This window comes from uncultured Butyricimonas sp., from assembly GCF_959596855.1.
GTDB lineage: Bacteria > Bacteroidota > Bacteroidia > Bacteroidales > Marinifilaceae > Butyricimonas > Butyricimonas muris.
On record NZ_CAUFYA010000011.1, the window covers coordinates 1 to 114,732 of the forward strand.

Genomic DNA, 114,732 nt, shown 5'->3' on the forward strand with positions numbered 1-114,732 from the left:
CGAGCCGTTCACGGCATTAATAACGACCGAAGCCGAGGTCGCTCGCCCGTTCACTTGCTCCTTCTCGAAACCACGCGGGATTTCCAGTAACACATCCGCCTTTCCCCTTTCGATAACGTCAAGCCCTTCACGATAAGCGGGCGATAATTCGGTCAACTTGAAATAACGGGACGCCTCGATACGATGTACCAACCGTCGCGACGAGGGACTGTGGTCATTGTCGACAACGGCAATACGCAGGTCTTCGATCTCCAACGTTGCCGCCCAAGGCAGCACGAGCATCATCACGCAAGGAAATATCAGGATGAGGCGGGGTAGAAAACTATTCCGCTTCAACTGTTTGAACTCTTTCTCGATAAGGTAACGTAGTATCATTGCATTTCCTCCTTATTCTAAACGATTCTTGAACGAACGGGTGGTAATACCGATCAGTATCACTGCCATAATTAACAGTATGGCGGTTTCCTGCCACACGTAACCGAAGGGGACACCTTCTATCATCAGCTTGCGCACGAGGTCAACATACCAGCGCACCGGGATAAGACAGGCTATACCTTGCAAGATTCCGGGCATACTCTCGATCGGGAAGATGATACCGGACAATATAATGGAAGGAATCATCAGCACCATTCCCGACGCCAGCATAGCGGCTACCTGCGTGCGAGTGATACTGGATATAAGCAAGCCGAGCGACAGCGACACGAAAATAAACAATAGCGACACACCTAACAGGCTGGCAAGACTTCCCGCTATCGGGACATCCAGCACGAAAACGGATAACAGCAAGATCGTTGTCAAGTTCAATATCGAAAGCATGAAGTAGGGTACCACTTTTGAAAGAATGACAAAAAGCGGATTCATGGGTGACACGAGAAGAATTTCCATGGTGCCCGTTTCTTTCTCCCGGACAATCGAGATCGAGGTCATCATGGCACAAATAAGCATCAGAATCAACCCCATCACACCCGGCACGAAATTATAAGCACTGCGCATCTGCGGGTTGAACAGCAACTTGTTATGTATGACGAAAGAGGGTTGTATCATCCCCGTTTGCAAGAGTTCCACCCGCACTCCGGCAATGACACCACCGGCATAACTGCCGCGCATCACCGCCAAGTTAGGGTCAGTGGCATCGACGATAACCTGTATATTTTCGCTATCGAAACGTTGCCGTTGCAATTGGGCGGAAAAAACAACACCCAGTTCAATCTCGTTCCGGCGGAACAACCGATTCAGCTCGTCCGCGGAATGTACCACGTGTTTCACGGTAAAATACTCACTGGCGTCAATCCAGTCGATAATATACCGTGTATCGGCGTCAACCGAGGAAGTAAGGATTCCCGTCTGCACGTTTTTCACCTCGGTAGAGATAGCAAAACCAAAGAGGATAATCTGCACGATAGGCATACCGACAAGAATAAGCATCGTGCGCCTGTCCCGCGAGATATAGTAAAATTCCTTTTTGACAAAAGCGATAAACTGTTTCATAATCACTATATTAATCGGATGAACGGGTTGCATAACGTGCCAACTGGCGGAACACCTCATCCATGTCCTTGGCATGATAACGTGCCTTCAAGGCTTCCGGCGTGTCGAGCGCCTTGATCTGTCCGTCGACCATCATGGAAATACGGTCACAATACTCCGCCTCGTCCATGTAATGCGTGGTGACGAAAATCGTGATACCCCGATCGGCAGCTTGATAGATCAATTCCCAGAACTGCCTGCGCGTGACGGGATCAACCCCACCGGTCGGCTCATCGAGGAACACCACCCGCGGTTCATGAAAGATCGACACGGAGAAAGCCAAGCGCTGTTTCCATCCCAACGGGAGTTGCTTCACCAAGGTTTCCCGCTCCCCGTGCAAACCGATACGCTTTAACATCTGTTCGGTACGAGGTGCTATTTCACCCTCGGGAACCCCGTAAATACCAGCGAAAAGGCGCACGTTCTCCCATACTTTCAAATCCTCGTAAAGGGAAAACTTCTGGCTCATGTAGCCGATATGTTTTTTCACATCTTCGCTTCGCGTACTCACGTCGTACCCCATCACCTCGATTCTCCCTGCCGTGGGCTTGCTCAAACCACAGAGCACACGCATGGCGGTAGTCTTCCCCGCCCCGTTCGCCCCCAGGAAACCGAAGATTTCACCTCGTTTTACCTCGAACGAAATATGGTCTACCGCCGTGAAAGTTCCAAACCGTTTGACCAGTTTCTCCACCCGGATAACAGGCTGTTCTTCCTGCCGGGAAATATCCCGTTCCAGCCCCAGCGGGCAAAGGATAGCTTTAAACTGTTCCAGGATGACTTCCGGCGTGTCGATTCCTTTGATACTTCCTTCCTGTATAAAGGCGATACGGTCGCACAACTTCGCCTCGTCCATAAAAGGCGTCGACACCACTATCGTGACACCCCGCTCCTGCAAGCGGCGGAGCATCTGCCAAAACTCCTTGCGCGACACGGGGTCTACCCCCGTGGTAGGCTCGTCGAGGAAAAGCACGGCGGGGTCATGTATCAACGCGCAACACAAGGCAAGCTTCTGCTTCATCCCGCCCGACAAAGCCCCCGCCCGACGGTCTTTGAAAGGAGCTATCTGGTCGTAAATCTCCTTTATCCGGTCGTAATTGGCTTCAACGGTCGTGTTAAATACCGTGGCGAAAAACGTCAGATTCTCTTCTACCGTCAATTCCGGGTAAAGCGAGAATTTCCCCGGCATATACCCCACGCTCCGCCGGATTGCCCGGTAGTCGCCGACCACGTCACAACCGTTGACACGCCCCTCCCCCTCGTCCGCTAGTAATAAAGTGGTAAGAACACGGAAAAGCGTGGTTTTTCCCGAACCGTCCGGCCCGATAAGCCCGAACACTTCCCCCCGCTTCACGCTGAAGGAAACATCCCGCAGGGCTTCCACTTCACCGTACCGTTTACCGACGTGACTGACTTCTACCAGATATTCCATAATCAGAATTTTACTTCACCGTACATACCGATCTTTATCGTCCCCTCGTTACGAACGGCGATCTTTACCGCGTACACTTGGTTCGCCCGTTCGTCCTTGGTCAATATCGTTTTCGGCGTAAACTCTGCCTCTTCGGCTATCCACGTGACGGTACCCGTGTATTCCTTCCGGTTCTCCCCGCCGAAATCGGCAAAGACTTTCACCTCGTCCCCCAGCTTGACGGTTGAAAGTTGGGCAGAAGTGATATAGGCACGCAAGTACATATTCCCCACATCCGCGATCTTGAAAAGCGGTTTCCCCGTCGTTGCCAATTCGCCCGGCTCGGCGTATTTACTCAACACCGTACCGCTGATAGGCGCGAGAATATGGCATTTCCGTAACTGGTCTTCGACTTGTGCAACTTGAATCGCCACCGAGGAACTCTGCTCGTTCAGGCTTGCCGTGCTGTTTTGTAACGAGGAAACCTGCGCGTCCAATTGCCGTTGCAATACCGAAAGTTGCGAATCCCAATCATCCAACTGCTTTTGATTGGCGGCATTCGCTTTCAACAGGTTCTCCACCCGTGCCCGCTCGCGCTCGGCAGTCGCTATCTGTTCCCTCGTGGCGGCTATCTGCTTCTGAATATCGGGACGCTGTTTCTCGACCGATTTCATACTTGCCAAGAGTTGCAGTTTCTTTAAATAGAGTTGTACCGTATCTATCAAACCCACCTCCGCTCCCCGCGTGAGGCGGGTTCCCTCCTCCGCGTCCAGAAAGAACAACTTGCCGTTAGCTTCCGCCGACACGATGATTTCAGTCGCTTCAAAAGTTCCGGTGGCATCGTATTCCCCGGAAGTACGACAAGCGGATAAGCCTACTAATGTTGCCAATGCAAAAAGATATAATGGTTTCATACACGTCATATTTTTAAATTCTTTATTTTCATTATTCATTCACCAAATGTTTCTGCCGGTACATATCCATGAGTAACTGTATCTCGTGCAACGCTTTATTCCGGCGAGCCATGCTCTCGTTCGTCAATTCGCGCAGCATTTCCGTCACGGTCAACGTCCCGTTCGCCACCTTGGCTTCCGCCGCCTCGCGAATATTCGTCCGCAGACGGATGATCTCGTTATCGTCTTTCATCTGTTGTCGCAAAGCGCTGATATTCCCGTCCTCCTCTGCGACTTGAAGCCGCGTGTTAAAAAGGAACAAATCCCGGTTGCTCTGTACTTGTTGCCGCTCGGTATCCAATTTGCGTTTATCGTTCTTCAGCGTGTACAGGCTACCAAAATTCCAACTCAAACGTGCCCCTACGATATAATAAGGTTCAAAGGAATTCTTCAACATATCCAGCCCCGGATTACCGTAAGCCCCTTGGGCGAAAAGACCGAGCCGGGGATGATACCCCGTCTTCAAGGATTGCCGACGGACATCCAGCGTGTATTCCTGTGCCTCGTACAAACGAAGTTCAGGGCGGTTAATACGTCCCGAGGTATCCAGTGCCGGTGTACCGGGCTTAACGAGTCGGGTACCTGTCGTCAACTCCTCGCCGATCAGCAAGGACAACATACGCGTGTAGGCTTTTCGACTGGCCTCCAACCCGGCACGCCGCTGACGATTATCGAGTATCTCCACCTGCACGGCATCCACGTCGGCATTGTTCGCAATCCCGTTATCCCGATAAGCCATGATATTCTTCAAATTACGTTGCAAATCCTCGTTCAGCAAGGTATTCTGCTCCAACTGCTCGTCCAGCAACAAAATAGCGAAATACACTTGGTTGACCCGTTCATTCAAGTCGTACATACTCACGTCCAACTGACTCTTTGCCTCGTTTGACGATGCCTCGGTCTGCCGCTTCCGGTGGTGGATAAGCCCTCCGTCCCAGATGTTCTGTTTCACCTCGACCATTATCTGATACTGATCTTTCGGCAAAGACTTTATAGAAACCCCGGGTAAATCGACAGGCAATTCAGTAACATCACTCTGGTAAGAAACTTTGCCACTAAGGGTTACTTGAGGCAAATTCCCTTTCGCGACATTTGCCAGACTGTAATTTTCGGACAACTCGATCAACTTGTACTGGCGGGCAAGCGGGTAGTTGACCTGAGCCTTCCGCCGGCACTCGTCGAGAGTCAGTTGCCCGAAAACATTCGTTCCCCAACCGACAAACAGTGCAAGAAAAAACACACGTATCATGTTATATTTATTTAAAATTATTTCTACGACAAAGATATATACTCTATATCCGATTCTAAGGTTCTGTTCATCTCGAATAATGTTCTATTTGTTCGATTTTCCATTAATTTCAGGGTATACTAGAACAAAATATTATCTTTGCGGGAAATATTCTCTAAACTATGAAAGCAAAAGGATTGCTGGCACTCGCCTTAAAACAGGTGCATGAATTCCCGATTGAACCTTGTAACGTATCTCGTTTCATTTCCGGAGAATTCGGACTCGTGCGCTCGATCACCGGTTTGAAAGGTCTGGAAGGCACGCTTATCGTTCCCGGACAACCGTACAGGCTGACGGAAGGACGTATCGTGCACCTCCGTTCCGGTCATGTCCGCGTGTATGCCAACCTGCGGGAAGTCATGCTAGAGGCACATCAACTGGTGGTCGCTTCACCCGGCACGGTACTTCAATTCAGCGACCTCTCGCCGGACTGCGACCTGTCTATGCTGGGATTCGCCAATAGCTACATGGAAGGATGGCAAAAAGAAGAACTGTTGACGAGTTATTTACACGGGCGGCTTTACCTTCGCCTGCCTCTGGAAGCAACCGACGAACAACGACTGGAAAACATATTCTCACTACTATGGGATGTCGTGCATGACACCCCTTTCCCGAAAAAGATCGTCCAAAGCCTTATATCGACCCTGTTTCACCAAATTACTTATTTCCAAGAAAAAAACCGTTCCGCCGATCAACATAAATGCACACGTCAAGAAGAAGTGTTCAACCGATTTCTCGATCTCGTGAACAAGCACGCCGTCAGCGAGCGCAACGTGGCGTTCTATGCCGACCACCTGTACCTCACGCCGCGTTACTTGAGCACGTTGATCCGCCAAGCGAGCAACCGCACGATCATGGAATGGATAAATGAAGCTATCATCCAAGAGGCAAAACTAATGTTGCGCCATAGTGATAACCCCGTGTACCAGATAGCCAACGACTTGAACTTCCCAAACGCCTCGTTTTTCTGCAAATTCTTCCGGCGTATGGTGGGAAAAACGCCCCTAGAATACCGGACGGAGGTATAATACCCTCGTCATCCTCCAAGAAGACCAAATTTTCCATCTCTCCTCACCCCTTACCACACGGGCGATACAGTACTGTCCCCCCCCTCGTTAACCTGCCCTTGAATTGCCGCTAACCCGACAAGGCGGCTTAACGGCATGATAACAGCACCTTCCCGGCATTTCCCCGGGAAGACAACTCGGAATTCTCGGCGAACGATTATTTCACGTGCGAGATCATTTCAATTTTTCCACGGGAATACATTTCAGACAATACCCATTCTTCCACCTCAAGGCAAAAATACCTCGATGAATATTACCGGGGTTCCCTATAATTACAGAAGAATTATAATCCAGCGATATCCTCCAAGATCAAGCCTGTGGCTTTAGCAATAACCTCCGGGGCAATTCCAAGAGATTTCATATTCCTGACAATCTCTTGCTTTTCCTCTTTGCGTCCTTCGGTCAGTCCTTTTTCACGCCCCTCTGCAAGCCCTTTCTCTATTCCTTCAGCAAGTCCTTTCTCTAATCCAGCGGCTATTCCTCTTTGTTCCGCACTATAAAACAGCGTTTTCTCCACGCTGATAATATCCCAGAATTTTTCGTAACCTAATAACTGCGCCGGGGTAAACGCTGACTTTTCCAGCGCATCCACCGCTTTTTTCACTTCCGGATTTTCCAGAAGTTCCGCAGGCACTTCAAGAGTTTGCTCGTCAATCTCTGTCAGATAACGCAACCAAAGCACCTGCATCTTTTTTTCGGCGTATGAATGAGGGGTAAATTTAGGCAATTCCACGAAAATAAGCTGTAGCCCGTCGATCACCTTATTGGAATTTTCAACATGAACCATCTTGTAATGGTGATAATACCCTTCCAAGTCCGGCTCAAAAATTTCATTTACCAGATTCAATGAATACACGGGTTGCAATAAATGATAGTTCTCACCACTATCCATTTGTCGCACGTAAGCCTTTGAAGCATTAAACAACACCCGCAACTTGAACTCGGGAGACCAAATCATCTGCATTTCCACGATAAACTGCCGTCCCTGCTGATCCTTGCAACGTACATCCACGATACTGTTCTTACGCAAAGGATTCTCCGGCACCATCTCCGCGGGCAAATACTCGATATCGGTAATATCTTGACCGGGAGCAAGCGGAAGCAAAGCGTTGAGTAAACTCATCACCAAATCGGGATGCTCGCCGAACACCCGTTTAAAAGTCAGGTCTGCCTTAGGATTCAAGTATCTCATAACGAATCTGTTTTTATTATCCAATAGAACAAAGATAACAATTTTTACAGACTTCCGGTTGAATCATCACAAAATCTTATTCCGGCAGTATCTCGATCCAATACCCGTCAGGATCAGCAATAAAATAAAGCCCCATATCAGTATTCTCGTAGCACACGCAATCCATTTGCTTGTGGTACGCCCGTACTTCATCATAATCGCCGGGAACACGCATACAAAGGTGAAATTCCCCCTCTCCCAAGTCGTAGGGTTCTTTCCGATCCCGCATCCACGTCAATTCCAACAGGAACCCGGTCTTTTCCTCACCCATATACACTAAAATAAAGGAACCGTCTTTGGCTTCCATCCGGCGGACTTCCTTTAATCCCAAGGCTTTCTCGTAAAAACGAATGCTTCTGTTCAAATCAAGCACGTTAAAATTGAAATGGTCAAATCGACTTTTAATCTCCATAGCACAACAATTTTAAATTTAAAAATTCATACAATCACAGAATCGGCAATCGTAAATCGCCCAATCTTAAATCATAAACTCCTCTCCTTTATACTCCAAACTCACGAAACGAACGCCTCGTTCCCCGGCATATTCCCGGAAAGCATTCGCTTTATCGTAAACGTCGTCAAAATGCATCGGAACAAACGTTCCCACGCGGAACCGATCTATAAATTGCTTCGCCCCCAACATATAGTCCTCCCCCAAACGGGGATCGACAGGAAACATAACCAAATCCATGCTATCCGTTCTCCGCACGAGCGTATCGAGTTCAGCCAGATACGCACTTTCCGCTTCCCGCACCTCTTCCCCGGTCGCCTCTTCTTTCCAATGCCAATTATTCAAATCCCCGGCATGAAAAACCGTCTTCCCGCGTAAGCGCAGCAAGAATGAAATCCCGGCATCCGTGGAACCGAACGCCTCTATTTCCAGTATCCCGTCTGTCCACACGTTACCCTTCTCGATATAACAGGCATCCCATAAACCGACATGTCCCACTTCAAGAATATCTTTAGAGAAAATATATTGAATATCAGGTCGTGAATGTTTCCAAGTCAACACATCCGGGTTAAAATGATCGGCATGAACATGGGATGCCAAAACATAGAGTTTACCCGGACGTCCCAACAACTCCCCGTGCACGACACCCGTCAACGGCGGATTTGCCGAATCCTTATAATAATCGATAATCACGGTAACACCCTCGTCCAAAAGGGCAAACCCGCTATGATAGATATAAATTCCTTTCATACAAATCCTCTTTTTCCCGTGTATACGTCACGCCCCTTACGCAGGTTTGCTCTTTCTAAAGATCAGATGCTCCAGAATCAACACGGACACGACTCCCATCACGAAACCGTTTCCCACGATCGGGCGAAACAAAGAAGGTATAAGATTCACCACTTCCGAGGGAGCGAAAGACAGCAACAACGCCACCATCAGGGGCAAGCCGACTACCACGCCGCTATCGAAATCCGTGATCGCCCGTTCACGTACCAACATTTGCATCCCCGCCGCCAACTGCGTCGCCATCAAGTAAAGCAATATCGCCCCCATGACCACCCCCGGCAACGTTACCAACAACCCGACCACAGCCGGGAAAAAAGCACACGCTATCAAACCGATACCCGCCGGAATCAAGGTATAGCGAGAGGCACACCCCGTGGCAGCGATCACTCCCGGGCTCATGGAATAATCCACGGGACCGATCACCCCGAACAATCCCGACAACACGTTAGTGAGCCCGACAACCCCCACGCCCCGGGTTGTACGTTTATTCAGGTTATCGGCTTGCAACATATATCCCACGGCTTGAATTGAACCCAACTCGTTCACGATAAGTGCCACGTAACAGAACAAAAACGAAAATATCGTCCCCGCCTCGAAATCCAGTGAAAAATTAAACAGAGATACTTGGCTTTCTGCCCCCGTCGAGGGTAACACGGGAAAACCATTCACCAGATAATACACCAGCGCCCCTCCGGCTATCCCCCACAACACCGTGGTAGACTTCCATATCCCCCGTAAAAACTTATTCCCGATAACCAACGCAAACACGATGAGCAACGTGAAAAACAAATTGAACAACCCGTGCGCCGTATCTCCCATGACAAGGTTCAAAATAACGGGAGTCAACGTGAAAGCAATCAATATCAGAATGACCGTGACAACGCGAGGCGTGAAAATAAACTGTAATTTTCCCAACCAACCACTGTACGCCAATACCGTCAACACCAGTCCCCCGACCAGAATCCCCGTGTATATGGCGGAAATTCCCGCTGAAACAGTAGCAAGAATCCCAATCAACAACACGGATGCCGGACCGATAACCAACGGCAACCGATGCCCCCACAACACTTGCACGACCATCGCCACGCCCATGATCCCGAACAACTTTTGCAGGTAGAAAGTCTGTTCCGCCACGTCCGTGTAATGCAGCTTCGAAACGATAATTCCCATGATCACCACGCAAGGCAGAGAAACGATCCACCATTGCAACCCGTACATCAACATGGGCAACAGCCCCGGTTTATCATTCAATTCGTATTTCATCTCATCTCGTATTTACACGTGTAAAAATAGTACATTACAAGAGATTTTACACCTTTCACGAAAAAAAGATGACTTATTTTAAAATATTCTTTCCTCTCGTTCGTCTATAACAATAGAAAGGATTGCAATCCGAGAGTAACTATAAAAAAAGAAACGAACATGAGAAACCATAATAAAGTAATAATCCGGGAAGTAAGGGCGGTGATACCGTTTATCGTCACGCTTGGCGTCATCGCCCTACTCACTTTATCCGTCCACTTTTTACAGGACTTCACGAAAATATATTACATTTATACAACCTATTAAATCGAATACCATGAAAAACAATAAACACAGAAAAGGCTTACACGTGCTGTTTATGCTCTTTGCCCTCGCCGCTATTCCGGCCATCATCATGCTGCTGTGGAACTGGCTGATTCCCTCTATCATCGGTTGGTCTGCCATCAGCTACTGGCAAGCCCTCGGACTCTTCATCCTGAGCAGGCTATTTTTCGGGGGCTTCGGTCGTCACGGTTTCGGGCACCACGGATTCGGGATGCCGCACGGCGAGCATCCTCATCTTTTCCGGGAAAAATTCAAAAACATGTCACCGGAAGAACGCAAGGATTTCATCCGTCAACGTTTCGAGGAACATCATGAATTATTCAATGACCGCTTTTTCGGCAAAAAAGAACAAACCGGCGGGCAAGAACAAGTTTGAACAGATATATACCCTTTTCCGAAATGGACATATCGACAATCTTCAAGAAACACCAGTCGCAACTAAAAGGTTTCATAGCCAAACGGGTTTCCGGCAAAGAAGACCGAGAAGATATCTTGCAGGACGTGTTCTACAAACTCCTTCAAACAGACCCCGTGGCTCATCCCATCGAGCAGATTTCGTCGTGGCTGTACTCCGTCACCCGCAACCTAATCATCGACAGGAGCCGAAAATACAAGGAAGAAAAACTGACAACCCCAGACGGGGAATACGAAGAACACTTACTATTAAAAGAGGTATCCGAATACCTGTTCAATTCGGATACCTCTCCCGAGAAAGAATACACCCGCACCCTCGTGTGGGAGGAGCTGGACAAGGCTTTGGCGGAACTCCCCGAGGAACAACGCACCGTATTCGAACTAACCGAACTACAAGGCTTTTCCTTTAAAGAAATCTCTGCGTCGACCGGAATCCCGGTCAACACTCTCATATCCCGAAAAAGATACGCCGTACTCTACCTGCGGGACAACCTGTACGAACTATACAAAGAGTTGTTGAACGACTAAAGCGACAAAAGCTATGAATCTTCCGCAAAAAGATGTATGTTTGTCAAACAAGTATTGACAAACATTCACGATATATGAGTACGGCAGAAAACAAGAACGAAGTGTTCAAACAAAATTTAGATACAAAAGGAGAATTTCAGCACATATTCCAAATCCATCTGTTATTCAAGGAGAGGGAAAATCGTCCGCAAGGCAAAGTAATACAAGAAGCTTTAAATGCCCGCTTCGGGAAAACAGACATCGTGGCAGACGTGAAAGAATCATTATCGACTTTCGCCGTGTGGAAATTCCTTGTAGAATACAAGGACAATCAGAAAGTACCCGCGCAAGTACTCATGTCCGACTTTGAAAATTTCGACGCAGGCACGATCGACCAGATGCAACGCAGTCAATTATGGGATTGCCCGAACAACGAAGAAATACTGGCGACCTGCAAATACAAACTCATGCTTTCTGACTTCCTCGCCTCGGGGCTGGAATATAAAGAACGCTGCGAACTATTGACAGGCTGGCTAGAAACAACGCTTGAACTATTTCCGGATTGTATCGCCGTATGGGTTCCTTCAAGCGGCAAACTACTCACCCGGGAACAAGTGCTGGATAACCCGTGGAACGAAGAGTGTCGGTTTCTCCATTTCGGGATAAATGTCCGGTTCTTCAACATTCAGGGAACAAACGATATGTTGGTCGACTCGCTCGGCTTGTATGCCATCGGTCTTCCCGACGTTCAATACCATTTCCATGAACTTGACCCCAATGCCGTGGTAGACCACGCCTATAACGTGGCCGCTTACATCTTTACCAAAAACAACCCGATCCAAGACGATGAAACGATAGCCGGACTCAACGAGCAAAAAATGGATGCTGAAATCCGATGGAAATGCCAACATGAATCGGCATTAATCCAACCCGAACGGGAAGTCATGGATATATGCCCGGGCGAATATGCCTCGGGAGGCAGAGAATAACCCAACATTTACCGACAACACACGTAAAAAGACTCACGAACAACAAAAACACGAACAAATGAAAGTAATCGCAATTAACGGGAGTCCGCACCCGCAAGGCAACACGTTTCAAGCCCTGAAAGTCATCGGGGAGGAACTAAAGAAAGAAAACATCGAATTTGAAATACTTCAAGTCGGAAGCCAGAAGATACACGGTTGCATGGGATGCAATATGTGCTTCAAGAATCATAACGAACGATGCGTCATTACCACAGACACGCTCAACGACTTGCTACAAAAGATAAAAGATGTCGACGGGCTGATTCTCGGTTCTCCCGTTCATTATTCTGGTATCGCCGGAACAATGAAATGCTTCCTCGACCGCGCCTTTTACGTTGCCGGGGCAAACGGTAATTGGTTCCGCCATAAAGTAGGGGCTGCCATCGTTGCCGTTCGCCGTTCGGGCGGTTCTGCCACGCTGGACGGGCTGAATCATTACCTCACGTATTCCGAAATGCTCGTGCCGACCTCCAATTACTGGAATATTATCCACGGGTTGAAAGCCGGAGAAATCATTCAAGACAACGAAGGGCTACAAATCATGCGAACACTGGGGAAAAATATGGCTTGGTTGATGAAAATGAAAGAACAGACGAAAGACACGCTCACTCCACCCGAAGGGGAGAGTAAAATTATGACTAATTTCATCCGCTAAAAAGAATAGAGAGTAACTAGCTCTCCCTCTGTTTATAGAGGAGGAGTTGAAATAGTAATTTTACTACATGCTCATCAGTGCCAGCAGAAGAACAGACATCCCCTCTTTTTACTCGGAATGGTTCATCAACCGGGTAAAGGAAGGGTACATACTCGTTCCAAACCCTTTTAACCCGAAACAGATCAGCCAAGTACGGCTCACGCCGGATGTCGTCGACTGTATGGTTTTCTGGACGAAGAATGCCGTCCCGATGCTCGATAAACTGGACGCCTTAAAGGATTTCAAGTATTATTTCCAATTCACGCTCAACCCTTACGGGAAAGAGATTGAAGGAAACCTTCCCACCTTGGAACGGAGAATCGACACGTTCAAACGCCTTGCCGAAAAGATCGGCAAAGAAAAAGTGATATGGCGGTACGATCCCATATTGACGAACTCCAAGTATAACACGCGATTCCACGAAGAAGCATTCGCATTTATCGCCTCGCGACTGAAAGACCACACGGAAAGATGCATGCTCGGCTTTATCGATCACTACACCCACGTCCGGCAAGCCGTCACGCGACATAACATTCACCCCCTATCCATGGAAGAAATCCGGGAAATGGCAGCCTCTTTCGTGCAGACAATCCCCGACACGATACACCTCGACACGTGTACCGTGAAAGTCGATCTTCGGGACATGGGCATTCCCGCCGGAATGTGCATCGACAAAGAACTGATAGAAAGGATTATCGGTTACCCGATCACGGCAAGAAAGGACAAGAATCAACGGGATATATGCCAATGTATCGAGAGCATTGACATCGGCACATATGACTCCTGCCTCAACGGTTGCATATACTGTTACGCCAACACGGGCAAAGGGAAACTGTCACGCAACACGGAACGGCACGACAAACATTCGCCCAAACTCGTCGGACACGTTCTGGAAGACGACGTGATAAAAGAGCGGGAAATGAAAAGCCTGCGAAGCGACCCCACGTTATTTTAACGCCTCTCTTCAAATCCGGTCACAATCCCGACACCCCTTCCCCAGCACGGGCGAAACACTCGTTTCCGCGTTATATTTCCATTTTATTACAGTTTTAGCTTGCAACGAACCTAAATTCTGCGTATATTTGTAACACTAAAAATTATTTGATGTTTAATAGTTTATTTATTATTTCGGATTTGGTATTGTAAACAATCTGTATTTCCCGTACAGGTTGTCCCCTTCGTTTATTCTCGAGTAATTCCATTCGAGTATATTATCTATTGTATTAATTAAGTTTTTAACCCGTATACAATAATGACAGCATTAATTATGCTTTCGCTTGTATACCGTATACGTTAAGAAAATGAGTAACGAAAATAAAACAATTCACGAATTCGATTTCAATTTAATCTGCGAATATTTCCTAAGTACAGAACGTCAAGGACCCGGAAGTCCCGAAGCAACCCTTAAAGCGCTGGGCTTTATAGACAATCTTTCCGACCAATCCCGCATCGCCGATTTGGGTTGCGGCACGGGTGGTCAGACAATGGTATTGGCTCAGCACGCCCCGGGACACATTACAGGTCTTGACTTCTTCCCGGGATTCATTGACCGGTTCAACCATAACGCCGGAAAATTGAATCTTCAGCATCGAGTAAAAGGAATCGTCGGCTCGATGGACAACCTTCCTTTCAGAGAGGAAGAACTGGACTTAATCTGGTCGGAAGGAGCTATCTATAACATCGGGTTTGAACGAGGACTGAACGAGTGGCGCAAATATTTGAAAACAGGGGGATACATCGCCGTTTCCGAAAGCGCATGGTTTACCGAAGAACGCCCGGCAGAAATTCACGATTTCTGGATGGAAGCCTACCCGGAGATAGACACGATACCCAATCAAGTAGCCCGAATACAGAAAGCCGGGTATCTTCTCGTCGCCTCCTTCATTCTGCCTACAACTTGCTGGACAGATCATTATTATGCCCCACTGGTAAAAGCAAGAGAAAAATTCACGGCCAAATACCCGGGAAATAAAACCGCCGAAGAACTCATCTCCTCCTCGCGCCACGAAGAGGAACTATACCGCAAGTATAAAGAATTCTACGGTTATGTATTTTACATCGCGAAAAAAATAAAACAATGAATAATCTAAATACTTACGCCACTCTGCCACGCGGGCGAGTGGCTATCGTACACCGCACTTGTTATGAAGTGATTTCCGAAAACGGGATGTTCCAATGTGAACTAACGGGAAACATGATGTTCGGCAAATCGGACTTTGAACTGCCTTGCACGGGTGATTGGGTAATTTTCCAACCGTTCGATGAAAACAAAGGAATAATCGTCGATATGTTACCCCGCGAACGAACTCTGTATCGCAAGAAAGTCGGGACAGTCGCCGACAAACAAGCCATTGCCGCACATGTTGACAAGGCATTTATCGTGCAGAGTCTTGACGATAACTTCAACCTCCGCAGGGTTGAACGCTTCATGATTCAAATACTGGAAGAAAACATCAAACCCGTGCTGGTACTCAACAAAGCCGATTTAGGTTTTGACAGACGGGAAGTGAAAGAAGCGTTGAAGCACAGCGCCTGCCGGATGCCCGTGTTTTTCACGAGCATTCATCATCCCGAAACTATACTCCGGTTACGGGAATCCATAAAGGAAGGCGAAACAGTGGTATTTGTCGGCTCTTCGGGAGTCGGGAAAAGTTCCTTGATTAACGCCCTTAGCGAGAAATCGGTATTGCTCACGTCCGACGTAAGCCAATCCACCGGAAAAGGACGCCACACGTCCACACGCCGAGAAATGCTATTGCTGGACGGCTCGGGCATACTGATTGACACACCCGGCGTTCGGGAATTCGGGTTAGCAATTGACAATCCCGATTCTTTAGCGGAAATGCTGGACATTTCGGACTATGCCGAATCGTGTCGTTTCAAGGATTGCACGCACACGAATGAACCCGGCTGCGCAGTTCTGGAAGCAATAAACAACGGTATATTAGATATCGAGGTATACAAAAGCTACATGAAACTCCGGCGAGAAGCATGGCATTTCTCTACTTCCGAGCACGAAAAGCGTAAAAAAGACAAAACCTTTTCAAAACTCGTGGACGAGGTAAAGAAGCGGAAAGAGAATCGCTGATCTCGGCTTCAAGAGGTTGCCCCGAAAGTCCCGTTTGTACCCCGGGAGCAAAGCGAAAGCTCTCCTAAAAGCCACTATTGGCAAGAGATCTTTCGCTTCACCCGGGAACACGGAAATAAATGAACGGACTTGACGGGCAACCTTACTTGCCTATATTTATCAGGAATCGAACCGTTTCCGGATCATAATGCGAGAAGAACAGACTTTCACCCTTGTCCAACAACCCGATAGCCGTCATATCCTCCCCTGTCAACTCGAAATCGAACACGTTGAAATTCTCCTCCATTCTTTCCCGGTGAGTGGACTTCGGGATCACGATAATACCACGCTGTATCAAAAATCGCAAAGCAACCTGTGCCACCGACTTGCCGTACTTGGCTCCGATCGTTCCCAACGTTTCGTTCGTGAAAAAATCATTCCGCCCCTCGGCAAACGGTCCCCACGACATCACCCGTGTCCCGTACTCCTTCATAATCTCCAATAGCTTCACCTGTTGATTGAACACGTGCGTTTCCACTTGATTCACGACAGGCTTAACCTCAAAGAACTCCGCCAAATCAACAAACCGATCAGGATAGAAATTGCTGACGCCAATGGCTCGTGTTTTTCCCGCTTTATAAGCTTCCTCCATAGCCCGGTAAGTTCCATAATAATCCCCGAACGGCTGATGAATCAGCAACAAGTCTACATAATCCGTCCGCAGCTTCCGCAAAGACTCGTCAATAGATGCCTTCGCCCTCTCGTACCCGGAGTTCGAAATCCATACTTTCGTGGTAATAAACAGCTCTTCACGGGGCACGCCACATGCACGAATGGCATTCCCCACTCCCTCCTCGTTATAGTAAGCCTGTGCCGTATCAATAGAACGGTACCCTGCGGCGATAGCATCCGACACACAACGCTCGCACTCCTCCGGGGTCACTTGATAAACCCCGTAACCCAAGATCGGCATTTCCACGCCATTGTTCAGTTTCACGTATTCCATAATTGTACCTGTTTAATGATTAATAAAATATTACCGGTTACAAAGGTAACCCGTCACATGCGAAAAGCCGGTATACCGATTACTTGTTTTGTAACCATTATTACAGATCTCCGCCGTTTCACTAGGGCATTGCTATACATTTGACTAAAAGGCTTTTCGCCCTTTTAGTTAAAAGTTTATAAAGTCTATAAAGTTCATAAGGTTTATGGACCCTAGCGGGCGCTTTGTCCACGGCAGCATGGCTGCCGGTAAACCTTGTCCGAAGGACGCCCGTTACTTTATGAACTTTATAAACTTTAGGAGCGAAAAGCTCATTATGAACCGGACGAAAAGCGTCTTGACGCATTTGCCCTGTGTTTGCCCTGCAATCAATCCATCATATTTTGGAAAAAGAATTATCTTTATCGCTGAACAAGAAATGAAGCCGCCCCCGGGAGAGGGGCAGCTTCTGGAATGGACTTAAAGCGAGAAGGAGCTAAAATTTCCCTCGCCATTAAGTTTCTTGACAGGGGGAGCGCGGGTTCCCCCTCTGTTTTTGATCTAATTTTTTGTAAACTACCAATTATTATAATCATCAGATCAAGTTGTCCTAAGTTCAAATACCCGCGATCAAGTATATAACTCATCCATCACATTTCTAAAGAAAACAGCCGGGTTGTAACTAATGTGTAAAAGAGGAAGGCGTATCCCCTCGTGTGCGTTTCCGGCTGCTTTCAGGTTAGCACCGGAATAAAAATCCCGGCGCTGTATATCAGCAATCCGGGAGATTTATAAAATCGGATCGGACTGCTCTTCGCAGCAGAGGTCTAGCAAACCTTGGAAACGAAAAGCAAGCCTCGACCCGACTATATATATACTATACGTAATCGAGTGCGAAGGCGTTGCAATCACCGTGTTCCATAAGAAGTTGCTAGTTTCTGCTCACAGTGCATAATTGCACGCTATCAACATAACGGAACGCGTAGCGTTCCTTATTGCAAAGATGGAAAATAATTATCTCATAAACAAAAAAATGTCTAAAAATATTTTCAACCTGATGCAATATAGCGTGCTTCTAGTCATTATTCCACGATAACCGTGAAGGCTGAATCAATCATGTAGTCATGATCTTGGTTCTTGATCTTGACGCTTAAAACATACCGCCCGTTTGGAACTGTATGATTACACGGGAGTTCAATCACCCCCGTGGGCTTTATCGTGAATTGATTCATGATTTCCGGTTGTTCCCCGTTAATGCTCCATATCTGAAAGTAAATAGGTAATGTACCTTCCACGCCGTCCATCGCGTTCGATTGCCACGGTATTTTATGCTCGATTTGATACGCGTCCTCTTCCTCGTCCAATTTTGCTTTCACCACGAGCGAATCAGGCGAATACATGGCGTTCGCCACGTTCAAGTACCCGATAGCGATATCCTTTTGACAACCGATAGCCAAAAGAAGAATAAATAATGATAATATAACTGTTTTCATGGTTCTGATTTTATAATTTTGTAAACATACAGGTCGCGTCAAGCGAGTGAACCACCCCGTTGTTCATCTCGATATTGCACGAGGCAACCGTACCTATATAACCTTCCGGGGCTTGAAACGCCAACTTTTCCGCCCCGATGTCAGGAATATCGTAAAAGGAAGAGGTAATCCTGTACACCCTTAAATCTATACCCGACAAGGCTTGCACCATTGTCCCGCCCGTTAGAGTACCTTTCACCTCGTGCTCAAAGTCCTCCAAAAACTTTTTCCCGCGTATCATGTACGAGAAAAGCATTTCACGGCACTCGTCGGCGGGAATATCCGTTATCTTCTCGTACAAACGTTCCCAATCATCACCAAGCGTCTGAAATAGATATTGATTAATTGAATGATTGGTCGGGGCGAAAATAGTAATCTCGTCTTTGTTCGTCCCGTCAAAATATCCTATCATGTTCGCGTGTTTGATCATCACGACAAGGGAATCCCAATTCGCGTGGTCGGTTTGAAAATACTCCCAAACCGTGCAATCGTGCTTTCGCTCGTGTATGCCGAAATCTATATAATTATCTTTATCACAACATACCATTAGCGAGGCAATAGTTAATACAAGTAATACGTTTTTCATAGCTTTGTTATTTATGTGGATAACCGTTTCTTTTCCAGTATGTAGTTTGTATCATGCGGGTGTTGTTGCTAAACGCGATAGAACCGACGGGAAGAAATAAAGCCCCGTCCGCCACGTCTTGATCTGTCAAGGTTTTAAATTTGCCTCTCAGTTTCTCCCGGAACATACCGTTTCTCACCATGTCGAAATACCTCGTGTTAATACCTTCAAGAAACAATTCCCTGTCCCTCTCGTCTTGAATGGCTTCTCTCAGGCTGCCTTCGCTTTCATCGTAAACGCTGGTATTGGCTCTTTGACGAATAACATTCAAATCCGCCTCCGCGCCTATTCTGTCACCCGTTTTTTCTTTCAATTCCGCACGCAACAAAATAATGTCGGCAAGACGAATGATGATCTCGTTATCGAGATAACTTTTTATACGCCCCACCTGTATCCCGTCGGTATGCGTGGTATAATGCCGCAACTTTTGAATGTATGCCGCCCCTTGCGTGATCGAGGTGCTTTGCGAGTTGTAATAATCCAGTTCATAAAAGTATTCTTTCCGTCGATCGTCGTTCGCGTCCGGGTAAAGCGCGTAAACCGTCGTGTTATTTATTCTTAGATTCCTTCGTTTGGTCTGTGGGGTAGAAAGGGGAACAATCGGGAATGACTGACAAAAACCCGCCAACCGTGAACCGGATGTCACGAAATCGAAATCGGTATCCCTGTAATCCAGTTCAAAAATTCCCTCGCTACTATTGCCAAGCATCACCGTTTCGCAAACGTCATGAATATTTCCCGCCAATTGATAGTACTTGTAAGATAATACCGTGTCGCACTCCGCTAGCGCGAGTTGATTCAGTTCCGGTTCTTTATTCAGTGTCGCTTTCCAAGCGTAAAGATGAGCCAGTATAGCGTGAGCAGTCCCCCGTGAAGCGATTTGTTTGCTCGTGATCGTTTCGCCATTCACGTCTTTTAGCCCGTCCGCATGAGGTAACAACCTTGCCGCTTCCCGTAAATCCGTTATACATTGCCCGGCGATCTCCTGCCACGCCGTCCGTCCTATTTCCCCCGTGTCCTCTGAATTTAAGATCAAGGGTGCATCTCCCCATACACGTAACACGTAAAAGTACATGTAAGCCCTTAACACGAGGGCTTGCCCCATGTAATAATTATACCTTTCTTCCGCGAGGTTCCCCTTTTTTAGATTGTAAATAATTTCATTCGCGAAAGCGATAACCCTGTACTCCGGTTGCCAATCCAAATTGCCGCTAATCATACCCCATGACCGGGAGAGTTCATTGTTACACGGGTTCTGCCAAGAAGCGAGGTTATCAAATATTAGTCCTCGATCCCGGTATTGGACCATAACATTACCCTGTGCGGATCTAAGAAGAGAGTGCATGCCCATCGTGGCGGCTTCAAAATCCCGGTCGGTTTTCCAAAAATTATTGTTCGTGACCGAAATTTCCGGCTCTTCCGTTAAAAAGCTATCGGAACAGGAGTTCAAGATAAACACGAACGGGAAGAATATATAAAGAATTGATTTCATGCTTATAGGTTTAAGGTTAATCCAAATGTTAATCTTGTTGACAAGGGGTAATTTCCAAGCCCGTCAATACCCGTCACGGTATCCACGCTTTCCGGGTCAGCCCCTTTATAATTGGTAATCGTGAAAAGATTTTCACCCGTCGCGAATACCCGTACACCAAACCCGATAAATTTTCTCACGCGTTGGGGTAACGTGTAGCCAATTGTCAGAGTCTTTAGCTTGATATAGCTAACATCTTGAACGTTAGCTTCTATCGCCGTGCCAAAATTATTCAATCCAAACTCCGGTCGGTTCACTGGATAATCGGTGTTATCTCCCGGTTTTTGCCAAAAACTGATATTCTTTATATCGGCGAAAACGGGCTTGGCTATCTCTCCCACGTTTTTACTTGGGATTGTCCCCACGGATGCCCCGGTGCCTTGGTTTAAAATATGTCTTCCAATCACGTAATTGAATAGAAGATTCACGTCAAATCCTTTATAGTTTAACGTGCTAATAATACCGCCTGACGCGAGAGGAAGCGGGGAACCACAGAAAACTCGATCATCGTAATTGATTCGCCCGTCCCCGCTGTTATCAAGTACAACACGATCCCCGGCACGATAGAATTGTTGCCCCGTTCCGAGGGGGGTGTCTTTTCCCGCTATGAAATCACGAGGCACGTCTTTATCGTCTTGATAATATCCCGCGGTTTGATAGGCGTAAATCCCGTTCAGGGGTTTGCCGATGATATTTAGATTATCGGGAGAAGAGTAATTTGTAAAATCTCTCTCGTCTTGGCTTTTTTCCAACCTGTTCCAGTTACGGGCGATGTTAAATTCTAGATTCCAGTTGAAATTTTCACGGCGCAACACGTTCCATTTGACATCCAGTTCCACGCCTTGATTGCTGATACAATAGGCGTTTTGCCATTGTAGGGCATAACCGGAATAGTTCCCCGGTAAAGCAACAATATACAACAATTTATCGGTGTACCTGTAATAATAATCCAGAGTCACGGCAAGACGATGATTAAACAAATCCATGTCGATACCTAAATCGTATTGATCTGTTTTCTCCCATGTCAAACCTTGATTTATTAGTCCCAATCCAAAATCGGGTAGCACGGTCGGGTAGCCGAGAAACGGGTCACTGGCTTCTAGCAGACCTAAAGCGATGTAAGGTTGGTCGAATTGTCGCCCCGATTTACCCCAACTGGCACGTAGTTTGCAATAATCCAACACCCCGCGGCTCCAGTCCATGAATTTTTCATCCGATACAGTCCAACCTAAAGCGATGGACGGGAAACTACCCCAACGTACATTTCTCCCGAATTTGGAACTACCGTCCCGCCTGAACGTGAATAAAAACAGATACTTTTGCAAGTAATTGTAGTTTACCCGCCCGAAAATTCCCATGAGCGTGCTACGTTCCATGCTTGTCATGAAATCTTTCAGTTGCCGCTTGTTCTCGGTATCGTAAGCGTTACCCGCCCACGGTACATACCGGATCAAGTTAGACGGCGCGGCTTTTCCCCACCCGCCTATATCGTCTTTCTGATCCATCTGGTACGATAACCCCGCGAGTAGATCAATGTTGTGTTTGTCACGGAAACCACGCTTGTAAGTGATTAAATTTTCATTCAGAAGCATTTGTGTCCGGTTATGCTGCCCGTTGGAATAAGTTTCGTTATATTCGTCCAAGTTGGACGGCATGAACAGGTTTTGATATTGAAGGGATATATCCGCCGCAACGGAGGATTTTAGCGTCAAACCTTTCACTATCTCGTAACTCAAGTCAAAAGAACCTCTAAGCCGGTAGGCTTCGTTTTTCTCCTTGATCTCGTCATACCGCTTGACTGCTTCTTGAAAAGCTTTCGTGCCGGGACCGGGGAACACGGTAGAATATTCAAGTATTTCCCCGGGGATTTGTTCCAACTCCACCCCCTGACTAAAACCGCTCACGAGCATATCGTATGACGAGCGATCTCGTCCCGTTCGAGCGATATACATCCTGAAATTAGCCTCCAGCTTGTCAAAGGGACGGATGTTGAAATTACCGATCAAATTTACCCGGTTAAAACCCGTGTTCTTTAAAACACCCTTTTCCGTGTAATACCCCAAACCTATGTTATAAGAGAAAGTACTGTATCCTTTGCTTAACTGTATATTCGCGTCCGTGACCTTTCCCGTTCTAAAGTAGTACTTGAAAAGGTTCGTGGAATTGTTATAGAACGGGTTCAAGCTGTCTTGGTAGATCGGCACGTTCGTGCCATAACCTTGATTCCAAAAATAATTGTAATCTAACCCTTCATTATAAGATTCATAATAATTATCAACGTATTGGTACGTGTTTGTTTCGGGATTGTAATACGCTTGCGCGAAATTATTGAGTGCGGCTAAACGAAGTCTTCTTTCCGCCTTTCCTCCCGTTAGTTCGGGAAGCTTGGGGTTGAAAGAATACGTTTGTGACACGTTCACGCTGAATTTAGCACTTTGATTCAAACCTCCCTTTTTTGTTGTCACGAGAATAACTCCATTCGCGGCACGGGAACCGTAAATGGAAGCGGAAGCTGCGTCTTTCAGCACCTGCACGCTTTCAATCGTGGAAGGGTCAATATCCGCCAACGTGTTCGAGCCTGTAATGGGAGAAGTAAATGACAACAAGGGTACACCGTCCACCACCCACAGGGGTTCGCTACCCCGCCGGGTACTCTCGATACTCAAACTGTTAAATCCCCGGATCGTGATTGATGTTCCACCGCCACCCGGTGCCCCCGTCATGTTCGTGACGTTCATCCCTGCCACTCGCCCCTGCAATAAATTCGCGATCGAGGGAGAGGGAATATCTTTAATATCCGAGGCTTTGACGGTTGACATCGCCCCGATCACGTCCCTCTTGTTTTGCGTACCGTAGGCTATCACGGTAACTTCATCCAGTTTAGAAACTTTTTCTTTGAGTGTTACAGTTAGCGTTTGACCGCTCGCGAAGTTTTTCTTCACGCTCTCGTACCCGATAAAAGAGAATACTAGTGTTCCTTTTGCCTTTGGGAGCGTGAACGAGAACGTCCCGTCAACTCTCGTGACCGTACCCACGGATGTACTGTCTAACAAGATAGTGACCCCCGGAAGGGGTATGCCTTTTTCATCTATCACCTTCCCTTTCACGGGATAATTGGGGATTGAATCCCGCGTGTTTCCCGCGAACGTGAAAAAGGGCAAGTTGCTCAGTAACAGTAATGCTATTACAGTTAAAAACAAGTGATGAACTTGCCGACCTTCTCGCGATTTAGGCTTTAATAAAAGCTTTCCCGCGTTAGTTTTTTTCTTCGATTTTTTTTTCATAACTTTGATTGTTAGTTTACTATTAAACAGGTAACTGACGAGAGGATTGTTAAGTTTTTGCGGACGTGACAATCCTCACTTTGTATCTACACGCTATCAACGTGTATTCCTTGGATTATTGGGGTGTTAGTGTTAGATTATATTCCGGTTCTTTATAAAGTCTTCACGGGGGAACATACTTCCCCGTTACAAAAACAGGAAGAAACATTCCAAGAAAATTCAAGGGTGTTTCGAGCATGTAAAAGATTAAAAGGAAGTCATATAAATCCATAGCTTGTCGTTCTTAACATTAAACGTTCACGTGTATGTTTTACACGTGTTATATCACTTAATATTTGACATCTTCGCATTGGACAACCCTCCACGAGATTAATTTGTTTTAGGTAGTTTATAGGTACAAATATAGTAGTCGTTTATGACTAACGCAAATAAACTAATAAAAATATTTCCTTTAGCTTTAATTTTTTTGTTATGAAACTAAAGATGAATAAACTAGAAACGAAATTACAAGCCACGGAGGTTGAAATATATATCATTAACAAGGTAATGGAGTATAGAATCGCTGCTAATTATAGTAAAAGGAAGTTGGCATTAGAATTAAGATTATCGGAAGCTTACATTAGACAAATCGAAAATCCTAATTGTAAAGAAAAATATAATGTCAATTTATTGAACGAGGCGGCGAAAATTTTGGGGTGTCGAATGGCTGATTTCATGCCCGACCCGTTCGTGCAAAGTGATACCATCGAAGATTATATGAATTTGCATCCGGAAATAAAAGCAAAGTATGATAAACTGGAGCAAAAAAGGGACGAGAAAACCCGGGAAAAAATAGAAGAACAAGCAAGAAAAAAGAAAGAAGCTGAAAGAAAGAGAAAGGAAAAAGTTGAGAAGAAAAAGAAATGACAACTTTAGGATAGATGCTTTTCTAACCTGCCAGCAACATTTAAAATTTATCCATGAATAAAACGTGGACGGTTAGCTACCCGCCCACGCACATTTTCCTACACGTCTTCCTTTTTCCTTAGAAATAGTAAAACTTTCTCGTGATTTAATTCCTATCAAGAGGAATTGATAGATTCGAGCAATCTTCTTTGTCCGTGTCAAGGCTCATACTGCCACTTCTGTATTCCCCGTAAGGATCACTGATCGAGATGGTAGTCTTCGAACTACGAGCGGTAAATGAGAAATGCCCGTCACCGTCTGTCTGAACTGTTTGCGTGACTTCTCCTGCAACAATTTCAGAAACCACAATCCCACTGAGCGGCGTCAAATCCTGAGAATCATAAACCGTCCCCGCCACTGTACGAGAGTAAGTCGCCGGGGCTGACGCGTTCGTGAAAGCGAAACATACGCTCACGCACGCTAGCAAACTGATTAAAACTAATCTTTTCATACCTGTTTGTTTTAAGGTTTTATAATTCTAATCTAAAAAGTAGTTTACTCTTTTCACATTAGTTCCCCTAAAGGTATGACATTTTTATCAAAAATCAAAAAACATTCACGCACACACATCCCTATTTAGCCATATTTTAGCAAAGCACCAATCTTGATTCAAACCTAATGACCTAAAAACGGTACCCAACCTGCACGAAACAGGGTATCAAAATACCTTTCACTGTTTTCCTCCTCTGTTCGTGATAAATTACTGCCCTATTCATTTGCCCAATGAAAAACATATATTCTTTGCTTGACAACCTCAGGTTCAGCCTCCTCAAGAATAATTGTAAATTCTAAAATCTTTACAAAACCTTCTCTACTCATATTTCATTAATTATTAATGAATACCCAACAACCAAATTTACGTCCTCCAATACGTTTTAAAAGACCTAACTCTTGTAACCGGGCGAGATTATATTTTATTCCATTCTCTGTTATATCGGGTATATGTTCAGTTAATTCCTTTCTGCTCGCTTGAGGATGCTCTTTCAAATATTCAATAATAGCTACTTGGGCTTCTGTTAGTTCTATCAATTCCTTTTGGGTAGTCTTTTGGGTAGTCTTTTGGGTAGTCTTTTGGTAGTTCTCATTGAAATGAAAAATCGTCCATAAACCACCACCATCATATTGAAATTCGGGTGCAGGATACCCATTTATTTTACAAGCAACAATAATGCGTTCTATTCCCCGTCCCCATGCTTCAATTTCTCCCGCACGAAAAAATATGTTTGCTATGTCCGGATTATAAGGGCGACTACGATGTTTACCCAACAAATTGTTTATCGTCCAGCCTTCAGGCAATATTCCACAATTCCAAATCTCCAACCTATCATCATACACCCCGATTTGTATCGGCGTGAGCGATTCATATGATTTATGTACAACTGAATTTAAAAGTGCTTCGCGTAAAGCCTCACGTGGCATCGGCAAAGTCTCTATCCGATGAATGCCCTCATAGCTTATCATGGCTCGAAGATATTTTGTTGTCAATATATCCATTACTGTTCCCACTTGTTGGAATAGATTTCCGTGTACTTCATCTTGATATATCAACTCGGCATCTTCTTTGAAATAACCTATTTTAATAAAAGCCCCCGTAACAAACCGCTCCGGATCGGGATGAAAGACCAGTGCTGCTGCCCGTTTTAGATAACCGCCTTCAACAAGACGAAGTTTATCAATAAGCCCTTTGTTATCGTCTTGCAAATCAACCTCCTCCATGCGTCCACTTCGCTTGGCATATTTGCGAAACATATCGAATGTAACATTATCCAAATCCTCCACTTTCAGATACGGCACAGGCACTCCATCCCAAGTACGTCCCTGCTTGCGAAGCATAAAGCGATCAAGTGCTGCACCCTTCAGTTCCTGATTGGTTGCACCACTCCGCAAATAATAATGCCCATGATAACTAATAGGATAAGGATAGGCTTCAGCAACTATTTCAACATATTCTTTGTCATCGTACGTCAAACGATTCACATCAACAAGAATACCCATCAAGTCACGTACTTTGTTTGGAATATCTTCCATCAATTTCTTTACATCCGCAACTCCGCACACTTCACCGTTATCACGTACACCAACATACAATCTACCACCCCGCGCATTGGCAAAACCGCAAATCCACTTCAAATACTCGTCACGCCAATTTTCCTTAAATTCTATATTCTGAGATTCTGTAATCACCATATTATAACAATTTTCAAATTAAACACTTACCAATTTGATTATAACACAATTTAATCCTATTAATGAATCAATTCATGATATTGCGAATTCTCAATATAGTGTAAATATTCTATTACAGACTGCAACTTCCCTCTCATACTTTTATCAACCGTACATATTAAAGTCAATTGAATAATGAGTTTTATTGTATTTTCAGGAACTTCATGCCCATAAGTGTATATGTTACCATTGTTTAGTTCCGACAAAGGCTTCTTGAGCATAATCTTTGTAGGCTCATATCCATATACACTATATTGCCCATTCTTACATTTTTTGAATTCCCACATATAAGTGTATGAATTGCCAAAACATCCCTCTGTATACTCTGAGACCACGTTGCGAACTTTATATAAAAGCACTAGGTATTTGATTAAGCGGATTATGAGATACAATCCAACAGAAACAATAAGCCAAATCCACAAAGGGAGTCGAATATTCCACAAAAATCTTTCTGTAATAGCATAAATCACACCAGATGCTATTATACTGCTAATAATCCCAATAATGATACCTTTTATTGTCTCTTTCATTGTCGTAATTAATAATAATTATACAATCTCAACTTTAATCTTATAGTCTACAACCAACACCAACTCTCGTTATACTTGCCTTAAGGCTAGTGCAAAATAATTTCAGTTACAATCGGAAGAATCTCTTTTTTGATGCTGTTCTCTTCCAATTCATTGGCTTTCCTCTCTAAATTTTCGTATACCGGAAGCCCTTCTCTTCGTGAGGTTTCCATTGCTTTGTATAGGTTGCTCAATCGAAACATAGGCTTATATAGTCATTATTTCAAAATATTATTTATATCATAATCAAACTCTTGTAGTTTTAATGCGCTGTCAATTATAAAATCTATGCAAAACCTACAATCTACACCTTTTAAAATATTTCTCCTCTCATAATATTCTTGCGGCATTGCCTCATAATCCCTACCCCCATCTTTCCACCACACATGAATTTCTGGAGTTATCGTTTCAAAATACGTGTATCTCCTATAATCAATTCCAAGAGCAGTTATCTTTAAAACCTCACGTACTTTATTCATAGTTTTAGTCACCTGTTCAAACCATCTTGCTCCAGATCTATCATCCGAGCCAACCAATTTTTGATAGTCTTCTCCTATTTCATCTCCAATATTCAATAAACTATTTATACTATATTGCTTCCGCTTATTTAATTCATAAGTAGACAACAATTCCATAAATGCGATTCTACAATTTACAATGCAATCGTAAAGATTTCCTTCATTGTAATTTGATTCGGCCATGTCAATATACATCTTGACATTCTCATAGGAAACAAGATTCGATATAGAAACATCCTTAAATTCAATTTTAAACTGAATTGGAGTATTTTGTTCCAAAAAGTCCGTCATTGTACTACGACTTATCTCTATATCAAACTTTGAGGGGAACTGCCCTTTATGTTTTATACTCACGCGCCTGTCTTTTAATGCTCTCATTGATTCTCTAAGAGTCAATTCTGGATACTTGTCCCAATAACTCATAAAATTAACCTCATCTTTCTTTCCTTTATTCTCAGCAACAAGCAACAAGAACATTTCCGCACAGTCATGGAATGCCAAAATAGAGAATCCTGCAATTGTTTCTACTTGCATAGATTGTTGTACTCCTATATTATATAGATATTTTATAATCGCAAGTCGCCGTATAATAATATCCTTATTCAAATTATTTTCCATATTCAAAATTATTTTTGTTCTATCTTGATTCTTCTTTTATATAACTATCTCTCATTTCCATTCCACCTACACTCAATGCTCGTATTTCCTGTTATTTTCGTTCAGTACAACAATTAATACTTCCACGTAGATAAAACCGTAGAAGTGGTAGACCATTGTATTCAGTTCACAATCTATTTCACAATTTAATCCTTTTAGATTCAAACTTACATAAAAATCTTTGATTTTTACGCCTATAAGATAAAAAAACTCCCTCGCTTCAACCTTATCCCATACTCGAAGTACAATTTTTTCGTATCTTTAGACTATTCTGAAGTCTGTGATAAATTGGCTCTAATGAGCAAGAGAGAATAACCTTCTTATCTGTAAAGATAATTCATTTGCAGATAATCCAGAAATTTCTCCCTCACTTTTTGATATAATTCTTCATAAGGGAGGATTTATATATACAGTTTATTGTAAGGTCATTATCTTGGTGGTAGTGATACCCCGTTTTGCAAATCGCCTAATATTTCAAACTGCATTGAATCTTGCATGAGTTTTAAAACTCGAAAAGAAAATTAATATTAAAACAAAGGTGTAGAGTTGCCGAGTTTAAGAGATTTCTCAATTCGAAGCATTAAAAATATGCGACAATTTTATGAAGAATGCCCTGCCTGATATGGAAGAATTTAAAAAGCTATTATAACCAGAAGATTGCACTTCTATTGTGAATCTTCACATAACGACCTAAAAACGGTATCTAACCCGTGCGAAACAGAATCAAAATACCTTTCACTGTTTTCCTCCCCTGTTCGTGATAAATTACTGCCCTATTCAGTTATCTAACAAGAATTAATAATAAATATTTCATATATTTTACTATTATCATATTTTATTTAATTACAATTAATTTTCTATTTTTCCACCTTTAAAATAGGAGATGAATAGGAGTTGAATAGGAGATGAATAGGAGATACTATAAATCAACTATAATGCATATATACAATATATACTTATTATTTAACTTATTTTAGCTTGAACGCGAGAGGAAAAAGTTCAATCTTCCCATCATTCCATTTTGACAATCGCCTAATATAACGAGAATGTCGAACTTTCTCCATCTACTTTAAAAATTTTTTCAGGGAAATAAATCAAAAGTATAAACAAGAGTTACAAACACGAATCTATATTATCCTGAAAAAGTTTACTCTCACAATTAGTAAACCTACTTCAGGAAGACACATATTGAGTAAAAAAGAAATAAACCTGCTCACAAAAAAAATGTGCAGGTGAATTTCTTGTTTCTCAAAAAAATAGCCCGATTATTTTGAAAATAAAAATAAACGATCTACTTTTGTAGACCAAATAGTCTAATAAAGATTATATCACTCTTTAATATGAACGATACGAAAAATATTATTCTCCTTGCCGCCTTGCGCCTGTTCCTCCAAAAGGGGTATCGGGAAATCACCATGCAGGATATTCTGGATGCTTCGGGGCAGGCCAAAGGCACTTTCTATTATCACTTCAAGAACAAGGAGACTGTGTTCGAGGAAGCGGCCAGATACTTGATCGTGAACTATATGACGATCAATCACAGCCGTTTGTCTTACGAGTCGGTGCGAAGTTTTATCGATTCCCTATTCCATGTACGTGAAAAAGCAGCCCGCAAAATGTCGGGACTGGGCGAAAAATTCAAAGTGCAGATATTGATTGGACAAGCCTCCATGCGCATACCGGCACTGGGAAAGATGATTTCGGATCAGGAACAGCGGGAGCGCGAGGCATGGGGAAAAGCTCTTGCAGTCGGCCGGGAGCGTGGTGAGATAGCGACCAACTTACCCGACGAAGAAATCGTTGCATTGTTTATGGACGTATATGAAGGCGTAAGTTCCAAACAATTGAAAAGCCTTTGCAACATAGACACTTTGAAATATATCAAACGCGACTGGGAAAGTCTTTATGCGCTGATAACGCAATAATACATATTAAAATCATCCTATCGTAGACTCGTCGAATTGTATTCGGCGGAAATTCACATAGGGACAATTAGACCAAATGGTCTACAAACAATTTAAATACAACAATTATGAAACCAAGAAAAAAAACAATTCGCATTTGGCTGTCCGTAGGGATGCTGTTCTTATCATTGGGTGCTTCTGCCCAAGCATTTACGGGCAAGGTTGTAGACGAACAAGCCGTTCCCGTCGGCTATGCAACCGTTGCCCTGTACCATAAAACCGATTCCTCAGTGATTCAAGGAGGAATCACCGGAGAAGACGGTCGTTTTTCATTGAAAGCTGCCGATTCGGGAACATATATGGTGCAAATATCGTTCATTGGATTTCAAACCCGCACGCTCGAATCCGCTCCGTGCGATTTGGGAACGATCGTCTTGAAGCCGGATGTTTTGGAATTGGGCGATGTGATCGTGACCGGATACCGCCCAAAATACAAGGCTATTGCGGGAGGTATCTCCACGCAAGTGGAAAACAACGTGCTCGGCAAGGCCGGAACCGCAAAAGACGTAATCGGGCATCTGGCGGGCATCCGCAAAAAAATCGACGGTACATTCGAGGTCATCGGCAAAGGCGCTCCCGTCGTTTATATCAACAACCGCATGGTGCGCGACCAATCGGAACTCGAAAGACTTCGGTCGGACGCTATTCAAAATATACAGCTCATTACCAATCCGGGACCGGAATACGATGCTTCTGTTGGAGCGGTATTGAAAATCAAGACAAAGAGAAATTCGGATGATAGTTTCGGGATAAGCGTCAGTTCGGAGGTCGATTATGCCGATAAATTCAATACGTCCCAACAATTGGACATGAATTACCGACAAGGCGGCTTTTCGCTTTTCGGTTCGTTCCGTTACGACCTGACACATTCTCACCAAACGGCTGTCACCGACATCGAAACTCGTGTTGATGAACGATGGACACAGGCTGCTACATCAGAAGACAAAGGCTCTAATCAAGGTTATTTCGGACAGATAGGAGCCAATTATGAAATCAACTCCCGCCACTCGCTCGGAGGCATGTACGAACTGACCTCAATGCCGCGCTATAAAACCGACAACCGGAATCTGACGGACGTATTCATTGATAACCGCTCATTTGACAGTTGGAATACATCGGAAACTGCAATGCAAAAATCGTCGACCCATCACGTCAATGCTTACTATGCAGGAGAGGTCGGCAAGTTGACTATCGATTTCAATACCGATGCTTTGCTGGGTGACGGCAACGGGAGCAGCGAGGTGGCAGACCGAAGCCTGAACCACGAGGATTATTTTTTAGGAACGAGCGACAACTACACCAACCGCCTGTTTGCAGGAAAACTCGTGCTTTCCTATCCTGTGTGGAAAGGAAAGCTGTCGCTGGGTTCGGAATATACCGACACGTACAGACGGTCGCAGTCGAGCGGATTCGAAGAAATCATCACAGCTTCCGACGATAAGATAACCGACAGAAACGTGGCCGTATTCACGAGCTACGAAGCAGCTTTCGGACCGGTAAACGTTAATGCTGGGTTCCGCTATGAACATGTGACGTATGATTTTTATGAGAACGGGCTGTTTCAAGCCGAACGGAGCAAGTTTTACGACAATTTCTTCCCTTCCGTCTCGCTGAATGCCGCCGTCGGCAAGACACAGTTGTCGCTGGACTATCGTATTCAAACGATACGTCCCATGTACGAAATGCTAAACAGTGCGGTAAGTTACGGCAACCGACTCACGTATCTGAGCGGAACTCCCGAGCTGCAACCCACCTATATCAATTCCGTAAGTTTCGGGGCAATCTGGCGAAACAACCTGCAAGTTCTAATCGACTACAACCTCTACAAGGATGATATTTTTTTCGCATTCGAGCAGTTGAACGCCGATCCGAAGATTACCGTCAATAAATTCCGAAACGAAAAATCGCGCGACGAGTTGTTTTTTTCAGCCGCCTATGCCCCTACTTTCGGTGTATGGCAGCCTAAGTGGTCGGTCGCCAGCAACACACAATGGTTAGACATCGAATATCTGGGCAAGCCGAAAAACATGGACGGAACGCTCTTCCATTTGAGTTGGGAAAATGCCATTACACTGCCGGCAGTTTTTTTACTTCGTATCGACGGTGGTTGGGACAGCGACGGTTATATTCAGAACAGAAAGATGAAATCTTCTTGGTATATGAATGCCAGTTTCAACAAAGAGTTTGCAGGAGGCAAATGGAATATTCTGCTCGAAGGCAACGATCTATTCCATACCATGCGAGATGCCTCTTATTTCTATGACGGAAAAACTTCGGAATATCGGGCTGTCAAAGACAATACGCGCCAAATCAAATTGACCGTAAGCTACCGGTTCAACCACAAGGAAAACAAGTATAAAGGTACAGGAGCCGGCACAGAGGAAATGCAACGTTTTCATTAAACCGAAAGCCAAACTTGCATGGGCTATGGCTTTGTGTTCACTTTCATCGCAAAGAGCTTTATTCGGGCTTCCCGCTCGTGCACGGCACCCGCTTCGCTTCCCGACACAAGTTTCGCAAATTAGGAGCCCCTCTCTGCCTCAAGAATCTTTTTCATCGTCGGGAGGAAAAAATCCCCCCATTCTTCCAGCTTGTCAATGACAGGGATAAGTGTTTTGCCCGTCGACGTGAGCGAATATTCGGAATGAGGCGGAAGTACGGCATATATTTTCTTCTCGATAATGCCGTACTTTTCAAGTTCCTTCAATTGTTGATTAATCACGCGGGGATTGGTTACTGAAAATCTAACTACATTTTTATTCTATAGGAATGGCATCGTTTTTCACCATTTTCTTAGCCCGGAAATAACTGCGGTAATTACTGAACCCGGCATGGATAACAATATCCAACGAAGATATTTTTTGCTTTCTTTGTACGGCCTCCGACTGTAATCTTTCTACTTCCTTCAGCCGGTAATTATTGACGAAACGGTTGAAATTCATGCCATATTCTCGGTTGATGAAAGCCGATATATATGTCCTGTTGGAAATAAGGTCTTTGGCCATGTCGGTTATTTTGAATTCCGGATTTAGATAAGGCTTCTTATTCTCCAAATACTCCTCTACCCGCTGCCGCCCCAGTTGCGCATAATTTCCCGAGGCGGTCATTTCCTTTTCTTTGGCAGTAATAGGTTCGATAATCACGTAATTCTCCGAAAGGATATTCAGGCACAGCACGATATGGGTAAAGACCGCCGGCAATGTTGTAAATGCCCAGATTCCCCCCACCTTATTGAATAATTCGATGCCCAATATTAATCCGGCTATCGGCAAGGTTTGCAGCACGACTCTAAAAAGGATAATAAAGGACAACCAATCCAACGACATCCGGTAGATATCAGCGGAATAATCGGTTACCTGACGTTTATACGACTTTATGCGGAGCAAGCTCAACCCGGAGTATAAAACGCTCAGCACAATACAGACGACAAACGTGATGTCAATAATCGCAGTTGTCAAACTTGTATCGCTATCATAAATAGCTGTCCATCGTTGCCGGAACGGCACTATAAAGGCTACCACGTAGATAGTGACGGTCAAACACGACGGAAGGATGAAATGATATGCGGGGAAACGTTTCCGTTCGCCTGTTCCCGTAATAATATAGGTGATCAAGTACAAGAATATGGGAATAAAGCTGAACGAGGAAAAGAAAACAGGCAGGTATGCTATGAAAGCGTCACGGGCAATGGAATGCATAACCAGTCCGCTCCAGTACAGCATGATCAGACAGTATACAGTGAGTATGCTGTAATGTATCTTCCGGTTGACCGTATTGGAAGAGCGGGTTATGTCGAGCAAAATCATGATCAAGCTGACCGCAGCGCTTACCACGGGTATTGAAAAAACTATTGCACGTCCGATATCTTGATTCATCCTTTCTATTTATTTATGGTTCTTGGTCAGATTGTTCTTTATATGTATTCTCCAATTGGATCGCACGCTGAAAATGTCTGGAGTCTTTGAATCCCGCCATGACCATTACCTGATACGGATTTTTACGTTCGTTCGAAGGCTGCTCTATCAAAATCTGGTACTCCTTGATTCGCCACTGGTTCAAGTAACGCCTGAAATTCATGCCATAAGTTTGATTGATAAAATTGGACATGATAGTACGGTTTACCCCCATCACCTCAGCCATATCAATCAGTTTGAAATCAGGATCGAGATATGGTTTTTGTTGAGACAAATAGTTTTCGAATACCCTCTTGTTCAATTGTCCGCGTGCGTTGTCCGGCGCAAGGCGCTGTTTGGCACTCAAACCGTTGTTTCCTGTTTTCTTTTCGTTGGTCGGAAACAAATCGAATGTTTTGTAAGAGAGATATTGTCTACGGATAACTTGGTATACAAGCAATATTTCCTGTGCCATAATGCATAACGCATTCAGCCGAATAAGCCATTGGCTTGTGCCGACCAACATAGGCAAAAACGCAATCAGCAATATCGCGATGGAAAGTATGAAAAACACGATGAGCCAACGCGATGATTTTATACTGAGATATTTTCGATCCGTGTCGGTCTTTTGAAGTACAGTCTGTTTATAATACCGCGACAATAACAGGACGGTCGGAACGATATAGACAACCGCCATGACAAACCGCAGTAAAGAGCTGAATATAAAAAACTCCATATATCGCTCGAACAATGACAATCCGGTAAAAATTTCTTCCCCGAGAGGCGATACTCGGACTGCCGCTATCAAGATTATTGCCAACGTGGGTACCGGCCAAAGGTAATTCAGCACGGGAAAATTTCTTTTGTCCTCTAAATAGGTCAAGTAATAAACAATGTTATAGAACAATACGGGAATGTAGATATATGACAGGGCAAAAGGAATATCGACCGGAAGGAATATCGAATCGCCAGAGAGAGCATGCCACAAAACGGATGACCACCATACAGCTATCAGAATACAATAAATACTCACTACCCGCCTTAATTTCCTTTCGGCAAGATTACGATAATTCAATAACAGTAATAAGGTAAAGACTGAACATATGGCCGAACAAAATATTGGTAAAATATAGGTTATCAAGTTGCTATATGTGACAAATGCTCCCATGTCAATCGAATTCAAATTATTCTTCTCGAATGTATATTTCTGCCGGTTTTTCCCGGTGACTAAAATTGCTTGGGTAGACAGCCATATACACTCCGGCATTGTGATATACAAAGATAATCTAATTTACTGTACTTATAGGCATTATAACTGTTAATAATGATTCCGTACGTTAAAAAAATGAGTTTGACTTTTATGATTTGACATATCCGTTACAAAATTGCAGTTTGCATATAATGAACATTACGATTTTACCAATAATGATTTATACGTTTTGGCATTACGCGACAACAAACGCATCGTTTCTTTGTGTAGAATAAAAAAGAAAGCAAGGAAACTGCAACTGCCCTCTTAAGCCTAATACAAGGACAGACAGTAAAGTTTGCAATGGAATTATTAACTATAACAATAAAGTATGAACTATGGAATTATAAAACGAATGCTTGTTCTGCTGGTAGTTGCCATCGCCGGTATAACGCAGGGTGTCAAAGCCCAGAACGTGGCTGTCAAGAGTAATGTTCTGGCGGACGCTTTCCTGAACCCGAATTTTGGAATAGAGGTCGGATTCGCGCCTAAATGGACTTTGGACGTTACGGGACAGTTCAACGCGTGGACGCTCTCGCACGACCGGCACTGGAAACACTGGGCTGTTCAACCTGAAGTCAGATACTGGTTCTGCGACCGGTTCTCGGGGCACTTTGTGGGTGCTCACATTCATGGCGGACAGTATAACATCGGAGGTTTTGACGGAAGAATCAACTTCCTCGGCACGGATGCCCGCAAACTGAAGGATTCCCGTTATCAAGGCTGGTTCGTCGGTGCAGGTATCGCTTATGGTTACACGTGGATACTGGGACGGCATTGGAATCTTGAGGCGGAAATTGGCTTTGGATATTCCTATACACGCTATGACCGCTTCGAGTGTGCCGGGTGCGGCAGAAGAACAGAAAGGAACAAGCCGCACCACTACGTGGGACCGACGAAAGCGGCTATTAATCTTGTTTATGTATTTTAATCGTGTGCAAAATGAAAAAGACATTATGTATCCTATCAGCCTTTTTGGGCATAGTTGTGGTAACGGAAGCGCAAACCGGAACCGACACGCGGAAAGAAGATATCGTGGATGATGTTTCCGTGGAAAATCTTAGAATAGAACGTAACGGCAAGTACATCACCATAGATATGCTTTTGGATTTGTCCGGACTCGACGTGGACAATAATCGTGCTGTGCTTCTTACACCATGGCTAGTCAATGGTAACGACTCGCTCGACCTGCAATCGGTAGGGATCTACGGCAGACGCCGTTACTACTTCTATATACGCAACGGCGAGAGTATGCTGTCGGGTAAGGATGAAAAGAGCTACAAAGTCTCGGAGAAGCCCAATACCATCGAATATCATAACATGGTACCATACGCCGAATGGATGAACGGCTGCGTGCTATTGCTTCGCCGCAGCGACTACGGGTGTTGCCACACTTTGTTGGCAGAGCAAAATGGTACGCTCGGACGACACACAGAGGCATTTTTCCCCGAACTGGTATATGCACATCCGCAAGGGCTGATCGAAAAACGGGATTCACTCGAAGGCTCGGCATTCATCGACTTTCCGGTAGATCAAACGGTGATTTATCCGAACTATCGACACAACGCCGCCGAACTTGAGAAAATACAGTCATCGATAGACTCCGTGCGAAGCGATGCAGACATAACCATCACTTCGGTATGGCTGAAAGGTTACGCTTCGCCCGAAAGTCCTTACGCACATAATAAAGAGTTGGCTATCGGACGTACCGCCGCATTGAAGAAACATATACAGCAACTCTACCGGTTTGAAGGTGATGTAATAATAACCGACCACGAACCGGAAGATTGGGCAGGATTGCGCCGCTACGTGGAACGGTCGAACCTTGAACACCGCACGGAAATCATAGCTTTGATAGACAGCGACTTGAAACCGGATGCCAAAGAACTGAAAATAAAACATGACTATCCGGCGGAATACCGCTTCCTGTTACAGAATTGTTATCCGGCGTTGCGCCGCACCGACTATCGCATATCCTATACCATCCGCAGTTACAGTGACGTGGAGGAGATAAAAAGAATCATGCGTGAACGACCGCAGAAACTGAGCCTGAACGAGTTTTACCTTGCCGCACAGGAGTATGAACCCGGTACGGATGAGTTCGCCGAGGTGTTCGAGACAGCGGTGCGCATGTTCCCGGATGACTCCATTGCCAACCTGAACGCCGCCAATGCCGCCATGCGCCGTGACGACCTCACAGGCGCAAAGCGCTACCTTGCCAAGGCGGGCAATTCACCCGAAGCTGTTTATGCCCGAGGTGCACTGGCCATCCGGCAAAAGGATTACGACAATGCCCGACGTTACTTGAATGAGGCGAAATCACTAGGACTAGAGCAAGCCTGCACCACGCTTGAACAGCTTGAAAATGGTAAACACTAAATACGAACAAGAAAATATATCATTAATAAAATCAAATTATACACATTATGAAGATGAATAAATTATTTTTAGGTCTGTTCGCGTGTATCGCATTGTGTGCATGCTCGAACGATGAATCGGAACTCATTCTAAATGAAACACCGAATGTTTTCACAGGCGATAAAGCGTACGTCAATATCCGCCTCGCCGATGCAAGCTCCCTTACAAGGGCGCAAGAGGGTGACTTTGAATACGGAACAAACGAACAGTCCGTAAAAAACGTTTACTTTTATTTTTATGATGCAGACGGCGTATTCGTAACGCAAGGCGATGTTTGGACGGATGGCAACGCCTCAGTGACAACCCCAGCCGAAAACATTGAATTCAAAAGCAACAATGTTGTTGTGCTGCAAGGGCTGGACAAAAAGGAGTATCCCAAGTACATGGTAACGGTGCTTAACAAACCGGATAACTTCGTGTATGGGAAAACGCTCGATGAAATGCAAACGGCACTCGCGGACAATAACGCAGAAGGCATTTATTACCCGACAACCACCAATGACGTCACTACCAATTACTTTACGATGAGTACCACGAGTTACACCGAAGCTAATCGGGCAAAATATTTCGTGACGGAAGTTAAAGAGGAAAATTTCTCTCTTGAACCGGTAACGGACGTGAATATCATTACTAACGCAATGACTGTCTACGTGGAGCGTCTAGCAGCCAAAGTAACCTTGAATGTGTCCGAAGAACTCCCAAAGGATGCAAACGGACGTTACCCGATAAAAGTCACCGTGGCAGGCGAAGACAACTCGGCGGGAAGCGGTAATATCGCTTCGGAAGACCTTTACGTGGAATTGCTCGGATGGAAATTGAATGCCACGGCGAAGAAATCATACATGGTCAAGAACATGGATGTAACTTGGACGAATGATGCTTTGGGCTTTACATGGAACAGACCGACCGACTACCGTAGCCATTGGAGCAAGTCGTTCAACTACGGTTTTTCCGGCTATCCTGAAAATGCAGCGGGAATCCCTGCCAATTCCCAATACCTGAACTATGTCGATTTGAAAAATGACTTAATCGAATTGGAAGCCCCTGCCTATTGCGCCGAGAACACCAACACGAATACCATCGTTACCACCAACTTTCCTTCTGCCGTCACGAGCATCTTGTTGAAAGCCAAGGTTTGCGATGCAAGCGGCAATGCACTAGACCTCGTACGTTACAACGGTGTGCTTTTCAAACAAGACTCTTTTCTCGAATACGTGCTTAACATACTGAAGACGAAGAACCAACTGAACGTGTGGTATGAAGACGGCAAAGATGATAAAGGTAATACTAAATATACCCAAATTGGCAGAGAGTATGTGAAGTTGGAGAACGTGGGTGACGGGAAAGTGAAAGTGGTATTTACGAATGAGAATGCAACCCCGTTATATGAAGAAGACGGCACCACTTACTCGAATCAAAGCATCACCGGTCTTAACGATAATTTGGCTGCTGCTTCCGCAGGCACCATTGCTTACAACGGCGGATTGATGTACTACAATATTCCTATCGAACACCTCAACAATGGCGCTATCGCGGCAAACGGAACTATTCCAGAAGCCAAATACGGCGTGGTGCGCAATCACCACTATGTAGTTACCATCGACAAATTGGAAAAGATTGGTAAAGGTATTTTTGACGAAGACGAAAGAATCGTTCCCGGCGCTCCGGACGGTGACACTTATTACGTTGGTGCGAAAATCAATATCCTCTCTTGGAAAATTGTCAGCCAAAACGTGGAACTTTAATTTGCTTGAAGTAATCCTTATCTTACAAACAACCATTCCATGAGGTTTTTCCCCGCATGGAATGGTTTTAGAAAAGCGCTTATAGAGAGAATAAAACAACATAAGTCAAATGGATATACGGTCTTACATAAGAAAAACAAGCTGCAAGTTGATGGCAGCCATCGCTTGCGCTTCGATGCTATACGCCTGCAACAGCTTAATCTATGACGGTGAGGGTGATTGCTCGGTAAACTACCGTGTGAAGTTCCGTTACGATTACAACATGAAGTTTGCCGATGCTTTTGCCCACGAGGTGAACGTAGTGACACTTTACCTGCTCGCTGCCGACGGCAGAGTGGTTTGGCAACGTACAGAACAAGGAGAAGCCCTTGCAACCGATGGCTATGTCATGACTGTAGATGTAGAACCGGGCAAATACGACCTGCTTGTTTGGTGTGGTACTACCGACAAAGGCTCTTTCTCGATACCGGAAACAACCGTCGGCAAAGAACTGACCTGCACGCTTGAAAGGCAACATGATGCCGAGAACAAGGCATTTGTTACCGAAGATCTCGATCGCTTGTTCCACGGCTGGTTGCCGGAACAGACGTTCGGTGAAACCGAAGGTACGTACACTTATACCGTACCGCTGGTGAAGAACACCAACAACGTGCGAGTGGTATTACAACACCTTTCGGGAGAAGCCGTGGACAAAGACAAGTTCGTTTTCACTATCACCGGCACTAACGGAAGCATGGATTGGGACAACACGCTGCTGCCCGACGAGCCGGTGACTTTCTACGCATGGCATACTGACTCCGGGGAAGCGGGCATGGACTCCCAGACCGAAGAAACACAGACCGCACCTCGTACCGCTTTCAGTGCGACCATAGCTGAACTGACCGTGCCGCGCCTAGTGAAAGGACAGGAAAAACGGCTCACCGTGACCAACAAGGAAACAGGAAAAACAGTTTTCTCCATTCCCCTTATCGATTATGCCTTGCTCGTGAAAGGTTTCTATAACCGGGATATGGGCGATCAAGAGTATCTCGACAGGCAGGACGTGTACGACATGATGTTTTTCCTCGATGAAGGTGATCGTTGGCTTGATGCCTACATTTATATCAACTCTTGGAAAGTAGTACTGCAAAACAGCGAATTGTAATAGGAGGAATGCAAATGAAAAATGTGGCACAACATATCATCACGGGAACTCTGATGTTTCTTGGGTTGTGGAACACCTCGTGTAGCCATGACACGGAAACCTTCGATATACCCGATAAAGAAACAGCTCTCAGCATCGGCCTCAGATTACCCGCAAGAAGCCCAAAGGCCACTGAAGGCTACGAGGTCGGCAATACCTATGAAAACTATATAGACATAGAGAACAACAACTACAGGATTTATTTCTTCACTTCAGACAATAAGTTCATCGCCCGTTTTGAACCGTCCGGTTTCGTGGTGACCGAAGGAAGCGATTACCGGGATTACAGCGTGCTTGGCAAGGCTCCCGCCTCTTTGACCAATCACGAAAACTTCAAGATGGTCGTACTTGCCAACTGGCCGCAATATGGCGATGATATGATGAAGACCGGAGAAACGTTACTCGCGGACATCTGTGATGCCGGATGGGGACAATTCGATAGTTTTTCTTCTTTCGAGTTGGAACCGAAACGGCTAATTCCTTTCTATGGTGTCCACGAATACGATAATATAGAGTTCAAGCCCGGAGAGGCCACATTGCTACCCGAGCCTGTCACCTTGCTCCGTGCCATGGCAAAGGTGGAGGTGATACTCAAAACGGACGAACATTTCGACTTATCATTCAGCGAGGTGAAAATCCGTCGCTATAATAAAAAGGGATACTGTGCCCCGAAAGACGTTTTCTCGCAAGAGGACTACGATCACGGCGGTGAGTGGAACAGTGATTATGTTAGTGACTTGCACCTCGTGGAGAACAGCAACGACACGGAAGAAAAAATACAAAATTTTCACTTCGCAAACCGGTGGATAGATACTGACGGAAACAAATACGAGAAATGGATTGCCTACCTGCCCGAATACCAAAACATTGACGCAGGCGACAAATACTCGTGCATTGAAGCAAGACTCGATGCCCAGACCGGTGAGGACGAACCGCACAAAGTCTATTTCGCAAGATACGACGAGAGTGGAAAGACAGATAATAACGACAATGCCCAGCGTTTCAACGTCACCCGCAATAACCTTTACCGTTTCACTATCACTGTCCGCGACAACAGACTCTCGGTGAACGTGCAGGAATGGAAATATGCTTATGACAACGAATATACTTTTGACTGATATGAAACATTACTTCTTACTCGTACTCTTATTAGCAACCATCACAATGGGTAGTTGCATAGACGAACTTCAACCGGAAGCAAGTGAAACAAACGGAACAGTCCTTGATGAGGGCGAACTGACGGAAGCTGTATTGAATTTGTCCGTCAATGCATTTGTCATTGGGACAAAAGCAAATACAAGGGCATCCATACCAAGCAGCATTCCCGAAAAGGAGACTTCGGAAGAAAAAGAGATACACAACATCTGGGTATTCCAATATGACGCAACAACACAAGAACTGTTGATAAAGCCTCGTTACTACACCATCAATGACCAAACTATGTTACAAGACCTGCCCGTATATCTGAAAGCGGGAGTTCCATCCATCGTATATGTCGTAACCAACACGGGCTATGACAACTGGGCTAACGATGGCACGGATGCTTCATGGCAAACGTTCAAAAAATTGGAACAACTGAAAAAGCAAACCTTGCCTACCGCTTTCCCGGCTCGGTCGATAGACAAGGTGTCACTCCCAATGGCCGGAGCAAGCGAGGAGGTAGAGATAACGACAGGTATTACGGTCACGGTACCGGTTACACGTATGTATGCCAAACTCAAAGTAAAAGTAGAAATGCTGAAGGCAGGAATGGAACTGAACAATGTCAACGTAAGACAAATTCCCAATATTTGCCGGGTGGAGACACTGGCCGGTGATGGACAGGAAGAGCCGATGAATGCGGTTCCATTCCCTGATGGAACAACATTCAGCTCCATAGCCTTTGCCGCTTCAGACTTGGAAAAGAATGAAGATAAGGAATGGGCTGTTTTCTATGTCCCGGAAAACCTGCAAGGGGAAACAGAAACTCAGGGTGGTAACAAGTCTGATGCCGCCCCCTCCAACGCGCTTGTGGTGGATATAACCACCGAAATCGGTGGCGAAAGATATCTCTATGTAGCTTATCCCGGGGGAAACTCACTTAATAATTTTAATATACAACGTAATCAAGTTTACCGCATAACGTTGACTATCACAGGAGAAAAAGGCCAAAACAATCCATCGTCCAATTGTTTTGTTGTAAAACCCAACGGTTTCCTCTCTTTTGAACCCTATTACCGTGTAGAGACAGGAGGCGGATACAATTTTGCAGACTATTTAAGCCCTCATGACGAGAACCTGAAAATAGCCCGTGTCGGCATTATCTGGCAAACCAAAGACTGTATCGGTGATAATACGAATGGAACGCTGGTGCAACTCGGTGAGAACACAGGCGACATTCATCAGAAAATCTATGTTAGAACACAAAAGAAAGGGAATGCCTTGATCGGTGCTTACAATAGCAAGGGAAACATTATATGGTCTTGGCACATCTGGGTTACTGACCATGAACCGGACAATCTCGGCAAAGCCGTTACTTATTACACATACGATTGGGACAAGAACGGCATATATCCCGAGAAGCCACGCGTTCAAGGCTATGCCGTTATGCCATGCAACCTCGGTGCGCTGGCGGAGAATCAAAAAGGTACAGGAAATGGTCTTTATCGGTATCCGAATGAAATGACACAGGCTTTCGGTATGTTGTATCAATGGGGACGAAAAGATCCGTTCCCTCCTTTACGCAATATTACAAATGCATATCAGGATTATAATGACGAACATACAGATATACACTATGACAACTCCAACCAGATTGAAGTGCACAAGACATCCGATATCGATGAAAACAAGCTGTTCCATTCGGTGATTGGAAATACCCTAACCGGAGCCATCAGACATGCCATAGCCAACCCCACTGTTTTCATCTGTGGAACAAACGAGGTGAAACGAGGTGAATCTTATGTACAAACAAAGAGTAGCTATTTCAATAATGGAGACTGGTGTCCGGTAGGAGAAAGCGACAATAAACTTTGGGGTGGACTGGAACCAGCCTCCGAGGGAATGAAGGGCTACACGATTAACCAAAACAATAATGTACACATATACGATAACTACGGAACGGAAAAATCCATTTTCGACCCCTGCCCCACGGGCTGGAGGGTTGCCTCGGGTGAATTGTGGCTCGAATTTACAAATACAGGACTCAATCCGGGATCTATGAGTGATATCAATTATGACGACAAGTTTCCAGACGGATATGGAATGAATATGTATATGCAGCAATGGAAAGACGGTCCGACATCTTATTTTCCGGTACAGGGAACACGTGTAGGTGATGGAGGAGGCATTCGTTCAAATAGTTGCGGAAACTATCATAATGCAACCACGGACACGGATAACCGAGTGAATATTTTACATATCCATAAGGATCATAGCCTGTTCCATATATTCGAATATCAATTCTATTTCTACTATGTAAAATCAGTAGCAGGACCAATCCGATGCGTGCGCGATTCGAAATGAAACAGCACACTTGAGCTGGAAGATTTTCCCATTATCACCGAATTCACCTATGCAGAGGACACTATCGACATTGATCGAAATCATGAACTAAACAAGGACTTATTTGGTCTTTAAGGAAATAAAAAAAAGCCTAAAAATAATCTAATTCTTAGGCTTTATCTTTTTAATGTAGTCATTTCCAGACTCTTCGGTGATCCAACTGGGACTCGAACCCAGGACCCCAACATTAAAAGTGTTGTGCTCTACCAGCTGAGCTATTGAATCCTTCAATTGTATTTCTCAATTGCGGATGCAAAGATAGTAATTCTATTTAAACTCCCAAAGACAAGGGGCTTTTTTTATGAAAAAAAATATGGCGATACAACACGGATAAGCTTTCACGAACTATTCTTCAATCGCAAGCGACTCTATTTTCAACAAGCGTTCTTTCAACCGGGGCATATCTTTCAGCCTGATAGAGAGAGTCATTTCGCACTCCATTTCGAAATTCCGGGATAGCACCTCCGGTTCTTCTTCTTTCAGTACTTTCATCACGTCATTCATCACCACGTAGGTGAAACGGATACGAATTTCTTCATCCACCGTGCGTTCGACAATCTCGGCATGGAGGATGGCATCGGCAGCGGCATCCCTGTACGCTTGAATCAAACCGGATACACCGAGTTTTATTCCCCCGAAATAACGCACGACAACCACGAGAACATTGGAAAGATCGTTGGATACGATTTGTCCCAGAATGGGTTTCCCTGCCGTGGAGGAAGGCTCCCCGTCGTCATTCGCCCGAAAGCGTTCCCGGTTTGCCCCCAGACAATAGGCATAACAATGATGACGGGCATCATAATACTTGGTTTTTATCTCTGTCAGGATATCTTTAATCTCTTCCTCTGTCTTCACCGGGTAAATAAAAGAAATAAAGCGACTGCCTTTCTCCTTGTACAGGCCTTCGGCAATCGCATTTACTGTTCTATATTTATCCTCTTCCATGAGAAATTAATTCGCGCAATAGAGTTTCTTTTGCAACTCTTCCACTTGGGCACGGAAAGCACGATCCGTTTCCATCATGTCGGTGACAGCCTTACAGGCATACAATACCGTCGTGTGATCTTTACGTCCTATCAGCTTCCCGATATAAGCCAACGAGGCATTCGTGTAATTTTTGCTGAAATACATCGCCAACTGGCGGGCTTGCACCACTTCCCGTTTGCGTGTTTTTTCCTGCAACAGTTCGGGTGCCATATTGAAGTGTTGGCAAACAACTTCCTGTATATATTCCACGGTCAGTTCCTTTTTCTGGTCTTTGACCATTTTACCCAAAATATCCTTAACGACATCTATCGTCAAATCCCGATGATTAAAAGTAGCTTGAGCTAACAAAGAAATCATGGCTCCTTCCAATTCCCGCACGTTGGTGCACACGTATTTACATATATACTCCAATATCTCGTCGGAGAAATCAATACCGTCTTTACGGGCTTTGTATCGGGCTATCGCTACCCGCGTTTCGTAATCCGGGGCTTTTATCTCTGCCGACAATCCCCAGCGGAAACGAGAGAGCAAACGCTCTTCCAATCCGCTCAATTCTGCCGGGGAACGATCGGATGTCAATATCAATTGTTTACCGGATTGATGCAAATGATTGAATATATGGAAAAACGTATTCTGCGTGGCAGTCTTCCCCGCCAACTCGTGAATATCGTCCAGAATCAACACATCTATCAATTGATAGAAGTGCAAGAAATCGTTAATCTCGTTCTTGCGCACGGCTTCCGTGAATTGCGTCTGGAAGACATTGGTTGTCACGTACAACACCACCTTATTCGGGTGGTTTTGCTTTACTTCCATACCGATTGCCTGTGCCAGATGCGTTTTACCCAAACCGGAGCCCCCGTATATCAACAAAGGATTGAAAGCCGTTCCACCGGGATTCTGGGCAATAGCTACCGCGGCAGATTTTGCCAACCGGTTGCAGCTACCTTCTATATAACTATCCAATGTATAGGAAGGGTTCAGTTGCGGGTCAATCTGTACACGATTATTATTACGCTCAAAAGGATTTTTCGGGGCATTATCTCCTGTTTTACCGTTCAGATAAACGGTACTTGGCTCAACCTTCTTCACGTGCGTGGAAGACATCGTCACTGATATCGGGTCACGAGGGTGACTCTCCTCTACCACAACAGAATATTCCAGTTTAGCTTTCGGACCGATCACGGTACGAATAGCTTTCCGCAAAATCTCCACAAAGTGTTCTTCCAGACACTCGTACACGTATTGACTCGGAACTTGAATTGTCAACACGTCCTGCTGAAAGTTCAAAGCACGTATAGGCAAGAACCACGTTTTAAATGTTCTTGGCGCCACTTGTTCTTTAATTAGGTCCAGACATTCCGACCAAACACTTTTACAATCCCTTTTCATTTATATATATCGTTTTATTCCCTATTCATCCTATATGAAATAGAACGCTAAATTCGAAAAAATATTTCTCTAAAAAAAATGAGCCTTTTGCTTGCTTTTTACCAAGAATGGCTTAGGGGTTAGGTATCAATCTTTTAGATATAACACACTAACAACCAATAGATTAATTCATTTGTTACATATTGACCGCATTACAAAATTGCCTTTGCAATCTTAACATAAACGTAACAATATTTTGAGCGATTTTCCTAGATAAAGCTTTAAGTCTTAGGTCTAAAAATTGATTCGAAATATCAAAATAGAGTTTTAAAAAGTTTCGGTTTATGTTAATAAAAATAGATGCCTTACATGCATTATTTAGAATCATTCTATTTTTCAGACAAAGTCAATTTTAACTATATAAGCGTCTTTGTAACGTTTCATAACATCATCTAATTTCCGTTGCGCGGCTTTCAATTTCTTGAAACTATCAATTATATACAGATACTTATCTTTATACTTAATCTCCTTTAATCCAGAGTTTTGTACATATAATTCCGAATTTATATCCAGACGTTCGGACGACTCGAAAATCACTATTCCGTACTCATCCAAGCCGATCTTGCCGGAAGAAAAATCTATTAAGGAAAGGTTAATGAAGCGTCTTGGGTTATACCTGAATTCGACTAACAGACGATTGAGATTTTCACTCACTTGATTCAGATTATAATAAAGGTCATTATCATTCACGAGAGCACCAATCGTTCCCTCTCCCCGGTTTATTTTAGCAAAGATCGTATCAACATGTGCAAGTATATTATCGACGTTAGTCAACATCTCACCCAAACTGGCACCACGCAAGGAATCGCTGATCGCCGAGAAGTTACCCAGTATATTGGATATTTCTTCATTGTTATCCGACAGATTGGCCGTAATACTATTTATATTCCGCAATATCTCGCTGACACGCGCGGATTCCGACTGCATCAGTGTATCCAAATTACCGGAAGCACCTTCAAGATTCCGTAAAGTGCGATCTATACTGGCAAAACTATTACTCAAATTCTTTTTGGTTTCTTCATTGAAGACGCCTTGTACAATAACCATAACGGAATCGAGAGAACCCAGAAGACGTTCCGCTTTTTGCTTTAAAGGCAGCATTTGACGACTTACCTGCTCCATCAATCCCTGTTCTATTTTAGAAGTCAACGTGTCACCGCTAACGGCAAAAACGGGAGAATCGCCCGGAATCAAATCCACCACCTTGGAACCCATCAGATCGGCACTCTGAATCATCGCCAAACTATTGGAAGGTAACTCCAATCCCTTGTTGACGGAGAACTTCACCAGCACTTTATCATACCGTTCACCCGTGAACTGAATAGAGATGACCTGCCCCACCTGATATCCCCGGTACACGACACCACTGGACACTTTCAATCCTTCCACGCTATTATATACTCCGTAAAATATACTTTTAGATTCAAATAGTGACGAACCTTTCAGAAAATTGATTCCCCAGATTAAAATAAGCACCGCGGCTATTGCAGTTAATGCCAGTTTGGCTTCTCTTTTTAGTTTCATGAGTATAATTTTATTCTTTACTTCTTTTGTTCTATTTTTCTTGCCTCCGCGACCGTTATCTGTTTACCTTTATATATAGCAATGATAAAACAGTCTTTCACCGCCTTCCGGATACTCTTCTGGTTTTCCAACGCTTTTTCGTAGGTAGAAGTTTTCCCGACGTAATAACGGTAACGCTCTTCTCCTTTCAACTCCTCTATCTTTTCTTTCAACTTCAGATACCCGAAATCCTTGATTCTTGTCTTGGACGAGGCTACTTGAACAGCGTAAAATAAGTCATTTTTATTTTGAGGAGCAACAACATTCTCCGTTTTTTTCTTCTCCGTTCCGGTTACTTTCTTTTCTTCAGACTGAGTGACAGGGTTTTCCACCTTTATCACGACACTATTCCGCTCCACATTATTTTTATACGATTGGAATCCCGAAAAAATAGCACGCGCCAAATTTGTCTGCCCGGATTCCGACGTCAATATTTTCTGGTCATGCGGGTTCGAGATAAAACCCGTTTCTATTAACACGGCAGGCATCCCGACATCCATCAAAACGATAAACCCGGCTTGCCGTACTTCCCGGTCCGGCATTTTCGTGCGTTTCACCAGTTCATTCTGCACGGGAGCCGCAAATTCCATACTATTTTTCAAATGACTGTTCTTCAGAAAATTGAACATGATGTAGGACTCTGCTTTCTTGGGATCAAAGCCGTCGTACTTTACCGAATAATCTTCCTCGTAATGAATCGCCTCATTTTCTTTCATGGCGACTTGAAAACTCGCTTCCGATTTATGCAATCCCAACACGTAAGTTTCTACCCCTCGCACGGTAGACTTGGAAAACTTGTTCACGTGAATGGAAATGAACAACTGCGCTTTTGCTTTATTCGCTATTCGTCCCCGTTCCCTCAAGTCCACCGCAACGTCTTTTGTTCGGGTATACACTATTTTGATATTCGGATAAGCATCCTTTATCATTTTCCCCAATTTCAAGGCAACAGCCAAGGTTATATCCTTCTCTCTCAAGCGTCCGCTTATCGCACCCGGGTCTTTTCCCCCGTGTCCCGCGTCAATACAAATACAAGTAATTCTACCCAAATTATCTTGAGCATCGAGAGTTTTTATTCCCCCTAACAGAAAGATAACCAACAAGAAACCTACAAACCTGCACTGATTTATCATGTATTTAAAACTTTTTAAAAAGAATCATGACCATTAACAACCATTATTTCTTACATTTGCAAAGCAAAAATGCTATATGCGTCATGCAATATTAGTCACAAAAATAATATATTAAATTGCAAATTAGATTATATACAGGGCTTTTTATTAAGAAATGTATCATTTTAACGATGATCGCCCTGCCGATAATACTATCATCCAACGGTGTTGCATCCGAGCTTCTTTTCGGAGACGGAATTGATGTATTTGTCAGTGACACCACGAAAGAAGTCAGAGATCAGTGGCCTGTCATCAATCTCGATACCACGATTCCGACTCCCAAAAGACTTCCCGTCCTCGCCCGCGACACGTCCGGGCAACCGGGCGACAGCATTCGTATCGTGTATGATTCAACAGGTATGGCAATTGACACGATCCGGAACGACTCCACGGTTTCAAAACCGTTATTTAATGATTTAATCACTTATAACGCAGACGACTCCGTGAAATTTTCCATCAACGGCAAGAAAGTTTACTTGTACGGTAACGGGTTTGTGAAATACCTCACGAGCGAACTGAAGGCTGATTATATCGTACTGGATATGGAAAAGAAAGAAGCATACGCTACCGGGGTTCCCGATTCCGTCGGAGAACTTACAGGTACCCCGAAATTCAAAGACGGGGCGCAAGAATTCGAGGGGAAAGAGTTGAGATATAATTTTGATTCGAAAAAAGGACTTATTACAGAAATCATCACGCAAGAAGGCGAAGGATACGTACAGGGACAAACCACGAAAAAGATGAGCGACTCGGTGTATTGCGTGGTACACGGTTCATATACCACGTGTGACAATCATGACCATCCTCACTTCCGTCTTCGGATGAGCCGGGCGAAAATGATTAAAGACAAAAGAATCTTCGTGGGCTTTACCTACTTGGAACTCGAAGATGTTCCCCTGCCCCTGTTTATCCCGTTCGGTTTCTTCCCGATCACGAACAAGGGAACGTCAGGTATCATCATGCCGACATACGGGGAGGAACGAATGAGAGGTTTCAACCTCCGGGGTGGTGGATATTACCTCTATATCAATGACTATATTGATATGACTCTCACGGGGGACATATATACCAACGGTTCATGGGGATTGCAATATGCCACCACGTATAGAAAAAGATATAAATACAACGGGCAATTCAACGCCACGATGAGCAAGAACCACGTGAGCGAGAAAGGGCTGCCCGACTATCAGGAATCTTCCGACTGGTCTGTCCGCTGGACTCACTCGCAAGACGGTAAAGCCAACCCTTACAGTTCTTTCTCGGCATCGGTGGATATGTCTTCCGCGAGCAATAATTACTATAACGGAAACAATATAAATGATATTGCCAATCAACGGAAGCAATCCAGTATATCTTGGAGCAAGAAATGGCCGGAAAGTCCTTTCAGTTTAAGCGGCTCACTCAGCCACAGCCAGAACAGTCGGGACACCTCTATCTCCCTCACGCTACCAAACATCAGCTTGCGCATGACACAAATCTATCCTTTCCGTAAAAAAGACAAGGTGGGAGAAATGAAATGGTACGATAATATCGGTATCTCCTATTCGGCAGAGCTAAGAAACAATATCCAGACAAAAGAAAACAAACTGTTCAAATCGTCTTTTGAAAGAGATTGGGATAACGGATTCAAGCACAATATCCCGCTGAGCTTGTCTTTCAAAATAGCGAAAGACGTGACATTTACCCCTTCTCTAAACTATAACGGGTACCTCAACACGAAGACTTTCGAGAAAATATGGATACCGGATACCAGCCGTGCCGGGGGACAAGTTGTCAAAAGAGTCATACCGGGTATAAACTATTCGCATGACTATTCGGCAAGTGCCTCCATTGGCTACACGCCGACCATTTACGGTATGTTCTTGTTCAAACCGGGCAGTAAGGTTGCCGCTATCCGTCACATGATACGCCCGTCTTTCTCGGCGTCCTACACGCCCGCGTTAAAGCCTTTGGGCAAATACACGAAGGAATATTTTGACGGGGAAAAATACGTCGAATACGCTATTCACGAGGGATTGCCTTATACCCCAAAGACGACTATCGGCACACAATCGGGAAGCATCAGTTTCAGCTTGGACAACAATGTCGAGATGAAAGTCCGTAACGATAATGACACGACCGGGGATGAGCAATTCAAAAAAGTAAAACTACTGGAGAGTTTCCAGATAAGGGTTTCTTACAATCCTTTTGCGGATAGCATGAGATTTTCCACTATCGGTTTAAGCGCCCGTACCAAAGTATTCAACAATAAGGTCGATTTGAACTTCTCCGGAACGTTGGATCCTTACGCTGTCGATGGGAACGGACGTAAAATCAATAAATACCACGGTGGAATCGGGCGATTGACAAATGCTACCATATCCAGTAACTTTAGTCTATCGGGTGACAACGGAAAAAACAAAGAGAAGAAAAACGAAATGGTGGGCGGTTATTACGATGACTATATGGATTTTGATGTTCCTTGGAACCTGAGTCTGGGGTACAACCTGAATTATACCAAAACTTACTCTTCGGCCTCCCCCAAGGGAAAAGGAGATATTCGACAAATTTTAAGTATCAACGGAGATCTCTCGTTGACACCGAAATGGAAAATATCTTTCCAATCGGGATATGATTTCAAAGCCAATGAAGTTACCTCAACAAGTTTCAGTATCACGCGGGACTTGCATTGTTGGGAAATGGTATTCAATTGTATGCCGTTCGGTCAGCACCAGTCCTACAACTTCGAGATACACGTGCGTTCTTCCATGTTGAGAGACTTGAAACTGACCAAACGGGAATCCTTTACCGACTCAAGGTTATACAATCGATAATAAATTACGACCTCTGTCGTACGGCTTCGTACATCAATATAGCCGCGGCAGCGGAAACATTCAGCGATTCGATTTTACCGAGTTGGGGTATCTTGATACGTTCGTCCGCCAAAGCCAACAACTCTTCATCTATACCGGTATCCTCCGATCCCATGATAAGCAGGCATCCGTCTTTCATGTTTGCCTCGGTGTAGAACTTATCGGCTTTCTCTGTGGCGGCAAACACGGTCAATCCCCTCCGTTTCAATTCCCGGATTGTTTTCTTCAGGTTCTTCTCCCGACACACCGGTAAATGATACAACGCTCCCGCTGATGTCTTGATGGCATCGGATGATATTTTCGCTGAATTTTTGTTGGGAATCAGAATCGCATCCACCCCGGCACATTCCGCCGTACGAGCAATTCCGCCCAAATTGCGCACGTCCGTGATTCTGTCCAACACCAAAACGAACGGGGTCTTTCCTGCCGCAACCACGCTACCGATTACCTCATCGATATCTTGATAAGGTATCGGGGAAACCTCAGCCAACACCCCTTGATGGTTGCGTCCGGCAAACGGTTTAAATACTTCTTCCGGAACATACTGGAACGGAATCTGACGTTCACGCACCAATGCGAACAACTGTTGGAATAAATCACCCTTTATCCCTTGTCTGAACATTACTTTATCAATCTCTTTTTCATCCAGTATCGCCTCCTGTACGGCACGGATTCCGAAAATACATTCTTGTTTAAACTTTGCCATCTTACCTATTCAATTTACAATTTAATAATTCCGTGATTTGACGATTGCCGATTAATTCCCGACCTTCGATTTCAGCATCTCCAAGCGTTCGTTCTCTTCTTCCCACTCTCTCATACACGCTTCCAAGCGTTTTTTCGCTTCATCATACGTCTTCAGTAGCTCATCGCTAATCGTCCCTGTTGCCATTTTTCCCTCGGCATCCACTATCGCTTGTTCCAAATCGGCAATCTCCAACTCCGATTTTTCAATTTTCACCTCCGAACGTTTGATTTCCTTATTCCACTGTTTACGTTCCTCGAAAGCAGCTTTATTCTCGGAAACGGGTTCTTCCGCCACGTTCTCTTCCGCCTGCACTTTCCGGGGATGCATCTGTTCATACTCCCGGAAACACTCTAACTTTTTCGCTTCCAAGAAGTGAGTCACCCCACCCAAATACTCCTTTATATTCTTATTCGTGAATTCATACACTTTATCAGCCAACCCAATCAGGAAATCACGGTCATGCGACACGACGATAACGGTACCTTCGAATTTCTTCAAGGCATCTTTCAAAATGTCTTTCGTGCGCATATCCAAATGGTTCGTCGGCTCGTCGAGAATCAGCACATTGTAGGGTTCCAACAGCAGGCGTACCATAGCAAGCCGGGTTCGTTCTCCCCCGGAAAGCACTTTCACTTTCTTGTCAACATCCTCTCCCGAGAACAAAAAAGCCCCCAGAATATCCCGTATCTTTTTCCGTATATCCCCGACTGCCACTTGATCCACGGTGTCGAGTACACTCAATGAGGGATCAAGTAAATCCGCCTGATTCTGCGCAAAGTACCCGATATTCACGTTATGTCCGATCTTTAGCGTCCCCTCGTAAGGAATCTGCTCCATTATCATTTTCACCAAAGTGGTTTTTCCCTCTCCGTTCCTTCCCACGAAAGCCACTTTCTCCCCTCTCAACACGTCCAAATTCACTTCCTGCAATACCACGTGATTGCCATAAGCTTTCGTCAAATCACGACCGCTCACCACCACATCACCCGAACGTACAGCCGGTTGGAAACGCACGTTAATTCGCGCGGAATCCTCCTGTTCCACTTCAATCCGCTCTATCTTTTCCAGTTGTTTGATGCGCGATTGCACTTGTACCGCTTTCGTCGCCTTGTAGCGGAAACGCTCTATAAAGTCTTCCGTATCTTTAATCTGTTTCTGTTGATTCTCGTAAGCACGCAATTGCTGCTCGATCCGCTCCTTGCGCAATTCGGTAAATTTCGTGTAAGATACTTTATAATCGTATATCTTACTCAAAGATATTTCGACAGTACGGCTCGTGATATTATCCAAAAAAGCCCGGTCGTGCGAAACAAGCACTACCGCCCCCGGGTATCCCTGCAAGAATGATTCCAACCATGAAATGGATTCTATATCCAAGTGGTTCGTCGGCTCGTCCAATAAAAAGACATCCGGACGTGCCAATAATATCTTCGCCAACTCGATACGCATACGCCACCCGCCACTGAATTCTTCACAACGACGATCCATATCTTCTTGACGAAATCCCAATCCTTTCAACACAACCTCAACCTCTCCGTTCATATTATCGGCTCCCCGCATATGCAACATCTCGGTTTTCTCGTTCAATTTATCAATTAAAGACATGTAACTGTCGGATTCGTAATCTGTCCTTTCCGCCAATTCGGCATGCAATCTCTCCACTTCCCGTTGCAATCCCAACACGTCATTGAAAGCCGTCCCCGCCTCTTCCCGCACGGTTTTCCCTTCCGCATACACTTTCGTCTGGGGCAAATAACCGACCTTCAAACCGGAGGGCATCGACACACTTCCTTCGGACGGTTCCTGCACCCCGGCAAGAATTTTCAACAAAGTAGACTTGCCCGCCCCGTTACGTCCGGTCAGACCTATCCTGTCCCTTTTGTTTACCAGAAACGAGATGGAATCCAACAACGCATAATCCCCGAATAAAACACTTACATTATTAATTGAAATCATTACAATAACTTGAAAATTGAAACCTTCCGTATTTAACGGATGCAAATATACGAAACTTATTTTGTTGCACGAAACAACTAAATTTACATTTAAAAATGCGAAAACTAACATATGTCATGTTTTATCCTTAAAATATTTTTGTATATTTGGGAAATCTTGAAAAATACTAACTACAAAAAAGAATAAAATATGTCCAAAGGAGTATTCAAATTACCTAACATTACCAATGAACCCATCAAGAGCTACGCGCCGGGTTCTCCGGAAAGAAAAGAGTTGAAGTCACAACTTAATGCTTTGCGTGCTACAGTTGTGGATATTCCAATGATCATCGGGGGCAAAGAAGTCCGCACCGATAAATTAATGGATATCCGTCCGCCGCACGATCACCATCATTTGCTGGGACACTACCACCAAGGTGACGCGAGCCACGTGCAAATGGCTATTGACGCTGCGTTAAAGGCAAAACCGGAATGGGAAAAAATGAGCTGGGAGAGCCGTGCCGCAATTTTCTTGAAAGCAGCCGATTTATTATCGGGTCCCTACCGTCAACGAATGAACGCCGTGACTATGTTAGGACAATCCAAGAATGCTTTTCAAGCCGAGATTGATGCTGTCGCCGAGTTAGCCGACTTCTTCCGTTTCAACGTGAAGAATATGTATGAAATATATCACATGCAACCGAATTCTGCCCCCGGAATCTGGAATCGTACGGTTTGGCGTCCGCTGGAAGGATTTATCTTTGCATTAACCCCGTTCAACTTTACCTCTATCGCCGGAAACCTTCCGGGAGCACCTGCTCTTATGGGTAATGTTTGCGTGTGGAAACCCTCGAAGACCGCGGTTTATTCCGCTCACTTGATCATGGAAATCCTGAAAGAAGCAGGCTTACCCGACGGTGTAATCAATCTAGTGTACTGTTCCGGGCCTACGGCTTCCGAAGTGATATTCTCACATAGAGAATTTGCAGGTATTCATTTCACCGGTTCCACCCAAGTATTCAACGACATTTGGGCTACCATCGTGAAGAATATCGACAAATACCGGAGTTACCCGAGAATCGTTGGTGAAACCGGAGGTAAAGATTATATCTTCGCTGACCCGACAGCTTGCCCGAGAGAAGTAGCTACCGCTATCGTACGGGGAGCCTTCGAGTATCAAGGACAAAAATGTTCTGCCGCTTCGCGTGCATACATACCTTCAAATATCTGGCCGGAAGTCGAAAGCTACGTGCAAAAAGACTTGGCTGCTATCAAAGTAGGCGGTGTCGAAGATTTCACGAATTTCGTGAACGCTGTTATTGACGAGGCTTCTTTCGTTAAATTAGCCAACGCTATTGACGAAGCAAACAAATCGTCTGATGCCGAAGTTATTGCCGGCGGTCATTATGATATGAGCGCGGGATATTTCATACAACCGACCGTAATCCAAGCGTTTAAACCGGATTATATCACTATGCGCGAGGAACTGTTCGGCCCGATTCTCACGACATATGTTTACGATCCGGAGAAAGTGGATGAAACACTGGATATTCTGGATAAAACTTCCACTTACGCTCTTACCGGGGCTATTTTCTCAAAAGACCGGACTAATATCGAGCGAATGACAGAGCGTCTGACACATACCGCCGGGAACTTTTACATCAACGACAAACCGACAGGTGCGGTTGTTGACCAACAACCCTTCGGTGGCGGACGTGCATCCGGAACAAACGATAAAGCAGGTACAATCTTTAATTTATTGCGTTGGGTTTCCCCGCAAGCGATTAAAGAAACATTTGTACCGGCAACAAATTATATGTATCCTAACTTCTTGGAAGAGTAATAAAGTTTACACGTTTGTAAAACAAAACGAGGCTGCCAATTCACTTTTTTGGCAGCCTTTTTATTATATCAACGGATGTTTCCGATTCACGGTATAGAATGTTTCCCGCGATACATTATACATCCGGCAGATAGCCGAAACCGAAACTCCACTCTTCAACAAGCGATGTATCTCTTCTCTGTTCTCCAATATAACCTGCTGCTTTATAGCCCCAAGGGGACGTCCCAAGCGAACACCTTCCGACTTCCGATGCGCCAGCGCTTCTTTCGTTCTCATAGAAATCAAATTATGCTCGATCTCTGCCACTAGCGCAAACGCAAATGCCAGCACCTTGCTGTTTATACTATTATCAAAAGCGTAGCCATCTTTCGTACTATAAATGATAATCTCTTTTTCCAAACAACGGTGCAGGATAGACATGATATTCAACAAAGTCCTACTTAGACGGGACAATTCCGTCACAATTAACACATCTCCCTTCCTTAAACTTTTCAATAGTTTTCCAAGCTTACGATCGTGTTCATTCTTTTTACCGCTAACAACTTCTGTTACCCATTTATCAATTTTCAAATTCCTTCGGGCCGCGAATTTCTGAATTTCTTCTTTTTGGTTTTCAATATGTTGCTTCCCCGTGCTGACCCGCAAATAACCTATTATCATAATCAAAACTTTAAAAAATAAAATATGAACCTTCAGACAAAGGGTCGCAATTTTATAACTACAAAGTCATAATCATCAAATACACAGCAATACAGTTGTCAATAAAAACGTTCGTTTAATTGGACACCCATTTTAGCGTGGATAACAGGTATTTTAGCTATTTGAATTTACAATCTAACGACTTATACGTAATATTTTTAGTAACGATTGACTCAGTTTTTTCAAAAATTGGTATATTTGTCTGTGCAAATGAACGAATATTTTGACAGATTATTGCCAAAATAGCGTTAAATCATTCAAAATTAAAATATAAACTCAAATACCACGCAAGAATTAATTATGAACAAAAGAGAATTAGCCAAAAGAGTTGCCGAGAAATGCGGGCAAAGCCAAGTAGTTTCTACTCTTGTTATCAACACTTTCATCTCTTGCATTTTGGAATCTTTAGAAGCTGGAGAAAAGATAACTATTCAAGATTTCGGAACCTTAAGCGTGAAGCAGCAAAAGAAAAGAGAACGTTTCAATCTGGCAACGAACAAAGTAGAAACCTATTTACCCTACGATTACATCAAATTTACAGCCAGCAAGTCCGTGAAAATAAAACAAAAAGAAAAATCGGTCAAGAAGGAATAATCCTGTCTGATAAAAACAAAATGAGGCTTTCCGGCAAGCGGTCAGCCTCATTTTCAATTTCGAGTGTCTATCTTAGATAATCACAATATGCTCTTGATCGGTCAATTTCTCGCAATAATGACATTTCAAAACGATCGGAGAACTACCTACCACATCAAATTTCGTGCGTACCTTTTGGTTGTTCGTGATACATTTCGGGTTCACGCATTTAGCAATACCTTCCACGTGCTCCGGTACCATCACCGCTTTCTTTTCTGCTACTTCAAAATCCCGGATAATATTGATTTTGGCAGTAGGAGCAACCAAAGCCAATTTATTCACCTCATCATCCTTCAAGAATTTATCCCAGATTTTGATAATCGCTTTTTTCTCCAGCTTACTACTAACAAGGTTATACCCGAAAGTAACCGTGTTCTCCAGATCTTGGATCCCCAACACGTTGATCACGTCAAACAATTTACCAGCAGGAATGTGGTCTATTACCGTACCGTTTTCCACGGCGCTCACCTGTAATTCTTTTTTTGCTGCCATATCTTTTTCTTCTTTAATTACCATTTTAAATCTAATGCCTTGAAAATAATTGCCTGACGGGTAAACACGCCGTTCAGAGCCTGTTGGAAATAGTATGCTTTCTTGTTGTCGTCCACATCCTCGTCAATCTCGTTCACACGGGGTAGCGGGTGGAGAATACGCATCGTGTCTTTCGTGCCTGCCAACATGGAATTCTTCAGTATATACACGTTTTTCACTTTCTCATATTCCAACGGGTCAGCGAAACGCTCGCGTTGCACCCGAGTCATGTAGAGAATATCCGCATCATTAATCACGTCATCCAATTCCGAATGCTCGTAATAAGGAATGTGCAATTTGTCGAGGAACAACTTGTAAGCTTGAGGCATTTCCAACTCTTTCGGTGAAATAAAGTGGAAAGTGGGGTTAAAGTGACTCATGGCTTGTAGCAAAGAGTGAACCGTACGCCCGTACTTCAAGTCACCCACCATGAATATATTCAAGTTTTCAAGCGTACCTTGTGTCTTGTAGATCGAGTACAAGTCCAACATCGTCTGCGTCGGGTGTTGGTTGGCCCCGTCACCGGCATTGATCACCGGCACGTTGGCAACTTCACTCGCGAAACGGGCAGCTCCCTCCAACGGGTGGCGCATCACGATCAGATCGCAGTAGTTATCCACCATCTTGGTCGTATCTTTCAAAGATTCTCCTTTCGTTGTACTGGAAGACGATGCATCGGAAAATCCCACGATGCGGCCTCCCATTCTACTGATGGCCGTTTCAAAACTTAATCGCGTACGGGTAGACGGTTCAAAAAACAATGATGCTACTACCTTCCCTTCCAACAAATTGCGATTCGGGTTTTTCTCAAATTCAGAAGCGATTTTCAATACTTCCAGAATGTCCTCTTTCGAGTAGTCGGTAATGGATACTAAGCTACGTTTATTCATATTGCTACATTTAAGTGTTTATGTTCTTTCTCATCCATATAAAAAAAAACCAACGTTGTCAACTAACGACAATGTTGGTTTTCTGTATCTTAAAACAGCAACGATCATGTTTTTGCCTGAACTGTAGGCATAATAACAATCTTTGCCGAATATTTTGATGTTCTATCTTCATATCGGAATACAAAATTAGATATAATTTCTATCCGAACAAAGTGATTTTCATTTTTATTTTTCAAAATATTTCACCCATCGAAAAGGGCAAAAGTATTTGCCCTTTCAGTCAAAGGTTTATAAAGTTTATAAAGTTCACAAAGTCTATGAACTCGTCCGAAGGACTCCCGTTACCTTATAAACTTTAAGAGCTGAAAGCTCAACTTTATGAACCCATCAAATATCTTGCAGCTATTTGATCCGCGATATCCTTTGCCACTTCCACTTTCGTCTTCAACTCGTAGACGTTCTTTTCTCCCTCCCGGTGCATGATTGTAACCTTATTGGTATCACCACCGAAACCGGCCCCTTTATCATTCAAGCTATTCAGCACGATCATATCCAAATTCTTCCGCTGCATTTTAGAACGCGCGTTACTCTCTTCGTCATTCGTCTCCAACGCGAATCCCACCAGCAATTGCGAATCCTTTTTCATCTGTCCCAACTCTGCCGCAATGTCTTGAGTCGGCATCAACTCCAGTAGCAAATCTTCCTTTTCCCGTTTTATCTTGCAATTTGCCTTCTCTTTCGGGGTAAAATCAGCTACCGCCGCGCTTAATATAGCCAAATCACAACCGGGAAATTCCTTCACGGCAACCTCACACATTTGTGAAGCGGACTCCACATCCACCCGACGGATAGCAGGGTGACTTGTCTTCTGATTCACGGGACCACAAACAAGCAATACCTCTGCCCCGCGTCCCGCTAACTCTTCCGCCAAAGCTATTCCCATCTTACCGGAAGAATAATTCCCGATAAAACGAACCGGATCAATTTTTTCATAAGTAGGTCCCGCCGTGATCAACACTTTCTTTCCCTTGAAATCTTCCTGCCGTTCAAAATGCCTTTTCAAAAATTCGACAATTTGTTCCGGCTCTTCCATTCTTCCCTTCCCGATCAATCCACTGGCAAGTTCTCCACTTTCCGGTTCAATAATAATATTCCCGAATGACCTTAATATCTCCAGATTTCGTTGCGTCGCCGGATGACGATACATATCCAAATCCATTGCCGGGGCAACCATCACCGTACATTTGGCGGAAAGATAAGTCGTCAGCAGCAGATTGTCGGCTATCCCGTTCGCCATTTTCCCGATCGTGTTAGCCGAGGCGGGCGCCACCAAATAAAGATCCGCCCACAATCCCAAATCAACGTGAGAGTTCCAATCCCCGTTTTCCGGATTATAAAAATCGACCATAATCGGACTTTTGGACAACGTGGCCATCGTCAAGGGGGTGATGAACTCTTTCGCCAACGGTGTCATGACCACTTTCACGGTAGCCCCTTCTTTCACGAGCAAACGAGTCAGCGTTGCAGCCTTGTAAGCCGCGATACTACCCGTAATTCCCAGTATAATATGTTTCCCTTTTAGCATAACGCGTTCAAAACTAAAAATACCTGAAAGCGGATCACTTTCAGGTATATTATTCTTTTAAAAATCGAACTATTCCTCTCCCGCACTATTTGCCTCAACCTTGTCCTTGGACGATGCACGGAAATAGATATCCCCGTCCTCGAACTCTTGAGTAGCAATTAATACCGGTTTAGGTAAACGCTCGTAATATTTGGAAATCTCTATCTGCTCCCGATTTTCAAATATCTCCTCCAAATTATCCGCGTAAGAGGCAAACTCTTGAAGTTTCCTGCTTAACTCCTCTTTCATTTCAACCGAAATCTGATTAGCTCTCTTACCGATTACCGCAACAGCCTCGTAAATATTATCAGCTTTACTAGCCAATACAGCCGGATTGCGAGTAATAGTATTATTCGGCGCTTTAACTTTCTTAAAATCTACCATGGTTAATTTGAATATTATTATTTTATCTGGTTAATCATCCTCTTCATTGATATCATACGTTTTCAAGAACTCGTTGATATCCTCGTACTTCTTAGCCATCTCTTTGGCATAGCGGCTTTCCGGGTATTCCTCTTCGAAATAATAGTACTCCTCTTTCGCCGCGTTGTAACGCTCGTATTTCTTGTCTTCGACACTATTTACAGCCATCTCGTACTTGGAATTGAACAACATGTACATGATTTCCTCACGGTATTTGGAACCGGGATAATCTCTCAAACAGTTTTCCAAGCTCACCACGGCAGCTTTATATCTTTCTCTCAAGTAATAATTCCGGGCACTTAGATAATCTTTATATGACAATTTATCCCGCATTTCATCCATATACGCGTTAATCTGTTCCTTACGGGTACTGTTGGGGTAACGGCTTAAATACAAATTGAAACTCTCGATAGCACTTTGAGTCACCGTTTGATCCAGACGGGCTTTCGGGGATGCCTTGTAATTACAATACCCGATCATGTAAAGACATTCTTCAGCATAAGAACTTTCCGGGTATTGTGACACGAAATTTTTGAACAACTCGGCAGCAACTTCATAATCTTTCTGGTTGAAACTACAGAACGCCCGGTAATAGGCCACACTTTGCCCCCTCGTGTTTCCTCGGAAAGCCAAGCGAACAGCGTCAAACAAGTTGGACGCTTTCGTGTAATCCCCGTTGTTATAGTACTCCACAGCTTTTTTATAAATCTGTTGATTGTCACCGCTCTTCAGAAGTTTCTGGTATTCACCACATGAACTCATCAAAAATATTACAAGCAGAAATCCTATAAAATTCTTCATCATAAAGTGCCTTTTTTGCATCAGGCAAAGATATATGAATAAAATCAAACTACAAAATAATTTCAGATTTATGATTGACGATTTCAGATTGGATAAAACAAACGAGCGAGGAGTAAGTCGAAGAACCATAAATCGTAAATCTAAAATCAATAAATTTTCGACTAAAAAACTTGTAACCTGTAACCTGCAACTAGTAACTTTCGCCACCGGCGAAAAAAGACTAAGTATTTAAGCGTATTTCGTTTCCCTGCCCCACAACTTTTCGGCAGAACCTATTCGGAATACATTTTTTTAGTTACCTTTGTTTCCATATTAGAAATACAAAATTAAGAATTTCAAAATATTATCAAAGTGGACATTTTTGAAAGAGTAAGAAAACAGAAGGGAAACATTGGTCAATATGCCAAACAAGCTCATGGCTATTTCTCTTTCCCGAAATTAGAGGGCGAAATAGGTCCTCGCATGAAATTCCGCGGTAAGGAAGTATTAAACTGGAGTTTGAACAATTATATCGGTCTTGCTAACGACCCGGAAGTTCGGAAAGCAGATGCTGAAGCCGCTGCTAAATACGGAATGGCATACCCGATGGGTGCCCGTATGATGAGCGGACAGACTTCTCGTCACGAGTATCTGGAATCACAGTTAGCCGAATTTGTCGGCAAACCGGATGCATTTTTGCTGAACTTCGGTTATCAAGGAATGGTGTCAATCATCGACGCCATGACCAGCCGTCACGATTGCATCGTGTATGACGCGGAAGACCACGCTTGTATCATGGACGGTCTTCGCTTATCTCCCGCGAAAAGATACGTGTACCAGCACAATGACATGGATAGCCTCCGCAAACAACTGGAAAGAGCAACCAAATGGGTTGAGAACACCGGTGGCGGTATCTTGGTTGTGACCGAAGGTCTATTCGGTATGGCCGGTGACCTCGGTAAATTGGACGAAATCGTCGCCATGAAGAAAGACTTTAACTTCCGTTTACTCGTGGATGATGCTCACGGTTTCGGAACCATGGGGCCCAATGGAGCCGGAACGGGCGACCATTTCGGGGTAATGGACGGAATCGATCTTTATTTCGCCACTTTCGCCAAAGCGATGGCAGGTATCGGAGCATTTATCGCTTGCGATGAAGACATCTGTATGTATTTAAGATACAATATGCGTTCTCAGACTTTCGCCAAGTCACTCCCGATGCCGATGGTTGAAGGTGCGATCAAGCGATTGGAATTATTGAGAACCCGTCCGGAGTTACGTGAAAAATTATGGACTATCGTTCGTGCCTTGCAAGCCGGCTTGAAAGCAGACGGACTGAACATCGGTGTTACCAATTCACCTGTAACCCCCGTTTACCTGTCCGGTAGCGTTGCCGAGGGTACCCAAGTGGCTATGGATTTACGTGAGAATTACAACTTGTTCTGCTCTATCGTGGTTTACCCCGTAATCCCGAAAGGACAATTGTTACTCCGCCTGATTCCGACCGCTATGCACACGCTGGAAGACGTGGACTACACGGTGAAAGCGTTCAAGAACGTGGCTCAAAAATTAGCTAACGGAGAATACAGCAAAGACGTGGTGGTTGATGCCAATGCGCTATAATACTTACCGAAAGCCGTAAAAATAAAACAAATTAACCCCGGAAGTCGTTATCGAACTTCCGGGGTTAATTTATATCCACTCACCTGCAAAATCATTCTTCTCTTTTCAGCACCACCTGCAAACCTTTGGCATTTTTCTTCTTGACCTTCACCTTCTGCGGCAAATACCCCTCCTTAACAAACCAAAGCTGCCTACGCCGTTTCAAGGGAAACTCAAACTCTCCCTTATGCTTGACATAACACACGTGGATTTCTTTTTTACACCGTTTACGATAGATTTCAACACCCAACAAAGGGATTCCGTTCTCATCCACCACACGCCCTTCTACCCGAAACGTTCCGTCTGCTTATAAAGGCGATGCCCCCATGGTAACAACCGCCCCTGTTAAAACATACTTTTTATGGACACGCAAATAATTATCTGATTCAATTTCATTCAATGCTATGACTTCAGTATTCAACACAACCCTCAAATCAGAAAACCCACACTTCGGCACCCAAACCTCTTTCGTTTCATATCCCACGTACGAAATGCATATCGGTAACCTGCCCGACACCCGTAACTTAAAACACCCATCTTTGTCACTACATGTACCCCTTGTTGTCCCCTTTTCCACGATACGCGCGCTCACCAACGGGTTCCCCACACTATCCGTCACCCGACCTTTGACAACAATCTCCTCCTCTCCCACACAAACCTCATCCCGCGATTGCGGATTCAAACAATACCGACAACGCAACGGGCAACCATGAAACGCCACCAACGTGGAAACCCCTTCCCCGTCCGTCTGCAAACGGTGGCGTTCAATCCCTATAACTTTTGGTGTCAATCCCCAATTATTCATCTGTTATCGTATCTTTATTTCTTCATTCACATAAGTACCCAAGCAATCAGCTTGATACCAGCACACGAAAACGATGTACTCTCCGCAATTTGTTTCTGAATCTCTTTCAAGATTCTACACGTCTGTTTCCCCCAACTCTCCATAAGTATCTTCGTTAGTCATGTAATCTTCACAAGATTAAAAAAATCTACTAAAAAAACAAGCAAACAAAAAAAGAAAATAAATCATCCATGCTTCTCGTCCAATTTTCCACGTAAACGGGAAGAAATCTTGATATGATAAAGATTCACCCGAACAACTCCATCACTATACAAATCGTATTCCAATGGACGTATCCGGTGTTAGTCGGGTGGTACTCGAGAGTATCTCTGGAGTTGTAGCCCGTTCTCTTCCTATTCTCACCCTCTTTTCTTCCCGTTCTCAACGAAAAACATACCTGATTCCATACCAGCTATAATTGCAAGATTCAATTTAAATCCTTAATTTTGTATTGATTGAAAAACAAATAAATAACAAGACGCCATGAAATACTTGAACCCCAAAGCAGACTTAACATTCAAACGGGTATTTGGAGAACATCCCGATTTGGTAATGAGTTTACTCAACGCCTTGCTTCCTCTCGCTCCCGGGGAAGAAATCACGGACATAGAGTATTTGCCGACTGAAATGGTGCCCGACAATCCATGGAAAAAAAACAGTATTGTTGACGTGAGGTGCAAAGACAAGTTGGGAAGGCAATTTATCGTCGAGATGCAAATGATATGGTCGCCGGAATTCAAGTACAGGGTATTATTCAACGCCTCGAAAGCCTACGTGCGACAAATCGGCAACGGGGAAAATTATCACTTGTTACAACCTGTTTATTCACTCAATCTCGTGAACGATATTTTCGAACCGGAGATGAAGGAATATTATCATCACTACAAACTCGTGCATGACAAGGATTCCAACAAAGTGATTAATGGCTTACAACTCGTGTTCGTGGAACTACCCAAATTTACACCGCACACCTATACCGAAAAGAAAATGCAGGCTCTCTGGCTACGATACCTCACGGAAATTGACGAACACACCGTTTTCGTACCTGAAGATTTATTATCCAACCCAGAGGTAAACAAAGCTGTCAAAGCTATCGAGGAAGCGGCATTTACTCCCGCGCAACTTCTTGGCTATGAAAAATTCTGGGATACCATTAGCACGGAAAAAACATTATTTTACAGCGCCGAGCAACAAGGATTAGCTCAAGGTATTAAAAAGGGTATCAAGGAAGGTATTAAAGAAGGTATTAAAGAAGGTGAACGAAAAGTAGCCCGCAATATGAAAGTACTCGGCATGTCCACGGAATCCATTGCCCAAGTGACCGGGTTGTCTTTGGAAGAAATCGAGGCTTTGTAATTTCAAACAAACTTGAAATATTTAAAAGTGCTTAAAATGAAGTGTCCCCTAAAAGTTGTACAAAGAACTTTTAGGGGACACTTCAATAAAATATGTTCTTATTTAAAATACACGTATTTTTCCCAAAGAGATCCCGTAATAAAAACTATTAATTCCACATCGCTGTTGTGACATCTTGAATTTCATATAGCGCACACGTTGAGGTGACGTGAACTTGAAAATCGTCGTTTCACCACTCGTGTTAGCCACCTCTTGTTCCGCCATGTCAAAAGGAGTGAACCATTCGTTTTCATATTCCGCTACCTCTATCGTAATTTCCTTGGCAAGATAATCAATATAGTGAGTCTTAGTGTTCGTACTTTGAGGATCAACCGAGAATTGCGAAATTTGCAATCCGTTCACCTCTTGCACCTCTTGCATATCAACAATCAATTCGTAAGTGAGTCCTGTGCTCCTAAAGAATGCTTTCACCCAGCCCTCTGTTGATTTATCATCGAACAAAGCCTCGATCCCTTCCACTCCATCCAACGGTGTAGACTCGTAAGTCCAATCCGCTGCATCCAAGAAAGAAAATTCTGGCAAAGAGGTATTACCCAAATAATTCACAAAATCAAACGTCCCGCGCGGAAAATAATGCTCGTTGTAACTGTCGATAGTTATTCCCAAAACCTCGTGAGCCAATCGAATGGCCAATTCACTCCGTTCCCGTTCCGTCACCGTACTAGACGATTTATACAAATCCAAATACTCATTCCCCAAATAACGGTTCTTACCCAACACGAGTTTCTTCAAGTTTGGGAAATTCAGAATATCCTCGAACGTTCCCACGTTGTAATCGTAATGCAACTCTTCCACTGAATTTATAAATTCATCTGTAAGCATGTTTACCCCATAATTCCTCTTACACAATTGCCGAAACTCCGTGGTAAACATTTTATTGTGCGACAACTCGTAGGGAGCAAATTCTATTAAATCGTCGCAACCAGTCAAACGACCAGAACGCTTCAACACGACCGGAGTATCAAAGTCAATTTTATCGGGTACCAACCAACACTTGTTCGCAGCAAGAAAATCTTTATCCAAAACTTTCGTTATCAATTCTCCTCCTGAATAATAATGTAAACTCGCCGATTCCACGCCACTCTGCCAATCGGTAAAGATAATCAGTAACCGATTGCCAACAAAGAAATACTTCTCCAGTAGATTAGTAAAAGTGAGAATGCTTTCATGTCCTGAGGTATAAGGACGCCCATGCTCTATTTCCGGTAATGACAAATTTCCATCTTTGTCCACCGAGTAAACAGATACCTCGTAAACCGCATTTTCCAAGTCAGAAATACTATACTCTGTTGTTCCTTTTTCCAATATCACTTCCTTGACCTCCTCGTCCAGCTTCCACTCTATTTTAATGTTCTCGATCACGGGATCCACGTGATTCTCCCACTTCACTATCAATCTATTCCAACCGGGAGTTACCGACACATTCTGACATTTTCCCAAATAGCGAACCACACCCGCATGATCCGCATAAGTATCTTCCAAACTTTCGCATCCCACCATAACGGACAATGCTAAAAGTAACCATGTATATATTCTTACTGTCATAATTTAATCCTCTTTTTCAGTATAAATCTCCAATTCATGCAATGTCACATATTTCTCCGGGTTACCTACAATTGTTTCAGACAATCCACGAGGTGCATAAAACACTTCATTGACCACGAGTTTCAGATAACGGTATTTTTTTCTTCCTTCACCGGGAACACTTCCCGGACACTTCAAACTCAAATAACAAGGTTCTGCCAAGTTCAAAACACTTGGAGATTGAATCTTATATTCTTGAAATGACCCGACATCATTTGCACGCTCACACCAACGTTTGGACGCATCCATTTGCCTGTCTTGTTCGAAAGAAGCAAGCTCCTCCCAAGAAGTATCGTCATCCATATTATCTGAACCGTAAAGAGTTAAACTACTAGGCAATTTTGTTGCATAATTCATTCGCCAAATATCACCATAAACATCATCAAAAGTTTTATCAGCGAACGTCCTTACAAACAACATGGCATATAAACGTAATTCCACTGGATTTTTAGATTCTTTCATATCAAGAATGAATAAAGGCTTACCTAGACAATTAGGACCGGCCAAATAAGTATAATAATTTTTATCTGTCGCAATCATACCTAATACCGCTTCACCTTTCTTATCACCATCAAACAAATATTGTTTGCCCAATTTAAATTCAGGAGCCTCATTCGATAAACCGACCGGATCAAGAAAATCAAAATCTACTGGTTCCAACTTTTCCATCAAATAAGGCTTTATCTTGGGCCATACTTTTTCTCTCACCATATAACCACGAAAATCTTCTGTACGGATTACGATATCATAGTCTTCCCGACTTTGTTGAAATTGAAATTTCAATGTATCACATTTCTTGGACAAAACAAAAGTACTCATTAAAAGCGTATCCGGTTGTTTTGTCATAGGATCCTCTCCCACGTAAAACACATGTCCTAATCCATTTGCCGATTCTGGAATATCGTAAACCACAGAGAAACCATTCCAATCGGCTTTTACATCCAAATAATCAAACAATGCATAAGGTCCGGAGTCTTTCGTATCAAACGTCACATTCACGGGTGCTGATTCTACACCATCATAATTACATAATGTCACTCGGGCCGGTACATTCTTTTCAGCTTTATTGAATCCCACCAAGATTAACGAATCGGAAGCATAACTACCAGATACTAATACCTCTTGTCCCATAACATCTTTATAACGCACGTGGACATAAAGGATATCAGCATTCGAAGGCAATTTATAATGCATGATAGCCCCACCCGCCATCGGGGTAAAGGAAATATCCTCCACGGGCATAGAAACATCAAAATAAACATCGTCATCTTGACAAGCACTCAAAGCCCAAACAAACAATAATAAAAATAATATCTGTTTCATAGTCTTCTTTTTAATAAATTACCAACCGGGATTTTGCACACATCCCGAAATAAGAATCTCCTCGCTCCGGATTGGGAATAGATAATCACGAGGAGCTATAAATTGTCGTTTCGCCCACACCACAACAGGACCGTCAAAGTTATTATAAAATTGTCTTGCCGTTGTACCCGTGATATTCCAACCGTAAAGTTTAGCATTCAACTCTTTTTCAGCGATCAACCAACGTCGTAAATTCCAAAAACGCCGTCCTTCAAAAGCAAATTCGATATCCCATTCCCGACGAATAATTTCTCGCATACCAATTTTTGTTGTTACCTTTTCCGGGTGACGCGCATATTGCCTCCAAGCCTCTTCCACTGGCAACACGTTAGCCCTAGTACGCACCTCATTTAACGGGGCGTACACATGTTCCTCATCCGGCTTATCCAGATATTCATTCCAAGCCTCGGCTCGCATCAAATAAAGATCTGCCATACGTATAAGCACGCAAGCCTCTTCTGTCGTGAAACCTCCATTTTTGTAACCGACATTACTGATAGACGAACGCGACCCTTTTTTCATCCAATATCCCGATAAATTCTGCGCCTCAGAACTTATGATTGTCGTGTACGGTGATCCCCAACGCTCACCTTGATAAGCTCGCACGATATCATTTTCAGCCGAAATTGATGTTCCACGTTGGAAATAACATCGGTCAGCAGCCACGTGGGCATAAAAACGCGGTTCACGACGAAGATGCAAATTCAACACCCCTTCATTCGAAGACACAACCTCATGATACTTCTTATCTGTCTCACTCCCTAATTGATAACGTCCCATATAATCCCAAGTCACATCTTCCTCGATGGGTAATCCGTTCTCCGTGTAATACATTTCCACCATCTTCATACTTGGGGAAACACTTCCAAGCAAATCGCTATTATGATCCGGCGCTCCACTCAAAAAAAGAGGTCTTGTCCATGCGGTCCAAGAATGCAACTGACGTCCCGGGTAAGAATATTGTACCATAAATATAGCCTCATCATTAAGAAAACCTTGAGCCATCGTCGACTCCTCGATAGTCGCCATAACATTTTTCAAATCAGTGGTTTCACCGCGTAACAAACGTCTACCCCCCGAATTACAAATAATAATTGCCGTATCGATTGCCAATGCAGCCCTTTTCCACTTCTCCGGGTCATAAGTAGAGTTAAATAATTGTTCTCCATCTTTATTTTTGAAATTAACGTAAGCAGGGTTACCATTAAACAAAGGAGAAGCAGCATAAAACAACGCCATCGCTTTCAACGTAGCAGCCGATTCCAAACTATGATAAGACCAACGACTAAAATCTTTCATACTTCTTGCTGGCAAATCTTTCATCGCTTCATCCAACAAACGTACAATCTCTCCCACGACCTCATCCACGGGACGGCGAGATTGCTGCATTTCTTCAATACCGGCATTAGCATCCACATTTTCATCTACAAGAATAATCGGACCGTAACGCCGGAATAATTCGAAATAATAATGCGCTTTCAACGCTTTAATCTCTGCCGACCATAATATTTTCTCGTGTTCTTCCATATTGTATACCCCCCATACTTTTTCCAAGAAAATGTTACAATAACGAATAGCACAATAAACCGCATCTTTCCTCCAAATATCTCCATACGGATTCTGCGCCATTTGCAAACCATCACCGATAAACAAACCGGTATAATTCCAACCATATCTTCGAATAAAATCTCCGGCAACCACCTCGTCAGTTCCCATATACGCGGGATTATTAATAACAGAAGAACTATAAGTATTCAAAAACGTGTGGCAATATTTAAACCACTTGGTAGCACTCTCTCTTTTTTCAAAATTAGTTTCAATTGTTTCTATATCATTTTCAGGAACAACATCCAAATAATTACAGGCAGAAAAAAGAGCCACTAATAATATGATATTTATATATTTCATCGCGATTGCGTATTAAAATTTAAAAACTAAAATTTAAACCTAACGCATAAGTCTTCTGAATCGGATAATTGAATCCGTCTTCTCCCAACTCTACATCCCATACTTTAAAATTCGAGAACAGGAAAGGATTATTTGCACGCACAAAGAATTTCATATTCTGCAACTTCCAACGTTTCATTAAATTTTGCGGCATGTTGTATGCCAACTCCAGCGACGTACAACGCAAGAAATGACACGAACGCATAAAATAAGTACTCTTGCGCGTTTCCACCGCCTTGGAATTGTACCAATCCTCCTCGGGATTATGAGCCACCAGATTGTACGTGGACAAACGTGGCCAGAAAGGTTTTTTCGCCATATTGTCATCCGACCAGTGATCTTTATAAATAGCCGTCAACATGGCATGGTCATCAACAAAAGGAGATAATTTACGCGGATCCATAAAAAAGGAACGTCTTCCCGCACCTTGGAATGCAAAATTAAACTCGAAATTTTTATAGTTAACGAACCCCTGGAACCCGTATATGATTCCCGGTGTTTCCGGAAAACCGATAAACGTGGCATCGTTCACATCAATATATCCATCCCCGTTAATATCCCGATAGCGAATATCACCAGGCATCACATCCCCGTTCTGTTTCGGAGAGTTCTTTATCTCAGCCTCATCTTGAAATAGTCCTTCCGCGATATACCCCATAGGTTGAGAAATCTCCTTACCTACTTTTCGTTGCCAATCTGGCTTTTCGGTTGCTTCCTCGATTGCCCTGTAAATCACTTTATTGTAAGTAAACGTACCATTCAAAATCACCCATAAGTCTTTGTTAAAAGCGTGCTGAATCTTACCAGAAAAATCGATTCCCCGAGAACGGCTCTTGCCGATATTTGCCAATTGCTCGTAAGCAATACCTGTATTGGCGGGAATGTTTGAACGGTAGCCAATAATGTTATGCCGGATCTCTTGATAAGCATCAATGTTCAATTCCACGAGCCCTTTAAAAAATTTCGTTTCCAACCCAAAGTTCAATTGTTCGGCTATTTCCCATTTAATATTATCATTACCGTAATTGATAACCTGTTGCGGCATTAGCTCAGCCCGTCCCCCACTTCCTGCTTGTGGATCAAAATACCCGGAAGAAGCACCAAACGACGGCGCATAAGCAAAACGAGGAGAAGATATAATCCCATCATTACCTACTTTACCGTAAGATACTCTAAATTTCAAAAAATCTATCACGGAAGAAACAGATGACATGAAAGGTTCACTAGAGGTCACCCAAGCCATCCCTACCGCAGGAAAGAACCCCATCCTATTGTGCTTGGCAAAACGCTCGGAACCGTTATAACCGAAACTACCTTCAATAAAATAACGATCTTTAAAACCATAAGTTCCACGCATAGAGAATGTCAAATTTCGTTGAGGCATTCCGTCCAATGCCATCTCAATCGGAGTATAGGTATGTTCCGTGGCTTGAAAAACCGCTGTTAAAGACGTCTGATGTTCATCCCAAGCCGCCGTATGCAATAGACGAGCCTCATACGTTACCCGCGTATCTGTTGTTGACTTAGTCGATTTATCGTCTAACGACAAAGTCCGGTTACCGGCTGAAATAGCATTCAATATATGTTTACCAGTTTCAAAATCATAATCTAACAAGGAATACCGAGCCGGATCTGTCGAATATCCGGTAGTATAATAACCGGACTGTGCAACCGACACGCTCGCACGGACCTCCAAACCTTTAATTAAAGTGGAAAGATTATGAATGTACTCAGCCCGATTGGTCGTCGAATAGCGAGTTCTTTCCAAGTATCCTTTCTGTAAAAGCATATAAGGGTTAATTTGATTCGATGATGTAGAACCAAAACGAAGATGTGGCCAATTATATGTATCGTCCCCCGGATAAAGAGGAGCAAAATCAACAGGAGAAGCATTAAATGCCAATTGGTAAGCCTGAGCAACATTCTGTAACGGTCCATGGTATTTGTCTATTGTCGTCGATGAATTCACAAGCAACTTGATACCTGCCTTCAAATCTATATTCAAATTAACACGGAACGAAGTTTGGTTATTCGTGATATTACAATCGAAATCATTTAACTTATCTGTTTTTAACATACCCATATCACGATTGTAATTCACGGAAGCATAATATTGGATCACTTTACCACCACCACGAATATTTACACCCAAATGGTGATTTGTATTATAATCCTTAAACATCATCTTATACCAATCATTAGCAGGATACACCCAAGAAGGATATTTACCCGAAATTGTACGATTTATCCGTTCCACGCTATATTTAGGAGTCGCTGACGGATCACGTGACAATAATGCCTGATTATACATTTTCATGTAATTAATGGGATCCACGACATCAAGTTCTTTCGTAGGCATCGAAAATATTGATTCATAACGCACACTCGCATACACGCTTCCCTCCTGTCCTTTCTTCGTGGTCACTAAAATCACACCATTCGCTCCACGGGCACCATACATAGCCGTGGCTGAGGCATCTTTCATCACGCTGAAAGACTCAATATCCTCCGGGGCAATGCGTGCCAAGTCCAACTTGGAAGATTCCACTCCGTCCAACAGGATCAACGGGTCTATATTCGCCCCGGTCTGAAATGACGTGATTCCACGGATATAAAATTTTGTATTCATCTCTTCCTCGGTCAAGGCAGCTGGAAGACCTCCCGTTTGCCAACCGATCATTCCGGCGATTTTACCGGCAAAACTTGAAGTCAAGTCACTGTTTGAGGATTTCAAATCCATCGGACGTACCGTCGTGATAGCCGATACCACGCTCTCTTTTTTCTGCGTACCGAACGCCACGACCACAGTCTCATCCAGTTCCTGACTCTCCTCTTTCATAGTAACACGAAGTGTATCCTTTGCCGTTCTCTCGAAAAAGTCCAACGTTTCCCTTTTAAAACCGATAAAAGAAAATTCCAACGTCCCTTTCAGCATGGGTAAATCCAAGGCAAACCACCCGTCTGCATTCGTGGACGTTCCCAAGGCCACTCCGGATACCTTCACCGTCACTCCCGGAATCGGTTGCTTTTTCGTGTCGTACACGAATCCTTTCAAACGAATAGATTTCTTTTCCGGTTCCACAGCCTTTGCTTGCGATGCTTTTATTAATACTACACCATCTTCTAACCGCCAAGTCAAACCCGTACCATACAACAACTGATTCATTACCTCATCTACCCCGGCATCTTTCACTTTCAAATCCCGTTTTCCACACTTTTCCAAATCCTCACCCCTGTACAGAAAACGATAATCAAACGTCTTGCGCAACTCTTGAATAATTTCCAGCATCGAACGCTGTTTCAAATCCAAAGTAACCCTAGTATTCTGGGAAAAACCATTGGCATTCGCGACAAACGTGGTCAACAACAACAAATAAATTCCAAATCTCATAATCTTACAAATTTTTAACACGCACCTTCCCCGAAGGTATGCATACATTCGCTTTTTTTTCATAGTTTTGTAATACTGAATTTATAATTATGGACTAAATGTTCATGAAACGGAAAGGGGTAGGAGCCTTTCCGTTTTTCTATTTAGCCCCGATTGTTACACATTTACCTTTAATATCTATTTTCACACCCGCCACTTCTTCAAGCATCTTTACAATCTTCTCGAAGCTGTCATATTTTTTCAAATCACCCGAGAATTGATAGTTCTTCACCTCTTCACCGGAATAAAATACATCCATCTCGTACCAACGTTTCAATCGCTCCATAATCTGTTCTAACCGTTGATCTTCAAATATAAAAAGACCATCCTTCCACGCGGAATAAATAGATGCATCCACTTCACGAAGGCGGAACGAATTATCATTTTTATTGAACACCAACTGCTCGTCGGGAGAAATCCGCACGCTTTCACCCGACATAACCACTTCCACGCTCCCCTCCGCCAACGTGGTCGTCACGTAGGCATCATTCTCGTAAGACGATACATTGAATTTTGTCCCCAACACTTTTATATCAACATCCGAAAAAGTCTTCACTATAAAAGGCTTCTCCCGATCAGAAGCCACCTCGAAATACCCCTCACCTTTCAGATAAACAACCCGCTGTTTACCACAAAATTGCACTGGATAGCGCAACTCGCTTTGCGCATTCAACCACACGTTTGTCCCATCAGCCAACTCCACTTTAAACTCTCCGGCACGAGGAACTACGAGTGTATTATACACTTGCTCAAGCGCAGACTCATTCTCTTTCCGGTAAGAAACCTTTTGATCGGCAACCCGAATATCCACGGATGCCTCTCCTCTCACCGAGCGCAACGTATCATCCAACGCGATTCTCTCACCCGTTGATAAAACCAACACGGCATTTCCTTGAGCCATTTGAATGGAAACAAGTTCTTTTTCCCTCTCTCTACTACCCGCTTGCCAACGAATCACTCCGGCTATGCCAAGTAGCAATACCAACACCGCCGCATATCGCCACCAAACACCAATTCCACGAGAACTCTTCTTCCGCCTGTACCGATGAAACATCGCCAACTGTTGCTCCACCTGCCTCTCGGAATAAGGCCATTGCCTTTTTCCTTTCTCGAAATCCCCCCTTATCTCCCGATAAACGGCCTGATTTTCATCAGACTCTCGAAGCCACGCATCCAATTCACGACGTCCCGTATCGTCAAGACATCCGGCTATATCCGCAGCAACCAAACGAGAAATTTTAAACGTATCTATTAAATCTTCCTTCATGCATTATTATTTTACAAGTAAAGACGTAACCTCCCAAAAAACGGGTGAATGAAGAAGTAATTTTTTTTAAAATTCTTCCAACAAAATCAATAACAAGACTAAATATTCTTTAGATAATATTTCCCGAAGTGCAGCATATCCATTCTTTTTCAACGTCTTAACCGTATTAATCGACACCCCGAGCAATTTCCCCACCTCTTGATTGGAATTCCCGTCCATCCCCAATAAAATCACCTGCCGGGTTTGTTCCGGCAAACTATCGATAGCTGAATAAAGAATACGAAAAGTTTCCTGACGCATCACCTCTTGCAAAAAGGTAGAAGTCTTAAATTCATTTTCTTGCAAATAACGGGAAACATAATTACTCTCCGCTTGTTTTCGCCTCAACCGATCGAAACAAATATTACGGGCAGAAACAAATAAAAAAGCTTTCGCGTTCTCCTCCGAGTCAAATTCTTCCCATCGTTCGAACACCTTCAAAAAAACGTCTTGAGCCAAGTCGGTAACTCCTTCTTCCTCTCCCATTACCCGTTCGATAAACAAACAAACCGGATTGAAAAAAGATTTGAAAAAAGTATCAAAATTATTACCACTACTCATAACATCACCGACTTTCGTAAAACTTGGACAAATATATAACTTTTATCGTTGCACCCTATATTTTATAATATGATTTCCGTCACTCCCGGCAAACAAGTAGAACCCGGAAGCATTTCCCTGATCGAAGAAAGCGATCGAAAAAGGTGAATTTCCGCGAATAGGGAATCCTTTCGACATATCTTTCATATCGAGCAGGAATAAACGTTCCCCTCGCTCATCCAATAGACCGATTCGTGCATCTCTGGCAGAGAAACGATAGGTGTACGGGTAGCCCAACGCGGCATTATCCCATTGGCGTTCTGTCAGCAACTTCCCTTGACCGTCATATACCCGCAAAGTATTTCCCGACGTGTACACGAACTCGTCCCGTCCGTCACTATTCACGTCTTCCACGTTCAGCCAGCCACCGCCGGTCATCTTTTCACCCTTCACCCGTTGCAGGTTTCCCCGGAGATCGACCAACAAAATCTCTCCGTTCGCGTCCGGGAAAGCAATCCGGGAATTTCCTCCCTGCTTGGTCAAGTAGAGCATCGTGTTCGTCGGTAAATTCAACAAGGTGGATATCTTCACCCGCTCTTTTCCGCGTCGGTCAAGGATATACAAACGATAACGATCGGCAAACACGATATAGTCTTTTCCCTCTACCCGAAAATGATAAATCTTCGATACAATATCATTATCACTTTTCGGCGTATCCCATCCCTTCACGAAATTACCCGACAACTCGTAGAGATAAATATTATGATCCGCACCCGGGGCAAAAATCCGGTAATTCTTGTTATTCTCGTAATCGGCTATCGAAATACCCCGCTCGCAAGGAGATTTGAACGCCAACGGATAACGGGGCAAATAATTCCCGTTCCGGTCTATCAAATAAAGATGAGTCGGCGTGGAGAAAAGATATTGTAACTTCCCGTTCTTGAACATATCCACTTGATAAATTTCACTGTTAATCTTCCCCTCTATCGGCAACTTCCAAAGAATACGCCCCACGTCATTGATCAAATAAATCGTATTGCTCTCGTCCTGCACGAAAAGTTCCCGTTCTCTCGTGTTATGATTTGTCACGATAGCGGGCTTCATCGTGAGCTTGCTATCCAGTTTGGTCTGCCACATTACTTGAGCCTGCTTTTGCTCCACCTCTTCCGTGCTCAAGAATAAAGTGTGATAGAACATACTGCCCTCGCATACCCACTGTAACGCTAAAGAGGAAAATACCTCCATATTCTCTTTATTCCGTTCCAACAGAGCATGCAACGCCCCTTTCGTTATATTCTCGTAGTAAGGCAGCATGGAAGTCATCTCCGACAAATACATCCAATTGAACTTCGCCGACAACTTACCTCGCAATTTCTTGTACCATTCTTGATCCCGCACGCTCAACCGACGCATATAATCTTTGGCAAAAGATTGTATCGCCCGCTCGGAAGAAGCAAAAACGACATAATTATCTTCCACCAGCACGTAATTCGTCGCGATATCGTCAAACATATAGCCCCACATCACCCCGGCAAAGTCCGGCACGGGCATTTTGAAATAACCGACCGTTTTATCTTTATCCAGTTGAAAAGTACATTTCAAAGAACCGTCACCAACTCCCGTTTTTGCCGCGTACGATTTCAGCATCCTGTCGAGCAACTCTTTCGCGAGGCTTCCCGCTTTCACGTGCACGACAATTACCCCGTCATCTTTTTTCCGGGACGCGTCATAGGCAAGCACCCCTTTTCCCCATTCTCCTTTCAACAAATTTTGCCATTCCGCCTCGCTCTTCTCCCCGAACAGACGGGCAAATTCCTGCTTCCGCTTCCGCACCCTCTCCGCTTTACCCGCCCCGTAACGATAGGTATCCAAAGCATCCAAATACAGCTTCACGTCACTCAACGTCAAGAAACTCACGCTTTTCGCATCGACAGGCAACACCCCGTCCAAACGCGATGTCTTAGGTGTCTGACCTTTCAACACGGCCGGATAAGAGGCTCGCAAACCGTCGCAATGCATGAACCCGTTAAAACTGATTCCATCAGCACTGACATCCCCGTCCAAAGCTCCCCATTGAAACCATTTGGATATATCGGTCTGCTTGGATATAAAATCTTTCTGCAACAACAGCGGTAATACATCCGTGAAACAGGTCGTATTCAAAAACACGTTCAATCCCGCCCCCGCTGAAAAATAACGGTTCACGTTCGCGTAACGGGGCGCATCATCTTTCTTACCCTCGCTCTTGTCATTCAATTGTTTGACAGCGTCCTCCACGTACAACTCGGAATCCGACACGAGCACCATACCGCCAATCACGGCATAACACACGCTCTCTTTTCCCCGCCTCACGGAGTACAAATACCGGTTATCGTATTTCCGTTCCTGTATTTCCCCCGTCGAAAACATCTTCGACAACAAATTATTTACCTCTCCGCGAGCAAACATCCCGCTCCTGCTCAACACGTACAGACCACGAACAGCCTGTTTCCCCTCTACCCGAAACGCCAGCACGTGTGAAACAGAATCAACCAAACGTTGCTTCAACAAAGTGTCCACCACCCGGTGCGCCAAACCGGACTTGTATGCCTCTATCTCTTTCTCGAAAGCTTTCTCGATTTTAGGTGACAGCTTCGCGTTGGAATTTACATTAACCACCACGGCAGAATTATAAGGGATAAACGACTCTTTCGGGACATCAGCATCCCGCTCCCGCTCGTTCACCCACCATAACGCAACCAAGATTCCCCCCAAGAGAACAACACCCAATATGATTAACGCAATTCTTTTCACCATAGTCAAAGCAGTTTATAAAGTTTATAAGGTTCATAAAGTTTATAAAGTTCCTTATCGCCTTAATTTTCCTTTTTACAAAAGTAGGAAAAAGAGTTGATTTTACTAAATTTGTTCTTAGAAAAGGCTAAGCCTTTCCAGTCATAAAGTTTGTAAAATACCTTATAAACTTTACGAACCTTATAAACTTTATAAACTCACACATGATAGAGAAACTGGAAAAGATGTTGATTTGCCGGGGAGGAGATGAAGAACGGCTCTACGCGGAAGCAAAAGAAATAAAAAATCAAACCATCGGGAACAAGGTGTACTTGAGGGGGTTAATCGAGATATCCAACATCTGCACCAAGGACTGTTTCTATTGCGGTATCCGGAAATCAAACACGGAAACGGCACGTTATGCTTTATCGGACGAGGAAATCCTCGAGGCAGCAGATTTCGCGTACACGCACCGGTTCGGTTCTATCGTGCTTCAAGGTGGGGAGCGTTCCGACCGGGAATTCACGGAGCGCATCACCCGTTTATTAAAAGAAATCAAAAAAAACAGTAATAACGAACTGGGAATCACGCTCTCCCTCGGGGAACAAACGGAAGACACGTACAAGCGTTGGTTTGACGCGGGCGCACACCGTTACCTGCTACGTATCGAAACTTCTAACCCGGAACTTTACGCGAAAATCCACCCGAACAACGCGCTACATTCCCACGCCACTCGTTTAAAATGCTTGGAAAGGTTACAGCGAACAGGTTATCAAACGGGAACCGGAGTCATGATTGGCCTTCCCTTTCAGACCATCACCGATCTGGCAAATGATTTATTGTTTCTACAATCCATGGATATCGACATGGTGGGCATGGGTCCCTATCTGGAACACCACGCCACCCCGTTATATCAATACCGTCACTTGTTACTTCCCTTGGAAGAACGCCTACGTCTGTCTATCCACATGGTGGCAGCCCTCCGCTTACTCATGCCGGACATCAACATCGCGGCAACCACCGCCTTGCAAGCCATACAAGCGGACGGTCGGGAAAAAGCGCTGGAAATAGGAGCTAACGTTGTCATGCCCAATATTACCCCCACGACAAACCGAACCCTTTATAAACTCTACGAGAACAAACCGGGAACCCATGAAGGAGCGGCAGAATCCATGCGCAAACTGGAAGAAAGCATCCTTAAAAGCGGCTGTGAAGTAGCCTATGGCGCATGGGGCGACTCGCGACATTTTCAATCGAAACACTCCACGTCCCCACCCCTCGCTTAACCCTTCCCTAACCATAAACACCAAACACTATCCAATCACGAACGTAGCATCAACGTAAATTTACGTTGATGCTACGTTCATGGTACGTCTATGATACGTCCATGAGGTTAAGCAAAGGTTACCCACCCATTAACTAACAGTCAAGCAAGGATAAATCAGCAATCACTGAATCACTAAATTCTTGAACGGGGCAAAAGCAGAAAGAATAACCAAAGCCCCCAATATAGTAATTATCATCCCGGATACCCGGTTGATAGTGATAAGTACGCGCAAACGGAATTTCTTCCGGAAAATATTCACCAGCGTGGAAAGCGTGTACCACCATACGCCACCACCCAACAACACGCCGGCGACCACCAACACCTCACCCAGCAAAGAAGACGATTCCCCGAACACCGACATCCCGGCAAAAACCGCCATGAACACCACCACCGTAATGGGATTGGAAACCGTCAGAAAGAAAAGCGAGAGATAATCACCCAAAAGTCCGGTTTTGCTCACCCGTCCCTGACGACGCTGGCGAATCTGCCGTATCGGGTTGTCGAAATAAATCTTCAATCCTATCACGATCAGGAATATCCCTCCAATAATTTGTAGTAACAACTCATGAGCCTGTACGATATTAATCACGAATCCCAACCCGAATGCCGCCACGGCAGCGTAGAAAAGGTCAGCCGAAGCCGCACCCATCCCGGCGATAAAACCCGATAACGCACCTTTATGCAGCGTCTTCTGGATAATCAACACCCCCATGGGTCCTAAAGGAATAGATACCATCAGTCCCACCAGCATTCCCTTGAATAGATACAATATATCGTACATCCCATTCTAATTTTAGATTTAAGGATTTTAGATTTTAGATTTAGTGATTTTCAATCACTGAATCATCAAATCGGCAATCACAGAATCTATCAATTTTATAATTCCACGTTATCCGACGAGAACCTGCTCAATATCGTATCGTCGTTAATCTCCTTCGACAGCGACTCGATCGTCTTCATCGGCACGTCAAAAATATCTAAAATAAGTAAACCGTCCAAACACATATTAAATTTCGGATCAATATTAAAACCGATAATTCTAGCATTCAGAGAAATATATTTTTTCAATAATACCGGTAATTTATCACTCGACGGCTCTATATCACCGATCATCTTGTCCAACACGCCAATATCCTGCCGTGCCGCATCCAACATGACCTGTACCCCGGGTTCCTCCGAATGTACTTGATATTTTGAACGCGGTACCACGTATTTCGCTAACTCGTGGCTATAATGGTTCGCTTGAATAAATTTCATTATCAACTCCTTCGAGGCTTCCGTGTATTTCCCGCTAATCGTGACGGGACCTATCAAATAACGGTACTCCGGATTCTTCAACAAGAAATAAAGAATACCCTTCCACAGCATAAACAAGGGAAGAGGCTTCCGTTGATATTCCTCCGTGATAAAAGAACGTCCTAATTCAATGGACTCGTACAATACCGGCAACATCTCCTTCCGCATCTTGAACAAGGTATGAATATAAAATCCTTTTATCCCGTAGCGGTCGATAATTTCTTTCCCTTTTCCCACGCGGTAAGCACCCACAATCTTCTCCTCTTCCTTGTCCCAGATAAAAAGATGATAATAATACAAGTCAAACTCGTCCAAATCAATACTACGATTTGTACCCTCGCCGACAGCACGGAACGTAAGTTCCCGCAAACGCCCGATCTCGTTCAACACGTTCGGGATTTTCACGGACGGGGAGCAATAAATATCGTAGTTCTTCATGTTAAATAACAAGTAATCGTCGGCGATGCCCGCGATCTCCTTCTTCAACACCGCACTATCCGTTTCCGCCGCGATAGGTTCCGCTTTAGGCATAGCTTTTTGTGATTTAATGAAAAACTTCTTTACCTCTAGTGCCGAGCCAAGTAAATAGGTCTTGGCACGTAAAAATTTCCCGTACTGGGATAAATCATGGAATGAATCCTGCGAATCCAAACCGATAGGGTTCCCGATTCGCAATTTCACCACCCGATTCTTCTTATTCAATAATTCTGAAGGCAACTTCATATTCCTCAACATCGGGTGAATCAGTCCCAACAGGTAAAATAACAAACTGTTCGAGCCCTTGAAATAAATGGGAATGACCGGGACTCTCGCCATCTTGACCAATTTCAACACGGAAGTATCCCACTCCTTATCCTCAACATGATTCGAATCCACTTGATAAGTAGAAGCCTCCCCCGCCGGGAATATACCCAACGGTTTACCATCTATGACGTGACGCACGGCCTCCTTGATCACCCGAGTATTCGGGTTTTTCCGACGGGAAGCCGGTTCCAGTCCCAGCACGTAATCCTGTATCGGGGTAATCTTCTTCAGCAGGAAATTCGCCATTACTTTATAGTCCGGACGAATCTTGCACAATAACTTAATCAAAATAATACCGTCCAATCCCCCGAACGGATGATTGGACACCGTGATAAACGCCCCTTCCTTCGGTATTTTTTCAAGGTCTTCCTCGTTTATCTCGACAGTTACCCCCAGAGCCTCCATCAAACTATCGATCACCTGCTCGGGATCGTCACTGTTCACCTTCGTGCTCAACTTATCCAACTTGTTCAGCCGCAACAGGTACATGACCAACTTGGAAACCAAACTTCCCCTGAAACGCTCTAAACCCCACGGGGCTGTCAATAAATCATTCGCGTCAATTAATCTCATTTATCTTTTGCATTAAATGTCCCTTTCAGAACACTATAATATCTTTCACTATATCACTACCGATTCTGTCGTTCAAGGCTTTTATCAGCCCTTCCTTCACCATCAGTATTTCATTTTTCACCACGGAAGAAGTGAAACTCACGAAAATCTTCCCGTCTGTAATCCGTATACTTTTCGTCCGGGAAGCAATCATTCCCCCCACGACGTCCGGCCAAACCTGACAAACCTCTCTCTCCTTGAACTGACGGGATAATCCCATCTCTTCCAAGTACATTTCTACCAACTCATCCATTGTCAAAGTCTTTCCCTGCTTCACGTTCTTTATTTTATTGGTTATTCTACAAAAATACTACTTTCTAATCAATTTGAAATCATAAATCTAAAATTTAAAATCACTGATAACCCCTTGATCGACTTTAAAGATTTTATAATCAATAGCGTGCAATCGCAATATTTCATCAATATGCCCCCGGTTCGTGTCGGTGATAAAAACTTGCCCGAAATTCTCTTCCGACACGATGCGAATAATCTGGCTCACCCGGTCAGCATCCAATTTGTCAAAAATATCATCGAGCAACAGCAAAGGCTTTACCCCTTTCTGTTGAGCCAGATAAGCGAACTGGGCAAATTTCAAAGCCGTGAGAAAACTCTTTTTCTGCCCCTGCGAACCCAACCGCTTCACGGGATACCCTTCTATACTCAGCGTGATATCGTCCCGGTGAATCCCCACCGTCGTGTAAGTCAACACTCTATCCCGATCGAAACTACCGCGCAACGATTGCAGGTAATCATTTTCTTTTATCGTGGTGGAGTACTCCAAGGTTACCTTTTCTCTTCCCAACGCCACCCGATCATAATACACTTGAAAGACCTCCGCCAATTCCGTGATAAACGCAAGGCGCCGTTCCAGAATCACCCGACCGTTGTCAGCCAACTGTTCATCCCACACGGATAACATATCAGCATCTATCGGCATTCCGGCATATTCTTTCAAGAAACTGTTCCGTTGCGCCAGCACCCGATTATACCGGATCAGTACTTGTAGATACTCTTTGTCACACTGGCTGATCACCCCGTCGATAAAACGACGCCGTTCTTCACTGGCCCCGTCTATCAGAATCACGTCTGCCGGGGAAATCATGACCAGAGGCAATAAACCGATATGATCCGAAAGCCGTTCGTACGACTTTTTATTTTTCTTGAATACTTTCTTCACCCCTTTCTTCACCCCGCAATACACGTCAATGTCTTCCCCGTCCCGCTCGTACATCCCTTCCAACACGAAAAAAGCCTCCCCATGCCGGATACTTTGCGCGTCGGGCAAATTGAAATAACTCTTGCACATGGAGAGATGATACACGGCGTCCAGTATATTCGTTTTCCCCACCCCGTTATTCCCGATAAAACAATTAAATCTCGGGCAAAAAGCGATACTTGCCTCGGCGATATTCTTGTAGTTGACAATATTCAAATCCTTTAAAATCATGCCAATAAATGGTTACTGGTTATAAATCGCAAGATAAAACGTCTACCCGCGACCGATCACCAAAAGTAAGTAAAAGAAGCTTAGATTCCGACGAATGTATAATTTTTTGCATAAAATTTCGCTGTCCCCCTTCTGTTATCAAAAAAAAAACTAATTTTGCACGTTGACGATGGATGCGTCGTAGGAATAAAAAAGTAAATAATAAAAACATATAACAATGTCAAAAAATAACCAGAAACGTGCGGACGGCTTCGAGCAGATTGAGGAAGCCACGATCTCAACAGAACAATTTATCGAGAGAAACTCAAAATTATTGGTCAGAGGTCTTCTTGTTGTTATTATCGTTATTGCCGCTATTTTCGGCTACCATAAATTCTACAAGGAACCCCTCGAAAAAGAGGCTCTTCAGCAAATGTTCGTGGCAGAAACTTTATTTGAAAAAGATTCTTTCAATTTGGCCCTTAACGGAAACATCAACAATCCCGGTTTCTTGCAGATTATCGAGGACTACGGTTCCACTCCCAGCGGGAACCTCGCTAAATATTATGCAGGTCTATGCTATCTATACTTGGGTGACAACCAGAATGCCATTAAATACCTCGAGAAATTTTCGACCGATGACATGATATTCTCCACTTTGGCAAAGGCCAATATCGGGGATGCCTACATGCAATTGGGCGAATACAAGAAAGCTGCCGGATACTACCAGAAAGCAAGTAGTGACAACACGAATCTGTTGACCACCCCTTCTATCTTGATGAAAGCCGGACTGGCATACGAAAAAGCAAAAGACTACAAGAACGCATTAGCGATGTACGAGAAACTGGAGAAAGAATACCCGGCATCCATGGAAGCCAGAGAGATCGAGAAGTACATCACCCGCGCTCAATTAAACATGAAATAACTCTCACATTCAATAATGCTTATTTAGAAGGCGTGCATTCGATGCATGCCTTTTTTATTTCAAAAAAAGGATATCAACACGAATAGAAAATAGTAATTTTGTCGCCTAATTCCGATGTTATGAATGTAAAGGCTAAAGGATATGTTTTAGGCGCAGTTGCCGCGGCGACTTATGGTATGAATCCCTTGTTCGCACTACCTTTGTACGAGGCGGGCATGAACCCGGATTCGGTACTCTTTTTCAGATACCTGTTCGCGATTCCCGTGCTAGGTATCATGCTCAAAGCGAGAGGACGAAGTTTCAAACTGAAAAAGCAAGAGATATTACCGTTGATTATCATGGGACTGCTGGTGGCTCTATCCTCGCTTACCCTGTTTCAAAGTTATAACTACATGGAAGCGGGTATCGCATCGACATTATTGTTTGTCTACCCGATCATGGTCGCGCTGATCATGGCTATTCTCTTCAAAGAGAAATTAACCATACAGACAATCCTATGTATCATGCTGGCATTGGGCGGTATCGGCTTGCTTTACAAAGGGGGCGACGGTACCCCCCTCAACCTGACGGGCATCATGTTGGTTATGGTATCGGCTCTCTCCTATGCTATTTATATCGTAAGCGTGAACCGACCGAAACTAAAGGACATAGCAACCCTTAAACTGACTTTCTATGTATTGCTTTTCGGGCTTTCGCTATTCTTCGTCCGCGTAGATTTCGGGCAAAGCCTTCATGTTGTCGACACATGGTACCTGTGGGGTAATTTGGTCGCGTTAGCCATTTTTCCCACCGCTATATCGTTCCTCTGTACCACGCAGGCAATCCAATACATCGGTTCCACCCCGACCGCCATCCTTGGGGCTCTGGAACCCCTGACGGCAGTCTTCTTCGGCGTCACCGTTTTCGGGGAATCTCTGACACTGAGATTAAGTTGCGGTATATTAATGATCATTTTGGCTGTAACATTAATCATTGCCGGAAGTAACGTAACCACTTATCTGGTTCGTTTCAGGAAACTGTTCCCCAAACTTCCGCTCAAGAGGAATATTCCTTCACGCAATTCGTACAAGTAGCGACACGAACACGAAGCACCCGGGTGCTGATATTGTCATTCGTTTGTTGTTTATTCGGGGTTCAGACATTTCGAAACGTGCTAACAACAGTTCAACAACGATTGAATATCGAGAGAAGGAGTCGATTTCGGTAGAAAAAGGACTTCGTGTGGTGGGATGTTCTGGCTTGATTTGTGGATTTTCACGTGACCGATATTTTCCATTTATCGCCCGGTAAAAACAAACCCCGCCTTCTCAGACGGGGTTTTATATCGGAAAAGATTAAATCTATTTCTTCTCGAACAATTTACCGAAATCATCCATAGAGATTTCTTGTTCTTCCAATTTCACGCTCTCTTTAATCGTGTCGAAAATCTTGTTTTCCAAGGCACGGTCATACAAGCTGGAACGTTGTTTTTCGTTCTCCAACAAACGAGCGGCAAAACCGTCCAATTGCTCGTCAGACAAACCGTACAACCCGTATTGTTGCAATTGAGCGGCAGCAACTTCACGACCGACAGCTTTCATATCCTCGTCTTCTACCCGAAGGTTGTTATCCTTGATCATGTCGCCTTTGATCAACTGCCATTTGAACTCGTCACGGTAAGCGTTGAAATCCTGCTCGACCGCTTCGGGAGTCATATTTTCATTGGTAGCTAACATCCAACGTTTCAAGAATGCTTCAGGAAGAACAACGTCCTCGTTCTTCTTCAACATCTTGTCGCGAGCGTCCACCGTCAAACGATATTCGCTATGAGCTTTGAATTGTTTAGCCAAATCTTCTTTCACGCGTGCACGGAATTCCTCAACGCTCTTCACGTTGCCTTCACCATATACTTTATCGAATAAAGCCTGATTTACTTCCGCATCGATATAACGTTTAACCTCGCTAATGATAAAGCAGAAATCAGAAGTAATATGTTCGGCCTCTTCTTTATTCACTTGTAACAAAGCAGCGTAATCCGTTTTGTTGGGATAAGCCTTGGAAGGATTGAATACCACTTCATTTCCTGCTTTCTTACCCTCGAAAAGTTTTACTTGCTCTTCATCTTTCATGTGAGCCAAAGACAATGAAGCATCTTCCACGCGGATTCCGCCTTCTTTCGGTTTTCCGTCTTCGCCCAACTCGATCAATTCACCCTTCACGTATTCCGATCCCTCGATCACGTCCACGGGACTCAATTCGCCGTTGTTCTTGCAGATACTTTCAACTTGTTTGTCTATCATTTCCTCGTCCACCTTGATGATGTAATAAGGAACTTTCTCCCGTTTGCTCAACTTCACGTTCATCACGGGAGCCATAGCTATATCGTATACGAACTCGAAACTTTCAGCATCCAGATTCAATTCTTTCTGATCCGTTTCGCTCGGAAGCGGCTCTCCCAAGATGTGCAAATCGTTCTCTTGGATAAAATTAGACAGACTCTCTCCTATCAACTTGTTGATTTCCTCAATCAAAACGGCTTTACCATACATTTTTTTGATAATCCCGAAAGGAGTTTTTCCCTTGCGAAAACCGTCGATCACCGCTTTTTTCTGGTATTCTTTCAACGCGTCGCTCACGCGAGTTGCGTAATCATCCTTATCCAATTGAATCTTAATTGTTGCATTAAGATCATCGATTTGGTTTTTCGTTACATTCATACTTCTCTATGTATAAAACTATTTATGATAAAACAAACAAAACAAAAAAGGCCACCTTGTTTAAGGCGGTCCTCTCTTCAAGTGCGGGCGAAGGGACTCGAACCCCCACGCCTTGCGGCACTAGATCCTAAGTCTAGTGCGTCTACCAGTTTCGCCACGCCCGCTTGCTATTTTGACGGTGCAAATATATTGCTTTTTCATGAAAAGCAAAATGATTTGCCCCTTTTTTTATTTCTTTCTTCTCAACTCGAAGTTTTTACCGAGATAAACCCGTCTAACTTCCGGGTCATTCGCCAAATCCTCTGCCGTTCCGGATTGCAGGATACGACCGTCATACAAAAGGTAAGCCCGATCGGTAATACATAATGTTTCCTGCACGTTGTGGTCAGTGATCAGAATCCCGATATTTTTCTCTTTCAATTTCTGCACGATACTCTGGATATCCTCCACCGCGATAGGGTCTACCCCGGCAAAAGGTTCGTCCAACAAGATAAATTTCGGGGCAATCGACAATGCCCGGGCAATCTCCGTGCGCCGACGTTCACCTCCCGACAATTGTATCCCTTTACTCTTCCGGATATGTTGCAGACCGAACTCGTCGAGCATTTCTTCCAGACGTTCACGCTGGTAATCTTTCGGGAAAGTACTCATTTCGAGCACCGCTTTGATGTTATCTTCCACGCTTAATTGACGGAAAACGGAAGCCTCCTGCGCCAGATACCCCACACCCAATTGTGCCCGACGGTACACCGGCTCTTTCGTGATTTCCCGGTCATCCAAAAAAATACGCCCGCCATTCGGCTTGATCAATCCCACGATCATGTAAAACGAGGTGGTCTTCCCTGCCCCGTTAGGTCCTAACAGACCAACGATCTCTCCTTGCTGCACGTCCACGGAAACCCCTTTTACAACGGTTCGGCTTTTGTATCTTTTTACAAGGTCCTCGGCTCTTAATTTCATATCGTTCAGTTTTACCGCGCTAAGATAGTCTTTTACAATTGAAAATTGAAAATTGAAAATTGAAAATTACTAGAAATTTAGATGTATCGAGAAATTTATGGCGAAATTATCCACTTTCTGTCCCGAACGGTCGCCCCGGTGTGTCAATCGCCAGATGGCATCCACCCGGATCAGACGCAAGATATTTTCCACCCCGACACCCGCCTCGATATAAGGCTTGGACACGGACGACATACCTTCCGGGAACAATAATATAGCCCGGGTATCGGATAAACTACCGTTGTTTTTATCGGACAAACGCCCCCACAACGCTTTCACCGTAACGACCTCACGCCATTTCAACCGTTTCATCAACGGGATCTTGCTCAAGAAGAATCCCCTGAAATGATGTTCCCAGAATACCGCCGCCCACAGGTCGGACGCAAACTCGTAAAAATTCATACACGAGAACGCATACGGGTCATAGAAATAGGTAGCGTTTCCCTCGTGCAATTTCAACAAAGGATAAGGCACTTTCCCGAAAATCTTTCCACCCGTAATCATAAAGTCACTATACCCGATAGGAGCAATATGCATGTCATGTTGCACGGATATTTCCGCCCGGTAATACTCGTAATCACTGTTCAGCACACCCTTCAAACCTGCCACGAGGTCAATACCCACGATCGGGAAATCCGACCCCATGGACACTTTGTCAAAATCCTGCCGCACCACGATCTCGTTCTTCGACAAACGGGTTCCCAAGCGGAATTGCGTAGTATGTATCTGGTTAAGTTCCTTCCCGTCCGGACGAATAAAATCAACGTATTTCGTCGGGTACATCTGACGATATTCCAGAGCGAAACTATTGGAAAATCCTTGCCACCATTCTTTCTCGTACCGGAAATCAAATTCATTAATCATCGTCAACTTCTCGTTATTCCCGCGGGAGAAAATCGAACTCAATATATTACCTGTCGTGAACGCGTTCTCGCTCGCGCCAAGTTGAAACACGTCATGCTTGCCACTCACGGTAAGTTTCGAGGTCGGTTGGTTATTAAACATGTATTCCACGGTTCCGCCTCCCTTGAATTTCTGGTCTTTCGTGCTGTACGCCCCGTACCCCGAGAGCCGGATACGCTTACTGAAATCACTGGTTGTCTTTGCCCCCAGCTGGAAACGGTTTCCTTCCAGTTTATTAAAACTATATAGCTTATAGTAGGGTCCGAAACCCACGTATTTCGTGTTATAATACCCAAGGAATACCGTCTGGATCATGTCATATATATTCTGGTAGAGAGGAACATTTTTAATCGAATCCACCATATTATATATATTCCGTTCTTTTTCCGACAATTGGTAAGGTCGTGCATTCTGCCAATAATTCTCGTCATTCTGGAGAACATTCTTATTTATAGTGACCTCGCTGTCCAGTTTCAAAATCTCGGACGGAATCGCTTCATTCACGGTCACGTTGGAATAGTCTATCTGCCGATGTCCCATGAACGAAATCAACTTGGAAGAATCCCGCATTTGCACGGTGAAGTCCGCCAATATCTTATCCTGTTTCAAGAACCAAGTCGAATCATTGATCAATTCATTCGTCGTTTCTATCGCCAGATCCTTAATCCAGTTCACGTTCAAACCTTTTATCATGCGCATCTGGGCAGACTCTAACGCCCAAGTCGTGGAGTCGATATTCACCTCCCCGTCAAACACGGGCGTAGATTTTCCCTTGGGATGAAAACGAATCTTGTATATTTTTCTGCCTTCCTTTTGCAAGCTATCTACCAGAAAATACTTGTAATACAGCAAACCGTGATCACACAAGGGACTGACAAAATTCACTTCAAAAATATTGATATAGTTATCGTACAAGTTCACGTTCACGTGTAAATGTCCCGTGAACTGCGCAAGACTGTAATCCTCCTGAATACCGGAAATCCGGCTCGCTTTCACGATCTCCCGGGACAAACGGGGTGACCGCCGATAATAATAATCCGCCGAAGCCTCCGAGATCATCACGGGCAGATAAGCTTTTCCCGTGATCGCGGACGTATCCATGTACTGGAAAATAAACCCGAAATTCTTCTGTAACTTTTTATTCTTGAACTGGGGTTTCAAGTTGGCCACATCCAATTCCATTTTCGTGTACGTGGAGTAGCTGTAAGCCTCTTTTTCTGCCGGATTATTTCTTTTCTTGTTCTTTGAAATGTTGCGTAATATCGCGTGGGCGGGATTCTCTCCCGGTGTCACCTTCACTTCGTCCAAACCGGTGACAATCGGAACCAGTTTAAAATCAATCGTGTTAAAAGCACCTTTATTGACCGGCTTCGTCTGTTTCTCGTATGACACGTACGCTGCCATAAGTTCGCTCACGTTCTCCCGCGTTTCGAGATAGTAATTCCCATCAAAATCCGTTGTCACACCAATTGTCGTACCCACGAATAATAAGGTCACCATAGGTAACGGCTCGCCCGTTTCCGCATCTGTCACGGTTCCCCTCACCTTTGTTGTCTGGGCGTTCAACACAGAAACCCATATCATCAAGAAAAATAATAAACACAACTTTACACGTCCCATGAAATTATCCATTTTAAATTTCAAATTCTAAATTTTAAATTCAAACTGACTTCCGTTCAATCTAAAATTCAAAATTTAAAATCAAATATTATACCACTCCTTCGCGCAATATGTCATGTATGTGTACCATTCCTTTATAGTGATTCTCCCGATCTACCACCACCAACTGCGTGATACTATTTTTTTCCATCATCCGGTAAGCATTATAAGCCAACTCTTCCTCGGAAATCGTTTTGGGTGCTCCGGACATGATATCTCCCGCCGTCAAACCGTCGACATCCTCGTACTTCTCCATCATCCGTCGCAAGTCCCCATCCGTGATAATTCCGAGCAAATGTTCTTCGTCGTCCACGATCGCCACGGCTCCCAGACGCCCTTTCGACATGGCTAGAATTACCGGACGTATTCCGGCTTCGCTCTTGATATTCGGTCGATTGCTACCATCATAAACGTCTGCAACCCGCGTATAAAGCCGTTTCCCAAGAGTCCCTCCCGGATGATATCTGGCAAAATCCCTACTAGAGAAACTTCTACATTCTATCAAACACATCGCTAATGCATCTCCCAGCACTAACTGTGCCGTAGTTGAATTTGTGGGAGCTAAATTTAAAGGACAAGCCTCTTTTTCTACTTTGGCCTTTAATATATAGAGCGCATTTTTCGCCAGAAACGAGTCTGTATTGGACACCATCGCGATGATATTCTTGTTTCCGTTGTTACGTATCAGGGGAATCAATACTTTTATCTCCGGTGTATTTCCACTTTTGGACACGCAAATCACCACATCTTCCTCCCGAATCATTCCCAAATCTCCATGAATAGCATCCGCGGCATGCATAAATACCGCCGGAGTACCCGTGGAATTCATCGTTGCCACGATTTTTGTCGCGATAATCGCACTCTTTCCTATCCCGGTAATGATGACACGCCCTTTACTCTCATAAATTAACTTAACGACCGCCTCAAAATCATCATCTATGTAGTTTGCCAGATTTTGGATGGCTTCTGTCTCATCCTGAATTACTTTTCGCGCAAATGCTTTTATATCTACCATCTCTTTCGATTAAAATTATTCTATTTAACACCATGAACCAAGCAAAAAAAACAAAAAACTATTGTACTTATCATTTTTTGCTATAACTTTACTAGGGACAAAAGTATCATTTTTTGTGATAGCTTAAAAACGAGTGGTGATAGATTTATTATTGAATATTTTGTTTGGAAAAACAAATTAAGTTATAAATTTGCGCACCCGTCTAAAAACAGGGTGTGTGAAAATTTAAATAAAACAATGGGATTGCAGATAGATTTACATGCTAAATTAAAAGAGTATTTCGGCTTTGATAGTTTCAAAGGGAATCAGGAGGAGATAATAAAGAATGTCCTTGCCGGGAATAACACGTTTGTTTTGATGCCGACAGGAGGGGGTAAATCTTTATGTTATCAACTACCTGCACTAATACTCGACGGAACAGCTATCGTGATATCTCCCTTGATTGCTCTTATGAAAAATCAGGTAGATGCCATGCGTTCCTTCAGCGCGTCAGAGGGGGTTGCCCACTTCATGAATTCTTCACTCAGTAAAAGTGACATCTTGAGTGTAAAAGAGGATGTCCTAAGCGGGAAGACCAAATTACTATACGTGGCTCCGGAATCCTTGACCAAGGAAAGTAATGTCGAATTTCTCCGTAAAGTTCGAATCTCTTTCTTTGCCGTTGATGAGGCTCACTGTATTTCGGAATGGGGACATGATTTCCGTACGGAATACCGTAAAATCAGACCGATTGTCGAACAAATCGGGAAAGCCCCCATCATTGCCTTGACGGCAACGGCTACCCCGAAGGTACAACACGACATTCAGAAAAATCTGGATATGCTCGATGCTCAGGTTTTCAAATCCTCTTTCAACCGTTCGAATCTTTATTACGAGGTTCGCCCTAAAACTGATCCGGCCAAAGATATCATCAAGTTTATAAAAAACAACGAGGGGAAATCCGGTATCATCTATTGCCTGAGCCGCAAAAAGGTGGAAGAACTCACGGAATTGCTTTGCGTGAACGGCATCAAAGCTGCCAGTTATCACGCGGGAATGGATGCCGCTGCCCGTAGCAGCAATCAAGATAAATTCCTGATGGAGGAAGTAAACGTGATTGTAGCCACGATCGCTTTCGGTATGGGCATCGACAAACCGGACGTACGTTTCGTGATCCACTATGATATTCCTAAAAGTCTGGAAGGATACTATCAAGAAACAGGACGTGCGGGACGGGATGGCGGAGAAGGGTACTGCTTGACATTCTATAGCTATAAAGATATTCAGAAGTTGGAAAAATTCATGCAGGGCAAACCTATTGCCGAGCAGGAAATCGGGAAGCAACTCTTGATGGAAACGGTTTCTTACGCCGAAACATCCTTGTGCCGGAGAAAAGTGTTACTACACTATTTTGGGGAAAATTACGATGAGGAGAATTGTGGCGCCTGCGACAATTGTCTGTACCCGAAGAAAGAGTTCGAGGGCAAGGAATTCTTGATTGACGCGCTCAACGCCGTACTTGAAGTAAAAGAAAAATTCAAGGTCGACCATTTGGTTAAAGTCTTGATCGGGGAAACCGATTCAATGATAAAATCGTATCATCATGACGAGCTGGAATCTTTTGGTATCGGCTCCGACAAAAGTTCACAATTCTGGAACATGGTTTTCAGACGAGCGCTTATTAGTAATTATATAGAGAAAGATATTGAACAATACGGGGTCATCAAATTATCAAAAGAAGGCCACGAGTTTTTAAAGGAACCTAAAGACTTTATGCTGATGGAAGATCATAATTTTGAAGAATCTGAAGAGAAACTTCAGGAAAAGGGAGGTGTATCAGCACTTGACAACACTCTGTTTGCCATACTGAAAGACTTACGGAAAAAGATTGCCAAGAAAAATAACCTGCCGCCATACGTCATTTTTCAGGATCCTTCTTTGGAAGACATGTGTACCAATTACCCGATCACGTTGGAAGAGTTAGCCAACATTCAGGGTGTCGGTACCGGAAAAGCCCAGAAGTACGGGCAGGAATTCGTTGAGGTCATCAAACAGTATGTTGAAGACAACGAGATCGAAAGAGCCCAAGATCTGGTTGTAAAAACAGTTGCCAACAAATCGAAATTCAAGGTATATATCATTCAAAATATTGATCGCCAAATTGATTTGGAAGACATCGCTTCTGCTGAAGGATTAACTTTTGAAGAACTCATCAAGGAAATGGAAGCCATCGTCTTCTCCGGAACAAAACTGAATATTGATTACTATATCAATAAGATTCTGGATGATGAACAACAACAAGAAATCATGGATTATTTCATGGAAGCGAAAAGCGATAATATCGGTGACGCTTACGATGAATTTGACGGCGACTATTCAGAAGAAGATCTCCGACTGATGCGATTGAAATTACATTCCAAACATGGAAACTAATAAAAAAGCGACCTTTCGGTCGCTTTTTTATTCCATTCTGTCCAGAATCACATCCGGAAGATGCTGAATGAATTGAAACAATAAAGTTTCATCTCCCGTCTTATGCGTCCGAATGACCATAGTTACCCGGTAAGTGGTTATATCCCCTAATTTACCTGACTCCGTGGAGTAAGAACCTATCTGGTGTTTTTTCCGTTTGATCTCGTCGGTTATCTCTTTTATTACTTCTTGACTTGACGTTGTGAACACTAACAAAACATTCCGTTGGCTGAACTTCTGGAATAAATACCCTAGACCTTCCAATCCCAACAATGTTAATAACATGGCGCATATTCCCAACCAGTATTGCCCGGCACCTACCGCCAAACCGATAGCAGAAGTTGCCCATATCCCGGCAGCAGTGGTCAATCCCCGTACAAATAATTTCTGTATGATAATTGTTCCCGCTCCAAGGAAACCGATACCACTTACCACCTGTGCCGCGATACGGCTGGGGTCGAGTCCTATACCCGTGTCCCCCAAGATATCCCAGAAACCATATTTCGAAACAATCATAAACAGGGCACTTCCCAAAGCAACGAGGAAGTGAGTTCGGAATCCGGCTTCTTTTGCCCTGTACTCACGATCCAAACCAATCAGCGCCCCCAGTATCCCGGCTACCAACAACCGCAAGAAAAAATCCCATGTCATCATATCGTGTTACATTTTATTTTAACCTCATGTTCACCACAAAGATAAACCAATCTACGCAAAATTGCGTATGAAAGATACAATTCAGTCCAAAAAGTTCACAGACATGATACTAACCATCATTATCACATTTATCCTCGGATACACTCTGATCGCACTGGAACGACAAATCGGCGTCAGCAAAACCGCCATAGCTCTTATCTTGGGAATCACGTTATGGGTATTCGCTTTGTTTCAAACAAAACTGGATGTAAATACTCAAATTATAGAACACCTCGGGAATACCTCGGAAATTTTATTCTATTTACTGGGAGCCATGACGATTGTCGAATGGGTAGACACGCATGAAGGGTTCAATCTGATTACCAAACACATCACAACGAGAAACAAACGGAAACTACTCTGGCTCATCGCATTCATCACCTTTATCATGTCTTCCGTTCTGGATAATTTAACGACAGCTATCGTGATGATTATGCTCCTGCGCCAACTTGTTACAAATCAGCAAGAACGTTGGATTTTCGGCAGTATCATCATTATTGCCGCCAACGCGGGGGGTGCATGGACTCCCATCGGGGACGTGACCACGATCATGTTATGGATTCACAACAATATCACGTCCATGAACGTTATCCGCCACCTGTTTCTACCCAGTCTGGTTTCTCTACTTATTCCCGTCGGCATCGCGACATTCTGGTTGAAAGGTGAAATTCAAGATCAATCCGTCAATATTCGTCCGAATCTCCCGGGTATTTCACACAAAGAACAAATCACGATTCTCGCTCTAGGCATCGGCAGTCTGATCTTCGTTCCCGTGTTCAAGGAACTCACGAACCTGCCACCATTCATGGGTATCATGTTTGCATTAGGTTGTGTATGGATATACACGGAGATGCTATACAACCGCAAAAAGAATGTCACGCAAGAAAACACGCATCGCATTCCTTCCATTCTCTCGAAAGTTGACTATTCCACACTACTATTCTTTCTTGGAATATTAATGGCCGTTGCCGCATTACAAGTCGTGGGAATTTTAGACCAAATGGCAACTTTCTTGAATGATCGAATACACAATGTCTATTTTATCAACACGATTATCGGCTTTCTCTCCTCCGTCATTGACAACGTTCCTCTCGTGGCGGCAGCCATGGGGATGTATCCGCTTACCCATGCCGACGGTACACACCTCTCCGCTTATATGATGAATTTCACCACGGACGGAACTTTCTGGGAACTCCTCGCCTATTGTGCCGGTATAGGCGGCAGTATTCTGATTATCGGTTCTGCCGCGGGAGTAGTTGTTATGGGTATGGAAAAAATCAATTTCACATGGTACCTCAAGCACATTACATGGATTGCTACTCTCGGGTATCTGGCGGGAATAGGTATATACTACATAGTCGAAAGTCTATAAAGTCCATAAGGTCCATAAAGTCATCTTTCTGACCTTACAGACCTTATGGACTTTAGACCTTACGGACTATTCTGTATATCTCTCGATCGTTTGTCCCCGGTCGGGTCCCACGGATACAATCTTGATAGGCACTCCGGTTTCTTCTTCAAGGAATGCCAGATAATTATTAAATTCTTCCGGAAATTCATCTTCCGAAGTCATTTTGGTCATATCGCATTTCCATCCCGGCAATTCGGTATAAATCGGTTTTACACCTTCCGTGATATCGAAGGGGAAATAATCAACTTCCTCCCCGTTTACCTCGTAAGCCACGCAAGCCTGTATCGTGTCAAAGGAGTCCAACACATCACTCTTCATCATGATCAGTTGAGTCACCCCGTTAATCATGATGGCATATTTTAAAGCTACCAGATCTACCCAACCGCAACGACGTCTGCGTCCGGTTACGGAACCGAACTCGTGTCCCAAGTCACACAATTTCTCGCCTGTTTCGTCACTCAACTCTGTCGGGAAAGGTCCGCTTCCCACGCGGGTACAATATGCTTTAAAAATTCCGTACACTTCACCGATACGATGGGGTGCTATTCCCAACCCGGTACAAGCACCGGCACATACCGTATTGGAAGAAGTCACAAAAGGATAAGAACCGAAATCGATATCTAACATCGTTCCCTGTGCACCTTCCGCCAAGATTGATTTCTCGTCATCCAAATATCGATTTATTTCATGCTCGCTATCCACGAGTTGGAATTGCTTCAAGTATTCAATACCTTCCATCCATTCTTTCTCCATCCCCGTCAGGTCATAAGAGAAATTCAAACTTTTCAATATCTGTTCGTGACGAGCTTTTGCCCGAGCGTATTTATTCTCGAAATCATGCAGGATATCTCCCACGCGCACACCGTTACGACTGATTTTATCCGTGTATGTCGGTCCGATACCTTTTCCGGTAGTCCCCACTTTCGCGTCCCCTTTGGCTGCCTCGTAAGCTGCATCCAACAACCGGTGCGTCGGCAGAATCAAGTGTGCTTTCTTTGATATATGAAGTTTCTTTTTGAGATCATGTCCGGAAGCGGCCAAAGCCTCGGCCTCCGCTTTAAACAAAGCTGGATCAACTACCACTCCGTTACCGATAATATTCACCTTATCCCCTTGAAATATCCCGGACGGGATGGAACGAAGTACATATTTCTGCCCTTCAAATTCAAGTGTATGACCAGCATTAGGTCCTCCTTGAAAACGAGCCACGACATCATACCTAGGGGTCAGTACATCAACTACTTTCCCTTTTCCTTCATCTCCCCATTGCAATCCCAACAATACATCTACTTTCATCTGATATAATTTTAACTTCTTAAAAAACAAACATGCAAAAATAATATTTATTTCTTTCCCGCCAACTTGCAAGCGTGACAAATCCCATAAATATAAAGCATGTGATGATGCACGGAAAAATCATATTTTTCCTCCACGTGTTCCACGATCTCCTCCAAGCGGGAATCCGAGAACTCTTCCACTTTTCCGCATATCTTGCACACGATATGCTCATGCTTCTTGTTATTATAAGCCCGTTCGAACTGCGCGATATTATTCCCGAATTGGTGCTTGATAACCAATTTACATTCCAACAATAAATCGATCGTGTTATACAAAGTGGCACGGCTTACCCTGTAGTTCTTGTTCTTCATAAAAACGTACAGGGATTCGATATCAAAATGCCCGGCATGTGAATAAATCTCATCCAGAATGGCATACCTCTCGGGCGTCTTCCGATGTCCTTGCTGTTGCAGGTAAGTGGTAAAAATCTCTTTTACCGTCTCCTTTATTTTTTCCATTGAGTCCAAAGCTAATTCAATTTACAACATGGCTAAGTTACAACTTTTATCCGAAGAAAACTCACTATTTAGACGAAATTTAATTTAGACATCCAAATTCTCCACTCTCGAAACGTTCTCGACGCCCTTCAGAGAAGAGATTTTCATCATTAAATTGTTCAAATCGGCAGTGTTATGCACGTAAAGATGAATCATTCCCTCGAATATCCCGTCTTTCGTCTCAAAATGCACGGTACGCATATTCACGTTACTTTCTTTCGAGATAATCATCGTGATATCGCTGACGATTCCGATACTGTCAATCCCGTTCAATTTAATTACCGCAAGGAAAGACATGATCTTGTGGCTAACCCACTTCACCGGGACAATCTTATCCCCGTAACTGGACATCAGTCGTATGGCTTCCGGGCATTTACGCTTGTGCACGGTGATCTTATCTCCCTCGATCTTCATCCCGACTACATCATCACCGGGAATCGGGTGACAACAAGGAGCAATGATAAAATCCGAAGCATCTTCCGTCACGTCATTAATGATCTTCCCTTCTTCTTTCTCGACCGGGGCTTTCTCTTTATCGCTTTTGAAGAACTGCAATTTCCAGTACTTCACGAATTTATTCTCCGACTTTTTCTTCAATGCCTTCCGCACGTCTTCGACACTCAAATTCCCTTTCGCCAAACTGACATAAAGATCATCTTTATTATCCAATTTCAGATGCAGCAGAGCCTTGTTCAGATTCTCCGTACCAAAAGGCAATTTCATATCTTCCAACAGGTTCTCGAACATCATCGTTCCGATCTTCACCTGTTCCTTTTTCTCCCGACGGAAAATCATCAATATATTATTCCTCGCCTTTGCCGTCACGATAAAGTCCAGCCAATCACTCTGCGGCTTCTGTTTATCACTTGTCAACACCTCCACCTGATCCCCGCTTTGCAGCACATGGCTCATCGGCACCAATTTATGATTAACCTTTCCACCGATACAGGAGTTCCCGATCTCCGTGTGAATATCATAAGCAAAATCCAACACAGTCGCTCCCTTCGGTAAGGTTCTCATATCTCCCTTAGGAGTGAAAACCCGAATTTCTTTAGCGAAAAGATTTAGCTTGAACTCGTCCAAGAACTCCAAAGCATCCGTTCCGGGCTGTTCCAGCATCTCTTTAATCCCCGCCAACCATTTATCCACCTCGTTGCTTGCCTCGGCATTATCACCTTTATATTTCCAGTGGGCTGCTAACCCCTTTTCCGCGATTTCATCCATCCTCCGGGAACGAATTTGCACCTCTATCCATTTACCTCCGGGTCCCATGACCGTCAGATGCAATGCCTCGTAACCGTTTGCCTTGGGTACACTCACCCAATCCCGGATTCTCTCCGGCTTCGGGCTATACATATCCGTAATCAAAGAATAAATATTCCAGCATTGCCATTTCTCCGGCTGATTGTCCTTGGGCTCAAACACGATACGCACGGCAAGTAAATCATAAATTTCCTCGATAGAAATATGCCTGCGCTGCATCTTAGACCACACCGAATACACGCTCTTTGTCCGGGCAGTGATATCATACTGGTAACCGCTTTCCGTCAGGCGTTCCCGAATGGGGGCTATGAACTGTTGGTATAACCCGGTATTCTCGTCCCGGTAAGCATGAATTTTCTTTTCCAGCTCCTGATATTCAAGCGGATTTTCGTATTTTAAACTCAAATCTTCCAACTCCGTCTTGATGGCGTGCAATCCCATCCGGTGAGCCAAAGGAGCGTATATATATAAGGTTTCACTAGCAATCTTTACCTGCTTGTGTTCCGGCATAGCATCCAACGTGCGCATATTGTGCAAACGGTCGGCAATCTTGATCAGAATAACACGTACATCATCCGCCAGAGTCAGTATCATTTTCCGGAAACTCTCTGCCTGCTTGGTGGTATCACTTCCCATAACTTCACTGATCTTGGTCAACCCGTCCACCAAAGAAGCAATCTTCGCCCCGAACAAATTGGCAATATCCTCTACCGTGTAGTCCGTATCCTCCACGACATCATGCAATAACGCGGCGATAACCGACTTGGTTCCCAAACCGATCTCTTTAGCCGCAATCTTCGCTACCGCGATCGGGTGCAATATATAAGGCTCACCCGACTTCCGTTTTACCCCTTGATGAGCTTCCCGGGCAAACTCGAAAGCCGTGCGAATTAATTTTATACTCTCTTCTGTCGTTCCCTTTCGCAAAGATTGTAACAAATCCTCGAAAGCCGCGTTAATCATTTCCTGCTCGTTCATAACCGTCTCCAATTTTAGATTTATTGATTTCAGATTTTAGATTTCTGCCCACTCCCTGTCCCTCGAATCATAAATCGTAAATCATAAATCGTAAATCTTATATTTCTATATGCCGCGACACCACATCCGCCTGCATAAATAAAGCTGCCATTTTATCAAACATCCCTCCTTTTTCAGTGGTAAGGAACTCCACTTGTCCCCCTCGTGAAAGCATTCCTTCCATTTCAGGATGACGATATAAATAGTCTTTCAAACTCCGGGCCACGATCTCTCCCTGCTGAATAACTTTTACTCCCCGGGGAATAAAACGGTCAATTACCCCGCGCAAAAGAGGATAATGTGTACATGCCAGTACAACCGTATCAATCATGGGATCCGCTTGCATTAAAAGATCTATATATTTCTGCACAAAAAAAGCTGCCCCCGGGGAATCAATCTCGTTATTTTCAACGAGAGGCACCCACATCGGACAGGCTTGTTGCGTCACTTCAAATCCTTTTCCAGAATGGATTTTCGCTATTTCAAGCAAATAAGACTCGGAAGCCACCGTACCCGAGGTAGCGAGTACACCGATATGCCCGTTACGCGTAAAATCAGCGACCGCCTCCACGCTAGGTCGGATGACACCCAACACTCTCCGTCCGGCATCTATCCGCGGTAAATCGACTTGTTGTATTGTCCTTAACGCCTTTGCCGAAGCCGTGTTACAGGCAAGGATAACCAATCGGCATCCCATATCGAACAATTTCAACACCGCTTCCCGCGTATACTTGTACACCACGTCAAAAGAACGTGTACCGTAAGGGGTACGAGCGTTGTCGCCCAAGTAGATATAATCATACTCCGGCATCTCTTTCACAATATCTTTCAATATTGTCAATCCCCCGTAACCAGAATCAAACACCCCTATCGGACATTTCATAATTTACTATTAATTATAGCGACTAAGATAATATTTTTTTGCAAGAAATTACTTAGAAATATTAGCTATTCTCAATTGTTAATAAAGTTCAATACTTTTGCAAGCTACGAAAATGCAACATTTCTAATTATAAATAAGAACATACAACAAAGTAAAATTAATATATTCCCTTCTATTGCTCTTTTGATATTTCAGATTATTTTCATAAATTTACATACATTATCCACTAATTAAAATATAATGATATGAAATCAACAAAATCATTCGCAATCGTATTGATACTATTAAGTATGGTAAGTTGCACAACGGGAAAAGAGTTCGATTTTGATAACAGCAAACTAACGATAGAAAGTCTTGTTAAGCAATATAACTTAGAATTAGCAGAACAAATCATTTCTTCAGATTCTTTACACCCACTATCATTAAAAGAAATGAAAGAAATTCTTGAACAGTTCCAAAACATCGGAAAAAATAGCAATGGAAAAATAATTGATATTTCGCCCAATTTATCAAGAGGACATATTGTAGATATGGGAACAGATCCCTATCCATCAAGCGGAACATATCGTAAAGGAATAGTGGAGGATCTGATACTCGTCGGCGGTTATCCTATCTCGTATTACTTAACCAATATTTGTATTGAATTCAGATTTTGGTCAACAGGAACTCCCCAAGTACTGACTAGTTACGAACTACCTCCGACTGTAGGAAGGGATTCTCGTGTAATCCGTTATACCCATAACCAAGGATTTGTTACATATGGTGACAATTCATATTTCAACTTTACTGTTCTAGGCTATGTTCTTCTAAATTATGATGATGGAACGGGAGTCCAGACTTATTTAACAAGTGTTGTGTTCAAGGGTTTTTATCAAAACACTACCCCAGAGAAAAAAGAAGCAGGAGAATTTAAATGGTATGTATCATAAAAAAGGCTGTCGTAAGACAGCCTCCATATTAAAGGATTCCTAATTTTTTCTTCATTAGTGGTAACACATCTTCGCTATTATCTGCCGCATATAAAATACCACCTTGGGTCGGAGAAGGCATAGCTATAAAAATATAGGTAAAACCATTCTCTTTTCCAACAGCTTGTGCAGCAGTCTTTATTTTCTCCATAATTTCATTCATCAACTTGCCATAAGTTTCTTGCATTTGTTGATCAGCCAATTCTCGGAAACTTTGAATTCTCTCTCCCAAACTTCTAATTTCCTGCTCTTTATTAGCACGAGTCAAATCCGTATACGTTTTTTCATTAGTTTGATATTCTTGCACCAATTTTTGATATGCATCAGTCATAGATCTTAATTCTTTTTCAATCTCTGCCTGTTTAGCTTGCAACGCCTCCTCTGCTTTCTTTGAGTCTGGCATTATTGTCATCAACTTTTGCACGTCAAGATGACCTAATTTGATCGGTTTTGCCGTTTGAGCAGAAGTAGCAAATGCTACAAATATAAATGCCACCAAGGCAAATAATTTAATTGTATTCTTCATAATGTTTGTCTTTAAAATGTCTCACAAAAATAATAAAATTAATTTCCCATTCCTAGCCTGCATACATAATGTATGCTATAATTTACAATTTATGATTTACAATTTATGATTCAAGTGAAAAATTAATCTAAAATCTGAAATCGTAAATCTAAAATATTAGAATTCTTGTCCCAACACAAAGTGGAATTGTGAACCACCGACACCGGAGCGTCCGGGTACATCATCAAATCCATATCCCCAGTCGATACCGAGCAAACCGAACATCGGCAGGAATACGCGCAAACCGACTCCCGCAGAACGATACAAGTTAAACGGTTCGAAATCCTTCAGTTCGTACCACGAGTTACCTGCTTCCAAGAACCCTAAAGCATAGATCGTTGCCGACTGAGCCAAAGAGATCGGGTAACGTAATTCAAGCGTGAACTTGGAATACAAGCTGGCGTCAGACCCTTGCGGAGCCATAAAGCTGGAACCCGCGTTCGTCAATGATCCGTTCTCGTAACCGCGCAAACCGACATATTCACGTCCGTACAAACTATAACCGGACATTCCGTCACCTCCCATCTCGAATCCCTCGAACGGAGACTTCCGGTTTTTATCATAGTGTCCCAAATAACCGTACTGGGCAGAAGCATAAAGTACCAAAGGACGTTTCTCGCTATGAGTCAGAGGAGTGAAAATCTTTCCACTGAATTTCCATTTGTGGTACTCGATCCACCTGTATTTAATCTGATCTTTCTCTGCCTCGAAATGACGGCTGGAGAACAAAGAATAAGGCGGAGTCAATGCCAACGAGAAGGTAAACTCACTACCTCTTTTCGTGAACAAGGGGTTATCAATAGAACTCCGTTTGATCACCGTGGCAATAGAAAGGTTGTTCGAATTTCCGTTACTAAATATATAATAAGGCCAATTCTTCAACTGATATCTCTGGAATGAAATCTCGTTATACATCGTGAACCAGTCATCCGGCCACTTGATACGACGTCCCAATCCCACGCTGAATCCATAAGTAAGCATCAACTGACGGGTGTCGTAATAGTCGGACGCGTTCGCCGCCTGAGCGTAATAAGAATTCCGGTAACTACTGGAATAACCTGTCTGACGAGAGAAATACAAAGAAACACTCAACGAGTTCGGTTTCTTTCCTCCCAGCCAAGGTTCACGGAATGATAAACTGAATGAAGTATAATATTTACCGTTCGTCTGGGCCTTCAAACTGAAAGTCTGACCGTCACCCTGCGGAAGAGGACGATAAGTATCCCAATTAAAAATATTACGGATAGAGAAGTTCGTGAAGGTCAATCCTACCGAACCGATGATCATACCGGCTCCCCAACCTCCCGAAAGCTCGATCTTATCATTCGCTTTCTCGACTAACTTGAATATGACATCCGTTGTTCCCGCTTCCTGATTAACATTCACCAAGTCCGGTGCTATTTGTTCCGGATCGAAATGTCCCATATTCGCCAATTCACGTGCGCTTCGTATAATATCTTCACGGCTGAACAACTCACCCGGGTACACGTACAATTCCCGACGAATCACGTGCTCATGCGTACGGTTATTACCTTGAATAATCACCTTGTTAATCGTGGCCTGAGTACCCTCGGCAACACGGATTTCCAGATTGATAGAATCTTCACCTGCGATAGTTTCGATCGGCATCAGACGAGAGAACAAATACCCGTTATTCTGGTATATATTGGATACGGCATCCTCGTCCGTGGTAATACGTTCGTTCAAGTACTTACTATTATATACATCTCCTTTTTTGATATTCAATATACGGCTCAACGTCTCTGAATCATATATTGTATTACCTACCCAAGAGATATTATTGAAATAGTATTTATTTCCTTCCTGCACATCAATATAGATCTTCACCCGTTTCGGGGATATCTGGACAACACTATCGGAAACAATCACCGCGTCGCGGAAACCTTTCTCGTTATATTTATCGACAAGATGATACTTATCTTCGTCATAATTCTTCTCGATATAATTTGACGATTTAAAGAAATTAACCAATGATTTTTCTTTCGTCTTCTTCATGGCAGCTTTCAGACGACCATCTTTCATTTGTTCGTTTCCGTTAATGATAATGTCGGCAATCTTTATTTTATTGTGTTTCTCCACGATGACATCCAGAACCACGTAATTCTTCTCTTTTGGATCATCCCGTTGAATAATCTTGATATTCGTGTTATAATATCCTTTCTCTTTCAAGTATTTCTCGACTTGGCTTTTCAAGGTCGTCTTCATGAAATCCGTGACCTGCGACCCCACTCCCAAGTTCATTTTTTCCTTGATCTTGTTTTCCTCGGATTTCTTCAAACCGATGTAATTGATCTTCGAAAGCTTATGCCGTTCCTGAATGTACATGGTCAAATATACCTTGTCATCTTCAATCCGGTCGACAGCAATGGATATATTCGAAAACAAACCTTGATCGTAAAGCCTCTTGATCGCTCTCGTTATCGTTTCACCCGGAATTTGAATAGGCATTCCTATCGTCAACCCGGCTATGGATGCCAACCCGTCATAATCTCCGCCGACAACCTTTACCCCTGCCAATTCATAGGTCTTCGGGGAAGAATAATAGATATCAACTTGTTGCTGCACAGTATCTGCAACTTGAGCTTTTGCTCCACAAATACACAATATAAATATTAATACAAGCGTTATTTTTCCTGTCATTTGAGTCACTTTTTTAGTTGCTCTCCGGTCATACCGAATCGTCTCTCTCTTTTTTGAAAATTACGAATGGCCAAATATAAGTCTTCTTTTTCAAAATCAGGCCAAAATTTATCAAGAAAATATAGTTCAGTGTACGCTAATTGCCATAAAAGAAAATTACTGAGCCTACATTCACCGCTCGTACGAATCAATAAATCCGGATCAGGAATCCCCGCCGTTGTCAAATAATCGGAAAAAACATCCCCTGTAATCGCCTCTACATCTTTCACTTTACCCGTCTGGCAATCTTTTGCCAACTGTTTCGCGGCATTCAATATTTCCCACCTTGCACCATAACTTAGGGCAAGCACCACCGTCAAATGATGATTGGAAGCAGTCTGCTCTATCAACCCGTTCAACTTTTGTCGCACCTTGTCCGGCAAATCCGTCAAATTCCCGATAGCCCGAACTTGTATACCCTCTTTCATCAAATTATCCGTTTCCGCGACGATAGCATCCACCATCAAACCCATCAAAACATCCACCTCCTCTTTCGGCCGATTCCAATTCTCTATCGAAAAAGCGTATAAAGTCAAATACTTCACTCCGGCATTCCCGGCAGCCTCAAGAACTCTCCTCACAGCTTCCACGCCTTCCTTGTGTCCTTCCCATCTTTCCAATCCCCGCTGTTTTGCCCATCTGCCATTTCCATCCATAATAATTGCCACGTGCTCTGGTATATTCTCTCTACTCATAATAATAATACATTCTCGTTCTTCAACTCATTATTTAATAACGTTTTCCTTATCTTTATATTACTTGTTTTTCTTTAATCACGTAATCGCCAATCATTGAATCACTAAATCTTCTTATTCCTCTTGTCTTCCCCCCAATTCAATTTATTTCTCAACGTCTCGTAATAACTATGCCCGGGCATCTTTACCACGTTTATTTTAAAATCCCCGGAAGAGATAAATAATTCGTAATGATCCGGCACTGTCCGAGTTCGGGAATCGGCACTCACCATAAAATCACCCGAGCGACTTTCCACTTTCAGACGAATCTTCACGTCACCGGGCAAAATCAAAGGACGCATATTCAGGTTATGAGGGCTTACCGGAGTAATAATCAGATTATCCGAACTCGGGGAAATAATCGGACCGCCACAACTTAAAGAGTAAGCCGTCGAACCGGTAGGAGTAGCCACTATCAAGCCGTCCGCCCAATACGTCGTGAGATATTCCCCCCCGATATAAGCGTGTACCTTTAATAAAGAAGAGCGTTCCGTTTTCTGCACGCTGATCTCGTTCAGAGAATAATTAAAATTAGAGAACGGATTGTCTTCCATTTCCAATTTCACCAAAGCTCTCTGCTCTACCTCGCATTTCCCGGCACACAACCACTGTATAGCCTGAGGAATCTCCTCTTGGGCGATATTGGCAAGGAATCCCAGCCTACCGCTATTTATACCAAGCACGGGTACCCCGGAATCTTTCACCCGGACCGCTGAATCCAAAAAAGTACCGTCCCCCCCGACACTAAATAAAATATCGGTATCCGGCTCCAAATCCGTATCATAGAAAGATTGAAAATAAGAATGAACATCCCACCTCTCACTCAAGAAATCAAAAAACGGCCGATAACAAGACAACTTCACGCCACGCTCATCCAGATCACGTAACATTTGCTTGAAATAAGGAAAAAAATCCTCATGGATCACTCGTCCGTATATAGCCACTCTATTAATTTTCAGACACATCTAATTTATTTTAGATCTTAAATTTTAGATTCCACCTCCACGAACCAACTCTCTTTCAATTCTAAACTTTAAATTTTCTACATTTCCATAAACTTAATCAACTGCCCATAGCGGTCACGCAATTCATCATTGACATCTTCACCCAGCACAAAAGTACTTTTTATCACGTAACGATAACGGACAAAGGTATCCAGAATCGGTTCAATCCTAGGCGTATTCACCTTGACAGTAATATCAACCTTGTTCGAGTCCGGGGTGCATGTCACGAAACAACTCAACACCTTGGCTTCATTATATTCCACGATCTGCGCCACCTCGGCCAACGAATAATCAATTTTATTCACCTCCAACACGATAATCCCACCCGCGTCATCCACGCACAACATTTTTTCCACGCTATGCAAAATATCCGACAACAAAATAGCACCTTGATAAACCTCTTTCCGGCTTAAAACAGGAACTATTGACAATCCCAAGGAAGACGCGACCTCGATCACGTGATAAATATGCATATCATCGTACACGAATGTCGATTCTCTCGGTATCTCCAAACTATTGATCGGATCATTCAAACACCCGTGCGCGTACATGATTTCATCTGATAACAAACCCACGTAAGAACTTCCTTCAACCACCGGCAAATGGGATACCCGGAACAAATCCATCCACCCCAGTGCTTGGGCGCATGTATCGTTCTTTTTCAATAACGGAACCACATTCGATAATAATCCTTCTGCTATCATATTCTTTAAATCTCCAAATCACTCAATCAAGAAATCGTTTAATCCATTTCTCGCCCTAAAGATACATCTTTTTCTCTATTCAACTCCTCCATTAAAATAATTTTCGATTTTCAATATTCGATTTTCAATTATTCCTATATTTGCCGCGTAAACTTTAAAACAGTATAACACCATGTTACCAAAATTTCTAATTGCGGACAATTCCCAAGAAGCACCCGATCTCGTGTACGTGGTGCACACGGAAAAGCCTCAATGCATTATCCAATGTGACATAGACGGTTTCTACAGCAACCAAAAAATTTACTGGATTGACGAAGAACCTCTTTGCACGGACGATATCGAGTCTCTACTTGAAGAAGCAGAAGATTTCTTTGAAACCGAGCTAGAAAATCAAGAAGAACTATATGACGAAGACGACAACTAATTGCCGTCTTCGCCATGTTACAAGTTACAGGTTCACAAGTTACAAGTTCAAAAAACAATAACAACAAACCTGCAACCTGCAGAGCCGAAGGCTCAACTTGTAACCTGTAACACAAAAAGTAATAAATTGCTTTTTGTAAAAAAAATTCGTAACTTGCCGGATTATTACATAACCTACAAACCCGAAATTATGTACACGAAAAGTGATCTCAAGCAATTTAAGCGCAGGGGGATTAAGCCCGAACAAATTGATAGCCAACTTGAAAACTTCAAGAACGGTTTCAATTTTGTGCAAATCCGAGATGCGGCGACAATAGGTAACGGGATCCATAGTCTGAATGACGAACAGGCTGATGAATTCATTCGCATCTTCGAGGAAAAAAGAAACACATTGAAAATCATGAAGATGGTTCCGGCATCCGGTTCCGCTTCTCGTATGTTCAAAACATTAAATTCATTTTTAAACACCTACACGGGAAGTGACGAAGACTACCTGAATTTCCGGTTGCACAAAGAACCGGGAAGCATATTCTCCTTCTTCGAAAAACTAAAAGAGTTTCCCTTTTACACCCACTTGAAAGAAGCTCTCTACAAAGACCGTTTCGATCTGGACAAACTTCTCTGGAAAAACGAACTCATCACGATATTGGAATATATCTTGACAGATAAGGGATTAAACTATAATTCCACGCCCAAGGGACTGATCGATTTCCATATATATAAAGATCACATCCGTACCGCCGTGGAAGAACACTTGGTTGAAGCCGCCCTTTATGCCAATGACGGCAAAATGGCACATATCCATTTCACGGTATCCGAAGAACACATGGGCAAATTCAAAGCCCTCTTGAAACACGTGCTCAAAGATTACCAGAAAAAATTCAATCTCAAGTACGACATCACGTTCTCCATCCAATCGCCCTCGACCGATACGGTCAGTCTGGATTCGAAAGGAGACCTGCTACGGGACAACGATGGTAACATCGTATTCCGCCCGGGGGGACACGGTGCTTTGATTCACAACTTGAACGATCTGAAAGAAGACCTCATCTTTATCAAAAACATCGACAACGTTACTCCCGATCGCAACAAGGCAGACACCGTGAAATACAAAAAGATACTCGCCGGGGTTCTGTTAAAAACACAAGCCAGAATCTTCGATTACATGAAGATTTTGAACAAGAAAAGCAGTATTACCGAAGAGAATCTGAACGAAATCGAACAATTTATCTATGACAATCTCGGTTACAAACCCAAGGAAGACCTCGTTCACCCTAATTTGAAAGAAAGGGCAAAATACTTGAAAAACCTGCTCGACCGTCCATTACGGGTATGCGGGATGGTTAAGAATGAAGGTGAATCCGGTGGCGGTCCCTTCTGGGTGGAAGATGCTGAACACGGGAAACGCTTGATGATCGTGGAAAGTGCACAGGTGAACCAAAAAGACAAGAACCAGAAAAAAATATTCACCCAATCGACCCACTTTAACCCGGTAGATATCGTGTGTTGCACGTATAACTACAAAGGTAAAAAGTACGATCTGAAAGACTTTATTGATAACACACAAGGATTCATTACCAATAAATCTTTCGAGGGAAAAGACATACAAGTACAAGAACTTCCCGGGTTGTGGAATGGAGCGATGGCAAACTGGAATACCGTGTTTGTTGAAGTTCCGCTATCCACCTTCACCCCGGTAAAAACCGTCTTTGACTTGTTACGTTTCGAACATCGCAACGTGTTCAAAATCGAATAAAAAAATTATGATTTACGATTTATGATTTACGATTCTTTTTGAATGAAATCATAAATCGTAAATCTAAAATCATAAACCATAAATCATAAATTCGTTCATGGAGAAGAAAAAAAACTATCTACTACTAGTGCTGAGAGGATGTGCCATGGGTGCTGCCGACGTTATTCCCGGCGTATCAGGGGGAACAATAGCATTTATCACCGGTATCTACGAAGAATTAATCAATTCCATCCGTTCCATCGACTTACAGGCATTGCGTCTTTTGGGAACATTCAAATTCAAAGAATTTTGGAAGCATATCAACGGTAATTTTCTGGTTTCCGTGGTCGCGGGAATCGCAATATCCATATTCTCGTTGGCAAAATTGATGAAATATCTACTAGAATTCCATCCTCTCTACATCTGGTCTTTTTTCTTCGGGCTCATTATAGCCTCGGCACTACTCGTTTCCAAGGAAGTAAAAAAATGGGATTTGTTTACCATCACCTCGTTGGTCGTGGGAGCCGTTGTCGGGTACACGATCACCGTACTAACCCCCACCAGCACACCGGAAACATGGTGGTTCGTCCTCTTATCCGGGGCTATCGCCATCTGTGCCATGATCCTTCCGGGAATATCGGGAGCGTTCATACTATTATTATTAGGTAAATACGAGTACATCATCACCGCCGTGAGTGACTTCAATATCGGAATATTACTCGTGTTTTTGGTAGGAGCTGTTGCCGGAATTATATCCTTCTCGCACTTGCTCTCGTGGTTATTGAAAAACTACCACGGCATGACTGTCGCCCTGTTGACCGGTTTCATGGTAGGTTCCTTAAACAAAATATGGCCTTGGAAACTTACCGACACGGAATTAATCAACGGCACTTCTTTCGAGATCGAGAGAAACGTTCTCCCGGGAACTTTCGAACAAGCGGGAAATGATCCGCTCACGTGGCATGTACTCTTGATGTGCCTTATCGGTTTTCTCCTCATCTGGGGGATTGAAAAATTGGCCGTAACACTAAAACCTAAAACTGAATAATTTTTGATTTTAGATTTACGATTTTAGATTGAGTCTCATAAATTGTTGACTATACTTACAACTAAAATCGTAAATCATAAATCGTAAATCATAAATCTCATGAATCTTTTCGGCCTCCTCGGTTTTCCATTGGGACATTCGTTTTCCAAAACCTATTTCACGGAAAAATTCAAAGCAGAAAAAATAAATGCCGAATTTCGGAATTTCGAATTGGAAGACATCTCCCGAATGTTCCGAATTATCGAGGAAACTCCTGACTTGAAAGGATTCGCTATAACCATTCCCTACAAAGAGAAAATCATCCCTTTCCTTGACAATATCAGCGACGAGGCACGGGCTATCGGTGCCGTCAACTCGGTAAAAGTCGAGCATACGCCTGCCGGATTCTCCCTCACCGGGCACAACACGGACATGGCAGGATTCCGGGATTCATTACTTCACTTCATTCCCCATGTGCCGGAACGGGCATTCATCTTGGGCACCGGAGGAGCGGCAAAAGCCGTCAAATATGCCTTGACCTCATTGGGTGTTGCCGTCACTTCCGTCAGCCGCACCCCCACGGGAATAGAAATCGGTTACCCGGAAATCATCCGTCAACTGGACAAAACCCCTCTGATTGTCAACACCACCCCGCTCGGAACATGGCCGCACGTGGAAAATTGCCCCCCTATCCCCTACGAACACCTCACGCCCGATCACTATCTTTTCGATCTGGTTTACAACCCCGCCGTCACCACGTTCATGCAAAAAGGCATACAACAAGGAGCCAAAGTCCACAACGGTCTGGAAATGCTACATCTCCAAGCCGAATACTCATGGAAAATCTGGAACTCTTGATACAAGTATCCTAAAATCATCCCAAGGTAATCCTAAAGTAATACTACCTCTACATAGTTACAACCTACTTACAAACCTCTTACGTCCCCGTCGGCAAACAATTTTGTAACCGAGTTAAAAGTGTTTTGTAAGCAAGTTGAGGTAGTATTACCCTAGGATTACCTTAGCTTCTCGATGAAATCACACTGAAAATCAATCGTATTCCCAAGGATATAATACCCCTCTTTCGTAGCCCTGCCAGACCTTCTTCAGAGCACAAATACACGGGAATATTTCTGCTCTATTTGAGAAACGAAGAGGCTCTGGAGAGGAGAGATTATTACCCTAGTAATAGGGTTGGAATACGGACTATTAAGGGCTATATACACATCTTTTTTCACGTTAAAAGAGATTATTAATCCAGATAGCTATAAATAAAAATTTCCTAAAGCGGAGAGAGTAACTAGTTCTCCCTCTGTTTATAGAGGGAAACTGGCGAGTAAGCGAGAACAGACAGAGAGCTTGCTCGTTGTCTGTCGAACAAGAGCCAGTTCGAGACCGGTTTCCGGACTCAATACCCCGAAGGGGGGAGGGAGTTCTTGGATTTAGTGATTCAATGATTGCCGATTTAGCAATTAACGAAGCGTTGGCAAGTGGGGAGAAATCATTCTATCTAAATATATCACTTCCACCCGCAAGGGGCCGGAATATTCAACCCGTTCAGCGTGTTGAGTTGTTTCAGCAAGCAAGAATACGGCAATTATTGGTTCCACACGGGCACTCCGACATTCCTCGTGGAGTTACTGAAAAAAAGTGATTTCGACATCCGGGAATTAATTGACGGGGTAAATGTACCGGAATCGGCATTCACGGAATACCGGGTGACCATGAATAATCCGATTCCATTGATTTACCAAAGCGGATACCTGACGATAAAGGATTACGACGAACGTTTTCATGAATACA

General features: G+C 43.7%; 92 protein-coding genes, 2 tRNA genes and 2 pseudogenes. 34 read left to right on the forward strand and 62 right to left on the reverse strand.

The genetic code is table 11. The annotated features are described in order from the left end of the window. From Q5866_RS06750 to Q5866_RS06770, 5 genes are all read right to left on the reverse strand, one after another. The coding region (locus Q5866_RS06750; protein WP_368502020.1) for an ABC transporter permease at positions 1-372 on the reverse strand (372 nt) is incomplete at its 3' end. 15 nt (positions 373-387) lie between these two features. Next, entirely contained in the window at positions 388-1,488 is a 1,101-nt protein-coding gene (locus Q5866_RS06755) for an ABC transporter permease (RefSeq protein ID WP_303179650.1), read from the reverse strand. 10 nt (positions 1,489-1,498) lie between these two features. Beyond that, positions 1,499-2,959, reverse strand: coding sequence for an ATP-binding cassette domain-containing protein (locus tag Q5866_RS06760; RefSeq protein WP_303179652.1), 1,461 nt, complete (start codon positions 2,957-2,959; stop codon positions 1,499-1,501). Positions 2,960-2,961: 2 nt separating this feature from the next. Continuing rightward, positions 2,962-3,852, reverse strand: a complete 891-nt coding sequence (locus Q5866_RS06765; protein WP_303179654.1) for an HlyD family secretion protein — start codon at positions 3,850-3,852, stop codon at positions 2,962-2,964. Positions 3,853-3,883: 31 nt separating this feature from the next. Continuing rightward, complete coding sequence (locus tag Q5866_RS06770) at positions 3,884-5,140, reverse strand: TolC family protein (protein WP_303179655.1); 1,257 nt, start codon at positions 5,138-5,140, stop codon at positions 3,884-3,886. Between the two features lie 161 nt (positions 5,141-5,301). Here Q5866_RS06770 and Q5866_RS06775 point away from each other — a divergent pair, with 161 nt between their 5' ends. Continuing rightward, entirely contained in the window at positions 5,302-6,207 is a 906-nt protein-coding gene (locus Q5866_RS06775; RefSeq protein ID WP_186978430.1) for an AraC family transcriptional regulator, read from the forward strand. Positions 6,208-6,529: 322 nt separating this feature from the next. On the opposite strand, the gene Q5866_RS06780 is transcribed toward Q5866_RS06775, so the two are convergent. The 4 genes from Q5866_RS06780 to Q5866_RS06795 form a co-directional block, all read right to left on the reverse strand. Further along, entirely contained in the window at positions 6,530-7,438 is a 909-nt protein-coding gene (locus Q5866_RS06780; RefSeq protein WP_186978431.1) for an Rpn family recombination-promoting nuclease/putative transposase, read from the reverse strand. A 76-nt stretch (positions 7,439-7,514) separates the two neighbouring features. Continuing rightward, positions 7,515-7,889 carry a VOC family protein gene (locus Q5866_RS06785; RefSeq protein WP_099293854.1) on the reverse strand — a complete coding sequence of 125 codons (375 nt, stop codon included), beginning with the start codon at positions 7,887-7,889 and terminating at the stop codon, positions 7,515-7,517. 66 nt (positions 7,890-7,955) lie between these two features. Then, positions 7,956-8,678 (reverse strand): MBL fold metallo-hydrolase, encoded by a 723-nt coding sequence (locus Q5866_RS06790; protein WP_303179658.1) that lies wholly within the window; start codon positions 8,676-8,678, stop codon positions 7,956-7,958. A gap of 36 nt (positions 8,679-8,714) precedes the next feature. Continuing rightward, complete coding sequence (locus Q5866_RS06795; RefSeq protein WP_303179660.1) at positions 8,715-9,980, reverse strand: uracil-xanthine permease family protein; 1,266 nt, start codon at positions 9,978-9,980, stop codon at positions 8,715-8,717. 159 nt (positions 9,981-10,139) lie between these two features. Between Q5866_RS06795 and Q5866_RS06800 the strand changes: the two genes are divergently transcribed. The 8 genes from Q5866_RS06800 (at position 10,140) to rsgA (ending at position 16,035) form a co-directional block, all read left to right on the forward strand. Beyond that, the gene (locus Q5866_RS06800) at positions 10,140-10,286 is read left to right on the forward strand and encodes a hypothetical protein (protein ID WP_176555142.1); all 147 of its coding nucleotides are present in this window, start codon (positions 10,140-10,142) and stop codon (positions 10,284-10,286) included. A 52-nt stretch (positions 10,287-10,338) separates the two neighbouring features. Continuing rightward, a complete protein-coding gene (locus tag Q5866_RS06805) occupies positions 10,339-10,680 on the forward strand; it encodes a hypothetical protein (RefSeq protein ID WP_303179663.1) in 342 nt (113 codons plus the stop codon). Between the two features lie 23 nt (positions 10,681-10,703). Further along, positions 10,704-11,246 (forward strand): RNA polymerase sigma factor, encoded by a 543-nt coding sequence (locus Q5866_RS06810; protein ID WP_303179665.1) that lies wholly within the window; start codon positions 10,704-10,706, stop codon positions 11,244-11,246. A gap of 74 nt (positions 11,247-11,320) precedes the next feature. Then, positions 11,321-12,214 (forward strand): DUF4261 domain-containing protein, encoded by an 894-nt coding sequence (locus Q5866_RS06815; protein ID WP_303179667.1) that lies wholly within the window; start codon positions 11,321-11,323, stop codon positions 12,212-12,214. Between the two features lie 58 nt (positions 12,215-12,272). Next, positions 12,273-12,908, forward strand: coding sequence for a flavodoxin family protein (locus tag Q5866_RS06820; protein WP_303179669.1), 636 nt, complete (start codon positions 12,273-12,275; stop codon positions 12,906-12,908). Between the two features lie 67 nt (positions 12,909-12,975). Further along, positions 12,976-13,902, forward strand: coding sequence for a DUF1848 domain-containing protein (locus Q5866_RS06825; protein WP_303179670.1), 927 nt, complete (start codon positions 12,976-12,978; stop codon positions 13,900-13,902). 346 nt (positions 13,903-14,248) lie between these two features. Beyond that, positions 14,249-15,028, forward strand: coding sequence for a class I SAM-dependent methyltransferase (locus tag Q5866_RS06830; RefSeq protein ID WP_303179672.1), 780 nt, complete (start codon positions 14,249-14,251; stop codon positions 15,026-15,028). Next, positions 15,025-16,035, forward strand: a complete 1,011-nt coding sequence (gene rsgA / locus Q5866_RS06835) for a ribosome small subunit-dependent GTPase A (protein WP_303179674.1) — start codon at positions 15,025-15,027, stop codon at positions 16,033-16,035. The genes Q5866_RS06830 and rsgA overlap by 4 nt, the downstream gene beginning before the upstream one ends. Before the next feature lie 142 nt (positions 16,036-16,177). On the opposite strand, the gene Q5866_RS06840 is transcribed toward rsgA, so the two are convergent. The 5 genes from Q5866_RS06840 to Q5866_RS06860 form a co-directional block, all read right to left on the reverse strand. Then, positions 16,178-17,020, reverse strand: a complete 843-nt coding sequence (locus Q5866_RS06840; RefSeq protein ID WP_292265979.1) for an aldo/keto reductase — start codon at positions 17,018-17,020, stop codon at positions 16,178-16,180. A 1,061-nt stretch (positions 17,021-18,081) separates the two neighbouring features. Beyond that, positions 18,082-18,492 (reverse strand): hypothetical protein, encoded by a 411-nt coding sequence (locus Q5866_RS06845; RefSeq protein WP_292265975.1) that lies wholly within the window; start codon positions 18,490-18,492, stop codon positions 18,082-18,084. A 10-nt stretch (positions 18,493-18,502) separates the two neighbouring features. Then, a complete protein-coding gene (locus Q5866_RS06850) occupies positions 18,503-19,117 on the reverse strand; it encodes a fasciclin domain-containing protein (RefSeq protein WP_303179676.1) in 615 nt (204 codons plus the stop codon). A 7-nt stretch (positions 19,118-19,124) separates the two neighbouring features. Then, positions 19,125-20,648, reverse strand: a complete 1,524-nt coding sequence (locus tag Q5866_RS06855; RefSeq protein WP_303179678.1) for a RagB/SusD family nutrient uptake outer membrane protein — start codon at positions 20,646-20,648, stop codon at positions 19,125-19,127. A 2-nt stretch (positions 20,649-20,650) separates the two neighbouring features. Then, complete coding sequence (locus Q5866_RS06860; RefSeq protein WP_303179680.1) at positions 20,651-23,971, reverse strand: SusC/RagA family TonB-linked outer membrane protein; 3,321 nt, start codon at positions 23,969-23,971, stop codon at positions 20,651-20,653. 471 nt (positions 23,972-24,442) lie between these two features. On the opposite strand from Q5866_RS06860, the gene Q5866_RS06865 reads away from it, so the two are divergent. After that, complete coding sequence (locus Q5866_RS06865; RefSeq protein WP_303179681.1) at positions 24,443-24,877, forward strand: XRE family transcriptional regulator; 435 nt, start codon at positions 24,443-24,445, stop codon at positions 24,875-24,877. Positions 24,878-25,022: 145 nt separating this feature from the next. Here Q5866_RS06865 and Q5866_RS06870 read toward each other — a convergent pair whose 3' ends face one another. The 4 genes from Q5866_RS06870 to Q5866_RS06885 form a co-directional block, all read right to left on the reverse strand. After that, complete coding sequence (locus tag Q5866_RS06870) at positions 25,023-25,367, reverse strand: hypothetical protein (protein ID WP_303179683.1); 345 nt, start codon at positions 25,365-25,367, stop codon at positions 25,023-25,025. A gap of 374 nt (positions 25,368-25,741) precedes the next feature. Then, complete coding sequence (locus Q5866_RS06875) at positions 25,742-27,103, reverse strand: ATP-binding protein (RefSeq protein WP_186978447.1); 1,362 nt, start codon at positions 27,101-27,103, stop codon at positions 25,742-25,744. A gap of 59 nt (positions 27,104-27,162) precedes the next feature. After that, a complete protein-coding gene (locus Q5866_RS06880; protein ID WP_186978448.1) occupies positions 27,163-27,672 on the reverse strand; it encodes a hypothetical protein in 510 nt (169 codons plus the stop codon). Between the two features lie 257 nt (positions 27,673-27,929). Then, a complete protein-coding gene (locus tag Q5866_RS06885) occupies positions 27,930-28,847 on the reverse strand; it encodes a hypothetical protein (RefSeq protein ID WP_303179685.1) in 918 nt (305 codons plus the stop codon). Between the two features lie 1,379 nt (positions 28,848-30,226). On the opposite strand from Q5866_RS06885, the gene Q5866_RS06890 reads away from it, so the two are divergent. Next, complete coding sequence (locus Q5866_RS06890) at positions 30,227-30,811, forward strand: TetR/AcrR family transcriptional regulator (RefSeq protein WP_292265952.1); 585 nt, start codon at positions 30,227-30,229, stop codon at positions 30,809-30,811. 107 nt (positions 30,812-30,918) lie between these two features. Next, the gene (locus Q5866_RS06895; protein ID WP_303179686.1) at positions 30,919-33,252 is read left to right on the forward strand and encodes an outer membrane beta-barrel family protein; all 2,334 of its coding nucleotides are present in this window, start codon (positions 30,919-30,921) and stop codon (positions 33,250-33,252) included. Positions 33,253-33,371: 119 nt separating this feature from the next. On the opposite strand, the pseudogene Q5866_RS06900 reads toward Q5866_RS06895, so the two are convergent. From Q5866_RS06900 to Q5866_RS06910, 3 genes and pseudogenes are all read right to left on the reverse strand, one after another. Further along, positions 33,372-33,581: pseudogene (locus Q5866_RS06900) on the reverse strand (winged helix-turn-helix transcriptional regulator); the annotation flags it as partial. 25 nt (positions 33,582-33,606) lie between these two features. Beyond that, on the reverse strand, positions 33,607-34,725 hold the full coding sequence (locus Q5866_RS06905; protein WP_227216661.1) for an AraC family transcriptional regulator: 1,119 nt from the start codon (positions 34,723-34,725) through the stop codon (positions 33,607-33,609). 13 nt (positions 34,726-34,738) lie between these two features. Further along, a complete protein-coding gene (locus tag Q5866_RS06910; RefSeq protein WP_317198049.1) occupies positions 34,739-35,911 on the reverse strand; it encodes an AraC family transcriptional regulator in 1,173 nt (390 codons plus the stop codon). A 412-nt stretch (positions 35,912-36,323) separates the two neighbouring features. Between Q5866_RS06910 and Q5866_RS06915 the strand changes: the two genes are divergently transcribed. The 6 genes from Q5866_RS06915 to Q5866_RS06940 all read left to right on the forward strand — a co-directional run bounded on the left by Q5866_RS06915 (position 36,324) and on the right by Q5866_RS06940 (position 44,842). Further along, complete coding sequence (locus Q5866_RS06915; protein ID WP_303179690.1) at positions 36,324-36,923, forward strand: DUF3575 domain-containing protein; 600 nt, start codon at positions 36,324-36,326, stop codon at positions 36,921-36,923. An 11-nt stretch (positions 36,924-36,934) separates the two neighbouring features. After that, the gene (locus Q5866_RS06920) at positions 36,935-38,371 is read left to right on the forward strand and encodes a DUF3868 domain-containing protein (RefSeq protein WP_227216664.1); all 1,437 of its coding nucleotides are present in this window, start codon (positions 36,935-36,937) and stop codon (positions 38,369-38,371) included. 47 nt (positions 38,372-38,418) lie between these two features. After that, entirely contained in the window at positions 38,419-40,155 is a 1,737-nt protein-coding gene (locus Q5866_RS06925; RefSeq protein ID WP_292265936.1) for an Mfa1 family fimbria major subunit, read from the forward strand. Between the two features lie 109 nt (positions 40,156-40,264). Continuing rightward, complete coding sequence (locus tag Q5866_RS06930) at positions 40,265-41,299, forward strand: FimB/Mfa2 family fimbrial subunit (RefSeq protein ID WP_292265933.1); 1,035 nt, start codon at positions 40,265-40,267, stop codon at positions 41,297-41,299. 14 nt (positions 41,300-41,313) lie between these two features. Next, a complete protein-coding gene (locus Q5866_RS06935) occupies positions 41,314-42,456 on the forward strand; it encodes a hypothetical protein (RefSeq protein WP_292265931.1) in 1,143 nt (380 codons plus the stop codon). Positions 42,457-42,502: 46 nt separating this feature from the next. Then, positions 42,503-44,842 carry a DUF4906 domain-containing protein gene (locus Q5866_RS06940; RefSeq protein ID WP_292265928.1) on the forward strand — a complete coding sequence of 780 codons (2,340 nt, stop codon included), beginning with the start codon at positions 42,503-42,505 and terminating at the stop codon, positions 44,840-44,842. A 191-nt stretch (positions 44,843-45,033) separates the two neighbouring features. On the opposite strand, the gene Q5866_RS06945 is transcribed toward Q5866_RS06940, so the two are convergent. From Q5866_RS06945 to Q5866_RS06965, 5 genes are all read right to left on the reverse strand, one after another. Further along, positions 45,034-45,106, reverse strand: a tRNA-Lys gene (locus tag Q5866_RS06945). 120 nt (positions 45,107-45,226) lie between these two features. Then, a complete protein-coding gene (locus Q5866_RS06950) occupies positions 45,227-45,826 on the reverse strand; it encodes a YigZ family protein (RefSeq protein WP_303179692.1) in 600 nt (199 codons plus the stop codon). A 6-nt stretch (positions 45,827-45,832) separates the two neighbouring features. Further along, on the reverse strand, positions 45,833-47,260 hold the full coding sequence (gene dnaA / locus Q5866_RS06955; RefSeq protein ID WP_099293894.1) for a chromosomal replication initiator protein DnaA: 1,428 nt from the start codon (positions 47,258-47,260) through the stop codon (positions 45,833-45,835). A gap of 375 nt (positions 47,261-47,635) precedes the next feature. Continuing rightward, positions 47,636-48,823, reverse strand: a complete 1,188-nt coding sequence (locus Q5866_RS06960) for an MlaD family protein (protein ID WP_227216670.1) — start codon at positions 48,821-48,823, stop codon at positions 47,636-47,638. Between the two features lie 17 nt (positions 48,824-48,840). Further along, positions 48,841-49,995, reverse strand: coding sequence for an N-acetylmuramoyl-L-alanine amidase (locus tag Q5866_RS06965; RefSeq protein ID WP_099293897.1), 1,155 nt, complete (start codon positions 49,993-49,995; stop codon positions 48,841-48,843). Between the two features lie 116 nt (positions 49,996-50,111). Between Q5866_RS06965 and Q5866_RS06970 the strand changes: the two genes are divergently transcribed. After that, the gene (locus Q5866_RS06970) at positions 50,112-52,847 is read left to right on the forward strand and encodes a putative LPS assembly protein LptD (protein WP_292265919.1); all 2,736 of its coding nucleotides are present in this window, start codon (positions 50,112-50,114) and stop codon (positions 52,845-52,847) included. 4 nt (positions 52,848-52,851) lie between these two features. Here Q5866_RS06970 and rlmB read toward each other — a convergent pair whose 3' ends face one another. Beyond that, a complete protein-coding gene (gene rlmB, locus Q5866_RS06975) occupies positions 52,852-53,592 on the reverse strand; it encodes a 23S rRNA (guanosine(2251)-2'-O)-methyltransferase RlmB (RefSeq protein ID WP_186978456.1) in 741 nt (246 codons plus the stop codon). Between the two features lie 51 nt (positions 53,593-53,643). Further along, positions 53,644-55,590, reverse strand: coding sequence for an ABC-F family ATP-binding cassette domain-containing protein (locus Q5866_RS06980; protein ID WP_292265915.1), 1,947 nt, complete (start codon positions 55,588-55,590; stop codon positions 53,644-53,646). A gap of 189 nt (positions 55,591-55,779) precedes the next feature. On the opposite strand from Q5866_RS06980, the gene pruA reads away from it, so the two are divergent. Next, entirely contained in the window at positions 55,780-57,411 is a 1,632-nt protein-coding gene (gene pruA, locus Q5866_RS06985) for an L-glutamate gamma-semialdehyde dehydrogenase (RefSeq protein ID WP_186978458.1), read from the forward strand. A 63-nt stretch (positions 57,412-57,474) separates the two neighbouring features. Here the strand turns inward: pruA and Q5866_RS06990 are convergent, their stop codons facing one another. Beyond that, the gene (locus Q5866_RS06990) at positions 57,475-58,071 is read right to left on the reverse strand and encodes a recombinase family protein (RefSeq protein ID WP_099293901.1); all 597 of its coding nucleotides are present in this window, start codon (positions 58,069-58,071) and stop codon (positions 57,475-57,477) included. Positions 58,072-58,410: 339 nt separating this feature from the next. On the opposite strand from Q5866_RS06990, the gene Q5866_RS06995 reads away from it, so the two are divergent. Next, positions 58,411-58,704, forward strand: coding sequence for an HU family DNA-binding protein (locus Q5866_RS06995; protein WP_099293902.1), 294 nt, complete (start codon positions 58,411-58,413; stop codon positions 58,702-58,704). A 72-nt stretch (positions 58,705-58,776) separates the two neighbouring features. Here the strand turns inward: Q5866_RS06995 and pyrI are convergent, their stop codons facing one another. The 5 genes from pyrI to Q5866_RS07020 all read right to left on the reverse strand — a co-directional run bounded on the left by pyrI (position 58,777) and on the right by Q5866_RS07020 (position 63,015). Further along, entirely contained in the window at positions 58,777-59,235 is a 459-nt protein-coding gene (pyrI, locus tag Q5866_RS07000) for an aspartate carbamoyltransferase regulatory subunit (RefSeq protein WP_099294725.1), read from the reverse strand. Positions 59,236-59,252: 17 nt separating this feature from the next. After that, positions 59,253-60,164, reverse strand: coding sequence for an aspartate carbamoyltransferase (pyrB, locus tag Q5866_RS07005; RefSeq protein ID WP_099293903.1), 912 nt, complete (start codon positions 60,162-60,164; stop codon positions 59,253-59,255). A 376-nt stretch (positions 60,165-60,540) separates the two neighbouring features. Then, complete coding sequence (coaBC, locus tag Q5866_RS07010; RefSeq protein WP_292265905.1) at positions 60,541-61,749, reverse strand: bifunctional phosphopantothenoylcysteine decarboxylase/phosphopantothenate--cysteine ligase CoaBC; 1,209 nt, start codon at positions 61,747-61,749, stop codon at positions 60,541-60,543. Positions 61,750-61,818: 69 nt separating this feature from the next. Continuing rightward, positions 61,819-62,172: a DNA-directed RNA polymerase subunit omega gene (locus Q5866_RS07015; RefSeq protein ID WP_099293907.1), complete on the reverse strand. Its 354-nt coding sequence runs from the start codon at positions 62,170-62,172 to the stop codon at positions 61,819-61,821. A 30-nt stretch (positions 62,173-62,202) separates the two neighbouring features. After that, positions 62,203-63,015, reverse strand: a complete 813-nt coding sequence (locus Q5866_RS07020; protein WP_099293909.1) for an outer membrane protein assembly factor BamD — start codon at positions 63,013-63,015, stop codon at positions 62,203-62,205. A gap of 348 nt (positions 63,016-63,363) precedes the next feature. Between Q5866_RS07020 and Q5866_RS07025 the strand changes: the two genes are divergently transcribed. Continuing rightward, positions 63,364-64,614: an aminotransferase class I/II-fold pyridoxal phosphate-dependent enzyme gene (locus Q5866_RS07025; RefSeq protein WP_099293913.1), complete on the forward strand. Its 1,251-nt coding sequence runs from the start codon at positions 63,364-63,366 to the stop codon at positions 64,612-64,614. Between the two features lie 91 nt (positions 64,615-64,705). Here Q5866_RS07025 and Q5866_RS07030 read toward each other — a convergent pair whose 3' ends face one another. Together Q5866_RS07030 and Q5866_RS07035 are read right to left on the reverse strand one after the other, a co-directional pair. Continuing rightward, on the reverse strand, positions 64,706-64,927 hold the full coding sequence (locus Q5866_RS07030; protein ID WP_227216679.1) for a hypothetical protein: 222 nt from the start codon (positions 64,925-64,927) through the stop codon (positions 64,706-64,708). A gap of 33 nt (positions 64,928-64,960) precedes the next feature. Next, entirely contained in the window at positions 64,961-65,458 is a 498-nt protein-coding gene (locus Q5866_RS07035; protein ID WP_292265898.1) for a carboxypeptidase-like regulatory domain-containing protein, read from the reverse strand. Between the two features lie 522 nt (positions 65,459-65,980). On the opposite strand from Q5866_RS07035, the gene Q5866_RS07040 reads away from it, so the two are divergent. After that, positions 65,981-66,853, forward strand: a complete 873-nt coding sequence (locus tag Q5866_RS07040; protein WP_292265895.1) for an Rpn family recombination-promoting nuclease/putative transposase — start codon at positions 65,981-65,983, stop codon at positions 66,851-66,853. 102 nt (positions 66,854-66,955) lie between these two features. On the opposite strand, the gene Q5866_RS07045 is transcribed toward Q5866_RS07040, so the two are convergent. The 7 genes from Q5866_RS07045 to Q5866_RS07075 all read right to left on the reverse strand — a co-directional run bounded on the left by Q5866_RS07045 (position 66,956) and on the right by Q5866_RS07075 (position 79,878). Then, complete coding sequence (locus Q5866_RS07045; RefSeq protein WP_292265892.1) at positions 66,956-68,458, reverse strand: DUF4998 domain-containing protein; 1,503 nt, start codon at positions 68,456-68,458, stop codon at positions 66,956-66,958. A 3-nt stretch (positions 68,459-68,461) separates the two neighbouring features. Then, positions 68,462-69,820 (reverse strand): DUF4959 domain-containing protein, encoded by a 1,359-nt coding sequence (locus tag Q5866_RS07050; RefSeq protein WP_292265889.1) that lies wholly within the window; start codon positions 69,818-69,820, stop codon positions 68,462-68,464. A gap of 18 nt (positions 69,821-69,838) precedes the next feature. Beyond that, positions 69,839-71,767 carry a RagB/SusD family nutrient uptake outer membrane protein gene (locus Q5866_RS07055; RefSeq protein ID WP_227216684.1) on the reverse strand — a complete coding sequence of 643 codons (1,929 nt, stop codon included), beginning with the start codon at positions 71,765-71,767 and terminating at the stop codon, positions 69,839-69,841. A 19-nt stretch (positions 71,768-71,786) separates the two neighbouring features. Beyond that, positions 71,787-75,197, reverse strand: coding sequence for a TonB-dependent receptor (locus tag Q5866_RS07060; protein ID WP_292265885.1), 3,411 nt, complete (start codon positions 75,195-75,197; stop codon positions 71,787-71,789). Positions 75,198-75,336: 139 nt separating this feature from the next. After that, positions 75,337-76,503 (reverse strand): FecR family protein, encoded by a 1,167-nt coding sequence (locus Q5866_RS07065; RefSeq protein ID WP_292265882.1) that lies wholly within the window; start codon positions 76,501-76,503, stop codon positions 75,337-75,339. 66 nt (positions 76,504-76,569) lie between these two features. After that, positions 76,570-77,103 (reverse strand): RNA polymerase sigma factor, encoded by a 534-nt coding sequence (locus tag Q5866_RS07070; protein ID WP_292265880.1) that lies wholly within the window; start codon positions 77,101-77,103, stop codon positions 76,570-76,572. A 42-nt stretch (positions 77,104-77,145) separates the two neighbouring features. Then, positions 77,146-79,878, reverse strand: coding sequence for a WD40 repeat domain-containing protein (locus Q5866_RS07075; protein WP_292265877.1), 2,733 nt, complete (start codon positions 79,876-79,878; stop codon positions 77,146-77,148). A gap of 200 nt (positions 79,879-80,078) precedes the next feature. Here Q5866_RS07075 and hydE point away from each other — a divergent pair, with 200 nt between their 5' ends. Further along, positions 80,079-81,140, forward strand: coding sequence for a [FeFe] hydrogenase H-cluster radical SAM maturase HydE (gene hydE / locus Q5866_RS07080; RefSeq protein WP_292265875.1), 1,062 nt, complete (start codon positions 80,079-80,081; stop codon positions 81,138-81,140). A 162-nt stretch (positions 81,141-81,302) separates the two neighbouring features. On the opposite strand, the gene Q5866_RS07085 is transcribed toward hydE, so the two are convergent. From Q5866_RS07085 to Q5866_RS07100, 4 genes are all read right to left on the reverse strand, one after another. After that, on the reverse strand, positions 81,303-81,962 hold the full coding sequence (locus Q5866_RS07085) for a LysE family translocator (RefSeq protein WP_099293932.1): 660 nt from the start codon (positions 81,960-81,962) through the stop codon (positions 81,303-81,305). Between the two features lie 95 nt (positions 81,963-82,057). Further along, positions 82,058-83,854: a lysophospholipid acyltransferase family protein gene (locus Q5866_RS07090; protein WP_292265871.1), complete on the reverse strand. Its 1,797-nt coding sequence runs from the start codon at positions 83,852-83,854 to the stop codon at positions 82,058-82,060. Positions 83,855-83,879: 25 nt separating this feature from the next. Next, positions 83,880-84,170, reverse strand: coding sequence for a DUF721 domain-containing protein (locus Q5866_RS07095; RefSeq protein ID WP_255302090.1), 291 nt, complete (start codon positions 84,168-84,170; stop codon positions 83,880-83,882). A 63-nt stretch (positions 84,171-84,233) separates the two neighbouring features. Further along, positions 84,234-85,340, reverse strand: a complete 1,107-nt coding sequence (locus Q5866_RS07100; RefSeq protein WP_186978476.1) for a DNA replication/repair protein RecF — start codon at positions 85,338-85,340, stop codon at positions 84,234-84,236. Positions 85,341-85,557: 217 nt separating this feature from the next. Between Q5866_RS07100 and Q5866_RS07105 the strand changes: the two genes are divergently transcribed. Then, positions 85,558-86,244 (forward strand): tol-pal system YbgF family protein, encoded by a 687-nt coding sequence (locus tag Q5866_RS07105; RefSeq protein ID WP_186978477.1) that lies wholly within the window; start codon positions 85,558-85,560, stop codon positions 86,242-86,244. A 119-nt stretch (positions 86,245-86,363) separates the two neighbouring features. Then, entirely contained in the window at positions 86,364-87,317 is a 954-nt protein-coding gene (locus Q5866_RS07110; protein ID WP_227216692.1) for a DMT family transporter, read from the forward strand. Between the two features lie 267 nt (positions 87,318-87,584). On the opposite strand, the gene tig is transcribed toward Q5866_RS07110, so the two are convergent. From tig to Q5866_RS07135, 5 genes are all read right to left on the reverse strand, one after another. Continuing rightward, positions 87,585-88,940, reverse strand: a complete 1,356-nt coding sequence (tig, locus tag Q5866_RS07115; RefSeq protein WP_099293938.1) for a trigger factor — start codon at positions 88,938-88,940, stop codon at positions 87,585-87,587. 82 nt (positions 88,941-89,022) lie between these two features. After that, positions 89,023-89,104, reverse strand: a tRNA-Leu gene (locus tag Q5866_RS07120). Between the two features lie 64 nt (positions 89,105-89,168). Next, positions 89,169-89,900, reverse strand: a complete 732-nt coding sequence (gene lptB / locus Q5866_RS07125; protein WP_099293939.1) for an LPS export ABC transporter ATP-binding protein — start codon at positions 89,898-89,900, stop codon at positions 89,169-89,171. Positions 89,901-89,969: 69 nt separating this feature from the next. Beyond that, positions 89,970-92,486 carry a DUF5686 family protein gene (locus Q5866_RS07130; protein ID WP_366483014.1) on the reverse strand — a complete coding sequence of 839 codons (2,517 nt, stop codon included), beginning with the start codon at positions 92,484-92,486 and terminating at the stop codon, positions 89,970-89,972. A gap of 64 nt (positions 92,487-92,550) precedes the next feature. Then, positions 92,551-93,516 (reverse strand): SIS domain-containing protein, encoded by a 966-nt coding sequence (locus tag Q5866_RS07135; RefSeq protein ID WP_303179705.1) that lies wholly within the window; start codon positions 93,514-93,516, stop codon positions 92,551-92,553. A gap of 237 nt (positions 93,517-93,753) precedes the next feature. On the opposite strand from Q5866_RS07135, the gene recQ reads away from it, so the two are divergent. Further along, on the forward strand, positions 93,754-95,928 hold the full coding sequence (gene recQ, locus Q5866_RS07140; RefSeq protein WP_099293941.1) for a DNA helicase RecQ: 2,175 nt from the start codon (positions 93,754-93,756) through the stop codon (positions 95,926-95,928). 27 nt (positions 95,929-95,955) lie between these two features. On the opposite strand, the gene Q5866_RS07145 is transcribed toward recQ, so the two are convergent. Next, the gene (locus Q5866_RS07145) at positions 95,956-96,618 is read right to left on the reverse strand and encodes an MgtC/SapB family protein (protein ID WP_176555178.1); all 663 of its coding nucleotides are present in this window, start codon (positions 96,616-96,618) and stop codon (positions 95,956-95,958) included. A gap of 70 nt (positions 96,619-96,688) precedes the next feature. On the opposite strand from Q5866_RS07145, the gene nhaD reads away from it, so the two are divergent. Next, a complete protein-coding gene (gene nhaD, locus Q5866_RS07150; RefSeq protein ID WP_368502019.1) occupies positions 96,689-98,032 on the forward strand; it encodes a sodium:proton antiporter NhaD in 1,344 nt (447 codons plus the stop codon). 66 nt (positions 98,033-98,098) lie between these two features. Here nhaD and Q5866_RS07155 read toward each other — a convergent pair whose 3' ends face one another. From Q5866_RS07155 to murI, 4 genes are all read right to left on the reverse strand, one after another. Next, positions 98,099-99,367 carry an adenylosuccinate synthase gene (locus tag Q5866_RS07155; RefSeq protein ID WP_303179708.1) on the reverse strand — a complete coding sequence of 423 codons (1,269 nt, stop codon included), beginning with the start codon at positions 99,365-99,367 and terminating at the stop codon, positions 98,099-98,101. Between the two features lie 47 nt (positions 99,368-99,414). Then, complete coding sequence (locus tag Q5866_RS07160; RefSeq protein ID WP_099293947.1) at positions 99,415-99,867, reverse strand: Fur family transcriptional regulator; 453 nt, start codon at positions 99,865-99,867, stop codon at positions 99,415-99,417. Positions 99,868-99,951: 84 nt separating this feature from the next. Continuing rightward, the gene (locus tag Q5866_RS07165) at positions 99,952-102,147 is read right to left on the reverse strand and encodes a bifunctional (p)ppGpp synthetase/guanosine-3',5'-bis(diphosphate) 3'-pyrophosphohydrolase (RefSeq protein WP_099293948.1); all 2,196 of its coding nucleotides are present in this window, start codon (positions 102,145-102,147) and stop codon (positions 99,952-99,954) included. Between the two features lie 97 nt (positions 102,148-102,244). Next, complete coding sequence (gene murI, locus Q5866_RS07170; protein WP_303179711.1) at positions 102,245-103,069, reverse strand: glutamate racemase; 825 nt, start codon at positions 103,067-103,069, stop codon at positions 102,245-102,247. A 245-nt stretch (positions 103,070-103,314) separates the two neighbouring features. Between murI and Q5866_RS07175 the strand changes: the two genes are divergently transcribed. After that, complete coding sequence (locus Q5866_RS07175) at positions 103,315-103,998, forward strand: hypothetical protein (RefSeq protein WP_303179713.1); 684 nt, start codon at positions 103,315-103,317, stop codon at positions 103,996-103,998. A 28-nt stretch (positions 103,999-104,026) separates the two neighbouring features. Here the strand turns inward: Q5866_RS07175 and Q5866_RS07180 are convergent, their stop codons facing one another. The 5 genes from Q5866_RS07180 to Q5866_RS07200 all read right to left on the reverse strand — a co-directional run bounded on the left by Q5866_RS07180 (position 104,027) and on the right by Q5866_RS07200 (position 109,744). Further along, a complete protein-coding gene (locus Q5866_RS07180) occupies positions 104,027-104,563 on the reverse strand; it encodes an OmpH family outer membrane protein (protein ID WP_303179714.1) in 537 nt (178 codons plus the stop codon). Positions 104,564-104,719: 156 nt separating this feature from the next. Beyond that, a complete protein-coding gene (locus Q5866_RS07185; RefSeq protein ID WP_099293953.1) occupies positions 104,720-107,263 on the reverse strand; it encodes an outer membrane protein assembly factor in 2,544 nt (847 codons plus the stop codon). 5 nt (positions 107,264-107,268) lie between these two features. After that, positions 107,269-107,997: an isoprenyl transferase gene (locus tag Q5866_RS07190; RefSeq protein WP_186978485.1), complete on the reverse strand. Its 729-nt coding sequence runs from the start codon at positions 107,995-107,997 to the stop codon at positions 107,269-107,271. 104 nt (positions 107,998-108,101) lie between these two features. Then, a complete protein-coding gene (locus Q5866_RS07195; RefSeq protein ID WP_099293956.1) occupies positions 108,102-109,001 on the reverse strand; it encodes an NAD kinase in 900 nt (299 codons plus the stop codon). A gap of 77 nt (positions 109,002-109,078) precedes the next feature. Next, entirely contained in the window at positions 109,079-109,744 is a 666-nt protein-coding gene (locus tag Q5866_RS07200; RefSeq protein WP_303179718.1) for a CBS domain-containing protein, read from the reverse strand. 172 nt (positions 109,745-109,916) lie between these two features. Here Q5866_RS07200 and Q5866_RS07205 point away from each other — a divergent pair, with 172 nt between their 5' ends. From Q5866_RS07205 to Q5866_RS07225, 5 genes and pseudogenes are all read left to right on the forward strand, one after another. Continuing rightward, positions 109,917-110,168: a hypothetical protein gene (locus Q5866_RS07205; protein WP_099293959.1), complete on the forward strand. Its 252-nt coding sequence runs from the start codon at positions 109,917-109,919 to the stop codon at positions 110,166-110,168. Between the two features lie 189 nt (positions 110,169-110,357). After that, positions 110,358-111,923: a DUF4301 family protein gene (locus tag Q5866_RS07210; RefSeq protein WP_303179719.1), complete on the forward strand. Its 1,566-nt coding sequence runs from the start codon at positions 110,358-110,360 to the stop codon at positions 111,921-111,923. Between the two features lie 97 nt (positions 111,924-112,020). Continuing rightward, the gene (locus Q5866_RS07215; RefSeq protein WP_303179720.1) at positions 112,021-112,950 is read left to right on the forward strand and encodes a DUF368 domain-containing protein; all 930 of its coding nucleotides are present in this window, start codon (positions 112,021-112,023) and stop codon (positions 112,948-112,950) included. 99 nt (positions 112,951-113,049) lie between these two features. Continuing rightward, complete coding sequence (locus Q5866_RS07220) at positions 113,050-113,787, forward strand: shikimate dehydrogenase (RefSeq protein ID WP_303179721.1); 738 nt, start codon at positions 113,050-113,052, stop codon at positions 113,785-113,787. 659 nt (positions 113,788-114,446) lie between these two features. Continuing rightward, positions 114,447-114,732 (forward strand): annotated as a pseudogene (locus tag Q5866_RS07225) (AAA family ATPase); the annotation flags it as partial.

Excerpts from the sequence above, each read along its gene's own strand:
- coaBC (WP_292265905.1), bottom strand. The coding sequence starts at position 61,749 with ATGCTAAAAGGGAAACATATTATACTGGGAATTACGGGTAGTATCGCG.
- Q5866_RS07145 (WP_176555178.1), bottom strand. The coding sequence starts at position 96,618 with ATGACATGGGATTTTTTCTTGCGGTTGTTGGTAGCCGGGATACTGGGG.
- Q5866_RS06840 (WP_292265979.1), bottom strand. The coding sequence starts at position 17,020 with ATGGAATACGTGAAACTGAACAATGGCGTGGAAATGCCGATCTTGGGT.
- Q5866_RS07180 (WP_303179714.1), bottom strand. The coding sequence starts at position 104,563 with ATGAAGAATACAATTAAATTATTTGCCTTGGTGGCATTTATATTTGTA.
- Q5866_RS07105 (WP_186978477.1), top strand. The coding sequence starts at position 85,558 with ATGTCAAAAAATAACCAGAAACGTGCGGACGGCTTCGAGCAGATTGAG.
- Q5866_RS07220 (WP_303179721.1), top strand. The coding sequence starts at position 113,050 with ATGAATCTTTTCGGCCTCCTCGGTTTTCCATTGGGACATTCGTTTTCC.
- Q5866_RS07215 (WP_303179720.1), top strand. The coding sequence starts at position 112,021 with ATGGAGAAGAAAAAAAACTATCTACTACTAGTGCTGAGAGGATGTGCC.
- Q5866_RS07040 (WP_292265895.1), top strand. The coding sequence starts at position 65,981 with ATGAAATACTTGAACCCCAAAGCAGACTTAACATTCAAACGGGTATTT.
- Q5866_RS07135 (WP_303179705.1), bottom strand. The coding sequence starts at position 93,516 with ATGGTAGATATAAAAGCATTTGCGCGAAAAGTAATTCAGGATGAGACA.
- Q5866_RS06935 (WP_292265931.1), top strand. The coding sequence starts at position 41,314 with ATGAAAAATGTGGCACAACATATCATCACGGGAACTCTGATGTTTCTT.
- Q5866_RS07045 (WP_292265892.1), bottom strand. The coding sequence starts at position 68,458 with ATGACAGTAAGAATATATACATGGTTACTTTTAGCATTGTCCGTTATG.
- Q5866_RS06870 (WP_303179683.1), bottom strand. The coding sequence starts at position 25,367 with ATGAAAAGATTAGTTTTAATCAGTTTGCTAGCGTGCGTGAGCGTATGT.
- pyrI (WP_099294725.1), bottom strand. The coding sequence starts at position 59,235 with ATGGCAGCAAAAAAAGAATTACAGGTGAGCGCCGTGGAAAACGGTACG.
- Q5866_RS07205 (WP_099293959.1), top strand. The coding sequence starts at position 109,917 with ATGTTACCAAAATTTCTAATTGCGGACAATTCCCAAGAAGCACCCGAT.
- Q5866_RS06990 (WP_099293901.1), bottom strand. The coding sequence starts at position 58,071 with ATGATAATAGGTTATTTGCGGGTCAGCACGGGGAAGCAACATATTGAA.
- Q5866_RS06860 (WP_303179680.1), bottom strand. The coding sequence starts at position 23,971 with ATGAAAAAAAAATCGAAGAAAAAAACTAACGCGGGAAAGCTTTTATTA.
- Q5866_RS06950 (WP_303179692.1), bottom strand. The coding sequence starts at position 45,826 with ATGGAAGAGGATAAATATAGAACAGTAAATGCGATTGCCGAAGGCCTG.
- Q5866_RS07090 (WP_292265871.1), bottom strand. The coding sequence starts at position 83,854 with ATGAGATTAATTGACGCGAATGATTTATTGACAGCCCCGTGGGGTTTA.
- Q5866_RS07155 (WP_303179708.1), bottom strand. The coding sequence starts at position 99,367 with ATGAAAGTAGATGTATTGTTGGGATTGCAATGGGGAGATGAAGGAAAA.
- Q5866_RS06925 (WP_292265936.1), top strand. The coding sequence starts at position 38,419 with ATGAAGATGAATAAATTATTTTTAGGTCTGTTCGCGTGTATCGCATTG.
- Q5866_RS07065 (WP_292265882.1), bottom strand. The coding sequence starts at position 76,503 with ATGAAGGAAGATTTAATAGATACGTTTAAAATTTCTCGTTTGGTTGCT.
- Q5866_RS06965 (WP_099293897.1), bottom strand. The coding sequence starts at position 49,995 with ATGATAAATCAGTGCAGGTTTGTAGGTTTCTTGTTGGTTATCTTTCTG.
- Q5866_RS06895 (WP_303179686.1), top strand. The coding sequence starts at position 30,919 with ATGAAACCAAGAAAAAAAACAATTCGCATTTGGCTGTCCGTAGGGATG.
- nhaD (WP_368502019.1), top strand. The coding sequence starts at position 96,689 with ATGAAAGATACAATTCAGTCCAAAAAGTTCACAGACATGATACTAACC.
- Q5866_RS07190 (WP_186978485.1), bottom strand. The coding sequence starts at position 107,997 with ATGAGTAGAGAGAATATACCAGAGCACGTGGCAATTATTATGGATGGA.
- Q5866_RS06890 (WP_292265952.1), top strand. The coding sequence starts at position 30,227 with ATGAACGATACGAAAAATATTATTCTCCTTGCCGCCTTGCGCCTGTTC.
- Q5866_RS07020 (WP_099293909.1), bottom strand. The coding sequence starts at position 63,015 with ATGATGAAGAATTTTATAGGATTTCTGCTTGTAATATTTTTGATGAGT.
- lptB (WP_099293939.1), bottom strand. The coding sequence starts at position 89,900 with ATGAAATTAAGAGCCGAGGACCTTGTAAAAAGATACAAAAGCCGAACC.
- Q5866_RS06880 (WP_186978448.1), bottom strand. The coding sequence starts at position 27,672 with ATGAAAGAGACAATAAAAGGTATCATTATTGGGATTATTAGCAGTATA.
- Q5866_RS07185 (WP_099293953.1), bottom strand. The coding sequence starts at position 107,263 with ATGACAGGAAAAATAACGCTTGTATTAATATTTATATTGTGTATTTGT.
- Q5866_RS06940 (WP_292265928.1), top strand. The coding sequence starts at position 42,503 with ATGGGTAGTTGCATAGACGAACTTCAACCGGAAGCAAGTGAAACAAAC.
- Q5866_RS06820 (WP_303179669.1), top strand. The coding sequence starts at position 12,273 with ATGAAAGTAATCGCAATTAACGGGAGTCCGCACCCGCAAGGCAACACG.
- dnaA (WP_099293894.1), bottom strand. The coding sequence starts at position 47,260 with ATGAAAAGGGATTGTAAAAGTGTTTGGTCGGAATGTCTGGACCTAATT.
- Q5866_RS07195 (WP_099293956.1), bottom strand. The coding sequence starts at position 109,001 with ATGTGTCTGAAAATTAATAGAGTGGCTATATACGGACGAGTGATCCAT.
- recQ (WP_099293941.1), top strand. The coding sequence starts at position 93,754 with ATGGGATTGCAGATAGATTTACATGCTAAATTAAAAGAGTATTTCGGC.
- pyrB (WP_099293903.1), bottom strand. The coding sequence starts at position 60,164 with ATGAATAAACGTAGCTTAGTATCCATTACCGACTACTCGAAAGAGGAC.
- pruA (WP_186978458.1), top strand. The coding sequence starts at position 55,780 with ATGTCCAAAGGAGTATTCAAATTACCTAACATTACCAATGAACCCATC.
- Q5866_RS06805 (WP_303179663.1), top strand. The coding sequence starts at position 10,339 with ATGCTCTTTGCCCTCGCCGCTATTCCGGCCATCATCATGCTGCTGTGG.
- murI (WP_303179711.1), bottom strand. The coding sequence starts at position 103,069 with ATGAAATGTCCGATAGGGGTGTTTGATTCTGGTTACGGGGGATTGACA.
- Q5866_RS07060 (WP_292265885.1), bottom strand. The coding sequence starts at position 75,197 with ATGAGATTTGGAATTTATTTGTTGTTGTTGACCACGTTTGTCGCGAAT.
- Q5866_RS06810 (WP_303179665.1), top strand. The coding sequence starts at position 10,704 with ATGGACATATCGACAATCTTCAAGAAACACCAGTCGCAACTAAAAGGT.
- Q5866_RS06930 (WP_292265933.1), top strand. The coding sequence starts at position 40,265 with ATGGATATACGGTCTTACATAAGAAAAACAAGCTGCAAGTTGATGGCA.
- rlmB (WP_186978456.1), bottom strand. The coding sequence starts at position 53,592 with ATGGCAAAGTTTAAACAAGAATGTATTTTCGGAATCCGTGCCGTACAG.
- Q5866_RS07035 (WP_292265898.1), bottom strand. The coding sequence starts at position 65,458 with ATGAATAATTGGGGATTGACACCAAAAGTTATAGGGATTGAACGCCAC.
- Q5866_RS07210 (WP_303179719.1), top strand. The coding sequence starts at position 110,358 with ATGTACACGAAAAGTGATCTCAAGCAATTTAAGCGCAGGGGGATTAAG.
- Q5866_RS06790 (WP_303179658.1), bottom strand. The coding sequence starts at position 8,678 with ATGAAAGGAATTTATATCTATCATAGCGGGTTTGCCCTTTTGGACGAG.
- Q5866_RS06795 (WP_303179660.1), bottom strand. The coding sequence starts at position 9,980 with ATGAAATACGAATTGAATGATAAACCGGGGCTGTTGCCCATGTTGATG.
- Q5866_RS06825 (WP_303179670.1), top strand. The coding sequence starts at position 12,976 with ATGCTCATCAGTGCCAGCAGAAGAACAGACATCCCCTCTTTTTACTCG.
- Q5866_RS06780 (WP_186978431.1), bottom strand. The coding sequence starts at position 7,438 with ATGAGATACTTGAATCCTAAGGCAGACCTGACTTTTAAACGGGTGTTC.
- Q5866_RS07160 (WP_099293947.1), bottom strand. The coding sequence starts at position 99,867 with ATGGAAAAAATAAAGGAGACGGTAAAAGAGATTTTTACCACTTACCTG.
- Q5866_RS07070 (WP_292265880.1), bottom strand. The coding sequence starts at position 77,103 with ATGAGTAGTGGTAATAATTTTGATACTTTTTTCAAATCTTTTTTCAAT.
- rsgA (WP_303179674.1), top strand. The coding sequence starts at position 15,025 with ATGAATAATCTAAATACTTACGCCACTCTGCCACGCGGGCGAGTGGCT.
- Q5866_RS06865 (WP_303179681.1), top strand. The coding sequence starts at position 24,443 with ATGAAACTAAAGATGAATAAACTAGAAACGAAATTACAAGCCACGGAG.
- Q5866_RS06995 (WP_099293902.1), top strand. The coding sequence starts at position 58,411 with ATGAACAAAAGAGAATTAGCCAAAAGAGTTGCCGAGAAATGCGGGCAA.
- Q5866_RS06755 (WP_303179650.1), bottom strand. The coding sequence starts at position 1,488 with ATGAAACAGTTTATCGCTTTTGTCAAAAAGGAATTTTACTATATCTCG.
- Q5866_RS07175 (WP_303179713.1), top strand. The coding sequence starts at position 103,315 with ATGAAATCAACAAAATCATTCGCAATCGTATTGATACTATTAAGTATG.
- Q5866_RS06770 (WP_303179655.1), bottom strand. The coding sequence starts at position 5,140 with ATGATACGTGTGTTTTTTCTTGCACTGTTTGTCGGTTGGGGAACGAAT.
- Q5866_RS07110 (WP_227216692.1), top strand. The coding sequence starts at position 86,364 with ATGAATGTAAAGGCTAAAGGATATGTTTTAGGCGCAGTTGCCGCGGCG.
- Q5866_RS06785 (WP_099293854.1), bottom strand. The coding sequence starts at position 7,889 with ATGGAGATTAAAAGTCGATTTGACCATTTCAATTTTAACGTGCTTGAT.
- Q5866_RS07050 (WP_292265889.1), bottom strand. The coding sequence starts at position 69,820 with ATGAAACAGATATTATTTTTATTATTGTTTGTTTGGGCTTTGAGTGCT.
- Q5866_RS07165 (WP_099293948.1), bottom strand. The coding sequence starts at position 102,147 with ATGAACGAGCAGGAAATGATTAACGCGGCTTTCGAGGATTTGTTACAA.
- Q5866_RS06815 (WP_303179667.1), top strand. The coding sequence starts at position 11,321 with ATGAGTACGGCAGAAAACAAGAACGAAGTGTTCAAACAAAATTTAGAT.
- Q5866_RS06980 (WP_292265915.1), bottom strand. The coding sequence starts at position 55,590 with ATGATTTCAATTAATAATGTAAGTGTTTTATTCGGGGATTATGCGTTG.
- hydE (WP_292265875.1), top strand. The coding sequence starts at position 80,079 with ATGATAGAGAAACTGGAAAAGATGTTGATTTGCCGGGGAGGAGATGAA.
- Q5866_RS06875 (WP_186978447.1), bottom strand. The coding sequence starts at position 27,103 with ATGGTGATTACAGAATCTCAGAATATAGAATTTAAGGAAAATTGGCGT.
- Q5866_RS06850 (WP_303179676.1), bottom strand. The coding sequence starts at position 19,117 with ATGAAAAACGTATTACTTGTATTAACTATTGCCTCGCTAATGGTATGT.
- Q5866_RS07055 (WP_227216684.1), bottom strand. The coding sequence starts at position 71,767 with ATGAAATATATAAATATCATATTATTAGTGGCTCTTTTTTCTGCCTGT.
- Q5866_RS07085 (WP_099293932.1), bottom strand. The coding sequence starts at position 81,962 with ATGTACGATATATTGTATCTATTCAAGGGAATGCTGGTGGGACTGATG.
- Q5866_RS06765 (WP_303179654.1), bottom strand. The coding sequence starts at position 3,852 with ATGAAACCATTATATCTTTTTGCATTGGCAACATTAGTAGGCTTATCC.
- Q5866_RS07075 (WP_292265877.1), bottom strand. The coding sequence starts at position 79,878 with ATGGTGAAAAGAATTGCGTTAATCATATTGGGTGTTGTTCTCTTGGGG.
- Q5866_RS06855 (WP_303179678.1), bottom strand. The coding sequence starts at position 20,648 with ATGAAATCAATTCTTTATATATTCTTCCCGTTCGTGTTTATCTTGAAC.
- Q5866_RS06905 (WP_227216661.1), bottom strand. The coding sequence starts at position 34,725 with ATGAATCAAGATATCGGACGTGCAATAGTTTTTTCAATACCCGTGGTA.
- Q5866_RS06885 (WP_303179685.1), bottom strand. The coding sequence starts at position 28,847 with ATGGAAAATAATTTGAATAAGGATATTATTATACGGCGACTTGCGATT.
- Q5866_RS06800 (WP_176555142.1), top strand. The coding sequence starts at position 10,140 with ATGAGAAACCATAATAAAGTAATAATCCGGGAAGTAAGGGCGGTGATA.
- Q5866_RS06760 (WP_303179652.1), bottom strand. The coding sequence starts at position 2,959 with ATGGAATATCTGGTAGAAGTCAGTCACGTCGGTAAACGGTACGGTGAA.
- Q5866_RS06910 (WP_317198049.1), bottom strand. The coding sequence starts at position 35,911 with ATGGGAGCATTTGTCACATATAGCAACTTGATAACCTATATTTTACCA.
- Q5866_RS06915 (WP_303179690.1), top strand. The coding sequence starts at position 36,324 with ATGAACTATGGAATTATAAAACGAATGCTTGTTCTGCTGGTAGTTGCC.
- Q5866_RS06960 (WP_227216670.1), bottom strand. The coding sequence starts at position 48,823 with ATGAAACTAAAAAGAGAAGCCAAACTGGCATTAACTGCAATAGCCGCG.
- tig (WP_099293938.1), bottom strand. The coding sequence starts at position 88,940 with ATGAATGTAACGAAAAACCAAATCGATGATCTTAATGCAACAATTAAG.
- Q5866_RS07200 (WP_303179718.1), bottom strand. The coding sequence starts at position 109,744 with ATGATAGCAGAAGGATTATTATCGAATGTGGTTCCGTTATTGAAAAAG.
- Q5866_RS06830 (WP_303179672.1), top strand. The coding sequence starts at position 14,249 with ATGAGTAACGAAAATAAAACAATTCACGAATTCGATTTCAATTTAATC.
- Q5866_RS07100 (WP_186978476.1), bottom strand. The coding sequence starts at position 85,340 with ATGATTTTAAAGGATTTGAATATTGTCAACTACAAGAATATCGCCGAG.
- Q5866_RS06845 (WP_292265975.1), bottom strand. The coding sequence starts at position 18,492 with ATGAAAACAGTTATATTATCATTATTTATTCTTCTTTTGGCTATCGGT.
- Q5866_RS07015 (WP_099293907.1), bottom strand. The coding sequence starts at position 62,172 with ATGGTAGATTTTAAGAAAGTTAAAGCGCCGAATAATACTATTACTCGC.
- Q5866_RS06775 (WP_186978430.1), top strand. The coding sequence starts at position 5,302 with ATGAAAGCAAAAGGATTGCTGGCACTCGCCTTAAAACAGGTGCATGAA.
- Q5866_RS06920 (WP_227216664.1), top strand. The coding sequence starts at position 36,935 with ATGAAAAAGACATTATGTATCCTATCAGCCTTTTTGGGCATAGTTGTG.